Source organism: Frankia sp. AgPm24, assembly GCF_023243055.1.
In the GTDB taxonomy this organism is placed as follows: Bacteria; Actinomycetota; Actinomycetes; order Frankiales; family Frankiaceae; genus Frankia; species Frankia umida.
This window is the reverse complement of record NZ_JALKFW010000198.1, coordinates 1-108,003: the sequence shown is the minus strand read 5'-3', so window position 1 is coordinate 108,003 and position 108,003 is coordinate 1. Positions and strand designations below refer to the sequence as shown.

The following is a 108,003-nucleotide window of genomic DNA, read 5'->3' as shown; positions in this document are numbered from 1 at the left end:
GGGGGGGGGGGGGGGGGGGGGGGGGGGGGGGGGGGGGGGGGGGGGGGGGGGGGGGGGGGGGGGGGGGGGGGGCGGGGCCACGCCGGCGTGGCGGCCGCGCGGGGTAGTAGGGGTGGGGGTTGGCGATCCGACATGTGGCCCAACCCGGACGGGTGTCCGCCCGGGGCCGCTTCCGGCTCCCCGGATGGGGGCAGGTCGGCGCGTCCTCACGCGGTGTCACCGGGCGCCGGGCCGCCCGCAGGTGGTCACCTGGGTGGGTCCGGCCGGGTACGCGGGTGGCCCGACGGTGCCCCGGGGGCGTCCCGCGGGTGCCCGATGTCCGTTGTCGGGCAGGCGTCCGGATGGCTGGCGGCGGTCCCGGCGGCGGCGTCCGACGGGATGGGTGGACGTATGGGTGCTGTTTCGCGGATGTTGCCGCCAGCTCTCGGTGCGATTGCCCACTACCGCCACCGGAGTGCCTATCTGGGCGTTCCGACCGCGGATCGTGTTGACGCGTCGGCGGGTGGCGGGTGAGATTTGCCGAAGTAAATCGGACAATTTCCGTAAAGGGCCATATAGCCGGCCCGTGCCGTGCCGGAGGATGAGGCCCGTGGCTCTGCTGGTGCGCTGGTGTCAGCGACACCGCTGGCTGGTCGTCACGGTGTGGGTGACGTCCCTGGTGGGTGCGCTCGCGATGGCCGGGCATGCCGGGCCGCGGTTCTCCGTCGAGCTGGCCGGCCATGACGCCGAGTCACAGCAGGCCCTGGACACGGCCGCGTCGTTCATGCCGTCGGGGACGGTGCCCGATCTGGAGACGGTCGTCGTGCGGGCGCGCTCCGGCACGGTGCAGGTCCCGGCGGTGCGGGCCCGGATCGCCGAGATGGTCGCGCAGCTGGGGACGGTGCCCGGCGTCGCCGGTGCGTTCGACCCGTTCAGCCCGGCGGCCGCGCTTCCGATCGGCGGGTCGCCGCTGAGTGCCGACGGCCAGGCCGCGATCGTCTCGGTGCTGATGAAGGGTTCGCCGACCGCGCCGGATCACACCGCCGTCCGCGCGCTGATCGACACCGCCCGCGCCTACGACGGGCCCGACCTTCAGGTCGAGGTGAACGGACCCGGCGCCACCATCATCGTGCAGTCGGGTATCTCGCTGTGGCCGGTCGCGCTCGCCGTGGGCATCGCCCTGCTGGTGCTGGGCCTGATGGTCCGGGCGCCGGCGGCGGTCGCGGTGTGCATGCTGGTCGCGCTCGTCGCCGCGGGGATGGCGACGGCCGCGGCGATGCTGCTGTCGCTGCGGGCCGACCTCAACCAGCTCGCCCCGCTGCTCACCCTCGTCCTCGCCTTCGGGATGACCCTGGGGAGCAGCGTCGTCATCGTCAACCGCACCCAGAACCAGCTGCGCGCCGGACTCGACCCGCCCCAGGCGGCCCGTGCGGCCCTGCGCCACCCGGGACGGGCCACCGCGATCGGCGGCCTGGCGCTGGCCGGGGTCATGCTCGCCACGAGCGCCCTGCGTCTGAGTGTGTTCGACGGCCTGGCCCTGGCCGGGTTCACCGCGGCGATGGCGAGCGTGCTGGCCGTGATGACGCTGCTGCCCGCGGCGCTGCGCCTGACCGGGCACGGCCTGCTCGTCTGGACCGAACGCACCCTGCTGCGCCGCAGCGGCACGGGCCTGCCGGTGCGCCCGGGCCTGCGGTCCTGGTGGGCGGGCATGGTCGCCCGGCACCCGCAGGTCCTCGCGGGAGTGGCCATCGTCGCGCTCGCCGTGCTCGCGATGCCCGTCACCGGGCTGACCCTCGGCGGTGGCGACAACGGTGCCGATCCGACGTCCAACACCACCCGGCGGGGCTACGACCTGATCAGCGAGGCGTACTTCCCCGGGCTCAACGGCCCGATGCTCGCCGTCGTGACCGGACTGCACACCGGCGCGCCCGACCCGCTCCCCGGGGTGATCCAGGCGCTCAACGACGCGCCCGGTGTGACACGGGCGTTCCTGTCGCTGCGCAACGACGCCGCCGGCGGGGCACTCGTCCAGATCCTGCCGGACGACGGTCCGCGCGCGCCGGGCGCGACCGAACTCGTCCACCGGCTGCGTGACCAGGTGGTGCCGGCGGCGATCGCGGGCAAGGGCCTGACCGTGCGGATCAGCGGGCAGGCCGCCCTGTTCGCGGACATGTCCAGCCGGTTCGCCGCCGTGCTGCCCGGCTTCCTGGCGCTGGAGTTCGGCATGCTCGGGCTCACCACGCTGTTCGCGCTGCGCTCGGTGCGCCACAGCCTGGCCGTGATGACGGCGAGCCTGCTCGCCCTCGCCGCCACCCTGGGCGCGATCACCTGGGTGTTCACCGAAGGCCACCTCGCCGCGCGTCTCGGCGTGCGACCCGGCCCGGTCGAACCGTTCCTGCTCGGCATCATCATGATCGTCGTGTTCGGTCTGGCGATCGGGATGCACCTGACGATGCTCAGCAGCCTGCACGCCGCCGCCGACGATCCCGACCAGCGCCGGGCCATCAGCAGCCGCCACGCGGACGTCGGCCACATCGTCGTCACCACCAGCCTGATCATGGTGATCGTGTTCGCGGCGCTGGCCGCACAGCCCGTTCGGGTGATGAAACTGCTGGGCGTCGGCCTGTCGGTGGGTGTCGTCCTGGACGCGCTCGTCGTGCGCATCCTGCTGCTGCCCGCGCTGCTGCACCTGCTGCGTCCCGGCCGTGGCACCGACGAGTCCAGCGGCTCCGGTCATGGTGGCCATGGCCTGCGCGTCTTTCGCAGCGGGACGTCCGACACCGGACCCGTCGGTGGCCGCGTCGGCGCCGGACGCGCCGCGGGTGGTGGCCGCTCCGGTGGTGGCCGCGACGGTGGGAACAGCGGACGTCACCGCGTCGCGGCGGCCGAACGCCTGAACACCCACACCGGCCCGACTGGCCCCTTCGGCTCCGGCGGTCCCGGCGGGCCGGGCGGGCGGGGCATCGTCACGGCGGACGGCCCCTCGCCGCGCGCGGGTTCCCGCCGTTCCAGGCCCGCCGCCGACCCCGGTAGCGCCGCCTCCACCGGTCCGTGGACGGTCCCGCCGCCGTCCGCCACCGGGCGGTTCCGTTCCTCACCGACCACGACAATGCCCGCCATGCGCCAGTCCGGCGGACCCGGCCATGCCCGGCCGTCCACCACCACCTCCGCCGCCACCACCGGTGAGCTGCGCCGATCCAGCCGGCACGGTCGCCGCTCCCGCTAGATCGCCGTCCATGAACGTTTCCGGCGATGGTGCGGTGGCCGCCGGTCCACGCTCCGGGACGGCGGGCGGCGACCCGTCCCCGGCGACCAGCACCCGGCGGCCGATGAACGGGCCGTCCGAACGGGCGGGCGGTATCCGCGGCGACCGCCCGTGCGGTCGCGGTCGGCCCGTGGTCGTCCAGGGGCCGTGACAGGCGGTGGTGGCGCCGGTGCGTGCCGGTGGGATGGCCGCTTCTCGCGGGTCGTGCCGCCGAGATTGATCGCCGGATGCGACACAGGCGATCCGACCTGCGACGTTCTGGTCCGGGATGCTTGGCCGCAATCAGCGAAGATGGCGTGCTTTATCAGCTGACGTTGCGGGAAAGCCTATTGCAACGGCACATTTCGGCGGCAGCGAGGACCAGGAGTAACCAGGTGAGTGTGTTCGACAGCTTGTTGACCGGACTGGACGACCAGGAACAGGACCGCACCCGGGAACTGATCGCCGACAGCGTCGCCGCCGACCGCGCGGGCGCCGAGGCCGGTCGCCCGCCGGAGCGGCTCGTCGACTCAGGTAACCGCCGGCGCCGCTCCCGCGCCGACATGGCCCGCCACCGCCGCTGATCGCAGGCGCCCTGATCGCCGGCGTCGCCAGCCGTAGGAGCCGCTGACGGTAGGGCCGATGCCAGACCGGCCAGGCTCAGAGCCCGAGCCGGGCACGCACCTCGGGGCGGCGCAGCGGCGGCACAGTGGCGGGTGGCTGCCGGCGGGCGGGCAACGTCCCGAGCAGCCGGTGGACCACCGCCGCCACCTCGGCGACGGCCATCTCGACCGCGTCATCGGCCGCCGACGACGGACGACGCACCCCACTGACCTTTCGAATGAACTGGCGCGCGGCCGCCTCGATCTCCTCGTCGCTCGCCGGTGGTTCGAGGCCCCGCAGTTCCGTGATGTTGCGACACATGCCGTCACGCTAGCTTCCCCCACCGACAGTTTCCCGCGGACGTCCGCCGCCCCGTGGACGCACGTATCGGCCCAGGTGGGCTGGATCGTGCCCGGGGGTGGACCCGCCGGGCGAAATCCGCGTCTGCTTCCCCGTGCAAGGGGGAGAATAGGTTCGGTAGTGCCGCGTCCGGCGCGGTACAGGTCGATCCGGTCGGCGTAGCGGGGCCGAGGGTCGGCGCACCAGGCCCGGAGGGAGTCAGGCGGTCATGGCGGACAGCTACTACGGCGGATCGGCCGAACCCGGCCGCGGCGGTGCGGGTGGGCGCGGCGGTCCGGGGGGTCGAGGCGGGCGTGGCGCCCGGTTCGCGCAGGCACGGCGGCTGGTCAGCCAGGCCGGGCAGGATCGCACCACCGGGTGGTACCTGCCCCTGGTGACGACCGTCATCGCGGCGGGCGCGTCGTTCGAGGCGTTCGGGCGTGCTTTCGGCCTCATCTACGCGGTTCTGCTCACGGGCGCGTTCGTCGCGCTGACCTGGAGCACCATCCGTCTGATGCCGTCGGTGTCAGACCAGATGAACGTCTCCCGGGTCACCGCCGTGCAGCGGATCACCACCGTCGCCAACACGCCGGTACGCACCCGCGGTTCCTATCTGATGATGGCCGGGTTGCCGGTCGTCATCGCCCTGATCAAGACGGTCGGCTTCTTCGTCCTCGGCGGCATCCTGATCGTCGGAGTCATCGTCGGCGCCGCCGTCGCCGCAGCCTTCGTGTTCGAACGGCGCTGACGGCGCTGCGACAGGCGCTGAGGGAGCTGTCCCCGAGCAGCCGTGGACGGCATGCTGACGGCCGTGCCGCGGTGGGCGGGGGAGCCGGCGACTAGTCGATGCCGGTGTGGGGCACGGCAGGGTCGGCCGCGCGGGTCGCCCAGCGGATGGTGGTGACGATCGTCTGGCCGGCGAGACGTCCGACGGTGGCCTCCGTGGCCGGCAGGTACGGCAGGCGCAACGGCCAGCGCGTCCATACGGGCATCAGCCCCACCGCCGCACCGGCGAGCGCGCCGTACGGGGCGCGGGCGGCCAACGGCAGCGGCGCGTGTAACAGCAGGTAGCGGGCGGCTGAGCGGGCCTCGGGCGTGCCGGTGAGCTCCGGCCGGTAGGAACGCAGCGTGTCGGCGAGTTCGGCGGTGGTACGCGGCGGATCCTTGATGCCGAGCCGTTCGGCGACGACGGCGGTGTCGGCGACGTAGCCGTCCCGCCGCGCGGCATCCAGCGGATGGGCGCCGTACCGCTGGTAGGCGGCGAGGAAACTGTCGACCTCGGCGACATGCACCCAGCGCATCAGATGCGGGTCGCCGGCAGCGTAGGGCCGGCCGTCCGCGGCCACACCACGGACCCGCCGGTGGACGGCGCGCACCCGGGCGATGGCCCGTTCGGCCTCGTCGGCCGGGCCGAACGTCGTCGCCGCCAGGAAGAAGCTGGTGCGCGCCAGGCGGCCCCACGGGTCGTTACGAAAATCCGAATGCTGCGTCACCCCGGCGATCGCCAGTGGATGCAGCGACTGTAACAGCAACGCCCGCAGGCCACCGACGAACATCGCCGAGTCCGCATGCACCAGGCGGATCGGCCGGTCTTCGGCGAACCAGCGCTCACCGGGCGCGGCGAAGATCCGCTCGCGGCGCCCGGCGCCCTCGGGCCCGGCGACCCGCTGGAACACCTGCCCACCGAGCCAGCCCCGCAGCTGTGCCACCGGCCCGGCCTCGACCGGACCCGGCCTTCCCGACCCGCCCGTGGCGCCCTGCCGGACCCGCCTGCCCGGACCACCTGATGTGCCTGGATCACTCGATGTGCCTGGATCGCCCACGGTGCTCCGGGCGGATCGCGTGCCCGTTCCCATGCCACCCATCATGCGCCCGGCCGCCCACAGGTGCTGCCCTGTATTAGGGTGTCCGCAGCATCGCAGAGCATTTTTGCGGTTTGCGGGGGAGATCCCTGATCTCCGCTGTTTCGGTGTCTGCCGGACACCTTCGCCGCCTGCCATGCCACTGTCTCCGCGGCCCTCGGCCCCTGACCCTTCGGAGTGCGCGATGTCGGCTGACGCGGCTGTTCCGTCCAGCCCGCAGGACCGGGTGGACATCTCGGTTCCGCACTCGGCGCGGATCTGGAACTACTGGCTCGGCGGCAAGGACAGCTACCCGGTGGACCGGGTGGCCGGCGACGAGTACCTCAAGGTCTTCCCCGGCATCGCCGAGCTTGCCCGCGCCTCCCGCGGGTTCCTCACCCGTTCGGTCACGTGGCTCGCCGGTGAGGCGGGCATCCGCCAGTTCCTCGACGTCGGCACCGGGCTGCCCACCGCCGACAACACCCACGAGGTCGCCCAGCGCGTCGCCCCCGACAGCCGGATCGTCTACGTCGACAATGATCCGCTGGTTCTCGTACATGCCCGTGCCCTGCTCGTCGGCACCCCCGAGGGCGCCACCGACTACCTCGACGCCGACCTGCACGACCCCGCCACCGTCCTGGCCGGTGCCGCCCGCACCCTCGACCTCGACCAACCCGTCGCGCTCCTGCTCATGGGCGTGCTCGGCCACGTCGCCGACGACGAGGAGCTTCGCCGCATCGTCGACGCTCTGCTCGCCCCGCTCGTCTCCGGCAGCTATCTCGTGAGCTACGACGGCACCCTGCCCGCCGGCCCCGCACCCGAGGGAGGTGGCAGCGGCGGTGGCGACTTCGACGCCGCGCAGGACGAGTACAACGACAGCGGCGCCCTCCCCTACATCCTGCGCACGCCTGCGCAGTTCGCCCGCCGTTTCGACGGTCTGACGCTCATCGAGCCCGGCGTCGTCCCGCACACCCACTGGCGTCCCGCGCCTACCGCCGACGGGGCGCTGCCGGCGGCCGTCGATGGCTACTGCGGCGTCGCCCGCATCCCCTGACCGATCCGACCGAGGTCGGCGGCGAGGCCGTCGCGCCAGCTCGGATGCGCCGGCTCGTCGTCCACGATGTTGAACGTCCGTCCGGGGCGGCGGCGCCCGCCCCGTACGCGTGACCGTGTGCCCCGCCGGCCCACAACCGTGATCGCGTGAGCGGGCGCGACAATCGGTGCAGGATGTCCCGTGTGTCCACCGGCCGGCGGGCAGTGAACGGCGGGCGACGCATGGCGTATGGCACGTCGCGTGTGGCGGCCCGGCGCGATCAGCGGGAGGTCCTGTGCGTGGCTATGACCGGTTGTTCATCGGCGGAAACTGGGAGCGTTCGACGGGGACGGACGTCCTCGACGTGCACTCACCGCACTCGACGGAGTTAGTGGGCCGCACACCCGCGGCGACGACGGCGGACGTCGACCGGGCGGTGGCCGCGGCCCGGGACGCCTTCGACACCGGACCATGGCCGCGGCTGGCCCCGAGGGAGCGGATCGCGCTGCTGCGGCGGTTCGCCGAGCTGTACGTGGCCCGCGCGCCGGAGTTCGCGGAGCTGATCACCGCGGAGATGGGCTCGCCGATCGGGTTCAGCCAGACCGGGCAGACCCTCGCGCCGTGGCTGCTGCTGACCACACTCGCCGACCTCGCCGAGACCTACCCCTGGGAGGCCGAACGCACCGGCGTGCTCGGCGACCCGATCACCGTGCGGCGCGAGCCGGTCGGGGTGGTCGGCGCGATCGTGCCGTGGAACGTGCCGCAGGCGGCCATCATGTCCAAGCTCGCCCCGGCACTGCTCGCCGGCTGCACCGTCGTGGTCAAGCCGGCGCCGGAGACGGCGCTCGACGCGCTGGCGCTCGCCGAGGTGATCGCCGAGGTGGGTTTCCCGGCGGGCGTGGTGTCCGTCCTGCCGGCGGGCCGCGAGATCGGCGAGCATCTGGTCACCCATCCCGGCATCGACAAGATCGCCTTCACCGGGTCCACCGCGGCCGGACGGCGCATCGCCGCGCTGTGCGGTGAGCGGCTGCGACGCGTCACCCTGGAGCTCGGCGGCAAGTCGGCGGCGATCATCCTGGACGACGCCGATCTCGCCGCCACCGTCGACGGGCTGAAGATGGCCAGCTTCATGAACAACGGCCAGGCCTGCGTCGCCCAGACCCGCATCCTGGCCAGCCGGGCCCGCTACGCCGAGGTGGTCGACGCCCTCGCCGATCTGGTCGCCACCCTGCGGGTCGGCGATCCGGCGGACCCCGCCACCGACATCGGCCCGCTGGTCGCCGCCCGCCAGCAGGAACGGGTCGAGCACTACATCACGCTCGGCCAGGCCGAGGGCGCCCGGGTCGTCGCCGGGGGCAACGGCCGCCCACCCGGCCAGCCCGTCGGCTGGTATGTGCGACCCACCGTGTTCGCCGACGCGTCCAACGACATGCGCATCGCCCGCGAGGAGATCTTCGGCCCGGTGCTCACCGTCATCCCCTACGCCGACGAGGCGCAGGCCGTCGAGCTCGCCAACGACAGCGAGTACGGCCTGGCCGGTTCGGTGTGGACCGCCGACGCCGAACGCGGTCTGGACGTCGCCCGCCGGGTGCGTACCGGCACGTTCGCCGTCAACCGCTACACCACCGACTTCGCCGCTCCGTTCGGCGGCTACAAGGCGTCCGGCATCGGCCGGGAACACGGACCCGAGGGGTTCGACGCCTACGTCGAACTGAAGTCGATCGCCGGCCCCGCCACCTGACCTCCGCCCCTCGCCGTCCGCCCCTCGCCCTCCGCCCTCCACTTGCCCCTAGCTACTCTCCGTTTGGTAACCGTTGCTCTCCGGCGGTCGCCGTAGCCACAAAACGACCGCTGTCGCCACACGCCGAGGGTTGTTCTGGAATCAGGGCCTGATTTCCCGAACAACCCTCGGCATGAGCCCGAACAACCCTCGGCACAGCGACAGGTGGGCCGCCGGAGCCGGAGCCGGGCTCGGAGCCGGTGCCGGAGCCGGAGCCGGGAAGGGAAGGGAAGGGGCGAGACGGGCGAGACGGGCGAGACGGGTGGGGGACGGGCCGGGCACGCCAGGTCCGTGGGGGTGGTGACGGGGTGGGTCAGCGAGGGGGGCCGGCGAAGCGGACGGCGAGCAGGGCGGTGTCGTCCTCGTGGCCGCTGGGTCGGGCGACCGCGGCCAGCGCGCGGTCGCAGACCTCGTCGGGACTGCCGCCGGCGGACATCTGCGAGCGCAGCAGCTCCATGCCCTCGTCCACCGGACGGCTACGGTCCTCGACCAGGCCGTCGGTGTAGAACAGCAGTGTGCTGCCGGCGGTCAGGGTCAGCGAGGTCTCGGGGTAGTCGGCGAGGCCGGCGGTCAGCGGTGGGCCGGGGTCGATCGGCAGATACCGGGCCGGCGCGCCCGGCGTGATCAGCAGCGGCGGCAGGTGCCCGGCGGAGGCGACGACAAGCCGACCGGTGGACGGGTCGAGCACCGCGAGCGCCGCCGTCGCCGTGCGACCCTGCTCGAGTCGGGTGGCTGCCGCGTCCAGCCGGGTGAGCACCGTGGACGGGCGTGTCGGTGCCACCGTGTGTGCCCGCACGGCCGCGCGGATCTGGCCCATGGTCGCCGCGGCGTGGATGCCGTGGCCCATCACGTCGCCGATGACCAGGGCGACCCGTCCGTCGTCGAGGGGCAGCACGTCGTACCAGTCGCCACCGACCAGCGCACCGGCGCTGCCCGGCAGGTAGCGCCAGGCGAACGCGAGTCCGGGCAGCTGCGGGACAAGCTGCGGCAACAGGCTGCGCTGCAGGGTGACCGCGGTGCGCCGCTCGTGCTCGTACTGGCGGGCGTTGCCGATGGCGACTGTCGCCCGGTCGACGAGTTCGGCGACGACCCGCTGGTCGTCCTCGTCGTAGACATGCCCGTCGGCGGCGACCAGGCCGACCGCGGCCACCGCCTGTCCGCCGAGGGCCAGCGGCAACGCGAGGCGGGCGCCGTCCTGCGAGCGTGCCGGCCGTCCCGTGCGCAGTGCCTGTGTCATCCCGACCGGATCGGCCACCGCCCGCTGCACCGGCCGCGCCGCCCGCACCGAGTCGAACTCGTCCCACGGCTGGCCGGTCATGCCGAGGAACGACCGGGACTCGCCCTGGCTGCCCAGGCGTGGCTGGGGCTGGGTGACCCGACCGGCACTGGGCTGGAGGGTGTCACTGGCGGGTTGGGTGGTGCCGGCGGTGTTGGCGGTTTTGGCGGTTTTGGCGTGGTGGGTGAGGGCGGTGGGGGTGAGGGGGGTGGCGGTGGGGGTGAGGTCGGCGCGGTCTGCGACGGCGACGACCTGCACGCCGCCCTCCTCGTCGACGAGCACGGCGGCGGCGCGGGCGGCATGCCACGGCACCAGCAGGCCGACCAGATGCTCGAGGATGCGCGGCGTCTCGAGGGTGGAGGTGAACAGATCGGTCGCCGCGGCGAACAGGGTGGTGCGCTCACGCGCGGCCCGTTCGACGGCGAACAGCCGGGCCCGTTCCAGGGCGAGCCCGGTCTGCGCGGCCAGCGCCTCGACGAAGGCGCGTTCGTCCTCGTCGAACAACCGTGGATGGTCGAAGGTGAAACGCAGCGCACCGAGTGTGCGCTCGCCGGCGAACAACGGCAGCACGCACATCGACTCCGCCGTCGGTTCCAGCTCGGCGAGGGCGGGAAACCGCAGGTCACGTTCGCGGCGGGACTCGAGCCAGACCGGTTCGCCGGTGCGTAGCGCCGCCATCGCCGGCAGCCGGTCGGTCATCCGTTCGGACCGCAGCGCGGCGATCATGCTGTCGCCGTAGCCGATGGACCCGGTCACCGCGAGCCGGCCGGCGTCCTGGGGGACCAGCAGCACCCCACCGGAAGCGCCCAGCACCGCCGCGCCCTGGGACACGACGGCCGTTGCCACCTGCTCCGGTGTGGTCGCCTGGGCCAGCGCCGCGGTGACCCGCTGCAACCGGGCGGAGCGTTCCGCGGTGCGCTGCGCGACGACGACGACATCGAGGGTGTCCAGCAGGTACTGCTCGAAACTGCGTGTCGCGGCCGGACCGGGCCCGGTGTTCTGGCCGGCGGCGTGCTCGGCGCTGTGCTCGGCCGCGCGTAGCTGGGCGACCAGGGATCCGATGTACCAGCGGCGGAAGGCGACATGCTGCGGTGGGGACTCGACGGTGAGCAGCCGGGCGGCCCGGGCGTAACCCTCGATCTCCTCGAGGGCGGCGAGGTACTGCTCGGCGTCCGCCGCGGCGCTCGAGGGCAGGACGAGCTCCAGCGGTGTGCGGGGACATCCGGCCGCGGCCGCCCCCAACGCCTGCCGCTTGATCGCCATCCGCGGCCCGGCGAACCGGGTGGTGACGATGGTCAGCAGTTCGGCGAGCCGTTCGGGCACGGCCACGCTCGCCCCGGACGCGGCGCCCGAGGCGGCCAGCGTGAACTCGCGGACCAGCCCGTCCACATGGTTCTTGGCGGCGAGCAGCAGATCGGTGGGCACATCACCGAGGCGCACGACGTGTCCCGGTGACGACGACGGCGAACCCGACACCGGACGGGTCTGCTGGCGGACCCCACGAATCCCGGTCAGGCCACGCACCGCCACACCGCCATCGGTGACCTGGACGTCGTCCTCGCCGCTGGTGTCGGTGGGGCGGAACTCGGCCCAGACGACCTTGCCGGTGGGCAGCGGGTCGACGCCCCACCGGCTGGACGCGGCCGCGACCAGCACCATCCCGCGGCCGGTCAGGGCGTCCCCACCGGCCGGTGGCCGCACCGGCAGCACCCGGCTCCCGTCGCGCACCTCCACCCGCAACGCAGCCCCACCGGTACGTACCCGCACCTCGATCGGCGCGTCACCGTGCAACAGGGCATTGGTCGTCAGCTCACTGAGGACCAGACAGGCGTCGTCGCCGAACGATTCCCAGCGCCCGCCGGCGAGCAGCTTCGCCACCGCCCGGCGCACCTTGTCGACCCCACCGGAACGAGCGTCCAACCGCATGACGACCACACCATCCGCGTCGACAGTCCCGCCCGCGTCGACAGTCCCGCCCGCGTCGGCCCGGCCGCCCGCGTCGGACGTGTTCTCCGCGCCGCTGTCTCCGTTCACGTTGTGACCGGCCTCCCGCACCGGCCGGCCACCTTGAGGATGCCGGCACCTTGACGGTCCGATGAGACGCGGCTGCCCGCACTGTGTCTCCGCGACGTCCAGCATGCCAGACAAGCTCAGTGATTCCCGCGTGGACCGCCCGACCGGGGGTCCTCGGTGACGGACCCACCGCGGGACGTCCCCGTCGTGGCCGGCGGCCCGGCCGCGGCGGCCCGGGCCAGGACCTCGGCGATCACCCGGATCTGATCGACCAGCTCAGGGGGGTCGACCACGCTGAACGGGGCCCCGACCACGCCGAGCAGCATCGTCGCCCACTCGAGCGCGACGTCGTCCATCCGCAGCAGGCAACTGTCCGCGTCGATCACCTCGGTGCGCCCCCACCCGCCGATCACCCGACCCACCTGGGAGGCCGGCGCCCGCACCCGCACGACGACCCGATGCCGGGAGGCACCCCCGGCGACTCCCCGGCGCACATAGGCCGCCGCGTCGACGTCCGGCAGCTCACGAGGTCGAAACCGCCGCCCGCCGCCGGTCACCGCCTGGACGCGGTCGACCCGGAAGGTGCGCCAGTCGTCCCGGTCGACGTCGCGGGCCAGCAGATACCAGCGTCCGCCGAGGGCCACCAGCCGGTACGGCTCCGCCCGGCGGCGGCTCGTCGCACCGGCCCGGTCGGTGTAGGCGAAGCTCACCTCCTCCTCGGCGCGGCAGGCCGAGGCCAGCGCGGTCAGCGTCGTCACGTCGACCGTCGGCCCGGAGGGCGGCGCCGGCACGGTGAAGGCGGTGACCGCGTCCACCCGGGACCGCAGCCGCGGTGGCAGCAGCGCCACCACCTTCGCCAACGCCCGCACGGACGTCTCCCCGACCCCGCCCACACCACCGACCGCCCCAGCCGCCGCGGTCCGCAGCCCGACGGCGACCGCCACGGCCTCCTCGTCGTCGAGCAGCAACGGCGGCATGGCCGTCCCCGCCTGAAGCTGGTAACCGCCGGCGACCCCGCGGCTGGCCTCGACCGGGTAGCCGAGTTCCCGCAGCCGGTCGACGTCGCGACGCAGCGTGCGGGCGCTCACCTCGAGCCGTGCGGCCAGCAGGTCACCCGGCCAGTGCCGATGCGTCTGCAACAATGACAAAAGCCGCAACATTCGCGCGCTTGGGTCCGCCATCATCCCCATCCGGCTGGTTTTCGTCGCTGATGTCGCTAGTGTTGACCCGTTTGCGTCGGGTCGGATTGGCAGGGGTCACATGCGAGGAGCGGGACAGATGAGTCTGAGCAAGCGGGCTGGGCGGTTCCAGGAAATGCTCGACGGTCGCGGTTATGCGCTCGAGGTCCTGGAACTGCCGGACTCCACCCACACGGCCGACGACGCCGCCCGCGCCCTGGGCTGTTCGAAGGCACAGATCGTCAAGTCGCTGGTCTTTCGGGACACCGACACCGGCGGCCCCGTGATGGTCCTGGCCAGTGGCACGAACCGGGTGGACGAAACGAAGATCGCGGCCGTCCTCGGTCGTGACATCGCCCGGGCGGACGCCGCCTACGTCAAACGGACCACCGGTTTCTCCATCGGCGGCGTTCCCCCCCTCGGCCACAAACAGACGATGCTTCTGTTCGTCGACGAGGACCTTCTTCAGTACGACGAGGTCTGGGCCGCCGCCGGCACCCCCAACGCCGTCTTCCGCATTCCCGGCAAGATCACCACCATTCTCGACCCCCACACCGTTCTCCCCATAACCTGACCCCCGCCCCACCCCGCAACCACGCCCCACCCCGCAACCACGCCCCGTCCCGCAGCCAACCCGCGATAGGCAGCCAACCCGCGATGGCAGCCAACCCGCGCCGCCGCCACGCCCCGCGACCGACCCCAGGGCAGGATCCGCCTATCCAGGTCGCGGTGGGGCCCACCTCCCACCTCCCACGTCCACGAGACATGGGAGGTGGGAGGTGAGACCGATCCGGTGCCACGGATCCACAGGCGTGGTGCCATCCCCCGATGCGTGGTCCACGCATTTCTCACCGACAGCGCCGTCGTCACGGGCCGTCGTCACCGATGGCGGCCCGGCGGGACGGATGGGCCCGCCTGCCGTCCCGGGGTGTGCCCGCAGCGACTCCACCGCGGCCGGAAACGTTCATGGACAGCTAGGGGAGATCGATGACGATCACCGTGATGTTGTCGCCGCCGCCGGCCAGGAGCGCGGCGGAGGTGAGGTGCCGGGCGACGGTCAGCGCCGACGCCCCGGGTGGGAGTTCCTGCACGCGCGCGGCGAGGCGCTTGGGTGCCGACAGGTAGTTCCACAGCCCGTCACTGCACAGGATGAGACGGCCCGGCCCGGTCGGCGTGCACGTCACCACGTGCGGTGCCGTGCCGGGGCTGGACGTGCCAAGCCAGCGGGTGATGGTATGCGCACCCGGACCTGTCTCGGCGGTACCCGCCGGTCGCAGCCCGGCCCGTACCGCTTCGGCCGCCACCGTGTCGTCGGCGGTCAGCAGGTGCGGCCCGGCCTGGTCGAGCAGGTAGGCCCGGCTGTCGCCAAGCCAGCCGATGGTGATCTGCTCGGCGGTGACGATCGCGGCGACGAAGGTGCAGGCGGGGGTGTTGTCACTGCCGAGCGCGGTGGCCAGGGCGCCGCGTTCGGCGGCGGACGCCGCGGCCCGCAGCGCGCTCGGCTGCCAGGCGGTGCCGGGTCCGGCGGCCGGATGGCGGCGTGGTCCCAGCGGACGGGTGTCCCCGGCGGCCAGGTCCCGCTCGAGCGGGTCCCGATCGTGGGTCGGCGCGCCCTCGTCCCAGGGGTCGTCCCCGAACGCGGACGCCTCACCGGCCTCGGCCGGGCCACCGGCGTCGGACGCATCGCCGGGCGTGGCGCCACTCCCACCGCCGTCCTCGGCGTGACCGGCCCCGGCGTGACCGACCCCGGTGGGATCGGTGAGGCCGGGATCGGTGAGGGGGGAGGTGTCCAGGAGGATGCCGGTGCCAGCGCCGACCGTGATGGCCTCGTGGGAGACGACCTCGTCGGCGGTGCCGGTGGGTGACGACATGGTCGTGGCGATGTGGGTGAGCAGGTCGACGGCGTCACGGGCCGCGCGCACGGCGGCCGGACCGGAACCGGGAGCCGTGGACACCCCGTCGCAGACAGCGGCCAGGATGATCGACTCGAGGCCGCCGGTCTCCGCGCCACCCAGGCCACCCGCGCCACCCGCGCCACCGCCCTGTGCGACGGTGCCGCCGCCGGCATGGCCGGCCGGGGTGGTGTGGTTCGCGATGGGTCCGGGGGGCGCGCCGGCGTCCTGCCGCGAGGGGTTCGGGTGGACGGTGCGCAGGGCGAAGCCGTCCTCGTTGGTGTGGTGAACCAGGCCGACGTTGCTGACCGCGGCGGCCAGGTCAAGGTCGAGCTCGCTGTGGTCGCCGTTGCCGCCGACCATGGACGTGACGATGTCGACGGTCGGCGTCTCATCGGTGACCGGCACCGGATGGGAACCCGCGGGGTCGCCGACGGTCGAGGGGACGGACGAGCTCGACGGGGTGGGAGGCGTGGGGGAGGGCGGCAGCGTCATCGGAGACATCACAGGAGGGTTCGGGGGCGGATGCGGTTGGCGAGATCCACCAGGTGGTGGCGTTCGTGTCGGGTGGGAGCGTGCCGGGCGAGGGTGCGGTAGGCGTGTTCCAGGCCCAGACGGACGGGCACCGGTTGCAGTGGCGTCCCGGCGATCTCGGTGCCCGGATCGGGCGCCTGGGCGCCGGAGCGTAGCAGGCGCAGCGCATCGGTGAGCAGGTCCCGGGTGAGCGCGGCCCGGGTCGCCGGTGGCAGGTCCAGCTCGGCGAGAATCGCTGACGCGCTGCGCAGACCCGCGAGGGTCGGTGTCGCCGGGTCGTCACCGGCCACACCGAGGGCTCGCACCAGGTGGATGCGTGACCGCAGGTGCGTGTCCGCGGTGTTCGGCGCGGACGTCACCCGACGGTAGGCCTCCAGCGCCCCGGTGCGGTCCCCGGCGGCCAGGCGCAGCCGGGCCAGCCCGAACGCCGCGCTGGCGAACGAGCTGTCGGTTCGGGAGACCAGGTCGTAGAGCACCCGGGCCCGATCGGGATTGCCCGCGGACTCGGCGGCGACGGCCAGCGCCAGCTTCGGGGCGAGCTCACCGGGAACCTCGTCGTAGACCTGCTCGAACGCGCTGGACGCCGCGGCGGCGTCGTCGTCGGCGAGCAGCAGCAGCCCACGCAGCCAGTGGACGCGCCACTGCCGCGGGTCGTCGGCCGCGATGGCCGACAGCTGCGTCCGAGCCGCATCCCGTGCACCGGTGCGGATGTGCAGGTCGGCCAGCCGGAGCCGGGCCGCCGGACTGGCCGCTCCCAGCGCGGTGAGCAGGTCCGCGAGCTGGGCGGGTGGGACGTCCGGCAACGTCGCGAGGGCAGCGGCGGCCGGATCGGCCGGCTCGGCCAGCAGGTGGGGCAGCACCCGCCACGACAGCACCGGCCACGGCCCCGCCAGTTCACCGCCAGCACCCGCATCACCGCCAGCACCCGTGCCACCGTCAGTTCCCGTGCCACCGTCAGTTCCCGTGCCACTGTCGGGGCTGGTGTCGGGGCCGAAGCGGGTGCTGCGGACGGGGGCGGGGATCGGCCGGCCGCGTTCGGCGGCGACGATCTCCCGCAGGACACCGAGCAGCTCACCGTGCAGTTCGGTGGCGCTGGCGAAACGTCGAGCCGGGTCGCGGGCGGTCGTCTTCGCCAGCAGCCGGGTCAGCGACTCGTGCCGGGCCAGCACCGTGTGCGCGGTGGCCGGCGGCAGACTGAACCGGTACGTCGAGGTGAAACCGCGCAGGTCCAGGGCGAGGGCGGCCAGGGTCCGTCCGACGGCGTACAGGTCGCCGGCGACCGAGGGACCGTCGGTGCCCACCTCCGGCGCCTGGAACCCCAGCGCCCCCATCGCGGCGCCGCCGCGGCCGCTGCCCGGTCGGCGCTGGAGGCGCTGGATGGCCCGCAGGTCCACCAGCCGTACCTGATGTCCGCTGGCCATGATGGTGTCCGGCCGGACGTCCCCGTACACCAGCCCGCGGCGGTGCAGGTACTCCAGCGCCGGCAGTGCGGCCATGACGTAGGCGATCGCGGCGGTCACCGGCAGCGGGTCCGGTCGTCCCACATCGGTCTGCCGTCGTCGCTGCATATCACGAAGCGTAAGACCAGAGACGTGTTCCGTGACGAGATAGCTGGTGTCGCCGTGCTCGAGGCACGTGTGGGCCTTCGCGATCCCAGGATGGTCCAGCTCCGTGAGGAAGCCCCGCTCGGCCATCGCCGCGACCCGGACGTCCCGCTCGGGGGAGGTGCACAGCCCTCGGAAGACGACCCAGGGCTGCGCCTCCGCGCTGTGATCGAGAGCCAGGTAGGTCCAGCCATGGGTGCCGTGGGCGAGCACACCCTCGATCTCGTACCGGCCGATCTGGTCCCCGGGCCGCAGCGACGGCCGCAGGGAGTAGGGCTGTCCGCAGCCGGCGCAGAAACCCTCCGCGAGTGCCTGCTGGCCGGCCCGGGCCCGTCCCACCGGCTCCCCGCAGCCCCGGCACACCCGCAACCGCAGCGGCAGCCGTGGGTCGATGAGCGGCAGCGACGCCGGATCGGGCCGTTCCACCGCGGGCAGCTCCACCAGCCCCGCCCCCAGCTCGTTGACCGACCCGGGGCCCGACCGTCCCGACGCGCCACCGGACCCGCCTGTCCCAGCGCCCGAAGCCGCCGGTTCGCCACCGGACCCGCCCGACCCGCCGGCTGAGGTTCCCTGCCCACCGGCCGGGCCGTGGACGAGGCCGGTTCCCGCCCCGCCGCCCGAACCGGCACCGTCGACGGCGCCGTGCCCGGAGGCGTCGGACGTCCGCCGCGAGCGCCCGCCGGTCGCGCTGCCAGCCGCGGACCAGAGCTGGTTCTGCCCGGGCCGGGGCGCCGGACAGCGCGCCGGAGCGACCGAGGCGGGACGCGCCGGCGGCTCGGCGCCGTCGTCACCTTCGCTTCTCGTCCACACGGTCGGCGGCGGTGCGCTGGGGAACCCGGAGGCCCCCACCTCGTCCGACCACCCTGACCATCCCGGCCGCGGCGGCAGCGTCGCCGCATCGTGATCACCGTTCGTCTCGCCCAGCACCCCACGCCCGGCAGCGCCGCCGCCGGTGCTCGCAGCACCCGTGCCCGCACCACCTGCGCTCGGACTTCCCGAGCTCGCGCCGCCGGAGCCACCGGACGGTTTCGCCACGGGCGTCGGACGGGATGCCGGCGTGGCCGCGGACGTCGGACCGGATGCCGGCGGTGCGGCGGGGCGAGCGGGTGGTGCGGCGGTGGGAGCGGGTGGTGCGGCGGGGGAGACGGGAGGAGTGCGGGCAGCGGGGGGAACGAGGGATGCCGGCCGTGCGGCGGGAGGTGCCGGGGAGGTGAACGGGGACACCGAGGGTGTGAACGGGGACGCCGGCGGGACGGCGGGAGAGAAGGTGGTGGGCCGGGTCGGGTCCAGCTCGGGTCCGCCAGGGGTGGGAGTCGCCGCCGAGAAGATGGTGGGCGGGGGCGCCGCCGGCTGATGCGTGACCTGGGGGACCGCGGAGGGTCGCAGCGTGGCCGAGGCCGCAACGCCGGTGCTGGTGCCCGCGTTCGTGTCGGTGCTGATCTCGCGGGCCGCGGAGCTGACCGGGCCGCGGGACCAGCCGCAGGCCGGGCAGCGACCGTCCTGGAGCACACCGTGGCACGTGGGCCGCGGGCAGCGCTGGGGATCGGTCACTGCTCTCCTTGTCACTGGCCAGGCCGCCCGCCAACGTGAAGCCCGCACGATGACCGATGGTAGGTCGCCAGATCACCGATTTCGGCCAGCTGTCGCGTTCTCGTCATCCGACCCGAGATGCCCGATTCGCGCATCGTCGCATCATGGCTGGACGCACTCGTGCATCGCGCTCGGCGCCCGAGGGCGGGGTGGCCGGCGTCACCACCCTCCGGTGGCCCGCCGGCCACCCAGGGGAGGGCACCCGCTCGAGCACCGCCCGCGGTCGGCCCTCGCATCTCATGATCCACACCCGGTTCGCCCGGGGCCGCCGATGTGGCGGCCTCCACCCGCTCGCCTCCCCTGGATCCTCCCTGGAACCGGGGGCCGGCGCAGGTCAGCGATAGTCGTTGATACGCAGTTGGAGGCCGACGAAGGTGAGGACGGCGGCCAGGCCCAGCGTGATCGACAGGGCGGCGGGCAGCGTGTCGACGGTGTCGGCGGCGGCGGTGAGGTCGTCCGTGAGATGGGTGCGGCTGGCGTCGAGGACGGCCACGGAGCGTTCGTCGAAGGTGCGCAGGGCACCGGTCGCGTCCTGCTGGGCGAGCAGCGCGGCCGGCCAGAGGCCCTCGGGTCGTCCCGCGCCGTCGCGGATGCGCGCGGCGATGTCGGCGTAGTCGGTCCAGGCGGGGGTCAGAGCGGCGCGGGCGGCCTGGTCGGGGCCACCGGGGGCGGCGATCATGGCGAGCAGGCCGGCGCCGTCGGAACCGGCGGCACCTGCGGCGGGGGCGCTGGCCGGGTCGTGGCGCAGGCGGGTGCTCGCGGCGGCGGAGTCGGCGTCCAGGCGGGGGGCATCGGATCGGTCGAGCAGCGCGCGGACGTCGTCGGTCCAGGCACGCAGGGCCAGCACCCTGGCCTGCGAGGTCCGGGTCAGCGGGCGGTAGCCGTGGTCGCGGCCGTCCGCGATGTGATCATGTTGGGCGGCGAAGGCGAGCAGGGTCCAGCCCACGGCCACGGCGGACAGGACCGTCGCGGCGGCGAGGGCGGGATTCAGGACGCGGTTGGTCCGCCGCACCAGCCAGATCTGGGTGCTGACCAGCGCCCCGAACGTCAACGCGCCGAGAACGACGACGCCGACCAGCGGGTTCGTGGCCTCGGCCCGGTGCAGGGCGTGTTCGGCCCGGCTCTGCTCGGTGGCGACGATCCGGTCGGCCGCCGGCAGGATCGTGCGCCACATCAGTTCCGAACGGGCGGCCTTCGCCTGCGCCACCTCGCCACCGTAGGGGGACAGCTGCTGGGCGATGACCGTGAGCGCCGAGCCCGGATCGGCGTCGGTGCCGCCGTCGGCGTCGGGGTGGGCGCGGGCGAGCACGACGAGCTGCGCCCCGACGTCCGCCATCGCCCGGCGGTAGGCCTCCCGCTGGCGGGCCACCTCGAGGCCGTCGTTGCCGCCGAGGCGGACGCGGGTGGCGGCGGCATCGGCACCGGCGAGGTCCGAACGCAGGCGCAGCGCCGCGACGAGCGTGGCGCTCTGCCCGCCGCCGGGTCGCCCGGACAGGGCGTCCAGCGTCCCCTGCCGGGCCTGGCTCGTGGCGAACGCCGTGATCCACAGCGCGACCAGCAGCACCATCACGACCAGTGAGACCAGCCGCAGCCGACCGGGTGGCGAGGACCACCAGTCCGACGGCCGCCACCCCCACGCCGACGGCGAGAAGGAGACCGGCGACGACGGCGATGGCGCGGATGGTGGTGCTGCGGAGGTGGGGTCCGGGGGTGTGCCCGTGGCAGGCTGCGACGATGTGCCCACCCCGGTCATATCGGATGATGCTAGGCGACATCGGGCGCACTCCGGTCGATCTGTCCGCTGGGTGTCATCCCCCCGGGCCACCCCGAACGGACCCGCTCCGGCCGCCGCCACACCCGCGACCAGCCCCGGAGCAGGATCCGCCCATCCGGGTCGCGCAGGGGGTAGAAACGGGAGGCCCACCGGCGGGAGGCCGAAGGGACGCGGGAGGGACGCGGGAGGTCCGGCGGTCAGGCCTGGCTGGCGGGCGCGGAGCCCGCGGCGGTGGCCCCCTCGGCGATCCTGGCAGCGGTGGCAGCGGTGGCAGCGGTGGCAGCGGTGGCAGCGGTGGCAGCGGTGGTGGCAGCGCCCTGGGTGACCTCGCTGGCGGGGGCTGGTCGTCCGAGGAGGAAGCCCTGGCCGTAGCCGATGCCGGCGGCTTCGACCGTGGCGAGTTCCCGGGGGGTCTCGATGCCTTCGGCGACGACTCGCCCGCCGATCTCCCGGGCGACCTCGACCAGGCCCGCGGCGATCGCCCGCCGGGCGGCGTCGGTGTCGATCCCGCGGGTGATCACCCCGTCCAGTTTGATGATCTCGGGGCGTAGGCGTAGCAGCTGGGCGAGTCCGGCGTAGCCGGTGCCGATGTCGTCGATCGCGACGCGGATACCGCGGGCACGCAGTTCCCCGACGGTGCTCAGCAGTTCCTGGTCGTCGCTGATGTGCTCGTGCTCGGTGATCTCCATCACCAGCCGGCCGGCGGCGACGGGCGGCAGGGCATCCACCAGACCCGCGACCAGCGTGGAGGGCGAGACGTTGACGGTGAGTGTCAGGTGGGGGGGCAGCATCGGCAGGACCCGCAACGCACCGTGGATCGCGATGCGTTCGAGCTCGGTGGCAAGACCCACGGTGGCGGCGTTGGCGTACCAGTGCTGCGGCGCGGCGGTGAGGTCGGGGAACCGGGACAGCGCCTCGAGGCCGACGATCCGCCGGTCACTCAGGCGCAGGATCGGCTGGAACACCACCTGCGGCCCGCCGTCGTCGATCAGGTCGCTGACCTCCTGCCAGACGCGCCGACGCCGCGTCCACATCTCCTGGAGATCCAGCACCGAGTCGGTGAGGAAGGCGGCCATCAGCCGCAGGAACCGTTCGTCGCGGGCCGCGTTGCGCGCCGGGTGCGGCCGGGTGGTCAGGCAGGCCAGCACCCCGTAGATCCCGCCGTCGCTGTCGAACACCGGCGCTGACGCGGTCGAACGTACGGCACCTGGTCGGGTGTCGCCGCCGAGCAGGCTGGCGAGCAGGCCGCTGTCCCTGGTCAGCGGCACCCCCGGGGTGAGATCCAACGAGCCCGGATCCCCGCGGATCACCTGTACGACCAGCTCACCCTGTTCGGACCGGGCGAGCACGGCGACGTCGACATCGAGCTGCCGGCGCAGGATGTCGAGCAGATCCGCGACGATGGTCTCGGCCTGTGGCAGTTGGACCGCTGCGACCGACTCCAGCGCCCACTCCGTCATCGTGACCACCTCCGGGTTCCACGGGCAGGATGCCCCCGGGCGCCCGATCCCATGCGCCCCGCGCGACCCCGGATGCGCCCGGACGCGGCCAGCACGGCCAGCACGGCCACCACGGCCACCCGTCACGGTCATCCCGATCGCCGGAGGTGGTGGTGTGACCGGCGGGCAGGGGCGCAACCTGGGCGAACCGATCGCGTTTGCTGATTGGTGCCATCGCGGATCCGCGTTGGACATCGCCGGGAAAACCCACCATTCTGATGAACATGTTCGGGGAGTCAGCGACCAGGCGGTGCGGGGGGCACGGAGCTCCCCGGCCCGGTGCTGTCCTGCCCGCGTCCACGCCTGGGCGGATTCTGACCCGCAGGCGTGTCGTCGACTTCGGCTTCCTCGCCTCCTCGGCCTGTCCGACCCGCTGATCCTGCCGTTTTCGGACGGGCGGGCCCGAGCGTGTTCGGGCCGGTCGCCGGTTCGATTCGGCTGACATCTCGTGCCCTGCCGGCGTCCCGCTCCCGCGGTGTGACATTCCCGGCCCTCGCTGTTCGTCGCAGTACAGATGCCGCGGCCAGGGCGGCTCCACGACCAGCTGCCCGGCCGTCCAGGGGGAAATGTATGCCGTTGTTTCGGATCGGCGGGACCAGTCTCGCCGCGGTGACCGGTCCCGATGTGGCGAGGCGGTCCTTTTCCCGGCATGACCCGAGGGTCGTCGGCGTCATATCCGGGCGGACAACACCGGGTCGAAACATTCATTAGTCCGTTATGTGCATATCTGCCATTCCTGTTTGCGCTGACCGTCAACACGCCGGACGAAGGACACCGAGATGACCTCCACTCCGCTCATCCCCACCACCGCGACCTCGTCGGCGGTGACCTCGTCGGCGGCCACCGCGGCGGCGCCGCGGCCGTCGGGCGCGTCGGTGGTGACCGGGGGCGACACCACCGGCGAGGCGACGCCGACGCTGCGGGCCTTCGACAACCCGCCGCAGGTCGCGGCGCGCGGAACGGTGATCGTCGTCGCGGGCCGGGGGGAGCATCCCGGCGTCTACGAGCGGTTCGGCACCCGGATCGCGGCCGACGGCTACCGGGTGCGCGTGGTCGGTGACCCCTCGCGGGGTGAGGAGGCGGCCGCGACGGTCACCGCGGACGTCCGCTCGTTGCTCGCCGACCCCGACCTGCCGGCGCCGCGGGTCCTCGCCGGTTCGGACGCCGGCGCCGCCTTCGCCGCCGCGCTGACCGCGACCGGCGCGGTCGACATCGACGCGCTGCTGCTCGTCGGCCTGCCCACCGCCGACTCTGCCGACTCTACTGGCTCGGCTGACTCGGCTGACTCGGCTGACTTTGGCGACTCGGCCCCGTCCGACCAGGCCCGTGAGCGGGGTGCGGCGGCGCCGGACGGCCAGGGCGCACCGGGCTGGACGGCGGAACTCGAGGTGCGCACGGCGTGCCCGGCCCACCAGGCCCGTCTGGACGCCGACCCCGAGGTGCGTCGCGGCGCGCTGGAGCGGCCGGTGCCCGCGGCCTGGCTCGCCGACGGTGACCTGGCCGCGGTGACGGTCCCGGTCCTCGGGGTGCACGGCACGGCCGACCTGGTCAGTCCGCTGGGCCGGGCCCGGGCCCGCTACGCCGCCGCGCCGCGGGCGGAGCTGGTGACCATCGAGGGTGGCCGCCACGACGCGCTCAACGACGCCACCCACCGCAGCGCCGCCGCCGCGATCGTGCTGTTCCTCGAGCGGCTGCGGCTGGGCGCGGACCTGCCGACGATCGCCCGCTGGGCCTGATCCCACCCGCCCGCGGCCGTCGGCCCCGGCATCCGCTCCCAGCACCCGCACGCACGGAGGAACCATGCCTGTCGAGTTCATCAGCGCCGTCAACGTCAATCCGTCCAACGAGGTCAACCGGCTGGGTCTGACCGCCGTCGACCTGCCGTTCTTCCGGCGCTACGCCCGCACGCTCGACGAGTACGGCTTTGACTACACCCTGGTGCCCTACGGCTCGCCCGGGCATGACCCGTTCACCGTGGCCGCGGCCCTCACCCAGCACACCGAGCGGGTGCGTCCGATCGTCGCGCTGCGCCCGAACACGATGTTCCCGACGGTCGCCGCCAAGCAGCTGGCGACCCTCGACCAGCTCTCCGGCGGACGGGCCGTGGTGCACTTCATCGCCGGTGGCGACGACCACGAGCAGGCCCGCGAGGGCGACCGGCTGCCCAAGGAGCAGCGTTACGCCCGCCAGGCCGAGTACATCGACATCCTGCGCCGGGTGTGGACGTCGACCACCCCGTTCGACCACGCCGGCACCTACTACTCCTTCGAGGACTTCGTCTCGCTGGTCCGGCCGGTCAACGGCACCATCCCGGTGTCGGTGGGCGGGTCGTCCGCGGACGCCTACCGGGTCGGCGGCGCGCTCGGGGACATCTTCGGCCTGTGGGGCGAGCCGCTGCGTGAGACGCGGGAGCAGATCGACGCCGTCTACGAGCAGGCCCGCCTGGCCGGTCGCACCGACCGGCCGCGGATCTGGGTCACCTTCCGTCCGATCATCGCCGAGACCGAGGAACTGGCCTGGGAGAAGGCCCACCGCACCCTGGGCGTGCTGACGCGGACCGCCGGCGCGGCCGCCCAGTTCCTGCGCCGCAAGGGTCTCCCTCCGGCCAACGTCGGCTCCCAGCGGCTGCTGGCCGCCGCCGAACGCGGCGAGGTCCACGACCGGGCGCTGTGGACGGCACCGGCGAAGGCCACCAACGCCGGGGGTGCCTCGACCGCGCTGGTCGGCACACCCGAGACGGTGGCCGCCGCGATCCTCGACTACATCGATCTCGGCGCCGACCTGATCTCGATCCGCGGCTACGACAACTACAACGACCTGGTCGACTACGGCCGCTATGTCCTGCCGCTGATCCGCCAGGAGCTCGCGCACCGGGAGGCCACCGGTCGCCGCGGTGAGGTCGTCTCCCTCGACGCCGGTCTCGACCAGCGTGAACTCGTGGCCGTCGGCGCCACCGGTGCCTCGGCATGACCGCCCCGACCGAGCTGGCCACGTCCATCCCGCAGCCCACCGCGCCCGACGGGCCCGCGGGGGTCGAGCCGCTGCCGGCGATCGACCTCTCCGACGAGGCCCTGGCCAGGGTCGGCGCGACCCTGGCCCGCACCGCCGAGAAGTACGACCGCAGCGGCGAGTTCCCGTGGGCCGGTGTGCAGGCGGTGCACGACGCGGGTCTGCTGCGGCTGGGTATCGACGCCCGCTACGGCGGTCAGGGCCTGTCGGCCACCGACAGCGTGCGGGTCTTCGAAGCGCTCGGCAAGGGCGACCCGTCCGTCGCGCTGATCTCGTCGATGACGGTGTTCCAGCACGTCATGCAGGGCCGGGCGCCGTTCTGGCCGGACGAGCTCTACCGCCGGGTCGTCGCCGACTCCCTGACCCGCCCGGTGCTGCTCAACGCGATCCGCGCCGAACCGGAGCTGGGCGCGCCCGTGCGCGGCGGCCTGCCCGCGACGAAGATCCGACGCACCGCGGACGGCTGGGTGGTGCGGGGCCACAAGGGCTTCGCGACCAGCTCCGAAGGACTGAGCTACCACCTGGTCTGGGTCGCCACCGAGGAGGACGACCCGCTGATCGGCCACGTCATCGTCCCGGCGGAGGCCGAGGGCATCGAGATCGTCCGCACCTGGGACCACTTCGGTCTGCGCGCCAGCAGCACCCACGACGTGCTCTACCACGACGTGGTGGTGCCCGAGTCGTACTTCCGCGGTGAGCGGCTGTCGGCGCAGGTCCCGCCGGACGCCACCTTCGCCGCGGTCGGACTCGGCGCGACCGCCCTGTACATCGGGGTGGCCCGGGCCGCGCAGGACTTCTTCCTGCGTTTCGCCCACGAGCGGGTCCCCACGGCGCTGGGCCGTCCCATCGCCACCACCGAACGCATCCAGACGATCGCCGGGGAGATCGAGGCGCAGCTCACCGCCGCCGAGGAGATCGCCTTCGGGGTCGCCCGCCGGCTCGAGACAGGCGACCCGAGCGGTCTCGGGCGGGTCGTCGTCGCCAAGCCGCTGATCGCCCGCGCGGCGATCAGCGCCGTGCAGACCGCGGTCGCCGCCCTCGGCAACCCGGCCCTGACCCGACACAACCCGCTCGAGCGCCACCTGCGCGACGTCCACTGCGTGCGGGTGCACCCGCCGCAGGAGGACAGCGCGCTGCTCGCCGCCGGCCGGCGCACGCTGGCCGCCGCGGCACCCGAGACCCCCACCCCCTGAGCCCACCCGGACGGACCTGCCCCCGAAGCGCCCGTCCGGCGCACCACCGTTCGTCCCGCTGTCGTCCTACCTCGCGCAAGGAGCACCATCACATGAGCACGACACACCGTCACCGAACGAGACGGCGGCTGACCGCTGCCGCCGTTTCCGTCCTCGCGGCCGTGACCCTCGCGGCCTGCGGGAGCGGTGGTGGATCCGGGTCGGACACCGCCGGCAGCGGCGGATCACAGGGGGACAAGCCCGTCTCGGGTGGGCGACTCAAGCTCGCCTTCTGGAACGACCTGCAGGGCTGCATCGACCCGAACCAGGTGTACTGGATCGAGTCGCGCAGCCTGGACCGCAACATCGCCGACTCGCTGACAGACCAGGACCCGAAGACCGGCAAGATCGTCCCGTGGCTCGCCACGAGCTGGACGGTCAACCCGCAGGCCACCGAGTTCACCTTCAAGCTGCGCACCGACGCGACCTTCAGTGACGGCACCAGGCTGGACGCCGCCGCCGTGAAGACCGCCTTCGACGGTCTGAAGGAACTCGGCCCCCGCTCCATCCTCGGCGTCACCTACCTGGCCGGCTACACCTCGACGACCGTGGTCGACCCGGCCACCGTCAAGGTCGACTTCGCCAAGCCCAACGCCGCGTTCCTGCAGGCCACCTCCACGACGACGCTGGCGATCCTGTCGCCGGCGACCTACAGGGAGACGCCGGAGGCCCGCTGCGCCGGCAAGGTCATCGGTTCGGGCGCGTTCACCCTCGACAGCTACACCACGGCCAAGTCGGCGAAGCTGACCCGCCGGGCCGGCTACGCCTGGCCGAGTTCGCTGGTCGCCAACAAGGGCGAGGCTCACCTGCAGGGCATCGACGTCTCCTACATCAGTGAGGACAGCGTCCGGGTCGGCAGCCTCACCGGCGGCAGCATCGACATCGCCTGGCCGCGCCAGCCCATCTCCGAGGCCGACCAGCAGGTCATCAAGGCCTCCGGCGCCACCATCGAGACCCGCGCCCTGCCCGGTATCTCCGGCCTGCTCACCCCGAACATCACCGGCGGGCGGCCGCTGGCCGACCTCGCCGTGCGCAGGGCCGTCCTGAAGGCCCTGGACCTGTCCAGCTACGCCAGGACCCTGTTCTGGGACGACTACCCGGCGGCCAAGAGCCCGCTGACCTCGAGCACCCCGTACTTCACCGACGAGTCCGCCAAGCTCGCCCACGACCCGTCCGGCGCGGCGAAGCTGCTCGACGGTGCCGGCTGGACGCTCGGCTCCGACGGCTACCGGCACAAGGACGGCAGGAAGCTGAGCCTGACCTACCTCAGCCCGGCGCCGAGCCCCGGTGACCAGCTCATCCAGGACCAGCTCAAGAAGGTCGGCATCGACCTGCAGATCAAGGTCGTCACCCAGGCGCAGTACACCCCGCTGGCCAACGCCGGCGAGTACGACCTGGCCGGCACCTACCTGACCCGGGCCGACCCGAGCGTGCTCGGCTCCTCCATCGACCAGGCCGCGACCAAGCAGTACTCCGCGAAGTACAGCCAGGACGCGGCGACCGCGGCGAAGGTCAGCGCGCTGTTCGCCACCGGCCAGTCCACCGTCGACCCGGAAAAGCGTGCCGCCGCCTACAAGGAGCTGCAGGACTACCTGATCGACAACGTGGTCACGGTCCCGCTCTACGACCGGCTGCAGACCGTCGGGGTGTCCAAGAAGGTGCACGGCTTCGCGTTCACCTCGGAGGCCTTCCTGCGGGCCAACGACATCTTCCTCAAGTAGGCACCACCCGCTTCACCCGCTTCACCCGCTTCGTCTGGGCCGGCCGGTTCGCGTCACCGGGGCCGGCCGGCCCGTCCACCCGCACCGCACCCGACCGGAACCGAACAGGACCGGGAACCTGATGCCTCGCTACCTCGCCGGACGGCTCGCCCAGGCGCTGGCCGTGCTCTGGGCCGCCTACACGGTCGTCTTCGTCATCCTGCACGTGTTGCCGAGCGACCCGATCACCTTGCAGCTGTCCGCCGGCGGCGCCGACATCAGCCAGCTCACCCCCGAGCAGCTGCACATCCTCAAGGACCGTTACGACCTCAACGACCCGATCCTCGCGCAGTACCTCCACGGCCTGTGGAACGCCCTGCACCTGGACTTCGGCATGTCGCTGACGCAGAACGTCACCGTCGCCTCCCTGATCACCGGCAAGATCGCGTCCACGCTGGAACTGACGCTGGTCTCCGTCCCGCTGATGGTCATCGGCGGTGTCGGGCTCGCCTACCTGACCAGCTACGTCCAGTGGCGCCCGGCGCGCACCCTGCTCGCCCGGCTGCCCGCCGTCGGGGTGTCGCTGCCGCAGTTCTTCATCGCCCTGCTGCTCATCCAGGCCTTCTCCTTCTCGCTGCACTGGTTTCCCGCCACCGGCGAGAACGGCTGGCGCAGCCTCGTGCTGCCGGCGGTGACGATGAGCCTGCTCGGCGCGTCGATGCTCGCCCAGCTGCTCATCCGCAGCTTCTCCGACACCTGGCGCGAGCCCTACATCACCACCGCCCGGGCCAAGGGCCTGTCCCGGGCCAGGGTGCAGCTGCGCCACGTGCTGCGCAACGCCGCCCTGCCGGCGCTGACCCTGCTGGGCATCCTGCTCGGCTACACGGTGACCAACGCGGTGGTCATCGAAGCGATCTTCTCCCGGGACGGCCTGGGCCAGCTCGCCGAACGGGCGGTCCTCGGCCAGGACGTGCCGCTCGTGCAGGCCATCGTGCTGATCGCCGCCGCCGGCTTCGTCCTGGTCAACCTGCTTGTCGATCTGCTGTACACGCTGCTCGACCCGCGCGTGGCCGCCGCCGCGCGGGCGGGCTAGGAGGCCCGCCATGCCCGACAACCTGACCGCCACGGACCTCAGCGCCACCCTGTCTGGCCTCGCCCCGTCGACCGGCCACGACAGCGGACCCGACCCGGCGCCGCCCGTCCAGCGGACGCGACCGCCCCAGGACCGCGAGGCCACCGACGACCGCGAGGCCACCGAGGAACTCGAGGCCGCCGGGGTCGTGGCGGTGTCGGAGGCGAGCAGCCACGAGTCGTACGAGACGGTCGGCTGGTGGCACCGGGCCGCCGCCACCCTGCGGCCGCTGGGCCGCCGGCCCGGGTTCGTCCTCGCGGTCCTGTTCGTCCTGTTCGTGATCGTGTCGGGCCTGGCGCCGGGACTGTTCACCTCACGCAGCCCCTCGGACACCTCTCCGGCGGAGAAACTACGGGGCCCGAGCTTCTCGCACCTGTTCGGCACCGACGAACTGGGCCGGGACCTGTTCACCCGGATGCTGCACGGCTCCACCCTGACCATCAAGGTCACCGGCGGATCGGTGCTGATCGCCATCGTCGCCGGCCTGGCCCTGGGCATCGTCTCCGGCTTCTTCGGCGGCTGGATCGACGTGCTGCTGATGCGGATCGTCGACGTGCTGCTGGCCATCCCGATCCTGATGATGGCCCTGACCATCATCACCGCCCTCGGGTTCGGCCTGGTGCCGATGGCGATCGCGGTCGCGGTCGGCATCACCCCCGGCTTCGCCCGCACCACCCGAGCCGAGGTGCTGCGGGTCCGCTCGCAGCCCTACGTCGAGGCGGCCCGCACCGGCGGGGCGTCCTGGGGACGGGTGCTGTGGCGCCACATCCTGCCGAACTCGTGGGGGCCGGTCGGTGTGCTCGCCGTCCTCGACTTCGGCACCGCCGTGCTGCTGGTGTCCACGCTGAGCTTCCTCGGTTTCGGCAGCCCGCCGCCGGCCGCCGAATGGGGCAGCCTCATCTCCCACGGACGCAACTTCCTGATCACCAGCCCCTGGCTGTCGCTGCTGCCGGGCCTGTTCGTCGGCCTGGTCGTGTTCAGCCTCAACCACGTGGCCCGTACCCTCGAGGAGCTGGAGCGGTGAGCGAGACCCTGGTGGACCTGGCCGGTCTGTCGGTCGGCTACCGTGCGCGCGGCCGGGTCGTACCCGCCGTCGAGGACCTCAGCCTCACCGTCACCGCGGGGGAGACCGTCGCCGTCGTCGGCGAGTCCGGTTCGGGCAAGACGACCGCCGCCAACGCGGTCCTCGGCCTGCTCCCCGCCAACGGGGTGGTCACCGCCGGGCGGATCACCCTCGCCGGCACCGATGTCACCGCCGCCCCCGAACGGGTCCTGCGCCGGCTGCGTGGCCCGTTCGTCGGCCTCGTCCCGCAGGACCCGATGGTCGGCCTCAACCCGACGATGCGCATCGGCAGCCAGGTCGGCGAGGCCGTGCGCCGCCGCGGCGTGGACCGCCGGCTGGTGCCCGCCGAGGTGCGTGAGGCCCTGGAACGAGCCGGTGTCGACCGGCCGGCGATGCGGGCCCGGCAGTACCCCAACGAACTGTCCGGCGGCCTGCGCCAGCGGGTGCTCATCGCCATCGCGCTCGCCGGCCAGCCACGGCTGATCATCGCCGACGAACCGACCAGCGCCCTGGACGTCACCGTCCAACGTCGCATCCTCGACCATCTCGCGAGCCTGGTCCGCGAGTCCGGCACCTCGCTGCTGATCATCACCCACGACCTGGGGGTCGCCGCCGACCGGGCCGACCGGGTCGTGGTCATGCGCCGCGGCCGCATCGTCGAACAGGGCGGCCCCCGCGAGATCCTGCTGCACCCCCGCGAGGCCTACACCCGCCACCTCATCGCCGTCGCCCCCGCGCTCTCGCACGCCGGCGGCATCGTCCCCCGCCACACCAGCGTGCCGCCCCACCCCGCCCCGGCCGGTCCGGTCGCCGCCAGCCCGGCCCTGGCGGGTGTCGCCTCGGTGAGCCCGGCCGGCGGGTCGGTCGGGGCGCCGGTGGCGTCCACATCCGAACTGTTGCGGTTGGACAGGGTGGGCAAGGACTTCCGGCTGCCCCGCGGCGGTGAGTCCCGTGCCTTCACCGCCCTCGACGACGTGCACCTCGCCGTCCACGCCGGCCAGACCCTGGGACTGGTCGGGGAATCCGGATCGGGCAAGACGACGGCGCTGCGGATCGCGATGGGTCTGGAGTCGCCGACCCGCGGCCGGGTGCTGCTCGAGGGCACCGACATCACCGGTGCCAGCTGGTCGACCCTGCGCCCGCTGCGCCGACGCTTCCAGCTCGTCCACCAGAACCCGTACTCGTCGCTGGACCCGCGTTTCAGCGTCGCGCAGAGCATCGCCGAACCGCTGGTGAGCTTCCGGGTCGGCGACCGGGCCAGCCGCACCGCCCGGGTCCACGAACTGCTCGACCAGGTCGCCCTGCCCGTCTCCTACGCCGGACGGCGCCCCGCGGAGCTCTCCGGCGGTCAGCGTCAACGGGTCGCGATCGCCCGGGCGCTGGCACTGTCACCCGAACTCGTCTTCCTGGACGAGCCGGTGTCCGCCCTCGACGTCTCCGTGCAGGACCAGATCCTCACCCTGCTCGCCCGGTTGCAGGACGAGCTCGGCATCGGCTACCTGTTCGTCTCCCATGACCTCGCCGTCGTCGCCGCGCTCGCCCACCACGTCGCCGTGCTGCGCGGTGGACGCATCGTGGAAAGCGGCACCGCGGCCAGTGTCCTGACCGCCCCCACCGAGGCGCACACCCGCGAACTGCTCGACGCCGTCCCCGGCCAGCGTTTCGCCGCCGACCTCGCCGCCGCCGGAGCCACCGCGACCGCTGGGACCACCGCGACTGTCGGGGCCACCGCGACCGCCACCACTGATCTCGCCGGGGCAGCCACCGGCCCGAGTCCGCAGAAGGTGTCCGGCGCCACCGCCGGACTGGAAGGATGACCGTATGACCAGCACCGCACCCGGGGACGGGGCGACCGCCACCACCCGGCGTTACGTGATCATCGGCGCCGGTGCGGTCGGCGCGACGGTGGCCGCGCAGCTGCGGCTGGCCGGCATCGACGTCCTGGTCGTGGCCCGCGGCGCGAACCTCGCCGCGCTGCGCGAAGGCGGCCTGCGTTACCTGCGGCCGCCGGCCACCGAGGGCGGCGACCCGGTCGTGCACCAGCTCGACCTGCCGGTGGCCGCCGGCCCCGCCGAGGTCGACCTGCGCGCCACGGACGTGCTGGTCCTCGCGACCAAGGCGCAGGACAGCGAGGCCGTCCTCGCCGCCTGGGCCTGGGCGCCGGTGGACGGTGGCCCCGCCACCGCGGCCGAGACCCTGCCCGTCGTCCTGTTGCAGAACGGCCTGGACAGCGCCCGCGTCGCCCTGCGCCGCTTCGCCACCGTCCTGGACGCCGTCGTGTACAGCCCGGCGTCACACCTGCGCCCCGGCGAGGTCATCTCCCCGGCCACACCGATCGTCACCGCCCTGCTGCTCGGCCGCACCCCCGGCCCCGCCGCCGGTGGTGTGGGGACGTCCGAGGTGGACGCGCTGACGGCGGGGATCGCCGACGACCTGCGGCGGGCCTCGCTGGCCGTGCAGGTCGTCGGCGACATCGAGCGGTGGAAGGCCGGCAAGCTGCTGGGCAACCTCGCCTACAACCTGGACGCGCTCTACCCGCCCGGCCCGCGCCGCGACGCCGCCGGCGCCGAACTCGTCGCCGAGGCCCGCCGGGCACTGGCCGCCGCCGGCATCGACGTGGCCGAAGGGCTCGCGCCCGGCCTCGACCTGAGCGGCCTGGTGCTCGCCGACATCCCCGGGCATGTGCGCGGGGGCAGCTCCACCTGGCAGAGCCTGGCCCGTGGCGGCTCGGTCGAATCCGACTTCCTCAACGGCGAGATCGTCCTGCTCGCCCGGCTGCACGGCCTGACCGCGCCGGTCAACGCCGGCGTGCAGGCCCGCATCGCCGGTTCCGCCCGCCGCGGCGTTCCCCCCGGCGGCCTGGGCGACGCCGACCTCGAGGCCCTGCTCGCCACCGCCACCCCCGCCGCCGGCGGGCAGGTGGCGAACGGACGGGTGCCCGTGGACCTGGCCGGACGCACCCGTGCGGGCGCGGTGCTCGTCGAGGCGTCGGCGTTGCGCGACGAACTGGACTCGGCCACCCCGCCGCTGCTGCTCGACGTGCGCTGGGCGCTGGGGGATCCGCACGGACACGACCACTACCGCGAGGCGCATCTGCCCGGCGCCGTCTACGTCGACCTCGACACCGAACTCGCCGACCACGCCCGGGCCGCCACCGGGGACGGCACCGCCGGTCGCCACCCCCTGCCCGACCTCGACAGTCTGCAACGCGCCGCGCGCCGCTGGGGGGTGCGCGCCGGCCGTCCGGTGGTCGTCTACGACAACGTCGGCGGGCTGTCCGCGGCCCGCGCGTGGTGGCTGCTGCGCTGGGCCGGGGTGCCCGACGTGCGCATCCTCAACGGCGCCCTGGGCGGATGGCGCACGGCCGGCCTGCCGCTGGAAACCGGGGAGGTCACCCCCGCACCCGGCGACATCGTCCTGAGCGCCGGGCACCTGCCCGTCCTGGACGCCGACGCCGCCGCGGCACTGGCCCACGACGGCATCCTGCTCGACGCCCGCGCCGGCGAACGCTACCGCGGCGAGGTCGAACCGATCGACCCCCGCGCCGGCCACATCCCCGGTGCGCTCAGCGCCGCCACCGGCGACAACCTCGACGCCACCGGACGGTTCCGTCCCGCCGCCGACCTGCGCGCCCGTTTCGCCGCCCTCGGCATCGACGTGACCGACCAGACCGTCGGGGTCTACTGCGGGTCGGGGGTCACCGCGGCCCACGAGATCGCCGCCCTCGCCGTCGTCGGCATCGACGCCGCCCTCTACCCGGGTTCCTGGTCGGCCTGGTCGTCGGACCCCGCGCGTCCCGTGGCCACCGGCGCCTGATGAGCACCGAGGTGGGCACCGACCTCCCCGCGGCCCCCGCGGCCCCCGCCGCTCCCGCCGGGCGACGCGGGGGCGGGGAGGCGGCGGTGACGGAGGCGTTCGCCGTCGCGCTGCCGGTCGGACGGTGGAGCACCGACCCGGCGATCATCGACGCCCACCGGCTCGACCGCTCCGGCTGGATCCCGCCCGGACGCCCGCTCGGTGTCGCCTTCGCCCGGGAGGTCGCGGACGTCCAGTCCGTGCTGCGGGTCGCGTCCGCCCGGGGCGTGCCGGTGATCGTGCGGGGCGCCGGCACGGGCCTGGCCGGTGGGGCCGCGGCCGGCGCCGGGACGGTCGTGCTCGACCTCACCGGGATGAACCGCATCCGCGAACTGTCCGTCGCCGACGCGGTGGCCGTCGTCGAACCCGGCGTCATCACCGCCGACCTGGACGCCGCCGCCCGCCGGGCCGGCCTGAGCTACCCGCCCGACCCGGCGAGCGCGTCGATCTCCACCATCGGCGGGAACATCGCGACCAACGCCGGCGGACTACGCTGCGCCAAGTACGGCGTCACCCGCGAATCCGTCCTCGGCCTCGAGGTCGTCCTCGCCGACGGCGAAGTGATCACCACCGGACGGCGCACCGTCAAGGGCGTCGCCGGCTACGACCTCACCGGCCTGCTCGTCGGCTCCGAGGGGACCCTCGGGGTCGTCGTCGGCGCCACCGTGCGGCTACGCCCGCTCCCACGCGCCACCGTCACCCTCGCCGGCTACTTCGACACCGTCGCCGCGGCCGTCGACGGTGTCACCGCCCTGGCCGCCGCCGGGATCGTCCCCGCCATCGCCGAACTACTCGACGAGCGCACCGTGCGCGCCGTCGACGCCGCCACCGGCAGCACCCTGGCCACCCACGGCGCCGTCTTCCTGCTCGTCCAGACCGACGGCGCCGGCGCCACCGCCGAGGCCGACGAGGCCGAGGTCATCCTCGCCGCCCGCGCCCGGGCCGTGCACCGCAGCACCGACGACGCCACCGCCGAACCCCTGCTCGCCGCCCGCCGCGCCGCCCTCCCCAGCCTCGAACGCCTCGGCCGCCCCCTGATCGAGGACATCGCCGTCCCCCGCAGCCAGCTCGCGACGGCCATCGCCCGCGTCACCGACATCGCCGCCGCCACCGGCGTCGACATCTACACCCTCGCCCACGCCGCCGACGGCAACCTGCACCCGATCATCGTCGTCGACCCCGCCAGCCCCGAGCTGCCCCCCGCCGCCTGGCACGCCGCCGAACAGATCTTCGAACTCGCCCTGGAACTCGGCGGCACCATCACCGGCGAACACGGCATCGGCATCCTCAAACGCCGCTGGCTGGCCACCGAACTCGGCGCCCACAGCCACGACCTGCAACGACGCCTGCGCGCCGCCTTCGACCCCACCGGCATCCTCAACCCCGGCCGAGGCCTGTAACCGTTCGTTCGGTCGGTCGGTCGTGGTGGGCTTCCCTTCGAGGTCGGTTTTTCTTCGCCGAATCTCGGCGGAGTGTGATCAAGCTCCTTTCGGGGTCACCGCGAAGGTATCGGAGCCCTGGCTCGGCGCCTTGGCGTGGGATCATCCGACGTCCGACCCGACCTGGCCGCGGGGACGCGACGTACACCCAAAGGAAACGCGTGCCGGCTCGGCACGACGAGGGTTGTTCGGTATTTCCGGGGGTCGAATCCGGAACAGGCCTCGGCATGAGACCGAACAGGCCTCGGCATCGGACCGCGGACCGCGGATCTGGACCTGGACCGTGGACCTGGACCGCGGACCGCGGATCCGCGAGTCGGCCACGGACGGTCGTAGCGGACGGGGCCGGGTGAACGGTGGCGCGCCGCGGGTCCCCGCGCACCTCGAAAGCAGCTCCGAACCACGCCGTCGGGCGCGCGGCCCGGCTGGGTGGCCGATGGGAACGAAGTGATCGCGGGCACGGCGCGCACGGGGAGGAGAAAGCCATCGGGCGCGGTGGGAGTGTGGGTGCGGGCGCGACTGCCGGTGCGGACCGGAAAGAGGCGGTGGATGGGGCGGATGTGGGTGAAAGCGGCAGTGGAAGCGGGGGAGCGGTGGTAGTGGACAAGGCGCGGACCGGTGGGGATGGCGGGGTTTTTCGGGCGCTGCGGGTCCACAACTTCAGGCTCTTCGCGATGGGACAGGTGCTGTCGGTCACCGGGACCTGGGCCATGTACACCGCACAGGACTGGCTGGTGTTGTCGCTGAGCGACAACCCGGGTAACGCGCTGGCGTTGGTGACGGCGTTGCAGTTCACGCCGGTGCTGTTGTTGACGTTGTATGGCGGGCGGCTCGCCGACCGGTATGACAAGCGGGCGCTGCTGACCGGGGCGAACGTGATCTCGGGTGTGCTGGCGGCGGGGCTTGCGGTGCTGGTGTTCGGCGGGGCGGTGCGGCTGTGGCAGGTGTGCCTGTTCGCGGCGGCGGTCGGGGTGGTGAACGCGGTGGAGGCGCCGACGCGGATGGCGTTCATCAGCGAACTGGTGGGGGGCGCGCTGCTGCCGAACGCGTCGGCGTTGTCAGCGGGGTATTTCAACGTCGCCCGTATCGTGGGGCCCGCGGCGGCCGGGCCGCTCATCGCCGCCGTCGGCACGGGGCCGGTGATGGCGATCAACGCCGGGAGTTTCCTGGCGACCGTCGTCGGGCTGCGGCTCATGCGTCCGCAGGAGATCCGCCGGTCGGTGCGGGATCCGGCGCGGTCGGTGCGGGTCGTCGACGGGTTGCGGTACATCCGCGGCGAACGGGATCTGGTGGTGGTGCTGGGCCTGGTCGCCGCCGTCGGACTGGTCGGGATGAACTTCCAGCTCACGGTCCCGTTGATGGCCCGGACCGTGTTCGACGCGGGGGCGGCGGAGTTCGGGCTGCTCACCACCGGGCTCGCCGTGGGCTCGCTGGTCGCGGCGTTGCTCACGACCACCCGGCGGACCCGGCCGTCCGCGCGGCTGGTGATGTCGGCGGCGTTCGGGTTCGGTCTGGCGGAGGCGGCCGCGGGTTTCGCCCCGAGCTTCGCGGCGGCGTTCGGCCTGTTCGCCGTGACCGGCTTCGCCTCGCTGTACTTCATGCAGGCGGCGAACCACCGCGTCCAACTGGGCAGTGACCCGGAGTACCGCGGCCGGGTGATGGCGCTCTACACCCTCATCATGCAGGGGACGACCCCCCTGGGCGCCGCGCTCGTCGGCGGGCTCACCGCCGTCGCGGACGCCCGAGCCGGGCTGTACGTCGGCGGCGCGATCTCGGCGGTCGCGGCACTGGCGGCCTGGGCCGCCCAACGATCGTGGGCCCAGCCGAAGCCCGGGCCGTCCGGTGTTCCCGGGCAGTCTGGTGTTGCTGGGCCGTCCGATGCCGTCGGGCCCTCCGGTGGTCCGGGGGCGTCCAGCGGCGCTGGGCTAGCGGGCATCGGCCAGGTGGACGGTGAAGTGGAGCGAGGCGTCCGACTTTGACCGGATGGAGCGGGTAGGTCTCCTATGATGCGGTGATGGGGATCTCTGCGGACGGCGAACGGTGGTTGCGGCGGTTCCAGCCCGCTCCGGCGGGTGGGCCACGGCTGCTGCTGTTCCCGCACGCCGGTGGGTCGGCGAGTTTCTTCGTCCCGTTGGCGAAGGCGCTGGCACCGGTGGCGGATGTGCTCGCCGTGCAGTACCCGGGCCGTCAGGATCGTCGTCTGGAGGCCGCCCACACCGCGATCGCGCCGCTGGCCGACGAGATCGCCGAGGTCGTCGGGGCCCTCGACGATGACCGTCCGTTGGCGTTCTTCGGGCACAGCCTCGGCGCGGTCGTCGCCTTCGAGGTGACCCGGCGGCTGGCCGCCGCCCAGCGGCCGGGGCCCGCCGTGCTGGTCGTCTCCGGGCGGCGCGCGCCGTCGACGTTGCGCGAGGAGTCCTACCACCGTCTGCCCGAGGCCGCGTTCATCGCGGAGCTGGGCAGCCTCGGCGGCACCGACCCGCGCATCCTCGCCGAACCCGAACTGCTCGAACTGATCGTCCCGCCGACCCGGGCCGACTACCAGGCCATCGAGACCTACGAGCCCGGTCCCGACGCGGTGCTCGACATTCCCGTCGTCGCCCTGATCGGTGACACCGACTCCCGGGTCACCACCGCCGAGGCCGAACGCTGGCGCGAGCACACCAGCGCGTCCTTCGAGCTGCGCCACTTCACCGGCGGCCACTTCTACCTGGTCGACCAGCAGCCCGCCGTCGTCGACACCCTGACCGGCGTGCTGGCGACACTGCCCGCACCTCACCCGGCGTCCTGACCCGACCGCCCGGCCGGCGAGCCCGCCGGGGCGGCCGTCCGCGTCGACCCTTCCACCACCGCCTCGGACGTTGACGTTAACCCCGCGGCCGTTGACGACTCCGACGTCGCCGCACGCTCCGGTGCGGGCTGCGACGAAGGCGAGGTCGGCGACGGTGCCGGTGGTGTCGGTGGTGCCGGTGGTGCCGGTGGTGTCGAGGTCGGCGACACGGACGTCGGTGACACGGATGTCGGCGCCGTCGACGGTGCGGCGGGTGTTCCCGAGGGCGACGGCGAGAGCGGGATGATCGATCCGGAGCCCGGTGCCGCGACGCGAGAGCCGGCGAACATGCCCGGGTCGATGTTCCCGATCCGCGTCGTGAGGATCTCCCGGGCCGGGCAGCCGGTGCGGGCATCGTTGGGGATGGTCACGGTGACCGTCACCGTGTGCCCGGGTAGTGACGCGGCGGCCAGGTCCCGGCCGTCCAAGCGGGCGAGCAACACCGGACGCTGCCCCGCCGCGCCGGCACCGACGGTCGTGGCGGCGCTGGGGGCCGTGGCGGAGCCGGGGGTCGGGTTCGCGGCCACGGTGGTGCGGGTATGGGCGACCAGCGCACCGGTCGAGGTGCGGGCGTCCGCCTCGACAGCGAGATCGCCAATCGGCTGGGGAGCCACGGTGCCCAGCAGATCGAGCTGTTCGTAACCGGGGATGGCCGGGTCGAGGTCACGCGGAACCACGATCGGGTTTCGCACGCGCGGGTCCGCGGACGGGCAGACAGTCGTCGGTGCCGGCGCACCGCTCCGGCCCGCGGACGGTGCGGGCGAGCTGGTGGGCGCGGCCTGCGCCGAGGACGGCGCGGGCGCCGATCCCTGCGCTGTCGCGGCGGGGTCCGGCCCGGACGGCCTGGGGGTGAGCGCGACCACGGTGATCGGCGCGCTCCCGGAGCCGGATGCGGCCGGGCTGGTCACGGCGATGGCACCGCTGCCCTGATAGCCCGTCATCCAGGCAAGGACGGCGCGGACGTAGTCGTCGGACGGGTTGTAGGAGAAGATCGCCGCGCGCAGACTCGCGGGCACGGTCAGATCGCGCCCACCCGCGCACAGGTAGCCACCGGCGGCGAGGGTCGCGTCGTCGATGTTGTGCGGATCCCGCTGGCCGTCACCCGAGCCGTCTCGGCCGCGGGTCGCCCAGGTCGTCGGAATGAACTGCATGGGTCCGACCGCCCGGTCGTAACGTGGATCCTGGTCCAGACGCCCGCCGTCACTGTCGCGGATCAGGGCGCGACCGCCATGGCCGTCCAACGGGGGACCGAGGATGGCGCGGGTGATGGTGCCGTCCGCCGTGATCGGCCGGCCGGCGGCGTGCCCGGATTCGACCTTGCCGATACCGGCGAGCAGCTCCCATCTCAGCCGACAGCCGGGCTGCTCCTGGGCGAGGCGTTCGGCGCTGCGATGGTAGGCGGCCAGGACCCGGCCGGGGATGCCGTTGCTGCCAGGCGCCAGAAGCGTGCCGGACGTCGACTCGTGCGCGGCCTGTTCCGCCAGGCCGACCGCGGACAGTGGTTCGGGCGTGCCACCGCCCACCGCGACGGCGTTGTCCGCCGCGGGAGGCGCGCTGCGAGTCGCGTTCGAGATGAGCGGAGGCATGACCCAGTCGCCCGGCCGCTGGGGTGGGGCGGGACTCCCGGCCACCTCGGAGGTGTCCTCGGAAGGAACACTGGCGACGCAGAGCACCATCAGACCGACCACGAGCAGAACCGGTAGCAGGCACGTGCGGACCAGGCCGGGCCTCGGGTCACGACGCGGGTGCGCGGACCGGCCGCGGCCGCGGTGCCGTGGGCCGTTCCTGTTCCGGTCACGTGTGGGGTGCGCGGGCTGGGCCCGGTGTCGACGTGGAACTCGAACGGGTTCAGGGGGAGCCGGCTGAGCTCGGCCGCCCGTCGCGGGTCGGATCGCGGCGGCATCGAAGCGGCGGCCGGGCCTGTGGGTCGCGGTTGTCGGCCGGATCGGCCGGGTCGGCGCGGTGACGGTGGCGGTGTCGGTGGCACGTCGATGCCGCGTCACGGCTGTGGGCCAGCCGGACAAGGGCATGATCGGGTGCGTGCGAGCAGCATGAGGCATCCGTGGGGGAGGGCGCAGCCGACCAGCCGGCGTGACCCGGAGACCGGGTCCGTAGGGCTGACGAGCGGCGTGACGGTGCCAGGCGTGCCGACGAGAGGGGCTGTGACGGCAGCCCGATGGCCGGCGGAGCCTCGGCCGCTCCAGCGGTGACGGCGCGGGAGCGCGATGCGGGTGAGTGTCGACGTGGGGTGGTCGTCGGCGTCAGTGCGGGATCTCCGAAACGATCACCTTCCGTAGCGCACCGGGGAGCGTTGCCTTCGCCACGCAGCCGTCAGTCGGAGGGGAGCCGGCCGACGAATGCGTGGCGAGACAGGACTGTGACAGATCGTCCCGAGTTGAGCTAGCAAATCTTCTCAGGAAATCCACAGATATTACTGAGTTTCATCCAAGTTAATAAGATTCACTGGAGTGGCGTGAAGCATTCGCCGGGGTAGCTGATCGTCCCGCTATGTGCGAAAAGATCGTTGATGTTGAGTGCAGTGAAGGGAGTGCGCGCGTGGATAGTCGGGCGCCTGGTCCACGCGCAAGGCGTCCGAGTGAGACGTTCGCCTCGTTCACGTAGGGCTTGGCAGGGCGACAATCCGCATGCAACGCTGCGCTCTGTTCTCATCCAGGTGCATAGAGCACGAAACATCGCTGCGGGTACTGTCGATGGTCCCTTGGGTAGCGGACCGCCGCGAACCAGCGCGCGCCATACCGAACGCCTCGTTACATATCTGTAACCTCGCTGCCCGCTACTAAAAGTAATTGTCGCGGAGTGTCCGAACCCCGACCGAACGGCCGACCTGGCCGTCTCGGCGGCAATGGTTCGGCGCCCCGTCCCTGTCACGGATGCCGCCGCCTCCGTCACCGCCGACCGTGCTACCGGCCCGGTCGGCGTGGCGGCGGCATCCGGCCCTGGTCACCCACCGCACGGCCTGGCCGCCAGCCCGTCACGCCAGTGTGCCCCGCAGTGCTCCGGGTGGTTCCTTACCTGTCCTGCTCGTGGTCTTGACGTGCGCAGATGCCCGCGTCCTGAGCACGAGCCACCCACCGTGCCCACCCACGGACCCCGGAGCCCTCCATGCCCGGCCGGCACCTGCCCGCCCCCGCCCCCGATCCCGCCTCCCGACCCGAGCGACCCTCACCGGGGACACGCCGACGCCGTCTGCGGCGCATGGTGCGTCACCGGCTCATCGCCCTGCTGCTGGTGCCCCTGCTGGCGCTGACAGCCGTGGCGATCGTCGGCGTCGTCCATCGGACGGACTCCTCGCCGGTCGCTCTGCGCAACCCCTTCGCGGACACGAAGCTTCCGCAGAGCAGCGCCGGGACGGCAGCCGGTCGTGGACACACCGTCCCCACCGAGCGGACGCAGATCATCGCGCCGATCGACTCGGCTGCGATCGACCGGCAGGCCAAAGCCGTGGCGGGCGCCGTTCCCACCACGGGTCAGCGCACCTCGCGCTTCACGCCCTGGACGCCCGGCGGGAAACCCGTCCCGCCGCCGGCGGCGAGCCGCACGACTCCCGAACCCGCCACCGCCTCCGGCGCGACACCCACGGGTGCGACACCCCCGGGCGCGACCGCGACGTTCGGCACGTCCAAGGTGGTCCAGCCGGACCGCAGCGGTATCCGGCGCGACGGTACCGCCCAGGTCGGCCGGGTCGAGCTACCCGAACGCCGATCCGCCTCCGAGCAGGTGTTCCGTAACCCCGACGGGACCTACGCCACCGAATCGAGGCTGGGTACCGAGCGCTTCCGGGATGCCAAGGGCGCCTGGGTGGGCATCGACACGGCGCTGACCGAGAACGGTGCGGGACGGCTGCGCGCGCGGGCGACCGAGCATCCGGTCGAGATCGCCACCTCGGCCGCGGACCGGCAGGTGGCCCGGATCGATCTCGGCGAGGGCAGATCGTTCGCCTTCGGTGTCGCACAGGCGGCGAGTTCGTCGAAGGCCCAGGTGGAGGGCCCCAAGGCGACGTTCGCCGCAGTGCGTGAGGGTGCTGACCTGCAGCTTGGCCCGACCGCCGACGGCCTCAAGGAGGTCATCGTCCTCAGGTCGGCGAAGGCCCCGACCAGCTGGACCTTTCCGCTGTCGTTGCAGGGTCTGACCGCCCGGGTGGACGGCGACCAGGTGTTGCTGGCCGACGACGCGGGCACCGTGCGCGCGGCGATCCCGCCGGGCTGGATGCAGGACGCGCGGACCAGCGGTGGTATGCACGCCGTCTCCCGCGGCGTCACCTACCGACTCGTCGAGCAGGACGGCGGCCAGGCGCTGCAGGTCGACCTGGACCGCGACTGGCTCGCCGACCCCGAGCGGGTCTTCCCGGTCACCGTCGACCCGAACGTCACCACGCTGCTGACCGGTGCGGACGACACCTACGTCTCCTCGGCCCACCCGCAGACCAACTACGCGAACGAGGTCGCGATCCGCGCCGGCGTCTTCGGCTCCGACGTCGTACGCGGCTACCTGAACTTCCCCGGCCAGCCCGGCCTGACCGGCGCGAACGTCGTCAACGCCCACGTGAAGATCGTCAACTGGGACTCCGCGGGCGGCTGCACCCCGTACCCGGTGTACCTGCGACAGGTCACGATCCCCTGGTACGGCGGGAACATGACCTGGCCGGGCGCCACCCTCGGCCCGGTCGTCGCCGAGAAGACCTTCGCCCACGACGGCGATCTCGGGGGTTGTCCTTCGGCCTGGGAGACGATCGGCGACAGCGACACTCGGCTTCGTAATCTGGTCAACACCTGGACCCATGACGCCAACACCAACTTCGGCCTGGCCATCACCGCGTCGGAGACGGTCGGGGCGGCGCTGAAGGCGTACTACTCGAACAACTGCTGGTGCAATCCGGCGGATCCGCCGTCCGACCTGCGTCCCAAACTTGAGATCGAATGGTCCTCCTACGGCGCGCAGTACTCGTATCCGAACGGTGTTCCGCAGTGGGTGACCCCGATGACCCCGCTCAATCCGGGGGTCATGACCATTCGGGTCAAGAACACCGGCCAGAACGCATGGCCGGCCAACAGCAATTTCAGGCTCTCGTACCACGTCTACCAGAACGGTTCTCTCTACCTGCAGGACGGCGCGGAGACGAACCTTCCGACGACGGTGAACCCCGGCCAGAGCATCGACCTGGCCGCGAACGTCGGCGCACTTCCCGCGGGGAGCTACGAGATCCGCTGGGACATGAAGGAAGCCGGTGTCACCTGGTTCTCCGGCCAGGGCACGGACTACCTTTCCATGCCGATCACAACGTCGGGCGTCTCGCCGATCGTCACCGGCGTCCAGCCGCCAGGTAACAGCGAGGTCACGACGCTGACCCCGGCGCTGGCGATGACCGGGTCCGATCCCGACAACGCTCCGAACCCGCTGACCTACTCGTTCCAGCTGTGCACCGGTGCCGACGCGGCCTCCGGGACCTGCTGGACCTCCGGCTTCCAGCCCTCCCCGACCTGGCAACCGCCGAACGGAGCACTGACCTGGGGAACCATCTACTACTGGCGAGGTCGCGTCTCCGACGGTACGAACCAGAGCACGTGGGCGGGCCCCTTCGCACTGCAGCCCGTTCTGAACCAACCGCCTGTGCAGTCCCAGCTTGGTAATGACCCCTATGTGCCGGCGGTCAACCAGGTTCACCCGCTGACGCAGAACTACGCCGCCGCCGCGGTCGACGCCTCGGTGGCCGCGGTGGGCCCCGGCCTGGTGCTGGAACGCACCTACAACAGCCGCAATGACACCAACGGTCTGTTCGGTGTCGGTTGGACATCCACCGTCGACACATCCGCCGCACCCGACCCGGACGGCGCCGGAAACATCCTGGTCCGATATCCCGACGGGCACACCACGCGGTTTGGCCGCAACAGCGACGGCAGTTACGAACCACCACGTGGCGCCTACGCCCTGTTGCAGCAGCCCGCAGCGAAGACCGCATCGTTCACCGGGCCGAACTCGACCACGACCCTCGGCGCCGCCGACACCGGGGAAAACTGGCAGATTCTTGATGGCACCTGGGGAATCTCCGGTAACAGCGCCTATCTGGTGTCCGGTTCCATCTGGCAGCGCAACGCCGCGGTGCTGCCCGCGCCGGCCGACGGAACACTGCGTTTCACCGTCCCGGTCGCCCAGGACGGCGTCGGCGTCGCCTTCCGCGTCCAGGACATCGACAACATGTGGATGCTCTACGTCAAACCATCCACCAATGCGCTGGTACTGGCCAAGCGGGTCGGTGGGTCGGAGACGCAGGTCGCCACGATCGCGAACGCCTGCTGCGCAGCCGACGACACCTACGCGGTCACGATGTCCGGTGGCACGCTCACCGTGCTGCGCAACAACCGGGTGGTCGGGTCGGCCAGCGACACCGCCTTCAGCACCGCGACGCGGGCCGGCCTGTACGTCGCGAGCGCCGGCGCCGGCCGCCTCGGCTCCCTGGTGATCACCACCGACCAGCACCGTGACCAGGTCACCCGGGCCGACTCGGCCACCTCGCTCGGCGCCACCGACACGGGCGAGCGTTGGGTGGCGAACAACGGCACCTGGGGTGTCAGCGGCAATGCCGCCTATCTGGCCGCCGCCGCCGGCAACCGCGACATCGCCACCGTCGCGGCGGCGCCCGACGGTGCTTTCTCCTTCACGATGCCCACCGCGCAGGCCGGGGTCGGCCTCGCCTTCCGCTACGCCGACGCGAACAACTACTGGCGCCTGGTCGCCCAGCCCGCGTCGAACAGCTGGCAGCTCGTCAAACGGGACAACGGCGTGGAGACCACGGTCGCCACCGCCGCCGGCCAGTGCTGCACCGCCGCGGACGTGCTGCGCGTGGAGACCAACGGACCGCAGATCCGGGTCCTGCGCAACGGTACGCAGATCCTGTCCACCAACGACCCGGCGGTGCTGTACGGCAGCCGCGCCGGACCGTTCGCCGAGGGCACCGGCGCCGGCCGCCTCGACACCATGATCTTCAGCGCGGCGACGACGCTGACCGAGAAGGCCGGCAACACGTCCACCTTCCGCTCGGACGGCCGGCTCACGACGACCGTCGACGCGTCCGGCCGTCAGGTGCTGCTCGCCTATGACGGCAACGCCCGCCTGACCTCCGCGACCAACCAGACCTCCGGGCGCTCGATCACCTTCGCCTGGACCGGCACCCACATCAGCTCCGCCTCCACCGCTTCGGTGGCGGCCTACAGCGGGCCGCTGACCTGGACCTACGGCTACACGGGCGACCGGCTCACCTCGGTCACCGCGCCGCACAGCGCCACCCCGACGACCTACGCCTACGCCGCGGGCGGGCGGCTCACCCAGGTCACCCTGCCCCGCGGAAACATCGACACCAAGGTCGGCTACAACCCGGACGGCACCGTCGCCTGGCGTGAGGACGGCCGCGGCAAACGCACCACCTACGCCGTGATAGCCACCGGCGAGACGACCACCGTGCGGATCACCGATCCCAAGGGCCACCCCACCGACTGGGACTACCGCGGCGGCCAGCTCGTCGCCCATCGCGACGGCACCGACCAGCGCACCTTCGTCTACAACGACCGTGGCTTCCTGTCCCAGGTACACGACGAGAACGGCAACCAGCTGCGCCTGCAGACCGATACCCGCGGCAACGTGCTGGCGCGGATCACCTGCCGGGCGATGCTCGGCACCCAACCGGTGCTGTTCACCGACTACTACAGCTACTTCCTGGGCGCCCCCGGCGACCCGCGCAACGATCTGATCACCGACTACCGGGACGGCCGCTCCGCCTCACCCACCGACGACACCTACCGCACCCAGTACACCTACGACGCCTTCGGCGACCTCGTCACCCAACGCACCCCGGCCACCGGCGACTTCCCCACCGGGCGCACCCAGACCTGGGCGTTCACCACCGGCACGGAGACCGCGATCGGCGGCGGCACCGTGCCCCGCGGGCTGCTGGCCTCGATGACCGACGCCCGCGGCAAGAGCACCACGTTCGGCTACGACAACAAGGGTGACCTGCGCCACGACCAGGACCCCGCCGGCCTGACCCACGACTACACCTACGACGAACTCGGCCGCCGGCTGAGCGCCAAGGAGATCTCCGACAGCTTCCCGTCCGGCCTGACCACCACCAACACCTACGACAAACTCTCCCGGATCGCCACGACCACCGAACCGGGTGTGCTCAACCCGATCACGAACGTCACCCACACCGCGGTGACGACGAACACCTACAACCTCAACGGCGACCTGACCGCCACGGACGTCGCCGACTCCACCGGCGGCGACGCCACCCGCCGCACCACCTACACCTATGACGACGCCGACAACCAGACGTCGATGACCGTCGGCGCCACCAGCCCGATCGCGGCGACGACCACCCTCACCTACGACGACAACAACAACGTCGCGACCTCCACCGACCCGCGTGGCGTCGTCACCGCCTACGCCTACACGGCCAAGAACCTGCTGGCCACCACGACGCTCAAGGACTTCGTCGACGATCCCGTCGCCGGCTCCACCCCCCGCGACGTCGTCCTGGCCTCGCGCGCCTACGACCCGGCGGGCCGCCTGGCCTCGGTCACCGACGCGCTCGGACGCACCACCGACCACACCTACTGGCTCGACGACCTGCCCCGCCAGGACATCCTGCGCGGTTACCGGCCACCTGATCTGACCAACGGCACGCTGTCGAGTTCCGGGGCACGCGACATCGTTCTGGTCGACCGCGCCTACGACCCCGCCGGACACTCCGTCCACACCGTGACCGGCGGCGGCCTGCGCACCACCGACTCCGCCTACGACGCCGCCGGCCGCGTCACCACCGACACCATCGCCCCCGGCACGGTCGCCCGCACCGCCACCTACACCTACGACGCCGGCGACAACGTCACCTCGACCCTGTTCGGCGCCGCGGGCACCGCCACCACCGAACGGGTCGACACCGCCTACGACGACGCCTCCCGCCCGACCTCCGCGACCGTCTTCGGCGACGGCACGGCCACCTTCGTCAGCACCCAGCGCTACGACCAGCGCGGTTTCGTCGCCGCGGCGGCCGACCCACGGGGCTACGTCGCCGGCGGCCCGTCGAACCCCGCCTACACCCACACCGTCACCGTCAACGCCGCCGGACTCACCGCCCAGGTGAAATCCCCACCGGTCACGGTCGAGGAGTGGGGTGGCAGCGCCACCGAGCAGCAGCAGACCGTCGACACCGGCTACAACACCTTCGGCGAGATCACCCACGACCGTGACGCCCGCGGCATGGTCACCACCACCGTCTACGACGTGCGCGGCCGGATCACCCAGCGCTCCGGCCAGCCGTACACCCCGCCCGGTGGTTCGGTGATGACCCCGACCGAGTCCTGGACCTACGACGCCGTCGGCAACCCGTTGACCCACGTCGACCGCCGGGCGAAGACGACGACGGTCGTCTACGACAAGCGCAACCGGCCTGTCTCCGTGACCGACCCGCAGATCGGCTCGGCCACCGCCGGGGTCAGCCGGATCAACTACGACGACGCCGGCAACGTGCTCTCGACCGTCGACCAGATCGGCGCCTGGACCTTCCACGCCTACGACGACCTCGACCGCGCATGGGCGGCCACCGAGACCGAACGCTCCCCGTCGGCGACCTTCACCACCTACACCGACCACAACGACGCCGGTGACGTCACCCGGGTCGTCACCCCGGTCAACACCGGCTCGGGAGCCGCCACCACCGCGGTCTACAACGATGCCGGCGACCTCGTCGAAAGCCGCGACGAGACCAACAAGCTGACCAGCTACGCCTACGACCTGGCCGGCCGCCTGCGGTCGGTCACCGACCCGCTCGGACGCTCCACCCGCACCACCTACGACCGGGCCGGACGTGCGACACGCGTCGCCCAGTTCGCGCCGAACAACACCGAGCTGCGCGCCGCCACCGTCGCCTACGACGCCGCCGGCAACCCCACGTCGTCGACCAACCCGCTCGGCTGGACGACGACCGCCACCTACGACCCGCTCAACCAGGTGCGCAGCGTCGTCGAACCGGTCAACGCCACGACCACGATCACCACGTCGTTCGGCTACGCCAAGGGCGGGCTGCTCAGCCGGCGGACCGACGGCCGCAGCAACAGCGTCATCTACACCTACAACAGCCTCAACCTGCCCGAGGCGGTGATCGAGCCGTCGACGACCGCGCACCCGAACACCCCCGACCGGGGCTGGCAGACCTCCTACGACGCCGGCGGTCTGCCCGTCGGCCAGATGGTGCCCGGCGGGGTCACCCGCGCCCGCACCTTCGACGAGCTGGGCCGGATGACCTCCGAGACCGGTTCCGGCACCGGCGTCACCTCCGCGACCCGCACCCTGGGCTACGACCTCGCCGGCCGGCTGACCAGCGTCTCCCACCCGCAGGGCACCCAGACCTACACCTACAACGACCGCGGCCTGGTCACCGGCGGCTCCGGCGGCGGCGGTACCACCGCCTTCACCTACGACGCGAACGGCCGGATGGCCTCCCGCGGCGACCCCGGCTCGTACACGACGTTCGGCTACAACGCCCGCGACGACCTGACCACCATCGGTGGGACCACCACCGGCGGCAGCCGCACCCTCGGCTACAACGACGCCCGCCAGCTCACCTCGATCAGCTACGCCTCCGGCGGGGCGACCCGCACCGTCGGCTACGACGACCTGGGCCGCACCACCTCCGACACCCTGGCCGGACCCGGCGGCACCCTGCGCGCCCAGAGCTACACCTACGACAACGACGACAACGAACTGTCCACCACGATCAGCCCCGCCGGCGTCGCCGGTGCCGGCACCTCCACCTACACCTATGACCGCGCCGACCGGCTGACCTCCTGGACCGATCCCGCGTCGGTGACCACCAGTTACGGCTGGGACCCCGCCGGCAACCGCCTGTCGGTCAACGGCACGACCGCCACCTACGACCAGCGCAACCGGCTGCTCTCCGATGGCACGTCGAGCTACACCTACACCGCCCGCGGCACCCTGGCGACCAAGGTCACCGGCGCGACGACGGCCACCACCGACTTCGACGCCCTCGACCAGCTCATCTCCGACAGCACCGTCGGCCCGACGTCCTACGGCTACGACGGCCTCGGCCGCCTGGCGGTGCGTAACGGAACTCGGCTGGTCTACGGCGGGTTGGAGCGCGAACCGGTCACCGACGGCTCGGCTGCCTACTCCCGCGACCCCGCCGGCTCGATCGTCGCGACCGGGATGGCCGCGGGGAACTGGGCGACACTGTCCAACACCCACGGTGACGTGATCGGCGCGTTCACGACCGACGGCGCCTCGCTGACCGACAGCCGTCACTACGACCCGTTCGGCACCCCGGTGGCCGCCGGCACCTCAGGTCTGCGGGTGGGCTTCCAGGGATCGTGGACGGATCCGTCGACCTCCCGGGTCTCCGCGCAGGCCCGCTGGTACACCCCGGGCACCGGCAGCTTCGCCTCCCGCGACGTCGCCGACGTCCCCTTCAGCGGCTCCGCGTCCGCCAACCGCTACCTCTATGGCAACGCCAACCCGCTCGCCTACAACGACCCCACCGGCTACTTCGGACTAAGTTCGATCACGCGTGCCGCGAGCAGCGCAGCCAGGGGTGGCGTGGGGCTGCTCGAGCGGGCCGCGGCCAGTGAGGCCGTCGGAGTGGTAGCCACCGTCGCCGAGAAGGCGGCGATCGGCGCCGCGGTCATCGCGGCCGGACCCGAGGTAGCCGGTCTCCTGGCTACAGCGGCCCTGACCGCAGGCTCCGTCTACCTGGTCAACAAATACGTCCTGTCGAATGGTTCCCCAGCCCCAGCCCCAGCGCCAGCGCCAGCCTCTGCGCCGCGTCCGTCGGTGAACACGAGGCCGGCCCCCGACCTGGCGGATTCGCCCGCGCAACCGAGCCGATCCCCTGACCCGCAGGTCCGCCCGCGCGAAAGAGTGGACGGCGGGATTGGGCCGGCGACGTCCGCGGCCGGCAGCACAGGGCGGGCTGGCGTGGGCGGTGGCGTGCCGGCAGCGGCCGCGGCCAAGCAGAACATTGAGATCATCACCGCGACCCGGTTGGATCTGCACAGTCCCGGGGAGAATCTTCCGCAGCGTAAGGCGCAGGCGAGCGAGAACTCCGGTCCTGGCATCACCACTCCGGACCCGACCGCGGGGTATGTGTTCCACGGCACGATGTGCGCCCCGCCGTTGCGTTGCATTGGTGACACGCCGCCCGCAGCCGCTCGGGGCACCGCTCCCGCGGCCCGCCCAGCGGCGCCCGCCAACGGGGGGCAGCCGCCCGCGCCGGATCAGCCTCCGGGGCCGGCGGTCGCGGATCTGACGTCGAACCCGTGTGACAGCAGCGGTACCGGTGTGGCCGCGTTGGCGACCGCCTGCCGGCCGGTCACTCCTGACCAGACCTGCTGGCAGACGGGTAATCCGTTCACTGATCGTTACGACGACACCCAGGCTCGTGTCTGTCAGCACACCACCAGTGGTGCTGGTTCCCAGACCGGCGCGGCCGGCATCGCCGGGGGGTCGTGCACGCCGAACAGTTTCGACGGTGACACCGAGGTTCTCCTGGCGGATGGTTCGACGAGGCCGATCCGGAAGGTCAGGGTGGGTGATCGGGTGCTGTCCACCGATCCGGACACCGGCCGCACCGAGGCTCACACGGTCACCGCTCTGATCGTGGGCCAGGGGAAGAAACATCTGGTCGCGGTCACCGTCGACACCGGTCCCAGTCCTGCCACGGTGATCGCTACCGACCATCATCCGTTCTGGGACGAGACCACCCACGCCTGGACCGACGCCGATCAACTCACCCTCGCCGACACCCTCCGCACCCCCACCGGGGCTCGTATCCCCGTCACCGCCACCCGCCACTACGATCAGATCACCACCGTCTACAACCTCACCGTCGACACCCTCCACACCTACTACGTGGTCGCAGGTTCCGTTGCGGTCTTGGTGCACAACTCCTGTGGGCCTGATGATGTGGTCCACGTGTACCGTGCTGCGCAGCGGGGAAACGGCGAAGATGAACTTGCCAATGGACTCAACCCGAGCCGCCACGCTGGAGGTAATGGCTTGGCCTATGTGGGCTCGGAGGATGTTGTCACCAAGGGATATGCTGATTATGCGGTCGGTACGCACGAGGACTTCTATGTCAAGTTCACCTTCAATCGCTCAGAATTTGAGGAGCATTTCGGTGCGGGTCTCGATTATGAGGGTGGCCCTGGGAGGGAATGGGAGATTCCGCATGCAAAGATTGACCTTTTCAACCAGTTGACGAGAGGAAGGCAAAAGCTATGGGCTCCGTGGTAGAGGGGCAAGACATTCACGACCTTCCTGTTTCGGAATGGGGTTCTGTCGGCTCTGAACTCGTAGGGAGCATCGTTGATGCAAGAATCCTGTGTGTTCACCCGTTCGGGGTGGGCGTGGAGCTGACTGCACAGGGTGCCTACGGTCACGTCAATCCGCCACGTGTTACGGATGGCCGTTTTACGGTCGAAGAAGCGAAAATGCATATTGGCGAGATTCGGAGGGCTCTCGTGTTGGCTGCGGAACCAGGTCGGCAGCCAACACTGACGCTTCGTCCGTCTCAAATCCCGTCTGCCTGAAAAATGTGCCGACTTCTTCCCGGCGGGAAGAAGTCGGGTAACTGGTCAGGTGCCGCTTTGATCGTGGGTTAGGTGGTTGCGGGTATCCAGGGGTGGCCCTCGGCGAGTTGGACGAGGGCGGGGAACTGGCTGATGCCGTGAGGCTTATGCAGAAGTCTGATTTCATTTCAAAACAAAACGGGATGCGCCCGAGCGCGGTCGCGGTCCGCTCTTTCGACAGGAACCGGCCGGAGTACAGGTAGACCGCCGCCGCGGTCACCCGCGGCCCGTACTGGGTGGGGCGTCCACCCCGGCCGGTGCGGTCGCCTTCGTGCGTGTCCCGCAGCCGCATTCCCGTTCCAGGAGCTGATGCTCGGTCACGTGGGGGCGCAGCTCGGGCAGGTCGAACACCTGCCGGCGTTCGGTCCGGGTCACCGGCCGATCCGCCAGCTGCGTCCCGCACCCTGAGCACGGCCCCGGCTCGTGCACCACACGCTCGTCAGGATCGGCGACCATCCGCAGCGTCGATCCGGGATGACCGTCCTGCCCACCGGGCCTGCGGCCGGTCTTCGTCCGCAACGATTTCGGGGGTGGCTTGGCCAGCCCGTCCGAACTCGGCGGCTTCGACGAGTGCCGCGACGTCTTCGCGACCTGGGCTTCCAGCTCGGCGATCCGCGCCCGGGCCTGTTCCACCTCGGCCCGCAACTGCGTGATCAGCGCCGCCTGCTCCACCACCAGCGCCACGAGCTCGTCATACGACGGCACCGGCGGCGCGGGCGGATCCTCAGACACACCCGAACCCTACGGACCGATCAACCACGCGGCACCAACGCTCCGGGGCTACCAGATCACCGAACAGCCCCAGCACGCCGCGAGAGCAAAAACAAACGATCTACGAGACCTGGCCAGTTACAATTTGCCAACGGATTCAATCCGAGCCGCATCGAGCGCACCGTGCCAAGCTGACCCGGCCATGCGCCCATGGCCAGTTGCGCTGTGGTCGCCAAAAACGACAAGGCCGTGTCCAGGTTTGATTCAGTTCACGGTTATTTTAACCCCTTGATGTCAGAATGGGCAGGTGATCACATGTCGACGCAGTCCGACGGGCTGGCGGGTCGAGATCCGTCGGCCGCGCCCGACGCGGCGCAGTTGTGCGAACTTCGACCGGGTGTGTATGCTTGGGTGCAGCCGGACGGGTCCTGGTGGGTGAACAACGCCGGTGCTGTGAGCGGCGACGGGGAAACACTGGTCATCGACACCTGCGCCACTGCGCGGCGCACCCACCGGTTCCTCACCGCGCTGGGTGATGTCACCGGTGGAGCCCCGACCCGGTGGGCGGTCAACACCCACCAGCACGGTGACCACACCTACGGCAACAGCCTTCTGCCCGCGGCGACGGTGTTGATCGGTCATGAGCGGATGCGGGAAGGCCTGCGCACCGACCCGATCATCGACGGCTGCCCGGCGTTCTGGTCGCCGATCCCGGACTGGGGGCGCGTCCGGCGGCGCCTGCCCGACGTCACGATCACGGCGGCAGCGACGGTGCACGTCGGTGAACGGCGGGTGGACCTCCTGCACCCCGGCGGTCCGGCCCACACGACCGGAGACCTCGTCGCGTGGCTTCCCGACGATCGCATCCTGTTCGCCGGGGACCTGCTTTTCGCCGGCCTGACTCCGCTGGTGTTCATGGGCTCGGTGACGGGAGCACTCACCGCACTCGACTGGCTGGCAGGGATGGCGCCTGAGGTGATCGTGCCCGGGCATGGCCCGGTGCTGGCCGGCGGAGAGATCGACCGTGTGCTCGACGAGCACCGTCGCTACTTCCAGTTCGTACTCAGCGAGGCAGACCGCGGGCTCGCCCGTGGTGCGACGCCGTTGGAGATCGCTCGCGACGCGCGGCTCGGCGAGTTCGCCGACTGGGCGGACGCCGAGCGGCTGGTACTCAATCTCCATCGTGTCCACGCCGACCGCGCCGGCCACGAACTGGACCTGGTCGCGGCCCTCTGCGACGCGGTGACCTGGCTCGGTCATCCCATGCCCACATCCGTCTGAACGGCAGATCCAAGGCATGTCTCGTGTGGCTGCTGCGGGTATATGTCTGAATCCTGGATGTTATGGAGAGCAGCCTGGGGACTCGGCTGGTCCCGATGATCTGTGGATGCTGGTGGAGTCGTTGCCACCGGGGATCGGGCGGTGTTCACCGCGGTGGTCTGGAGGAGACGGCGGACCCTGCGGTGGTGAAGCTGTGCGCCTCGGCGTTCGAGGCGGTCTGGGACCGGGCATCGACCACGACGCCTACCGGATCGCCTGAGACGGGGCTTGTTCGTCGGTGTCGACGTCGCCTTCTTCGAGTGTTCAACAGGCCCGCGAGGCGCTCGGGATGCGGTTGCGGAAGATCCGGGCCGAGCCGGCTTGACCCCGCCGTCGCTTTCGGCGTCGACGATTCCTACGGGCTCTCCTGGACGCTTGTTCATATTATGGAGACCGCACCAGGTGTGCAGGAAGCGGTCTGTCCGGGTGATGTCGAAAATGAATGGACTGAAATCCTGAACTCTCGTGTTCTCTGCGCAGGAGAAAGGCGTGAAGCGATGGAAAAATGAGTGGACCAGCCGGGCTCTGCGGATCGTTCTACTTGTTTACCGCCCGGCTGATGGAATCGTAAGGGAGGGGTGTCCGGAACATCCTGTGATCTGATCCCGCGGGCGTCCCGGGTGAGGTGATCGCGCTTTCGATGCCGCTGGTAGATTCGACCGGTGAGCGAGCAGCGGGCCGGTGGTATCAAGCTGTCATCTGCTGAGATCGAGGCCCTGGGTGTCAGGTGGTCATCGTGCTGGACTCCCGGTCAGGTCGCTCAGCACCTGACCGGGGTGACCGTGCCCTGGTGCGTGGCCGCCGGCTGGGCGCTGGACCTGTTCCGCGGCACACAGACCCGTGCGCACGGGGACCTCGAGATCGCGGTCCCCGCCGGGGATTTCCCCGAGATCCGCGACCGCTTTCCCGGATACGCCTTCGACGCGGTCGACAGCGGCTGGATCTGGGAGAACGCCACACCGGACGTGTTGGCCGTCACCCACCAGACCTGGCTGCGCGATCGCACCACCGGCGACTACCTGCTGGACGTGTTCCGCGAACCCCACGACGGCGACACCTGGATCTGCCGGCACGACCCGACGATCCGTTTCGCCTACGACGAGATCATCCAGCACACCCCGGATGGCATTCCGTACCTGGCACCCGAACTGGTCCTGCTGTTCAAGGCCAGGCACGCCCGCCCCAAGGACCAGGCGGACTTCGAGGAAACCATCCCGTACCTGACGTCGGCCCAGCACCGTACCCTGGCCCGGCTTCTCGCCGAGGTGCACCCAGGACACCGCTGGCTAGCGAACCTGTAACTCCCGTTCCCTCACCTCCGCTCCGTGCCGAGCGTGGGGAACGGAAGGTCGAGGTTCGGTTGTGGTCACGCCCTCGGATGGGGAAGTAGTTCGGTCGGGTGCCTGCTTAGGTCGACCTGAGTCTGTTGTGAGTCAATAGCGGTACCGGTGGTTCGGCGTCCCTATTGTCTGTCCTGTGCTGATCTGCGGGCCGGGGGCCGGCGGGTGGGGCCTGCCAGCGCCGCTGGTGGTGCCCGCCACGGCGGGGGTCCGTGTGGTCGGCGTGACGGGACCGGCCCGCGCGACCTGGCCTGGCGCGATCTGGGGCTCAGGAGAACTGGGGACCAGACGATGAAGGAAACCACCGCACCCCCTGCGGGTGACGTCCATTACCACCATCTGGACGCGCTGCGCGGCATGTTCATGCTCGTCGGGGTCTTCGTACACGTCTCGACGCTGGGGCATGACCGCGTGTTCCGCGGCATCGCCTATGCCTCCGGGCTGTTCCGGATGCAGGGCTTCTATCTCATCTCCGGTTTTCTGTCGGCGATGCTGATCGGCAAGTACGGGGCGGCGCGTACCGTGCGGCGGCGGGTGGCCGCGGTGGGGGCGCCGCTGGTCTCCACACTGGTGCTGTTCAACCCGGCGACGCTGTGGCTGACCTACAACTTCCACAACGATCCGAACGTCTCGTTCCCGGGTTTTCTCCGTGGGCAGACCATCCCGCATCCGCAGGGCGAACTGCACTGGACGCTGCACCTGTGGTTCCTCATCGTGCTGCTCGTCTACGTGCTGTGCACGCCGGCGGTGGTCGTGATCCTCTCCCGTGTCGTGCCAACGGCGGCGTTCCGGCAGGCGACGGCGGGGCGGCTGCGCACGATGACGACGATCGTCATGGCGATGCTGGTGTTCACCATCGTGCTGCGTGGGGGGCGCCGGGCCGTCATCGAGCCGGTGCTGGGCACCGGGACCGTCGGCGAACTCGCCCGGTTCACCCTCGAGTTCCTGCCCTACTACTGCCTCGGGGTGCTTCTCTACCTGGACCGGACGCGGCTGCTGGCCCATTTCCAGCGGCCCGCGCCGGTGCTGCTCGCGGTGTCCGGCCTGGCGCTGCTCGCCGGTGACCGTGGGTGGGTGGCGCAGTTGGGGACGGGCACCGGGCTGGTGCTGACCGACACGGTGTTCTCGATCGCGCTGGTCGCCACGATGTTCGCCGTCGGCGCCTGGCTCGTCCCGGGGCCGCATCCGGCCGCCCGCTATCTGGCCGACGCCTCCTACACCGTCTACCTGTTCCACTTCTTCTTCATCTACGTCCTGGCGACGTTGTTCGGGTTCGACACGTCGCTGCACTGGCCGACGATGCTGCTGCTCGCACTGCTGACCATCGCGGTGACACTCGCCATCCACCAGTTCCTCATTCTGCGGTCGGCGTTCCTGCGCAAGATGTTCAACGGCAAGTTCCCGGCGCGGGCCGGTGGCTCCGGGCGTGCTGCCGCTCCCGCCGCGGGCCCGGAGCATCAGGTGGCGCGGCCGGCGGCGGGGGTGGGTCACCACGCCGAGTTCGGGGACATCGAGTTCGGAGATCCGGAGAGCACCCTTCCCCTGGCCAACGGGCGTGGCGCGCTCGCGGATGCCGAACGGACCCAGCGGCTGACCTGGGTCTACCAGCCGCGGATCGCCCCCGGACAGTCCGGGAACCGGGGCTACCTGTGAGAGGTGAGGGCGCGCGGATGCCCGGGCGGGTGGTCGCGATGGTCATGCTCGCCGCGGCCATGGGGCTCGCGGCGGCGGGCTGCGGCCCGTCCGATCAGGACGGTGCCGCCACCGAAGGTCCCCCCGCCAGCGCGACGCCTGCCGCGGCGGTGACCACCGGTGCGGCGCGGCCCACGGTGGCCGTGGGGTCCGCCGGGCCTGCCGCACCCGTCGGGGTGCGGGCGGGCATCGACGGATCGGGCGGGAGCGTCTCGGTACACGCCGGCTCCGCCACGGCGGCCCACTCGGCCAGGCCGTCCGCGCCGCGCCCGGACGGTGGCGGCGACGGCACGGCCAGCCGTGGTACGGGTGCGGCGCCGGGTGGAGGGCAGGCAGCGGCCGGCGCGCCGCCAGCTCCGGTCGCCTCACCGCTGTACATCACCGGACCTCGCCATGACGCGAACAGCCCCGGGGAGAACCTGCCGCAGCGCCGGGCCCAGGCCCAGGCCAACAGCCCCACGGAGCCGCTGGTGGCGAGTGGCTCGCCGCCACCTCCGTTCGTCGCCCCGCGGTGCGGTCCGCCGCAGCGATGCATCGGCGATCCGCCCCCTACCCGGGCGTCGCCGCCCGCGCGGACCCCGCAGCAGCAGCCCACCCCGAGCCCGTCGCCTCAGAACTGACATGTCCGTCGCGCCGGAACGCGACCGACCGGTTCCCGCGTCGAGCTTTCTTCGCGATGCGGATAGCCGTTTCGGGTCGGTGCGGCGATTCGTGTTCTGGCCGCCGAGTTCGGATGAGGTAAGGTAAGGGTAACCGAACTCGCCGGAGAGAATCCGTCGGATCAGGCGGGCGGCCGGGTTCTCCGGGTCTCGCGGCGGGCGGCCGGGCCCGGCGTGGGGGGTGAACGCCGGGGCCGGCCTGGGTGCGGGTCGCCGTGAACGTGTCCCGCCCATCCCCCGGGCCGTGGGAGAGCACGGCCCGAACAAAGGCAACACCAGGAACGCCGCCACGTCGCGGTGCTGCCGACATGGCGGTCCACCAGCCGGCAGACGGGTCTGGCCGGATGGCTGTCACACCCCGGGGGTCACTTTTCGAAAGCGGCGACGAACGGGGTGTCCGCAGCGATCTTTCCGTTGGCCTTGACGAAACGGGTGGCGCCACCGGGCTCGCCGATGGGCTCGTCGCGCCCGGGCAGGACATCGCTGAAGAACGAGGCCTCGCTGTCGAGGAACTCCTGGTCCTTGGCCTTGATCCGGTCGTCGCTGAGAACCGCGCCGATCGGGCAGGAGACGGCGCAGGCGCCACAGTCGGTGCACTCGTCCGGGTGGATGTACATCTTGCGGTCACCCTCGTAGATGCAGTCCGCGGGGCAGCCCTCGAGGCAGGAGCCGTCCTTGACATCGATGCACCCGGACATGATGACGAATGCCATGGTGAATCCTCATTTCCGATCGACACGTACGGGCGATGGCCGCGTGGCCGGTCATCCCGTGGCTGGCCTACGACTTCGTTCCGGCGGGCGCCGGTCGGAGTGGGAATGCCGAACGGCGAACCCGAGAGGAATCGTAACGGCCGAGTCGGTTTCGAAACGTCGTCGCGTGTGAATGTCAGGTTAACAAGACGGCGACGGGAGAATAGTTTTCGGCGGGCACTGGGAAATCGCCAGGGAGAAGGAAAAGGAAAACGGCGAGGATATCTGTCGGGACAGGTTTATCCTCGTCGTTTTCCTGGCTACGCCTGGTCGAGGGTGGCGACGTCGATGACGAAGCGGAAGCGCACGTCGCTGCGTACGACCCGGTCGTAGGCCGCGCCGACCTCGTCCGCGCCGATCACCTCGACCTCCGCGCCGAGCTGGTGTTCGCCGCAGAAGTCGAGCATCTCCTGGGTCTCGCGGATACCGCCGATGTTCGAACCGGTGAGAGTACGCCGTCCGACGATGAGGGAGAGGAGGTTCAACGAGCTCGGTTCGCTGGGCACGCCGACGTTGACCAGCGCACCGTCCAGGCGCAGCAGACCCAGGTAGGCGTCCAGGGGCAGAGACGCCGAGACGATGTTGAGGATCAGGTCGAACGAGCCGCGCAACGTCGTGAACGTGCTCTCGTCACTGGTGGCGTGGAAGTGGTCGGCGCCGAGGCGAAGACCGTCCTTCTCCTTCGCGAGGCTCTGGCTGAGCACGGTGACCTCGGCGCCGAGGGCGTGGGCGATCCGGACGCCCATGTGCCCGAGCCCGCCCAGCCCGACGATGGCGACCCGCCGGCCCGGGCCGGCCTGCCAGCGCCGTAGCGGCGAGTAGACGGTGATCCCCGCGCACAGCAGCGGCGCCGCGGCCGCGAAGTCGATCCCCTCGGGGATGCGCACGACGTAGTTCTCGTCGACGACGATCTGCTGCGAGTACCCGCCGTAGGTGGTCTCGCCGTCCTGGTCACGTCCGTTGTAGGTGAGCACCATGCCCCGCTGGCAGTACTGCTGTTCGCCGGCGAGGCACGGCTCGCACGCGCGGCAGGAGTCGACGAAGCAGCCGACTCCCACCCGGTCCCCGACGCGGTACCTGCTCACCCCGGACCCGACCGCGGTGACCACACCGGCGATCTCGTGCCCGGGCACCATCGGGAACCTGCTGGACCCCCACTCCTGGCGCACCTGGTGGATGTCGCTGTGACAGATCCCGGCGAAGCGGATGTCGATGCGGACGTCGTGCTCGCGCGGCGCGCGACGGGCGATGGTGGCCCGTTCGAACCCCGCGCCCGGGGTGCGCACGAGCAGGGCCGCGCTGGTGGTCGCCGCACTGGTTGTCATGAGATCTCCCTCGTGTCCGAGTCCCCATTGTCCGAGGCCGGTCCGATCGAGCGCGGGCGCCCACAGCCGCGCCACCCCCCACCGTCCACCGGCCGGCGGGAACCGGCCAGCGGGAACCGGCGGTCCGCCGGCAGCGGCCAGCGGTCGGGGATGGCCGCCCATGTGGGGGGTGGGATGAGCCGGGGCGGCATCACCCGGACGGGCCGGTAGACGCCGACCGGCCGCTGTGATTCCGGTCCGTCGGTCGAAGCGGCCGGCCGACGCGGGGTATAGGACGACGTCGGTCGCCGTGGCTCTCCTGCGCGGAAACGGGCCGGGAAATGCCGGAGAAGGCCCGCGGCCGCCGCTGGCGGGGGCCTTTTCGTGCCTCGGTTGGAATGTGGTTCTTCTCCCGCGTCCGCGACGCATCGAAATGGCGGTATGGCCTGCCCGGGTAACAGCACACCGAACCGGTGGCAGGTTCGCGATAGGAACGATCCGACGGGCGGCGGCCGCCCGCTCATGTCGGCCGTACGGAGGACATGTGGATGCGCGCGACGAGGATGTCCAGGCGTCGCAGGACCAGGCCCTCGACGTGCAGGGACCGCCGAGCGGGCTGACCACCCGACCCGCGCCGCTACGACCGCACGACCCGCGGCTGCTGGGTGAGTACCGGATTCTTGGCCGGCTGGGCGAAGGCGGCATGGGCGCGGTGTTCCTTGGCCGCGGACGGGATACCGGGCTCGTGGCCATCAAGGTGATCCGAACGGAGATCACGCGCATTCCCCGTTACCGGGAAAGGTTCTGCCGGGAGGCCGCGGCGGCCAGTCAGGTGGCGAACCGCTGCACCGCCGCGGTTCTTGACGTCGCCCGCGACGCGTCCGGCGCGCTGTACCTGGTCAGCGAGTTCGTCGACGGACCGACCCTGGCCCAGGCGGTCGCCGCGCGCGGCCCACTGGGAGCGGTCGAGGTCGAGCGGATCGCCATCGGTGTGGCCGCGGCGCTGAGCGCCATGCACAGCGCGGGACTGGTCCACCGCGACCTGAGCCCCGCCAACGTGCTGCTGTCCCCGCTGGGACCCCGAGTGATCGACTTCGGCCTGGCCCGGGTGTCGGACGACGCGCCGCGGGGCCCGCGGGGCCGGATCGCCGGCACACCGGCGTTCATGTCCCCCGAACAGGCCAGCGGCCACCGGGTCCGCAGCGCCACCGACATCTTCGCCTGGGGCGCGCTGGTCGTGTTCGCCGCCACCGGTGAACCGCCCTTCGGCAACGGGACGGCCGCCCAGCAGATGCGCCGCCTCCAGTGCGACGACCCCGACTTCGACCGCGTCGACACCGCGCTGGGCGCCGCGGCGCTGGCCACGATCGTCCGCGTCGCGATGCGCCGGGAGTCCGCCGCCCGTCCCAGCGCCGACGACCTGCTGCGGCACCTGGTCCGATCCGAGGACGCGCTTGCCGCGGTGGGACCGGCCCCCGCCACCGCCTCATCCGCGGCCACGGCTTCGCACTCCGCCCCGGACGCGGTGGCGGGGCTGGTGAGCGTGATCGAGATGCCGGTCGTGTGCAGGACGACACCGGTGACGCCCACGACCCTGCCGGACGTTTCCTCCGTCCTGGTCGCCGCCCCGCGCCGTGGTGGTGACGAGGAGGTTCCCGCCCCTCCCATCGCTACATCGGACGCCTCGGACGCCTCGGACGCCTCGGAGGCATCGGACGCCTCGAACAGATCGGGGGCGACGGAGGCGAACCTCGCTCCCGCGGGCATGCCCGCACCGCGGGTGCCGACCGTAACCGCGGCGCACCACCGCGGCCCTCTCGGTGCGCCACATCAGCTGGGCCGCTGCCCGGCCGGTCCAGGGGGCGGACCAGCCGGACGCGGCCCGTTCACCTTCGTCGCCCGTCTGGCGGCCCAGGCCCGCAGGGGCGCCGACGGGCGGGCCGTCACCTTCGATCACCGGGTCGTGTTCCTGCCCCGCTCCCGTCTCGTGCGCGCCACCCGGTCGGTCCAGGGGGCCGATGCCCCGCAGCCAGGCCCACCCGCGCCCGGGGCGGGATCGACCATGCCGTCCCCGGTGGCGACCGGTCCGCTCTCGTCGCCGGCTCTCGACGGCGTTGTCCCGGCGCCGAGGCCGACACGGGCCCGCGAGTGGAACGGGCCGCCGACCGCGGTCCTGCTCGAACCACTGATCGATCCTCGACGCGCCGAGCGGTCCGAGCGGTCCGAGCGGTCCGAGCGCGGCAGCGGTCGGGCGGGTCGCACGTGGCGGCTTCCGGTCATCGTCGCGCTGGCGATGCTGGCCGCGGCGGTGATCGCGGTGTTGATCGTGGTGCTGGCGCACCTGCGTCCGCACTCCGGAGCGGACCGGGCGACGGCGACGGCGATGGGACCAGGTTCGGTGCCCTCTGGCCAGCACGGGCCAGGTGGGCCCGCCAGCACGGTCGCATCCACCGCACCGACTGCTCCTGCCCCCAGCCGCGCGGACGGCCGCACCGCCACCCCCGCTGCGACCACCGGCCTCGACCGCCAGGTAGCCGCCACCCCGACGCACGCCGAGCACGCCACGCCCACCCCCTCGGCCAGTCCCACGCTGGGCACACGCTCCGCACCGTCCACTGACCAGCGCACCTCGGATGACCGCACCCAGACGGCCGGCGGCCCCGGCACCGCCACCGGCCCCGGTACCTCCACCGGCTCCGGCACCACCGGCGGCACCAGCCCGGCCACCGGCGGCTCCGGCACGGGCGCCGTCATGGTCGCGGATGTGCGGGGCCGTGATGTCGCGAGTGCCGAGTCGACCCTGCGCGCCGCGGGGTTGGGGACCGCGCGCCGCATCGCCCGCACGGACCAGGTCCTCCCGGGCACCGTTCTCGATCAGTCGCCGTCCGCTGGCCTGGTCGCGCCAGGCACCGTCGTCACCCTCCTGGTCGCTGCCGCGCCCGGCTGACCGGGTGGTGCGCCACGGCGGGCTGGTCCCTCACGGTCGGCTGATCGCCGAGGGACCGGGCGCTGACGGCCGCGGGTGTGTGCCGTTCGCCTCACCGGATCGCGCTGGGTCCGCCAAGGCGCACCGCTCATTCTGATCTGTCCTGAGTTCCTCCCGCGTGATCGGTCCGGGAGCGCCGCCCGCGGTGGCGGCCTCGGACTCGCTCCCGCGTCGAGGACAGGTGGGTGGGAGGCCGCCGTGCGCCGCCCAAAGGTGGCGGCTTTTCATCACTTTTGTCGAATCCCTGTCAGGTGGGGAGCGCTGGCCGTGCCGGCGACGCCGTGTCCGTCTCGTCCGATCGGCGGGTGCGGCGAGCGCGCCAGCCTGGCGCGATGGCTGGGGGAGAGGGGCGCGCGGCGTGCGGTGGTGCTCACCGGTGGCAGAAGGTGTGACGCGGGCGGATGGGAGGACGCGGCGGGAGTGTGGGGGCGGTATGGGTGAGCGGGGGGCCGAGGTGCGTTTCGGCGAGTTCCCAAGACGTCCAAGGGTGATGGGGTGCGAGCGCGTAGGCGGGATGGGGGCCGTGAGAAGGCGACCGGTGCGGTGACGGCGATACGGACGGGTGATGGGGGGTGCCGGTCCGTGTGCTTCATCCGGGCGTGTCACGAGGGCCGGGCAGCAACGGTCGGGAACAGTGCGAAGAAATGCCGGAACCAGCACATTTTGTTAGCATGCCGCTACCCGGGGGGGAGACTGCGGTGGGAGGGGAGCTCGCTTGGACGACCTGGATCGCGCCCTGTTGCGCCTGTTGCAGGAAAACGGCCGAAGAACCAACCGGGATCTCGCTCTGGCGACCCGGGTGGTGCCGTCCACGTCGCTGCAACGTGTGCGTTCGCTGATCGAGCGCGGCATCATCAGTGGATTTCGCGCTGAGCTCGACCTGGCTGCCATCGGGCGGCCGGTGCAGGCACTTGTCTCGGTTCGGGTTCGACCCTCGTCACGTGCGACGATGGACGAATTCCGGACCTGGGCCAGTGGGCTGCTGGAAACGGTCAGTGTGTTTACCACGGCGGGTGCCGCCGATTTTCTGCTGCACGTCGCCGTGCCTGATGTGGAAGGGCTGTACGGACTCGTTGTCGATCGGATCACCGAACGGCCCGAAGTGAACGACGTGCAGACGAGTCTTGTTTTCGATCATCATCGCACGTCCGCCTTGGAACCGGTGTATCCGGCCGAATAACCGCCGGGTCGATCGCCTGACCGATCGGTCGATCGCCTGATCGACCGATCGGTTGGCCCACGGATCAGCCGTCCGTTGGGATGGCCGGCCGTCGGTCCGGGGGACAGGTCGGTCGGCCACGGTCTGGTCGGCGGGTTCGCCGGCTGGACGTTCGGCCGGTGCGTTGATCTGCGCATGGACCGGGATTCTCGTGTGTGGTGGGGGCGCACTACGCTGCTGGCGTGACCTCGCGGACGCGGATCGGCTTCGATGCCGACGTGCTGCTCGCGGCCGCGACCGCGGCTGCCACCGCTCCGACCGCTGCCACCGCTCCGACCGCTCCGATCGGGCGTGGTGACGGTGCTCGTGGTGGCGCTGCTCGGGGCACCGGTGGCGGGGCCGGCACCGCTCCGCGCCGGGAACTGGCCCGTGCCTACCGTGAGTTGTCGGAGCGCTATCGCGGCGGATCGGACACTCCCGAGGACGCGAGGCTGACCGACGGCCATGTTCGGGCCTATCTCGCCGCCCGACTGCCGGCGACACTCGCGGTCAGCCGGGTGGTGCTGGCCGAACTCGCCGACCGGCGACCGCACTGGCAGCCGCACAGCCTGCTCGACCTGGGCGCCGGGCCGGGCCCCGCGACCTGGGCGGCACTCGAGGTGTTCGGGGAGATCACCGGCGTCGACCTGGTCGAACGTTCGGCCCGGATGATCGCCGCGGGTCGCGGCCTGGCGCGGCTGGGCGCCCCCGGGCCGCTGCGCACCGGGGCGCGTTGGCACCACACCACGGCGCAGGTGCCGCCGGTCGGCGTCGCCGCGGATCTCACGGTCGCGTCCTATCTGCTGGGTGAGCTGCCCGCCGCCACCCGCGGTCCGGCCGTCGCCGCCTGGTGGCGGGCCACCACGGGTGCACTGGTCATCGTCGACACCGGAACACCCGACGGCTATGCCCGCATCCTCGCCGCCCGCTCGGCGCTGCTCGCCGACGGTGCGACGATCACCGCGCCGTGCCCGTCCGACGGGGCCTGCCCACTGCCGGACGGTGACTGGTGCCACTTCGCCCGCCGGGTCGAGCGCAGTGCCGTGCACCGGGCGCTCAAGGACGCCGAACGCGGCCACGAGGACGAGAAGTTCGCCTATCTGATCGCCTCCCGCGGCCAGCCGGCGCACGCCCCCGGCCGGCTGCTGCGCGCACCGCGGGCGCACGCCGGGCACATCCGACTCGCCCTGTGTGTCCCGGAGGGACAGCGGGAGGCCGTCGTCGCCCGTAGCCGCCGCGACGCCTACGCCTGGGCCCGCCGCGCCCGCTGGGGCGACCCCGCCCCCGGATCGGTCACCGACCCGGCCGCCCCCACCGACCCGGCCGCCGGGGGACAGGCACCCCGGACCGTCTAGATCATCGCTGGCCCGATCGGACTAGCGCATCCCGCGGCCGTCGGACATCCATGGCACCGACCAGCGTGGACATGGTCGCAACGAGCGGCACCATTGAGGGACACCCCGGTACAAGCGGCAGTTATCTCCCAACTACGCTGTGATCGCATTCCGGGCAGGGACAGGCTGGTTCGGGAGAATCCCGCACCGGCCGTGCCGGGGAGACGGGGGAGATGCGGGCATCCTCACTCGCGTCGGGGTCGGCACCACCGACTCCGAGACCAACATCGACATCGACCCCACCGCCGCCGCCGCGGCCGGCCGGCGACCGTCGGCGGGGCGTCTCGGCGACAGCCGGGGCGGTGAGGGCACTGGCCAGCAGATGGCCGTGGTCGCCGGCGGCGGGCCTGGTGGCGCTGCTGTGCGTGGCGTCGTTCACCGCGAGCCTGGTGCTGCAGTCGACGCTGCTGCGGTACGGCTCCGGCGACGCCGACGAAGCCGCCTACGTGCTGCAGGCCAGGATGCTGGCGCACGGCCGGCTCACCCTGGACGCCGCCACGATGGAGCCGTTCTTTCGCCCGTGGCTGACCGGCGAGCGCGACGGCCACCTGTTCACCAAGTACCTGCCGGGCTGGCCGGCGCTGCTGGCCCTGTCCCAGCTGCTGTTCGGCACCATGATCGTCGCACCGGCCGCGGTCGCCGCCGGCTGGGTCGCCAGCACCTACCTGCTGGCCCGTGAACTGCTCGACGACACGGCCAGCGCCGCGCTGGCAGCCGGGATACTCGCGGCGAGCCCGCTGGTGCTGCTGCACACGGCGCTGCCCCTGGCCTACGCCTGCGGTGCCGCGACGCTGACCGCCGCCGCGGCCGGGTTGCTGCGCGGGGCGCGCACCGGCAGCCGGGGCGCGCTGGTCGCCGGGGGCGCCGCGGCCGGGTTCGCGTTGCTGCTGCGCCCCTACGACGCGGTTCTGGTGCTCGCCGCGGTGGTGGTGTTCGCGCTGGTCCGGCTGCGTCGAACGCCCCGGGTGGCGGTGCGGCGCACCGGCTGGGCGCTGCTCGGCGTCGCACCGTTCGTCGTGCTCCTGCTCGCCTACTGCGCCTGGGTGACGGGGTCACCGGTGCGGATGCCGCTGTCGGCCTCCGACCCGCTGGACCGGTTCGGTTTCGGCCCTCGGCGCATCCTGCCGAGCGAGCCGACGTTCGCCTACGGGCGGCGCCTGGCGGTGCGGGCCACCTGGCAGACACTCACCGCCGCGCCCGGCTGGCTGTTCGGCGGACCGCTGCTGGTGGCGTCCGCCGCCGTCGGGGTGCTCGTGCGGCCGCGGCGGGCGCAGCGCCTGCTGCTGGTCGCGATGGCCGCGCTGGTCGTCGCCGGCTACCTGTTCTGGTGGGGGACGGCGTTCGCACTGCCGGGCGTCCGCGACGGTATCGGCCCGCACTACCATCTCGGCGCGGTCACCCCGGTGGTCATCCTCGCCGCGGACGGGGCCCGCCGGCTGTGGGCGCTGGCGGCCCGCGCCCTGGCCCGTGTCCTGAGCGCCTCGCCCGTGCGGCGGATACCCCCGGCCTGGCGCGGGATGCCGCTGGCCCGAACGGGGCAGACGCTGATCGCGGTGGGCACGGTGGCGGTGGCCGTCCTGCTGACGCTGGGGCCGCTTCCCCCGAAGCTTGCCGGCCAGCGCTGGGTCAACGACCACGACGCGCTGCTGCGCGCACTGCTGCCCGAGCGGTTTCCCGGGCCCGCCGTCGTCGTGGTCACCCCGGACCGGCCCAGCCGCTACACGCAGGTGCCCTACCACGTTCTGCGCAACGACCCGGGGCTGCACGACCGGGTCCTGTACGCCGCCGACCTCGGTCCGCGCACCGCCACCCTCGGCGACCGGATGCCCGGACGCGACCTCTACCGGCTGCGGCCGGCGGAGATCGTCGACCCGGCGGCGTTCGCCAGCTACGTCGGCTCCTTCACCGCCCTGCGCCAGATTCACGGTGGACGACTGCGCCTGGACGTCACGCTGCCCCCGACCGGACCAGCCCTGCCCCGACCGGGCCAGCCGGGCCAGCCGGGCCAACCAGGCCAACCAGGCCAACCAGGTCAACCAGGTCAACCGAGCCAACCAGGCCAGCCGGGTGCGTCGGTGTACGTGCGGGTGGGATCGACGGCGGCGGGGACCCGCGACACCGTCGTGCACGCGGGCCACGGCGCGGCCCCGGTGCTGTCGGTGGTGCTCACCACCGGCCCGGCCGGCCCCGGGGAGATCAGGGTGGACGACGGCCTGCCCCTGGACGTCGTCGTCGGGCTCAGCGTGCCCGGCCCCGACGGCACGGCAGCCTGGGAGGAGCGTCTCCCGCTGGCCCGCCGCGCCGGCACCGGTGCGCTGAGCATGCTCGCTCCCGGAACGGGCTGGCGCTGGGTGCCCCCACGGGCGAAGGAGGGTTGGCTGCCCGCGCGGGTGGCCCAGGCCCTCACCGTCTCCGTCACCGCGGTGGCATCCGACATCCCCTGAACGAGCCATGGGCACGATCACCCCTTGCGGCCGGTTTCGCGGTGATCGGCGTCACTGGAGGCACCACCAACGGTGGGCCAGAGCACACCGCGCGGCCTGGCCGGCCCGGGTGGTGGTCGGCGGCGGCGGGTGGGCGTCGGCCCCGGACCCGCGGTTGTCCGGCTCCGGCGGGGCCTGCCGGTCCGCCACGGACATCCGCGATGAGCTGCGGCGCGGCAGCTTGTCCGGGACGGCGTGCCCGCACCTGGCGCCGCCCGGCGAGGGGCCGCCGCGCAGGCCGCAACGGCCGCGGCTGGGACCGGTGGGCCTCCTGCACCGGGACCCTCGGACTGTCTACGGCCCAGCCCATAGGGGCCCATACCCGGTGAAAACGGGACTGATCCCCGCCTAACGTTGATCGTTGTGCGGGTTCTTCGGGCGGCTACGGCCGCGATCGTGATTGTTGCCGGACTGCTGTCCGCCGGGTGCGCCGCGGACACGGGCGGGCCGCTCTCCGAGCGCGCCCTGCCGGCGAACCGGGTCGCGGCCACCGCGGCCGAACCCATGTCGTCTCCCGAACCCGCCGACGCCGCCACCCACGTCGACGCGTCCACCCCGGCCGCGGCGGCGGACAGGACCACCTCGACCGCCGCGGCGACACCCGACCGGGCCACGGCGCAGGACCAGCCCCGGTCGGCCAGCCGGCCCTGGTCGGTCGGCGAGTCCCAGCCGGCCGGCGCCTCTGGGCCAGCTGGCGAGTCCGGGCCGGCCGACGGGTCGGGGTCGGGCGGGTCGGTGCACACGCCGATCGCCGCCAGGCAAGGGCCGGAGGCCACCGAACCCGGCGCGGTCACGACGCCGGCGGGAGCGCCGTCGCCCGGCGGTCCCACGATGCCCGGCGGATACGTCGGCGCAGGCACGGCCAGCGGCCCGCAGGGGACCGGGGCTACCGGGACGCCGGTGCCGTCCCCGGCGGCGCCGTCCCCGGCACCGGCACCGGCGAACTGTGGGTCGACCAGGGTGCGCACCGTCGAGGACGCGCTGCGCCTGGTGACCGAACCGGCGGGTTGCCCGGGTGGCGTCAACACCTTCTGGCAGGAGCAGCTCGGGAAGGCGTGGACCACCCCGAAGATCATCTCCTATCACAACGGGCAGGCCCCGGACGACGAGTGCGGCCGGCAGGCCGACCCGGACCAGTTCGCCGACAACGCCCTCTACTGCACGCTGGACGACACCGTCGCCTACAGCATCGAGTTCATGAACGACCTGGCGGGCGCCGGCGGCCCCAGCTACCCGCTGTTCGTGCTGATGCACGAACTGTCCCACCGCGGCGACCGGATCGGGAAGAACCTCGGGGTCGTCCCCCGGGCGGAGGAGAACCAGGCCGACTGCTTCGCCGGCCGACAGACCGCCGCCGCGCGCGAGGCCGGGCTGCTCGAGATGTCGGACGCGCTCAGCGGCGCGATGCTGTTCTTCTCCCTGGGTGACACCCGCGGCGGCTGGTTCAACCAGGAGCCGGCGACCGCCCCCGACGCGCACGGCAGCCCCACCCAACGCGCCCAGGCGTTCAGCTCCGGCTATCTGCGCGACAACGCCGCCTGCCTGCGGATCGGCCAGTCCGAGACCGGCGACGTCTGACCCGCACCTGACGGCACAACGGAGCGGGCCCCGCCCCCGGCCGTCCGCACTGGCGGACGGTTCGGGGGACGGGGCCCGGTCATGACGCGAGCGTGCGACCCGTGGGTCAGGGAGCCTGGAAACCGGCCTTGGTCAGCACCGCCTGCGCGGTGGGCGAGGTGATGTAGGTCACGAACGCCGTGGCGCCCGCGGCGTTCCTGCCGCCCTTGAGCGTGGTGATCGGGTAGTCGTTGATCGCCTTCGCCGACTCGGGGAACTCGATGCCCTTCACCTTGCCGCCCGCGGCGAGGGCGTCCGTGCGGTAGACCAGCGCGGCGTCGACCTCACCAAGGGTGACCTTGGACAGGGCGGCCTTCACGTCCTGCTCGAGGGTGACCGGAGTGATGGTGACTCCGGCGGCGGTCAGGGCCTTCTTCGCGGCCGCGCCACAGGGCACCGCATCCGCGCACAGGGCGACCTTCACCCCGGGCTTGACCAGGTCAGGCAGGTCGGTGATGCCCTTGGGGTTGGCCGCCGGCACCGCGATGACCAGCTGGTTGCGCACGAAGACCTTCGGCGCCGCGGTGTTCTGCCCGGCGTCGGTGACGGTCTTCATGGTGGCCGCGCTCGCCGCGGCGAACACGTCCGCCGGAGCACCGGCGTTGATCTGCGTGGCCAGCGTCGAGCTGCCACCGAAGGAGAACTTCACGGTGGAGCCGGGGTTGGCGGTCTCGAACTGCTTGCCGAGCTCGGTGAACGTCCCGGTCAGCGACGCCGCCGCGAACACCGTCACGGTGCCGGTGACGCCACTGGAAGAGGCGCTGGCCGACGGCGTCGTGGTGGCCGCCGTCGCTCCGTCACTGCCGCTGCTGCCGCACCCGGCGACCAGAAGGCCGGCGCTGGCCATGACCGCGAACGCCGTCCTCATCCTGCTGAATCTCACGTGGTCCCGTTCCTTCGCCCATGACGGATCGCCCCCACCCCAGGGCGCGGTCGACCGTCGCACTGAAAAAATCCATGGTCTGTGGACGGTCGGCCGGCCCGAACCCGCTCAGGATGACGGGCACCCCGAGGCGTTCGAGTCGGTCCACGGCGACACCGTCGTCACCCCGATCGCCGGCCCGACCGACAGTCGTCGGCCGGCTCCCCCCGCTCGCATCTGCGGATGCCCCCCTGGGTGGAGCTCCTTGGATACGAAACTTGTCGCATGATAGTGCCGCATCTGAGTAACCGAAAGGTGGGGGTGTCGTGACGCGTCCGTCGACGCGTACCGCCGGGGGCCCGAGTGACCTGGACCGACGGCCGCGGCGGACGGTCCGTGACGCATTCGCCAGGACCGGCGAACAGTGCACGGCGGATCGCGCCTGGCCCGGCACCTACCATGTCGAGATGGCCGCGGTGAACAGTGAGCAGCGCACCGGGCAGCGGGCGCCGGGCTGGTGGGGCAGTGACAGCGCGCTGCTGGACGACGAGGAGGCCCGCCGGCGCCTGGTCGAGGCCACCCTGCGCTGCCTGGTGCAACGCCGCGACGGCCGTATCCGGGTGGAGGAGGTCGCCCTGGAGGCCGGCGTGTCCCGCTCGACGGTCTACCGCTACTTCCGCGGCCGCGACGACCTCATCCTCGCCGTCCTGCTCGGCCGGATCGAGACCACGATGGCCACCGTGCTGGGGTGTCTGCCGCGGCGTGACGACGCGTCGGACTCCCTGTGCGAGATCTTCCTCGGCGTCGTCACGCAGATCAACAGCGATGCTCCCGACGAGGCGATCTTCGCGGAGGGCAGCCGGGTCATCGCCGAGTCCCTGCGGGAGGGCGGCGGGCCGATCGTCGACGCGGTCACCGGCCACCTCGAGCCCCACCTGCGGCGATGGCAGGCCGACGGGCAGCTCTACCCCGACCTCGACCTGCGCGAGACCGTCCTGTGGCTGATCACCGCTGGCGGCGTCGCGGCCCGGCCGCCCTGGTCCACCTGGTCGCCGGCCAGGCGACGGCGGTTCGTCGCCCAGCACGTCATCCGCGCCCTCGTCACCCCCCGCTGATCCACTGGTCCGCTGGTCCGTCCAGACGTGGGGACGCGGGGGGTGTATCCGTCCCGTGGTGCAGTTGTCGCGGCTGGTGGCGCGGCTCGGCATAGTCGGGGACACGGAACGAGTGCCACGAGCGGCACCCGCCCCACCCACGCGAAGGGACGCCGCGATGAGCCGGGACGTCGTTGTCATCACAGGAACGGGCGGGATGGGGCTTGCCATCGCCCGCCGACTCGCCTCGGGCCGCACCCTGCTGCTCGCCGACCGTAACGAGTCGGCCCTGCACGCCCTCGCGCAGGACCTCCGTGGCCAGGGCCATCAGGTCGTCACCCGGACCATCGACGTCACCGACCGCGCGTCGATGGCCGCGCTCGCCGCCACCGCCACCGACCTCGGCCGGCCCACGCATCTCGTGCACACCGCCGGGGTGTCGCCGACCCAGGGTGATCCGGCGACGATCCTACGGGTCGACCTGTACGGGGTCGCCCTGTTCCTCGACGAGTTCGAACCGGTCGTCGGCCCCGGCGCGGCCGGCCTCGTCGTCGCCAGCACCGGCGGGCACCTCATCGCGGCGCTGCCCCCCGCGCACCAGCGGGCCGTGGCCACCACCCCGAGCGACGACCTGCTCGACCTGGACGTCCTGGCGCCCGCGGCGATGCGCGACTCGGCCCGTGCCTACGCCGTCGCCAAGCAGGCGACCCTCATCCGGGTTCGCGCCGCCGCCCTGGCCTGGGGCCGCCGCGGCGCCCGACTCAACACGATCAGCCCCGGGGTCATCCTCACCCCGATGGGCGCCGCGGAACTCGCCGGCACCTGGGGCGCCAGCATGGCCGCGCTGACCGAGGCGGCCCCCGCCGGCCGGGTCGGCACCCCCGACGACGTGGCCGACGCCGCCCTGTTCCTGCTCAGCGACCAGGCCCGTTTCGTCACCGGCACCGACCTGCTGGTGGACGGCGGTAGCGTCGCCCTCGCCCAGGCCCAGGCCGGCTGACCCCCGTCCCGCCCCGCCCCGGCGACCGGCACCCGGCGACCGGCGACACGCACTACCCCGAGTGGCCGGCCGTCGCGCGTTGGACGCTCGCGACCATGTCGGGGTAGCGGCGCGTGCGCGCACCACCATCGACGCCGTACAGCGAGCCGGAGACGAACGACGACTCGTCGGAGGCGAGAAAGTACACCACGTTCGCGATCTCGTGGGCCTCGGCGTAGCGACCCAACGGCGCGTTCTCGACGAACTCGTCGACGATGCCGGGCATCTGCCAGGCCGGGGTGGTCATCGAGGTCCGCACCAGCCCGGGGGCGATCGCGTTCACCCGCACGTTGTACGGCCCGAGTTCCATCGCCGCGACCTCGGTGAGCGCCACCACCCCGGCCTTCGCCGCGCAGTAGGCGGCCACCCCCCGACCGGGCTGGACCGCGTTCAGGCTCGCGACCACCACGATCGACCCGCCGCGCCCGGCGGCCCGCAGCGCCTGCCCGCCGTGCTTGACGGTCAGGAACGTGCCGGTGAGGCTCACGTTCAGGACGCGCTGCCAGTCCGCCAGCGGATGATCGGCGACTTCGGACAGGAAGCCGATACCCGCGCTCGCGACCACGACATCCAACCCGCCGAAGGTCGCCGTGGCCCGCTCGACCGCCCCGGCCACGTCCGCCTCGACCGTGATGTCGCAGCGCACACCCACGAAGGACGCGGACCCGAGCTCCTGCTCGAGTGCGGCGAGCCCGGCCTCGTCGATGTCGGCACCGATGACCTTCCCGCCCTCGGCGACGAACCGGCGGGCGCACGCCGCCCCGATACCACTCGCCGCACCGGTCACCACCGCTGTCCAGCCACCCCGCGCAACACCCATCGCCGAATCCTCCGCTCCTTCGCGCCCATCCACCCACAGGTCGGCCTGTTTCGGGCCCCCGTCCGGACGCTAGTGGAAATCGTCCCCACTCGTTGAGCGCGCGCGGGTCCCGGTGAAAGACTTGACGCGCGGGTGGTGTGCTCGTGGGCGACGAAGGGGTGGGCATGGCGGTCTCAGGTGTGGGTGTATGGAGCGCGCAGCTGCACTACGGGGACCCGGCGCGGGCCGCGGAGGCGGCCGCCGAACTCGAACAGCTCGGCTACCACGCCCTGTGGATTCCGGACATGGGCGGCGGCACCCTGTTCGACGCCGCCGAGCGTCTGCTCGCCGCCACCAGCCGGGTGACGGTCGCCAGTGGCGTGCTCAGCCTGTGGAACTTCGAGGTCGCCGACGTCGTCCGCGGTCGCGCGGCGCTCGAAGCCGCCTACCCGGGCCGTTTCCTGCTCGGTATCGGTGTCAGTCACGCCATCGCCGTCGACCACGGTGACCCCGGCCGGTACCGACGTCCCGTCGCCGCGATGGAAGCCTTCCTGGACGCGCTCGACGCCGCCGAACCCGCGGTCCCCGCGGCCAACCGGGTCCTCGCCGCGCTGGGCCCGCGGATGCTCGGCGTCGCCGCGAAACGCTCCGCGGGCGTCCACAGCTACCTGGTCACCCCCCAGCACACCGCGGCCGCCCGCGAGGCCGTCGGCGCCGGCCCGCTGCTCCTGCCGGAGCAGACGGTGATCCTGTGCGCGGACGCCGACGAGGCCCACGAGATCGGCGGCCGGTGGCTGCGCGGCTACCTCTCCCTGCCGAACTACGCCAACAGCCTGATCCGGCTCGGTTTCACCGCCGAGGAGGTCGCCGAGGTCAGCGACCGGGTCTTCGACGCCATGATCGCCTGGGGGGACGAGGAGGCGATCGCCCGCCGCGTCCGCGAACATCGCGACGCCGGCGCCGACCACGTCACCCTGCAGGTCCTCACCGCCGACCAGCAGGCCTTCCCGCTCGCCGAATGGCGCCGCCTGGCTCCCGCCGTCGTCTGACCCGCCGTGCGCTGACCGCGGTGGCGCGGCGGCCGCCGGGTACATCGTCATCACAGGGGCCCGACCGTACGATCCGGGCATGCGGGTGCTGGTGGTCGAGGACGACGAGCGGACCGCCGCGTTGCTGCGCCGGGGCCTGATCGAGGAGGGCTACGCCGTCGACCTGGCGGCGGAGGGTCCCGAGGCGGTCTGGCGAGGCTGCGAGGTCGACTACGACGCGATCGTGCTCGACCTGATGCTGCCCGGCCTCGACGGCTTCGAGGTGTGCGCCCAGCTGCGCGCCCGGGGCCGATGGGCGCCGGTGCTCATGCTCACCGCCCGCGTCGATGTCGACGACCGCATCCGCGGTCTGGACGCCGGGGCCGACGACTATTTGCCCAAACCGTTCAGCTTCGGCGAGCTGACCGCACGGCTGCGAGCGCTGGTCCGCCGCGGCGCCGACCAGCGCCCCGTCATCCTCACCGCCGCGGCGGTGCGGCTCGACCCGGCCGCCCACCGGGTGTGGCGACACGGCGAGCCGGTGGATCTCTCGGCGAAGGAGTTCGCGCTGCTGCACCTGCTGCTGCGCCACCCCGAGCAGGTCCTCACCCGCACCTTCATCATCGACCACGTCTGGGACGACGCGTTCGACGCCACCTCGAACGTCGTCGACCAGTACGTCCGCTACCTGCGCCGCAAACTCGACGATCCGGGCGCCCCCTCGCTGGTGGAGACCATCCGCGGCGTCGGTTACCGCCTGCGCATCCCCCCGGCCACCGGCCCGAACACCCCCCCGGGCACCGCTTCGGCGTCGGGATAGGCGCGGCGTGCCGCTTCGGGTCCGCCTGACCGCCCTGTTCGTCCTCGGCACGGCCCTCGCCCTGTTCCTCGCCGGCATCCTGTTCTACCTGCTGCTGCGGGCGAACCTGCGGGACGCGGTCAACTCGGACCTGCGCACCCGGGCGGACGTCCTCGCCGCCCGCACCACCGACCGCTACCCCGCGGTCACCGCCGCGACCACACCGGGCTCGACCGCGCTGCTCGCCGGCGCGGGCCCGATCGCGCAGATCCTGGGACCGGACGGTCTCGTCCTGGCGGCCACGGCCGACGCCGGCCAGACCCCCCTGCTGGACGCCCGCACCCTGGCCACGGCCCGCACCCGGGCCCTGCTGACCACCGTCCGATCCCGCCCGGGGATGGAACCGGACGGCCGTCTGCGCCTGGCCACCGAGCCGGTCACCGTGCCTGGCACCGGCTCGGCCGCCACCACCGGGTCGGCTGCCGGCGGGCCGCTGGTCGCGGTGGTCGGGACGTCCACCCTGTACAGCGACCGGGCCGAGGATCGGGTCCGCGACGTCATGGTTGTCGCGACGGCACCGCTGGTCGCGCTGTCCGGGCTGGCCGCCTGGCTGCTGTCCGGCGCGGCGCTGCGTCCGGTCGAACGGATGCGACGTGATGCCGCCGCGCTCGCCGCCGCCGAGGAGCACGCCAGGACCCCCGGCCCGCCCGCACCACCCGGCCCGCCGGTGCCCTCCGGTCCGCCGGTGCCCTCTGGTCCCTCCGGTGCCCTGGCGCTCGCCGTACCGGCCACTCGCGACGAGATCGCGGCCCTCGCCCGGACGATGAACGACCTGCTCGCCCGGCTGCACGCCGCCCGCACCCGCGACCGCGCGTTCATCGCCGACGCCGGCCACGAACTGCGCACCCCCCTGACCGTGCTACGCGCCGAACTCGAACTCGCCGCCCGCCCCGGCCGCAGCATCACGCAACTGCGCGCGGCGATCTCCGGTGCCGCCGAGGAGACCGAACGGCTCATCCGCCTGGCCGAATCCCTGCTCACCCTGGCCCGGATGGACGGTGGTCACCTGCGCCGCGCACCCGTGGCCCTCGACGAGATCGTCCTGCGCGCCACCCAGGCCGCCGCCGGACTCGCCACCTCCCGCGACGTACACCTCACGATCATCCGGGAACCACCCGTCCAGGTTTCGTCCGGGCCGTTGGTCGAGGGTGACCCCGACCTGCTGCGCCAGTGCGTCGACAACCTGCTCACCAACGCCCTACGTCACGCCCCGACCGCCAGCACCGTCGATCTGACCATCGGGCCCACCACCCGGTCGGGCCAGGCCGGCGTGCGACTGACCGTCCGCGACCGGGGGCCGGGCTTCCCGGGGACGTTCCTCCCGCACGCCTTCGAACGGTTCCGCCGGGCCGACGCCGCCCGCGGCCGCAACGACGGCGGCACCGGACTCGGCCTGGCCATCGTCGCGGCGATCATCGCCGCCCACGGCGGATCGGTGACGGCCGCCAACCATCCCGAGGGTGGCGCCGTCCTGACGATCTGGCTTCCCCGCGAGGGGACCCGGGTCACCGCCGCGGGAGCCGGCGGCCGCGCCGGGGGAGCCGCACGTCCGGTCAGGGGCGTTGATCGCGACGCAGGGGATGGTCGCTGGGAATCTCCACGATGACGATGGGGACGCCGTCCGGGTCCGCGAGCCACATCTCGTCCAGCCCCCACGGCTCCCGCCGCGGCGCACGCGTGATCGCCACCCCGGCCTCCACCAGCCGTCGATGCTCGCCCGCCAGGTCACGGACCTGCAACCACAGACCTGGCCACCGCGCGCCGTCGTCCCGGCCGTCGTCGCGGCTTCGTCCGGCGACCTCCAGCAGGCCCTGGCCGAGGAAGTACACGACGCCCGGCTCGTCCGGCGGGCCGAACTCGCGGTACACCGCGAGCCCGAGGATCCGCCCGTAGAAGTCGTGGCTGCGTGCCGGGTCGACCGGTCTGATCAGAATGCGGCTACCGAGAACCTCCACCCCTGCAGTCTCACCGCCGACCGCCTGCGCCGCCCGCCCTCCGCGTGTGGAGGTGACGGGCGGGGGAGGATGCTCGGTATGCCGGATCATCCACGCCCGCAGGGGCCACCTGACCTGCCTGACCCGGACGGCCTGCCCGACCCGGACGGGCCAGCACGTCAGACGCCCGCGGTGGCCGTACCCACCTCCGAGGTGCCCACGTCCCACGAAGGTGCGGCCGAGGTGGCTGAGGCGGCCGAGGCGTCCGAGGGGGAGATGTCGGTTCCGGTCGAGACGCGGCCGGCCGGGGTGGGCGGGGGCGGGCGGGGGGCGGGGCGGCTACGGGAGTGGTTGCTGTCGGGGTCCGAGCAGGCGACCCAGCACGCGGGGCCGCACGCCCAGCCGGCGGCCGAACAACGGCTGCATCCGTGGTGGCGGGTGATGTGCCTGACCGGCGTCGACTACTTCTCCACGCTGGGATACCAGCCGGGTATCGCGGCGCTGGCGGCCGGTGCGGTGAGTCCGATCGCGACCGCGGTGCTGGTGCTGGTCACGTTGGCGGGGGCGTTGCCGGTGTACCGGCGGGTGGCGAAGGACAGCCCGCACGGCGAGGGGTCGATCGCCATGCTGGAGAAGGAACTGTCCTGGTGGAAGGGCAAGATCCTGGTTCTGGTGCTGCTGGGGTTCGCGTGCACCGACTTCCTGATCACGATCACGCTGTCGGCGGCCGACGCCACGGCGCACATCCTGGAGAACCCGTACGCGCCGCACGCGCTCGAGGGGCATCAGGTGATCGTCACGCTGGTGCTGCTGACACTGCTCGCCGCGGTGTTCCTGATCGGCTTCACCGAGGCGGTCGGGATCGCGGTCGTGCTGGTCGTGATCTACCTGGGGTTGAACGCGGTCGTCGTCGCCGACGCGCTGGCGAAGATCGCCACGCATCCGCACCTGTTCGACGACTGGCACGCGCTGCTGGTCCAGGAGCATCCGGACCCGTTGGCACTGATCGGCTTCGCACTGATCGTGTTCCCGAAGCTCGCGCTCGGACTGTCCGGTTTCGAGACGGGCGTGGCGGTGATGCCCCTGGTGCGCGGGGACGCGGGTGACACCGAGCGGCGTCCGACCGGACGCATCCGCGGTGCCCGCACCCTGCTCACCGTCGCGGCACTGATCATGGCCGTGTACCTGATCACGTCCAGTCTCGCGACGACGCTGCTCATCCCCGAGCGTGCGTTCGAACCGGGCGGCGAGGCCAACGGGCGGGCCCTGGCCTATCTGGCCCACGAGCAGCTCGGGGCGGCCTTCGGCACCGTCTACGACGTCTCGACGATTCTGATCCTCTGGTTCGCCGGCGCCTCGGCCCTGGCGGGACTGCTCAACCTCGTCCCGCGCTACCTGCCCCGGTACGGGATGGCGCCGCACTGGGCGCGCGCCGTGCGACCGCTGGTCCTGGTGTTCACCGCGATCGGCTTCGCCGTCACCGTGATCTTCGGTGCGAGCGTCGACAAGCAGGGCGGCGCGTACGCCACCGGGGTGCTGGTGCTGATCACGTCCGCCTCGCTGGCGGTGACACTCGCGACGCTGCGGCGCGGGCAGCGCCGGTCCGCGGTCGCCTTCGGCGTGATCGCCGCGGTGTTCGTCTACACCACCATCGCCAACATCATCGAACGTCCGGACGGCCTGATCATCGGTTCGATCTTCATCATCGCGATCCTGCTGGTGTCGTTCGTCTCCCGGGCGCTGCGCGCGTTCGAACTGCGGGTCACCGGCGTCCGCCTGGACGACACCACCGTCGCCTGGGTCCGCGAGGCCGCCGCCACCGGGGGAGTGCACCTGGTCGCCAACGAACTGGACGTCGGGGACGCGGCCGAATACGCCGACAAGGCGCGCAAGGCCCGTCGGGAGCTCTACGTCCCCGAGGCCGTGCCGCTGCTGTTCCTCGAGGTGAGCGTGCCCGACTCGTCCGACTTCGAAGGCGAACTGGACGTCCACGCTGTCGATCGCTCGGGCTACCGGGTGCTGTGCGCGACCAGCACCTCGGTGCCCAACGCGATCGCCGCGCTGCTGCTGCACCTGCGCGACACCGCCGGGGTGCGCCCGCACGTCTACTTTGAATGGACCGAGGGCAACCCCATCCTCAACTTCCTGCGGTTCCTGTTCTTCGGTGCCGGGGAGGTCGCCACCGTGACCCGCGAGGTGCTGCGTGAAGCCGAACCCGATCCTGCCCGACGCCCCTTCGTCCACGTCGCGTGACGCCGCCCCGCCGCATGACGCCGTCCCCTCGGGTGGTGTGACCGTGATCGCGTGACGTCGGCCGTGTCGTCGTCCGGGTCGTCGTCCGGGTCGTTGGCCGGGTCGTCGTCGGAGGTACCTGGGCGGGCCCAGCGGTGGCGTCGCACGCATGACGCGCTGTCGGCGGCGGCGATCAGCCTGTTCCTCGAGCGCGGCTTCGACCAGGTGTCGGTCGCCGAGGTCGCGGCCGCCGCGCGGGTCACCAAACCGACCCTGTTCGCCCACTTCCCGGCGAAGGAGGACCTCGTCCTGCACCGCATCGTCGACCATCGCGGCGAGGCGGCCCGGGTGGTGGCGCACCGGGGCGACGCGAGGACACCCCTGGACGCCCTCGAAGCCCACCTGCGCGCCGGCCTGGACCGCCACGAACCGGTGACCGGCCTGAACGACATCCCCGAGGTCCTCGCCTTCCACGGCATGGTCTTCGGCACGCCGAGCCTGCTGGGACGGGTCGCCCGCTACGCCGACGCCGACGAACGCGCCCTGGCCGCCGCGCTCGTCGAGGCGTGCCCCGAGGCGGGTGAGCTCACCGCCCGGCTGGCCGCGGCCCAGATCGTCGTCGTGCACCGGGTCCTGGCCCGGGAGAACTGGACGTACCTGTCCGCCGGCATGTCGGTCACCGCCCGTCACCCCGCCGCCGTCACCGCCGCGGTGAGTGCCTTCGCTGGCCTCCGCCGCGCCTTCCCCGACTACGCCTGACCCACACCCCGCTGCGTTCGGTAAACTTTACCGGGTAAAAGTCTGAGGGGGTGGACGGTGCCGGACACAACAGCCATACCGACCGTCGGCGGCGCCGACCTGGCCCAGCCGAACGACGTGGCCCAGCCGAGCGACACACCGCTGGCCGACCCCGCGGCCGCGGCCGCTCTGGCCGCGGACCTGGCCGCCGAGCGCGACTATCTGGAACGCGGTCGCCGGGCCCTGCACGGCATGCGCCTGGAGGCCGAGCACACAAAGACGGCCGAGGGCGATCCCGTCGGCGACAAGGCCACCAACGCGTTCCTGCGCCAGGCCCGCCGACGTCGGATCGCGAGCCTCGCCGAAGGCGGCGACAGCACCCCACTGTTCTTCGCCCGCCTGGACTACGCCCCCTCCCCACCCGCCGCCCCCTCCCCACCCGCGCCCCCGCCTCGCGACCCGGCCTCATCCCGCGACCTGGCCCGGATGGGGCAGGGAGCGGGCCCTGCCGCCGGGCGGCGGTTCTACCTGGGACGGCGCTACGTCCGCGAGGCGGCCGGTGACGATCCGCTGGTCGTGGACTGGCGAGCGGACATCGCCCGGCCCTTCTACCGGGCGCATCGTGGTGATCCGATGGGTGTGTGGTCCCGGCGTCGGTTCGGCTACGACCACGGGCGGCTCACCGCCTTCGAGGACGAACGTCTCCACCCCGCCGCCGAGGCCGCGGCGGACCTGGCCCGTCCGGGGGAGCCGGCCCGTCCGGGGGAGCCGGCCGATCCGGGGGCCGTGCTCAGGGCGGGGGGACTGGCGGCACGGGAGATCGAGCGGCCGCGGACGGGCCCGATGCGCGACATCGTGGCGACCATCGACCCGGAGCAGGACGAGATCGTCCGGGCCGCGCTCGAGGTCAGCCTGTGCGTGCAGGGCGCCCCGGGGACCGGCAAGACGGCCGTCGGTCTGCACCGGGCGGCCTATCTGCTGTTCGCGCACCGGGAACGCCTGGCCCGCACGGGGGTGCTGGTCGTGGGGCCCAACCGGGCGTTCCTGGAGTACATCGCCGCGGTGCTCCCGGCCCTCGGGGAGAACACGGTGCGCCACCTCAGCGTCGACCAGCTGGTCGACGCGACCGACGGCGGCGGCGGTGAGCGGGCTGGCTTTCGGGAGGAGCCGGTGGCCGCCGCGACGCTCAAGGGCGATCCGCGGCTGGCCGCCGTGCTCCGCGCCGCGCTGCTGGGTGGGCTGCGCCCCCCGACCGGACCCGTCACGGTCATCACCCGGGCAGGACGCTGGACCGTCGGCGAACAGGAGTTCGCCGACCTGTTCGCCGACGTCGAGGCCGCCCACCGGGCCGGCACCGTGCGCTACGCCCCCGCCCGGGCGCGCGTCGCCGGACAGCTCGCGAACCTGGTGCGCCGTCGGGCCGAGCTGTCCGGTCACTTCCTCACCGACGGGGCGCTACGCACCCTGGCCGCAGGCCGGTCGATCCGGGACGCGGTGGAGACCGTCTGGCCGGCGATCGACGGCCCGGGTCTGGTCCGTCGGCTGCTCACCGACGCGGATCTGCTGGCCCGATCGGCCCAGGGCCTGCTTGACCCGTCCGACCAGGCCCTGCTGCTGGCCGCCGCACCGCCAGGGCCGGCGCGGCGGCCACGATGGTCGGCCGCCGAGGCGTTCCTCGTGGATGAGACCCGTGACCTGCTCGAAGGCACCGGGGGAGTCGGGCATCTGATCGTCGACGAGGCGCAGGACCTCTCCCCGATGCAGTGCCGGGCGATCGCTCGCCGCAGCGTCGACGGTTCCCTCACCGTCCTGGGAGACCTCGCCCAGGGCACGACGCCATGGGCCGCCACCTCCTGGCCGGCCCAACTGGGCCATCTCGGACGCGGCGACGCGCGGCTCGAGGTGCTCACCCGCGGATACCGGGTGCCGGCGGAGATCCTCGCCTTCGCCAACGGGCTGCTGGCCGGCATCGCCCCCGGCCTGCCCCCGGCCACCTCGGTGCGGACCGCCCCCGGATCACTGGCCATCCACGCCCTCGAGAACACGACCGCCACGGTGGACGCGACCGCCACAGCGGACACGGTGGACGCGACCGCCACGGTGGACGCGGTGGCCGCCGCCGTGCGGACCGCGCTCGGCCAGGAAGGATCACTGGCGGTGATCGCCGCGGACGCCGACCTCGCCGTCCTCGGTCCGGCGCTGGCGGCCACCGGCCTGGCGCTGGCCAGCCTCGAGGACCCCCCGAGCAGCCGCACCGGCCGGGGAACGCTGGTGCCGGCATCCCTGGCCAAGGGATTGGAGTTCGATCATGTGGTCGTGGTGGAGCCGGCCGCGATCGTCGCCGCCGAAGCCGTCCGAGTACTGGGGGAACGCCGCCTGTATGTGGCATTGACGCGTGCGGTCAGCGCCCTGACAGTTGTCCATTCCCGGCCACTGCCTGCGGCGTTGCGTGCGCTGACGGGGGGTCCGTCCACGGGTGTGGCATGACCGGGCCGGCCCGATCTGGCCAGACGCTGTGTGGGCGGCGCGGACGTAGGTGAAAATGGCGAGGTGGCAGAGGTGGCTGTGGAAAGAAACGTCCTGGGTGGCGAGCTGGAGCCGTGCGGCATCGACCCGCTGACCGGGTTCTACCGCGACGGGTGCTGCAGCACCGGGCCGGACGACCTGGGCAGTCACACCGTGTGTGCGGTCATGACGACGGAGTTCCTGCGCCACCAGCGGCAGGTCGGCAACGACCTGTCCACCCCCCGTCCGGAATACGCCTTCCCGGGCCTGCGTCCCGGCGACCGCTGGTGCGTCATCGCGGTGCGATGGCTGCAGGCCTACCACGCCGGTGTCGCCGCGCCGGTGGTGCTCGCGTCCACCCACGAACGGGCCCTGGAGGTCATCCCGCTCGACGCACTGCGCGCCCACGCCGTCGACGTCCCCGCCGACCCGCGTTCCCTGGGCTGATCCCGCCCCGGTGACGCCCCCGCCGTCCGGGACAGCGAGGGCGGGGGCGGGCCGCCGGCCAGGGGGAACCGTGCGGGTGGGCGGTGGCTAGTCGATGACGTCGGGTTCGTCGCCGATGATCCGCCAGTCGTCGTAGGGCAGGCCGGAGAGCTCCTCCAACCTCGCGATGTCCTCGAGGAAGTAGGGCAGCACGGCGCGCCGCTGCGCGGGGGTGAGCTTCGGTCGACCGCCGGACTGGCGCTGCAACGCGCTCAGCAACGGTCCGCGCACCGTCTGGCGCACCGGTACCGGGAAGCGCGCCCCGATCCGTCCGCCGGTGCGCAACGCGGCCCGCAGCACCGCGTTCACCGCGGTGTCGGCGACGTAGGGCGTCACGTTCTCCGAGGGCACGGCCGAGAGGCGTCCCGTGGCCACCCCGAGGAAGGCGCACACCTCGTCCAGCGTCCGCTCGGGGGAGTCGCGCAGGTCGCGGTAACGCAGCACCAGCACCTGCTCGCGGGGGAACAGGCCGTACAGGTGGGCGAGCTGCTCGCCGTAGAGTCCGAGTGAGACGTAGTGCCAGAAGTCCGCCCAGCCGGCGTCGCGGCGGGCCTCCTCCAACGCGCAGGCCCGCACGAAGTCCCGCTCGGGCTCCAGCCCCGCCGCCCACAGGTGCGTCCAGTTCGAGTGCGCCCGGTCGACCGGGTTACGCAGCAGCACCACCAGCCGGGCCTTGGGCACCAGCCGGCGGATGCGGTTCTGCGCGTCCAGGTCGTACAGGTAGAACGGGGTGGCCTCGCCGCGCAGCGTGCCGGTTGGCGCGGGGTCGAACAGGGCCTCGTAGTCCCGCTGCCGCCAGAGGTGTTCCTGGTAGGTCTGCGCGTCACCGGGGCCACCGCGGGCCGGTGGCAGTCCGGAGCTCAGGAAGAACTTCGGCTCCTTCACCGACGGCAGGAACAGCTCCGGGTGACGGGTCAGCGCGGCGTGCAGGGCGGTCGTGCCCGCCTTGGGCACACCGATCACGAGAAAGTCGGGCAGGGCCATCTGCGGACTCCGGGTGGGGACGAGGAGACGACGGACGTGACACAGCGACAGCGACGTGGCGTGTCGTTTCGCTGGCAGCAGGCATAACCGGCTAAGTCGACCGGTGAACTCAGGATGGTAGCGTCGCCCGGCGGGCCGCGGAGCGTCCTTGCCGACACAACGTCCCCACGGCAACGGTAAGGTTGCCAGATGGCAACAGTCGGGCAGCAATCCACCACATCGAACCTGGTGACGGACCCGTCGGCTCCCGACACGGGTGCTTCGAGAGCCCCGGCGGCCGGGCTCGACCCGGCCATCGCCGCGGTGGCGGGCACGGTTGCCCTGCCCGGTCATCGTCCCGGTGTGACCGTCGCGCGGGCACCGGGGTCCGAGCCCGGCTTCTGGGCCGGTGCCCCCAGCGCCCTGCTCGCGGACGGCGTGTACTACCTGGCCTACCGGCTGCGTCGCCCGATCGGGTCCGGCCGGGGCTTCGGCGTGGTGCTCGCCCGCTCCACCGACGGCGAGCGGTTCACCGAGATCGCCGTCATCCCCCGTGAACCGTTCGGCGCCGAGAGCCTCGAACGCCCCGCCCTCGTGCGCACCCCCGAGGGCCGCTTCCGCCTCTACGTCAGCTGCGCCGCCCAGGGCGGCCCCCACTGGTGGGTGGACCTGCTCGAAGCCGACACACCCGAGGAGTTCGACCCGTCCACCCGGCGGACCGTCCTCGCCGGCGACCCGGCCAGCCTCGCCGTGAAGGACCCGGTCGTCACCTGGCTCGACGGCCGCTGGCAGCTGTGGGCCTCCTGCCATCCCCTCGAGGACCCGAACGCCACCGACCGGATGGACAGCCGCCACGCCACCAGCGACGACGGCGTCCACTGGACGTTCACCGGCACCGCCCTGTCCCCCCGCCCCGGCCACTGGGACGCCCGCGGTGTGCGGATCACCGCCGTCCTCACCGACGGCCCCCAGCCCGTCGCCTACTACGACGGACGCGCCACCGCCGCACAGAACTGGGCCGAACGCACCGGTCTCGCCGTCGGCACCACCCCCGAGCGCTTCCACGCCCTCGGTACCGCACCCGCCGCGTCCGCCACCGTCGGCGACGGCGCCCTGCGCTACGTCACGGTCCTCACCCTGCCGGACGGCGCCCGCCGCCTCTACTACGAGATCGCCCTGCCCGGCGGCGCCCACGAACTGCGCACCGAACTGCACCCCGCGCCCACACATCCCACCGCGTAACCTCCCGCGGCGCCTCCGCCTGGTTGCGCACCGTAGGCGACACCTCGACGGTCGGCCACGGCTGGACGGGATCGCGGTCGTTCCCCCCTGCGGCATGCCCTGAAACAGGGGTTTGCCGCGTCCGGGTCCGTGCCCGCGGCCCCTCCACCATGGCCGGAAACGTGCCCAACAGCCCGGACGGAGGGCCGGAGAGGGCGGGGGGCGGGGGTGGGGGTGCCTGCGGGCACCGAGGTGGTTGGCGGTACGGGGGGAGGAGGTCCACCCCCGGTGGGGCTGTGACCTGCATGGATGCAGGTGGGGGCGGGGGTGCGCCGGTGGGGATGGCGTTGACCTTCGAAAGTTACGGGCCGTTCACTGTGCCGGTGGGTCATCCCCGGGGCCATCGCAGCGTCCCAGGGCCAGGGGCCTGCGGACCTGCACGAGGAGCCCTGTGGACGTACCTGCCCTGCATCCGATCGATGCCGCCCCCACCGTGCCGCTGGTCGCGGTCGGTGCCGGGCGCGGACGGCGGCTCGCCGTCGTCCTCGGGGCCGGTGGGGTACTGACCGCGGTCGCGCAGGTCTGGCTCGTCCCGTTGCTGCCAGCGCTGCCGCGGCTGACCGGGTCCTCGGCCACCAGCGCCAGCTGGCTGATCACCGTGGGACTGCTGGTCGCGGCGGTGGTCACACCCCTGTTCGGCCGGGCGGGGGACATCGTCGGCAAGCGGCGGATGCTGCTGGTCGCCCTCGGGGTCCTGGTCGCCGGATCGTTGCTGTGCGCGGTGTCCTCACAGCTGTGGCTGCTCATCCCGGGGCGGGGCATGCAGGGCGCCTGCCTGGCGGTGGTGCCGCTGTCGATCAGCATTCTGCGCGACGAACTGCCGGCGGCCCGGGTGGGGGCGGCCGTGGCGATGATGAGCGCGACGGTGGGGGTGGGCGCGGTCGTCGGCATCCCGTTCGGGGCGCTGATCGTCCAGTACACCGACTGGCACGTGATGTTCTGGGTGATCGCCGCGTGTGGCCTGACGTTGCTGGTCGCCGCGCGGATGGTCGTGCGGGAGTCACCGGTGCGCGAACCGGCCCGCTTCGACACCCACGGCGCCGTCGGACTCGCCGCCGGCCTGCTGTGCGGGCTGCTCACCGTCTCCCGGGCCGCGGCCGGCGGACCCCTGCGCCTCCAGGTGCTGGGCCTGGCGACCGCGACCCTGGTGATCCTCGTCGGGTGGGCCCGCCGGCAGGTCCGCACCGTCGATCCGCTGGTGGACCTGCGCCTGGCGGCCCGCCGTCCGGTGCTGATGGCCAACCTCGCCGCGCTCGGCGTCGGCTTCGCCTTCTACGCCAACGCGATGTGCACCGCCCTGCTCGTCCAGGTGCCGAAGGAGGCCGGCTACGGCCTGGGCCTGTCGGTGCTGGCCGGTGGACTGTGCCTGCTGCCCGCGGGGCTGGTGATGGCCGCGCTCTCCCCCCTGTCGGCGTGGATCACCGCCACCCGCGGCCCGCGGACCACCCTGTTGCTCGGCACGAACATCCTGACCGCCGGCTACCTGCTCCGCCTGGCCGACAGCCACCACCTCATCATGATCATCCTGGGTGGGGTGGTGGTCGCCGCCGGTACCGCCCTGGCCTACTCGGGTGTGTCCATGCTGACCGTCCAGGCGGTGCCCCGCGGACAGACCGCCGCCGCCGGCGGCATCACCGTTCTCATGCGGATGGTCGGCCAGGCGACCTGCAGCGCCGCCGTCGCCGCCATCCTCGGTCAGCTGTCGGTCGCGACCACCGTCGGTCCCGTCCCCACCCTCGCCGCCTTCCGGACCGTCTTCGCCATCGCCGGCCTCGCCGCGGTCTTCGCCACCCTCGCCGCGATCCTCGCCCCGGTCCGCGCCCGCCACCGCGCCCGTCGCCTCCCCCCGCGCCGCCTCATCCCCTTCGCCAACACCCCCGCCCCCGCCGTGCCTTCTGCACCGGCCCTGCCCTCCGGGCCTGCGGTGACCTCGGCGTCGGCGGTGAGCGCTTCGCCGGCGACCGAGCGGAGGGCGGCGACCATAGGGTGGTCGCAATGGGCCGTACGCAGAACTCCACAGGTGGCGCCGACGGATTCCTGATCCGCCGCTGCCAGGCATTCCCGACCCGGCCCTCGACGGTCCTGTCGCTGGACGCGCCACCGCACGGCGGACCGCCGCTGGTCGACGTGCGGATCGCCGCCGGACACATCGTCGAGGTCAGCGCGCCGGGGCTGCCGGCACTGCCCGGGCAGCCGGTGATCGACGCCGCCGGTGGCGCGCTGCTCCCCGGACTACACGATCATCACGTGCACCTGATGTCCCAGGCGGCCGCCCTCCGGTCGGTCCGGGTGGGCCCGCCGAGCGTCGTCGACCGCGGGGGACTGGGCGCGGCCCTGCGCGCCGGCCGACCCCCGGCGGGACAGGGCTGGGTGCGCGCTGTCGGTTACCACCCGTCGGTCGCGGGTGAGCTCGACCGGGACGCCCTGGACGACCTGTGCGGGGACCGTCCGGTGCGGCTTCAGCATCGCGGGGGAGCGCTGTGGGTGCTGAACTCGGCGGCGATCGCGCGCGCCGGGGTGGCGGACTGTCCGCTGCCCGGAGTGGAACGCGACGCGTCGGGACGACCCACCGGGCGCCTGTGGCGGATGGACGACTGGCTGCGCGCCAACCCGGCCATCCCACCGGTGACCCTCGATCTGGCCGCCGTCGGACGACAGGCCGCCGCCCGCGGCGTCACCGGATTCACCGACGCCACGCCCGGACGCGGCCCCGCCGAACGCACGCTGCTCGTCGAGGCCGCCCGCCACGGCGCCCTGCCCCAACGACTCGTCCTGATGCGCCCCGAACCCGCCCCCGCACCCTGCGAACCCAGCCCCCCCGGACCCCCCGTGCCACCCGCACATCTCGGACCGCCCACGCGTCCCGGGGTCGTCGACGGGCCAGTCAAGATCATCCTGGATGACGACCGGCTGCCGGAACTGGACGGTCTCACCGCCCGGATCGACGCCGCGCACCTGGCCGGTCATCCCGTGGCCGTGCACTGCGTCACCCGGGTGCAGACGGTGCTGACCCTCGCCGCCCTCGCCGCCGCCGTACCCGTCTCGGGCCGGTCAGCGGCGCGGGAACCCACCACCACGGTCGCCGGCACCAGCGGTCGGGGCGGTGATGATGGAGGTGGGGGTGGTGATCGGATCGAGCATGGGGCGGTGCTGCCGTCCGAGTTGTACGGCGAGCTGCGCGAACGGGGACTGACCGTCGTCACCCAGCCGAACTTCGTCGCCGAGCGGGGCGACCGGTACCTGGTGGACGTCGACGACGAGGACCCGGGGTCGCTCTACCCGGCGGCGTCCCTGGTCCGGGCGGGGGTGCGCCTCGCCGGTGGGACGGACACACCGTTCGGCGGGGCCGATCCCTGGGCGGCTGTCCGCGCGGCCGTGCGGCGCAGCACCGCGGCGGGAACCCTGCTCGGCGGCGACGAACGGCTGCCCGCGGTGACGGCGCTGGCCCTGTTCCTCGGCCACCCGGACGATCCCGCCCGGCTACGCACGATCCGGCCCGGCGCGCCCGCCGACCTGGTGCTGCTGCGCCCCGGCCTGACCGACGTCCTGGCGGATCCGCGGGCTGGGCACGTCCGGTGCACCTTCGTGGCCGGCGTCCTCGTCCACCCGCAGGATGGGCAACAGGGACCGGCGATCCGCGCGGACGGGGCCGGGGCCGGGGTCGGGGACATGACGGACAGGGAGGCGGCGGGCGGGGATCGTTGAGCGGCGGTGAGAGATTACTCGCGTGCCGGCCACGGTGGAACCGGGTCTCGGCACAGTGTCGGCATGGACCCCAGACGCGACCCGCTTCGACTGAGCCTCGCGAGCTACCCGCTGAGCCACGCCGTCATCGCCAGGTTCAGCGACATGGATGTCAACGGGCATCTGAACAACGTCGCCCTCTCCTCCTACTACGAGGACGCCCGGGTGGCCGTCGACCTGCGTGTCTTCCCGGAGGCACCACCCGCACGGCGCTCCTTCTCGCTGGTCGTGGCCCAGGTGAGCACCCAGTATCTCGCCGAGGCGCCGTTCCCGGGCACCTACACGATCGGGATCGGCGTCTCGCGGCTCGGCACCACCTCGTTCACCCACAGCGCCGGCCTCTTCCTCGACTCGGTGTGCCTGGGCCTGAGCGACGCGGTGATCGTCCACCTGGTGGACGGCCTGCCCACCCCCCTGCCACCCCACCTGCGCACCATGATCGAGACGGTGGCCTTCCCCGCGCCCGGCATCGAGGCGACCCCCGACATCGACGCCCAGGACGCCCAGGACGCCCGACCAAGATAATCAACGGCGTTGACGACGTTCCGCCGCGCTTCTCCAGGGGAAGGTCAGACGCCGTCCGGACGAACCCGCGAGGTCACAGCGGCCATCCGGGGAGATTACGGATGATCATCCAGGTCAGGGCGGTCGCGCCCAGGCCGTAGGCGAGCGCGGGGGGCAGCGGGGCGCGGCGGCCCCGCCAGACCGCCCGGGTCTGGCGCACGAGCAGGCCGAGGAGCAGGGGCGCCCCGGCCAGAACGAACAGGTTGTCATGGCCGGCCTGCGCCCAGCGGCCGTGCAGGAGATCGTAGGTGAGGCGCAGGGTTCCACAGGCCGGGCAGTCCAGGCCGGTGACATGGCGGATCAGACAGGTGGGCATCGCCACGGTCGGGTCGTGCGGGTCGTGGCCGTAGACGTAGGTGAGGCCCAGCGCGGCGCCGGCCAGCACGGCGGCGGCCATCCGACGTCGTCGAACCCGCTCGGACGACAGCGACCGTGGCGGTGGCGGTGCGGGTGGCGGTCCCGTCTCCGCCGGCGACAGGGGTGTCCCCGTGAACGCCGACGGGGACGGGAGCCGCTCAGTCACGCAGCGGCCGGCCCTGCTTGTCGCGGACGCTGCCGGTGAGCATCATGATTCCGTCGATGAGCGCCCAGATACCAAGGCCGCCGCAGGTGAACAGCTGGGCGAGGGCGATGCCGGTGTTGCCCAGGTACCACCGGCCGGCGCCGACCCCACCGAGCAGGATCTGCAGCAGGCCGGCGGTGAGCTTCTGCTTCTCCGAGTAGGGCTCACCGGTGACCGGATGGCGGCCGAACGGGGCGTTGGAGTCGAAGGGGGCGGGCTGCCCATAGCCGGGGGGAGGCCCGTAGCCGGGCCCGCCCTGGCCCTGGTAGCCACCTGGATAGCCCGGCTGAGCGCCATAGCCGGGCTGACCGCCGTAACCCGGCTGACCCTGGTAGCCGCCCTGACCCGGCTGACCCTGGTAGCCGCCCTGCTCGGCCCAGTTCGGATCGGTGTAGCCGCCGGGCTGGCCGGGATTCGGGTGTCCCTGTGCGTCCTGCGGTTGCCATGGCGTGGTCATCGTGTGCTCCCAGGATGTGCGCTGCCCGCGGCCTGAGGCGTGGCGCCTGGACGGTCGCCAAAGATCGAAGATCTCTGGCTGTCCGGCTGCCGCGGCGCCCCCCGCGCGGTGATCGAGGCGATGGTATCGGGGCCCGCGGGTCCCGCGACCTGGGCTGGCACATCGCAAGCTGTCCGTTGGGCGACTCGCTGCGCAGCGCGACAGGTTCAGCGCCTGGGGTCATGACGCGGGGGACGGGTACGACTGACGGCGCCGGCTCGGCCTCACCAGGGCGACGCCGGTGGTCCGCGGCGAACGGCCCCAAAGTGCCCCACGTCGCCGAGGACACCGCGCCCGGCACCGGATCGTTTCCCCGGGGGAGCGCGCCGCCGGGAGTCGCCGGTGCGCACGCCCGGGCCGGGTCACCGTGGGGGCGCGGACGCGCGCCGGGCGGAGTCGGGTGTGCGGGTGGCCTCGACAATCGGCGGCCGGCGTGAAATCCGTACGGTTTCGCCACCCGCCGCGCCGTGGCGTCTTCTACAGTTCACCCTGAGTCCATCTGCGGCGTTCGCCGTGGCCCGGAGGTGACGGGCCGCAGCCGGGATGGGAACAGCCTGGAAGGCGGTGTGCGCGCATGTACGACGACGCGGCGGGTGCGGAGGCGGGCGGCGGGGCGGCCACGGCGGAGTTCGCCCAGGCCGCGATGGAGATCCTCGAACCGTTCGCGGAGAGGTACGGCCTGTACCTGGCGGAACGAACCTGCTGGCATGTGCTGTTCGCCAGCGGGCGGCGGGTTCTGGACGTGGCCTGCGATCCCTGGTCGTGCTGGGCGCTGGGTGCCCAGGTCGGCCTGCGGGAACCGGCTCCGGTGGACGCGGGGGAGCACCCGCGGGCGTTGGGCGTCCAGGATGTTCTCCAGGCCGTCCACGGGCTGCGGGAGAACACCTGGCGGTGGACGGCGGCGGATCCGGCGCAGCTGCGTGAGGTGCTGCGTACCCTCGCGGTGCTGCTCGACCGGTACTGCGCGGATCTGCTGCTCGACGACGAGGCGTTCGCCCACGCGGAACGTCTCGTCCAGCGGACGACCGCGCGCCGCGGCGCGTTCCTGCGGGAGTTCGAGGAGCACTGAGCACACGGGCAACACTGAGCGCACGAAAGGCCCGCGACGCCGGGTGAGCACGGACGAACAGGTGTCGTTGCCGTTCCCGCGACGTACGAGGAACGCGTCTGGCGGGCCGGCGGGCAACGTCGTTCGGCGATCGGGCCCGGCGACCGGGCCGGCGATCGGGTGCGGGACGGATGACCACCGGCGGTGGTCCGAACGTCCTTCGGGGAGGCTACCTCTGGCGGTCGTGCGCGTGGCGTCCGCCGGAGAGCATGACCAGTGAGAACCAGCAAAGGCCGCAGTTCGACTGTTCGACGGTGGAACGGGCGTCGTCCGCGAGAGTTTCACGTAACCCCCGGGAGAGGCGATGACCGTCCAGTATGTGCGGGATGCGCTGCCCGGCGCAGGTGCCGGTGACAGTCGCGGTCCGACCGGCGTCCCGGTCCCGGCCGTCCCCGGGGCGGGACCGCCCCGGCTGCGCGCCCCGCAGCTCGCCGACCTCGCCGCAGCGTCCATCCGGGAGACCCACGGGGCGGTGCTGTACCTGACCGCCGACCGGGCCTACAAACGTCGCAAGCCCCTGCCCGCCGGCCCGCCCACCGCCGCCGAACTGCGCGAACGCGAACAGCTGTGCGCCGCCGAGGTGACGCTCAACCGCAGGCTGGCACCCGATGTCTACCTGGGAGTCGCCGATCTGTACGACGACGCCGGCACCCTGCTCGACCATCTGGTGGTGATGCGGCGGATGCCGGCGAGCCGTCAGCTGTCCACGCTGGTGCGCCGGGGGGCGCGGCTCGCGCCGCTGCTGCGTTCGATCGCCCGGGCGCTGGCGGTGTTCCACCAGCGGTGCGAGACGTCCCCACGGATCGCCGCGGCGGGGGAGCGGGCGGCGCTGGAGGCCCGCTGGCGGGAGGGTCTGGCCGGCATCTCGGTGTTTCGCGGCAGCCAGCTCGACGCCGCCGTCGTCGACGACATCGGCCGGCTGGCGCTGCGCTACCTGGCCGGACGCGGTGAGCTGCTCGCCGAACGGACCCGGGCCGGCTGGATTCGCGACGGCCACGGCGACCTGCTCGCCGAGGACATCTTCTGCCTCGACGACGGCCCGCGGATCCTCGACTGTGTCGAAAGCGACCCGCTGGCCCGCGCCGGGGACATCCTGGGCGATGTCGCGTCGCTGGCGATGGACCTGGAGCGGCTGGGCGCGGCCGAGGAGGCCGCCGACTTCCTGGAGGACTACCGCGAGTTCAGCGGCGAGGTCCATCCCCGTTCCCTGCAGCACTTCTATGTCGCCTACCGGGCGTTCGACCAGGCCCGGATGGCCTGTGCGCACGGGCAGGGCGATCCGGACGCCGCCGAGCGGGCCCGGCGGCTGCTGGCCGTCGCCCACCGGCATCTGCGTTCCGGACGGGTACGCCTGGCCGTCGTCGGTGGCCTGCCCGGCACCGGGAAGACGACGCTGGCCAGCCGGCTGGCCGAGGTCGGTGACTGGGTCCTGCTGCGCAGCGACATCATCCGCCGGGAACTCGCCGGCGAGCCGGCCAGCCCCGACGAGGGCACGTTCGGTGTCGGCCGGTACGCCCCGGAGATCACCGACGCCACCTACACGGAGATGCTGCGGCGGGCCCGGGCGGCGCTGTGCCGGGGGGAGAGCGTGGTCCTCGACGCCTCGTTCTCCAGCGCCGGGCACCGCACGATCGCCGCGCAGCTCGCCGGTGAGGTCTGCGCCGATCTGGTGGAGCTGCACTGCGTGACCGCGCCGGAGGTCGCCGCCGCCCGGATCGCCCGGCGGATCGCCGCCGGACCCGCCGCGAGCGAGGCGACCGGGGCCATCCACCAGGCGATGGCGGCCCGGGCCGACCCGTGGCCGTCGGCGACGGTGGTGCGCACCGCGGTGTCCGTGGCCGAGGCGCTGCAGACCGTCCTGAACCACCTCGACTAGCGGCAGCCGAGCCCCGCCCCGCGGGACCGGGCGCTCCGGTGCTCCGGTGCTCCGGTGCTCCGGTGGGCTGGCTGGCTGGCTGGCTGGCTACTTGTCGATGCGGGTGGCGTAGACGGCGGCCTGGGTGCGGCTGGACAGCTCGAGCTTCTCCAGGATCGCCGACACGTAGTTCTTGACCGTCTTCTCCGAGAGGTGGATACGCCCGGCGATCTGCCGGTTGGTCAGCCCCTCGGCGATCAGCACGAGGATCTGACGCTCCCGCTCGCCGAGCGTGGAGAGCTTGCGATCCTCGGCCGGCCCCTCGCGCAGCCGGGTGAGGACCCGCTGGGTGACCGCCGGGTCGAGCAGGGACCGCCCCGAGGCGATGGTGCGGATCGCCCCGACCAGGTCGGTGCCCTTGATCTGCTTGAGCAGGTAACCGGCCGCCCCGGCCATGATCGCGGCGAACAGGGCGTCGTCGTCGTCGTACGAGGTGAGGATCAGGCAGCCGATCTCGGGATGCGCGGAACGCAGATCCCGGCAGACGTCGATACCGTTGCCGTCCTCGAGGCGGGCGTCCAGCACGGCCACGCTCGGCCGGGTCGCGGGAATACGGCGCAGCGCCTCGGCGGCCGTCGAGGCCTCACCGACCACGTCGATGTCGCCGGTCTCGGACAGCATCTCCCGGATCCCCCGGCGGACGATTTCGTGGTCATCCAGCAGAAAAACCCGTACGGTGCTCACAGTGTGACGATACTGCTCGAGGTGGTCGCCGCGGCCGCGAACGGGGGTGACCCCGGCGGCAGGTGGCACGTCCGGGCCGCGCACCGGGGCGGGGTGGCGGGGCGGGGTGGCGGGGCCCGCGAGGGGCCGGTTGCCATACGTACAAGGGGTCACGCTGAGAAGCGCGTCCTTCTCCATGCGTCAGGAACCCCTCGGGCCGGGCAGGAACACGGGGTGGCTCGGGCAAGGGAGAGTCGTCCAGCTGGCCTGGCCGGACAGGGCGAGGTGATCACGACGAAATCCAACGAAGTCATGATGTCCCGATCCGACCGGTCGAGCATCGGCGCGCGCGGTAGCGCACCGCCGGGCTCCACCGCACCGACCGGCTCCACCCGCGACGCTCCTGTCGTCGCGGTCGCTCCCGTCGCCGAGCCGCTGTTCGATCCCAGCCCGGGGACGTCCCCGCGTCGCGTCGACCGTGGTGTCGATCCGAACTCCGGGTGGGACACGGGCCGTCCACCCGCGTCGCACCGCGAATCCGGGCGGACGGTGCACCTGTCGGCGCCGCCGACCGCCCGGCGCCTGACGCCCACGATGCGGATCTGGCTGGTGATCGCGCTGGTGAGCTGCGCCGTGATCTGCCCCGGGGTGCTGCTCCTGCCCGACACCGTCGCGCCGCGGGTGCTGCGCGCGGTGATCGCCGTCGTCCTGCTGCTCGCGTGCGCCGTCGCCGTACGCACCGGATGCCGTGCGCGCGGCCGCCACCGCACCTGGCGTCTGCTGGTGGCGGCGGTGGACCTCGCGATCGGTCTCGCCGCGCTGGCCGCGGTGTTCATCTCCCCGACCAGGGGGCCGTTGTCCGACCAGTTACACCTCGGCTACGACTATCTGCTGTTCCTGCCGATCGTGGGCTGCGCGCTGGTGGCGCTGCTGGCCTACCCGATACACGCGCCGGGAGCCGCCGCCGAACGACGGGTGCTGGTGGGCCACCGCTGGTGGCTCACCACCCTGTTGGACAGTCTCATCGTCGTCGGCTCGGTGAACCTGCTGGCCTGGGCGCTGTTCCTGCACCGGATCGTCGACAACAGGGTGGGCGACACCGAACACTTCGTCACCGCCCTCGTCCTGTGCGTGTTCAGCCAGGTGCTGGTCTGCACCACCGCACTGTTATGGATCTTTCGCCGGCCGGCGGCGACCACCGGTTTCGTCCTGCTCTCCGTCGCGCTCACCGGGATCTCCGCGAGCCTGCTCCTCTACACCGCGAACGTCGCCGTCCAGCATGTCGTCCTGCGCTCCGGCTCGGAGATCGCCTGGCTGCTGGCCAGCTGGTGCCTGCTGCTGGCCTGCCTGGCCCCCGAACACGCCCCCGCCCGCGCCCGCGCCGACGTCGGTGCGTCACCCGGACCCGGCCCGTTCACGAAACGCTGGGCGCACATCCTGCTGCCGCTGCTACCACTGGCCACCGCCAGCCTCATCGCCCTGGTCGACGTGTCCGTCGGTGGCGGGCTGGACGTCGTGGACGTGGTCGCGCTGCTGGCCCTGCCCGTCCTGGTCCTCGCCCGCCAGATGATCACTCTGGCGGACAACGTCGGTCTGCTGCACCGCCTGGAGAGCAGTGAACAACGCCTGCAGCAGCAGGCCTACCACGATCCGCTGACGGGCCTCGCCAACCGCGCCCTGTTCGCCGACCGGCTCCACGCCGCCCTGGCCGGCCAACGCGACGACGGCCGCTCCTTCGCCGTCATCTACGTCGACCTGGACGACTTCAAACGGGTCAACGACACCCTCGGTCATGCTGCCGGCGACCGGCTGTTGCAGGTCACCGGCAGCCGGCTGACCCACGCGGTGCGCGCCGGGGACACCGTCGCCCGCCTCGGCGGCGACGAGTTCGCGATCCTGCTGGTACCCGGCGGCGACACTCCCGCGACCATCGGCAGCCGGGTGCTCGCCGCGGTGCGGGCACCCACGGTGCTCTCCGGCGTGCGTCACAGCGTGCGCGCCAGTGTCGGCCTGGTCGTCGCCGAGGCGTGGGAGGAACCGTCCTCCGAGAGTCTGCTGCACCGCGCCGACGCGGCCATGTACGCGGCGAAACGCGCCGGAAAGGGCAGCCTCACCCTCTACGACCCGAGTCTGGAGAACAATCCCGCCAGCATGTCCCCGAGGGTCGCGCTGCTGCGCGCGCTGCGCGGGGATCCGGGCGAGGGCTCGCTGCGGATGCGCTACAGCCCGGTCGTGGACGTGCGCGACGGCCACGCGGTCGGCGCGAAGGCGCAGCTGCGCTGGTGCCACCCCGAACACGGTGATCTGCCGGCCGTCACCCTGGTCCCCACCAACGAGCAGACGCAGCTGATCCCCCTGCTCACCGCCGCCGCCCTGGCGCGCGTCGTCGCCGACCTCCCCCGGCTGCGCGCCAGCCCCACCACCCCGCCGCCGGTGTACCTGCCGATACTGGCCGGCGTACCCGTGGCGGCGACGGTGCTGGACGCGCTGCGCGCGGCGATGGACGACGGCAGCCTGCGCCCGGAAGAGGTCATCGCGGACCTCTACGGCGCCGAACGGGGCTTCGACATCGACAGTTGCCTGGGCCCGCTGAACGACCTGATCGCGACCGGCATCGACGTGGGGGTGGCCGACTTCGGCGCCGCCGACGCGAACCTGATGATCATGAGTATCCTGCCGATCACATCGGTCACCGTCGACCACGCGGTGAGCGCCATCTGGCTGTCCCCACACCTCAACCGGCGCCACCAGGCCATCCGTGACCACGTCCTGCGCATCATGAACGAGCTGGACGAGTACATGATCCTCACCAACCCGGTCGACGCCGACGCCGCGGCCCGGGCGGTCGGCCTCGGCCTGCCCAGGGCCATCAGCACCGACGACCGCGCCGTCCCCCGCGCCGTTCCCGTCGCCACCGCCCCACCCGCCCCCATGTCGGGGATCAGAGACGGTCCACCGCGGTGACCCGCACGGCGGCGACGCCGGCCTCGTCGGAGGCGGCCAGGTCGATCTCCGCGCTGATCCCCCAGTCATGGTCCCCGGCCGGGTCGTCGAGGATCTGCCGGGCCGTCCACACCGGCCCGTCCTGGTTCAGCAGCAGCATCGCGGGGCCGCGTGCGTCCGGACCCGTGCCGATCCGGTCGTACTCCTCGTAGTAGCCCTCGAGCGCCGCCTGCCACCGCTCGGCGTCGAACGTCGAACCCGCCACCCCGGACCCGCCCGGCGCCGGCCCGTCCAGCTCCCCAAGCAGGTCACAGCGGCGCAGGGCGGCGAGCTCCACCCGGCGGAACAACGCGTTGCGCACCAGCACCCGAAACGCCCGTGGGTTACCGGTCACCGCCGGCGGTCGATCGTCGAGCGCCGCCGCCGCGAGCGCCGCGTCGGCGGGGGAGCCCGGATCACTGAGCCGCTCCCACTCGTCGAGCAGACTCGAGTCGGTCTGGCGGACCAGTTCCCCCAGCCACTCGGTGAGATCGCTGACCTCCTCGGTGCGGGCGTCCTCGGGCACCGTCTGGCGCAGCGCCTTGTAGGCGTCGGCCAGATAGCGCAGCAGCAGCCCCTCCGAACGGGCCAGCCCGTAGAACGACACGTACTCGGCGAACGTCATCGCCCGTTCGTAGAGCTCGCGGGCCACCGACTTGGGCGCCAGCTCGTAGTCGTCGACCCAGGGATGGCCCTGCCGGTAGGTCGCGTACGCCGCGCCGAGCAGCTCGGCCAGCGGTTGCGGATAGGTGACCTCCTCGAGCAGTTCCATCCGCCGGTCGTACTCGACACCCTCCGCCTTCATCGCCGCGACCGCCTCGCCGCGGGCCCGGCTGAGCTGGGCGTGCAGCACCTGGCGGGGATTGTCCAGCGTCGACTCCAACACCGACAGCACGTCGAGGGCATAGCCGGGCGCCGCCGGGTCGAGCAGCTCCAGCGCCGCCAGCGCGAACAGCGACAGCGGCTGGTTGAGCGCGAAGTCGAGCTGCAGCTGCCCGGTGATCCGCACCGTGCGCCCCAGCTCGTCCGGGCCGTCGAGACGTTCCACCACACCGGCGGCCAGCAGGGCCCGGTAGATCGCGATCGCCCGGCGGATCAGCCGCCGCTGGGTGGCGGGGTCGGAATGGTTGTCGGTGAGCAGATGGCGCATCGACGCGAACGCGTCACCGGGCCGGTTGATCACGTTGAGCAGCATCGCGTGCGACACGGTGAACTGGGACGTCAACGGCTCCGGCTCGGCCGTCACGAGCCGGTCGAACGTCGGCTCGCCGTAGCCGACACTGCCCTCCGGTGGCTTCTTGCGCACCACCTTGCGCCGTTTCTTCGGATCGTCCCCGGCCTTCGCCAGCGCCTTCAGATTGTCGACCACATGCTCCGGGGCCTGCACCACGACATTGCCGACGGTGTCGTACCCGGCGCGCCCCGCGCGTCCGGCGATCTGGTGGAACTCCCGGGCGGTCAGCAGCCGCACCTTCGTCCCGTCGTACTTCGACAGGGCGGTGAACACCACCGTGCGGATCGGCACGTTGATGCCCACCCCGAGGGTGTCCGTCCCGCAGATCACCTTCAACAGCCCCGCCTGCGCGAGCTGTTCGACCAGCCGCCGGTACTTCGGCAGCATCCCCGCGTGATGCACCCCGATGCCATGACGCACCAGCCGGGAAAGCACCTTCCCGAACCCGGCGGTGAACCGGAACCCACCGATCGCCGCCGCGATCGCGTCCTTCTCACCCCGCGACGACACGTTCACACTCATCAGCGCCTGCGCCCGTTCCAGCGCCTGCGCCTGGGTGAAGTGCACGACGTACACCGGGGCCTGGCGGGTCTCGAGCAGCTCGGCGATCGTCTCGTGCAACGCCGTGGTGACGAACCGGTAGAACAACGGCACCGGACGTTGCGCCGAACTGACCACCGCCGTCGGCCGCCCGGTGCGTCGGGTCAGATCCGTCTCGAACCGCGACACGTCGCCCAGGGTCGCCGACATCAGCACGAACTGGGTGTTCGGCAGTTCCAGCAGCGGCACCTGCCAGGCCCAGCCCCGGTCGGGATCGGCGTAGTAGTGGAACTCGTCCATCACCACCTGGCCGACGTCCGCGGCGACCCCGTCGCGCAGCGCGATGTTCGCGAGGACCTCCGCCGTGCAGCAGATGATCGGCGCCGTGTCGTTGACACTGGCGTCACCGGTCATCATCCCGACGTTCGACGCCCCGAACATCGCGCACAGGGCGAAGAACTTCTCGCTTACCAGCGCCTTGATCGGCGCCGTGTAGAACGTGCGCCGCCCCGCGGCCAGCGCCGCGAAGTGCGCCCCGGCCGCGACCAGGCTCTTGCCCGACCCGGTCGGCGTCGCCAGGATGACGTTCGACCCGGACACGATCTCGATCAGAGCCTCCGACTGCGCCGGGTACAGCTCCAGGCCCTGCTCGGACGTCCACGCGGTGAACGCGTCGTAGAGGGCGTCCGGATCCGGCTCGGCGGCGATCGTGGCGGTGAGGGCGGAGGTGGTGAGCGCGGGGGCGCCGGGGGCAGCCGGAGCGCCGGCGACACGCGGGGGAAGGTGGTCGGCGAGAGTCATGGTCTCCTGATCGTGCCTGATCCTCGCGGCCCACCGCACCGCGGCGCCGTCCGGGATCGGCGCCAGGGGCCGACCGAGCGGCCCCGCCCGCCGTCCGCCCTGGCCAGCCGCGTGGTGCGGGGGAGCGGCCCGGCCCCGTCAGCCGGCCATGCGGCGGGTGATCGTGTCCGGTGGTTCGGCGTGCAGGACCCGGCCCGGGGCGCGCTCGTCGGCGAGCAGCCAGTAGCCGCGGTCCTCGTGCAGCCCCACCCGCGGTGGCGGCTGGCAGGTACCGCCGACCCGATGGGCGTCGAACCCGCTGGTGGCGCTGGCGAACGTCGTATGGCAGGTCGGGCAGTGTGCGGCGGTCAGCGCGGTCCACCGGGCGTCGCAGCCGCCGCAGGCAAGCAGGATGGGACGTTCGTACTCACTGTCCCGCCCCGCCATCCGGCCACCTTTCCCCCGAACCCTTATATCCCCGTAGACCGGGATTCTCACCGGTTCACGTTTCGAACGCTGGCATTTCGCCTGTCGCGTCGCCGCAGACCACGTCCAGCGGTAGACCACGTCCAGCGGTGCACCCGGGCGCGCCCGACGGTACTCCACCGCCCAGACCATCCCCGACCAAGATAATCAACGGCGTTGACGCCATTCCGCCGGCAGGAAAACGATCATGCTGGCGAAACCTACCTGGGACGAGTGCACCCGGGGGAGGAGGGCGCCGACACCAGGGGTGAGGCCGGTGTCAGGGCTGCCCGGGCCTGAGTTCGACGAACAGCGCCTCGGCCTGCGCGCACAGGACATCGCCATGGTGCAGTCCGCCGCGCAGATAGCACTTGCGGCCCTGGACGCGGTCGACCTCCACGTCGATCCACAGCTCGGTGTCGATCGGCACGATCGCACGATAGTCGACGTGCAGATACGCGGTGCGGGCCATCGGCCGGTCCCGGTTGGCCACCGCGCTGAGCGCCTCGTCGAACACCAGGGGCACCGCACCACCATGCGCCGCGCCACCGCCGCCGAGGTAATGGCGACCGAATGTCAGCCGGCACCGGCCATGGTGGGCGTCGGCCTCGTCCCAGTGCAGGGCGGGCACCATCGTCTGGCCCCGCCCCGGCAGGTCGAAGCGCCGCCCCGCGACCCGGTCGCTCTCCGCGACAGCGAACGGGGCGAGCTGCGCGCCGAGCTCGGCCAGCTGGTCGGCCACCCGGCTGACCAGAGGGTCCGGCAGCCGCGCGCCCCCCACGGCATCCAACAGATGACGCAGGTTCGCGGCAAACCGCTCGTAGTCCGCGCCGCCGGCAGGCTCCGGTGTGTCGGCCAGGCGGCCATATGGTCGGGAATCCGCATGCCCCGTGCTGACCTCACTCACCGGCCCAGCATGACAAACCCGGCCGCAGGGCGAGTGGGGTGGGGGAGAACTGTCGGACCCACCGGTCAGAATCGACCCATGCCCTCGGCGCCGGTCTGTGTCCTGTCGCGACCGGGATCTGACCCGTGCGCCGCGCTGTGGGCGGCGCAGCTTCCCGCCCGCCATCCCCTGGCCATCGTTGCCGTGCCCGGCGTCGGGTTCGCGCTGGCCTGGTCAGCAGGCCTGGCGCCCGGGCCGGCGGGGCTCGGGGTCGTCGCGGGCCCGGGCGAGGCCGGGCGCCACCTCGCCGAGATCGAACGTCGTCTCGGGCCCCGCTGGGTGTGGTGGTCGTCGCGGCCCGCGACGCAGATGGCGCTCGCGGCCCGGGTGCGCCTGGCCGCCTGCTGGGATCTGTCCGCCGTGCACCGCCTGCTGCACGGGGGCCGCCGCGGCGACGAACCGGCCGTCTGGGCGGCTGCCGTGGGCCTGCCGCCACCGCCGCCGCGGGGATCCACCCGTCCCATGCGGGCCGCCGCGGGGCAGCTTGATCTCTGGGATGTCGCCACGATGGCCTCCGGCGACGACACCGGGGCCGACGCCGTCCTGCGTGCGCCGGTCTCGGCCGGGGCGGGCCACGCCGACGCCGGCGTCGGCGGTGAGATCGGGATCGACGGTGACGCACTACGCGGTGACGGTCAGCTCGACGCCGACTGGCTCGCCCGGGCCCCGTCCGCCGCCCAGGCGCTGCGTCGCGCCGCCCGGCTGGCCCAGCTCGCCCTGACGGTGCACGAGCACCAGACGGTGGCGCTGCGCCGTCTGGTCGATGGCCGTCCCCAGCCGGGCCGCATCCCCCTGTCCGTGCTCACCGCCTGGTCGGAGTCCGCCGCCGAACTGCTCGCCCGTGAACTCGAACGCGACGGGCTGCCCCTGGCCAGGCCCGTCGCCGAGGCACTGCTCGACGAGCTGATCGGCCCTCGCCCGCACACCCCCGCTGACGAGCACACGGCCCGCCGCCGCCGCGACGCGCCCGTGCTCGCCCACCTGCCCGCACCGGTCGACCTGCGCAACCCGGCGGCGGTGCGGGCGGGTCTGCGCACCATCGGTATCGACGTCCCCGACACCCGTTCGGGTCGCCTCGAACCGCTGCGGGGCGCGCATCCCGTCGTCGGCGCCCTGCTCGCCTGGCGGCGCGCCGAACGGATCGCCACCACCTACGGCCACCGCTGGTTGGACGAACACGTCGGCGTCGACGGCCGGCTACGCGGCGCCTGGCACGGCAGCGACGGCGGGGCCGGTCGGATGACCGCCCAGGCCGGCCTGCACAACCTGCCCGCGGACCTGCGGATCGCGGTCGTCGCCGAGCCGGGCCGGGTGTTCGTCCGCGCCGACCTCGGCCAGATCGAACCGCGGGTGCTCGCCATCGTCTCCGGTGACACCGCGCTGGCCCGTGCCACCCACGCCGACGACATGTACGCCCCCGTCGCCGCGCACCTGGGCCGCCCGCGCGCCGACGCGAAGATCGCGATGCTCGCCGCGATGTACGGGCAGACCACCGGCTCGGCCGGCGAGGCGCTGCGCCGGATGCGGCGCGCCTACCCCACGGCGCTGGCCTTCCTGGACGCCGCCGACAGCGCCGGCCGTGAGGGCCGTGACCTGCGTACCTTCGGTGGCCGGCGGATCCCCCTGGCCCCCGCCGCGGCCGCCGGTGCCGGGCCAGGGGCGGCCCGGGGACTGACGGACCCGCCTGCGCCCGACGCGCAGGACGACGCCGCGCCGACCCCGCAGGCCCTGATCGCCCGCGGGCGGTTCGCCCGCAACGCCGTCGTGCAGGGAGCCGCCGCGGAGCTGTTCAAGGCCTGGGCGGCGACGGTCCGCATCGAACTGGCCGCACTCGACGGCGACGTCGTGCTGTGCCTGCACGACGAGCTGCTGGTCCACGTCCCCCGGCGGCATGCCGAGCAGGCCGCCGGGCTACTGCACCGCACCCTGGCCGCGACCGCCGCCTACTGGGCGGCCGGCAGCGGCGTGCGCCTCGTCGCCGACGTGTCGATCCTGCACCGCTGGTCCGACGCGCCGCACTGACCCGGCCCGGGGTGGGGGTTCAGGGTCGGCGGTCGCCGCCGGATCGGCGAGCGGGTCGAGCACCTTCCACCAGTGCCAGAACGTCCACGGCCAGCCGTGCGTCAGGATCAGCGGGCCGGACGGACACCCGGCCCGGCACAGGAAGTGCACCGGCGACCGTTCGCACCCCTCCGTCCATCACCAAGATAATCAACAGTGTTGACATTCACACGACCCATTGATCAACTACTAAGATCACTAACAGGCACCCGGGGGAGGGGGCGCTGACTCCGCACTTTCCAGATGGAACGCGACATATGGCTCTCCTGGCCGGCCAGGAGCGGGAGAGGGTGCGTGGCGTCGCCCCGTCGTGATGCCGGCCGCGCTGCACGCGGTCGGCATCACCGGAAGATCCCTATCGACGGCGCGACGCGATGATCGTTGTCTCGCCCACTGCCCTACTTGACATAATGTGCATTATCGGCGCGGTTTTTTGGGGGGGTTAGTGGGGGTCGAGGTCGAGGGCGAGGCTGTTCATGCAGTAGCGCTCGCCGGTGGGGCCGGGGCCGTCGGGGAAGACGTGGCCGAGGTGGCTGTCGCAGCGGGCGCAGCGGACTTCGGTGCGGGTCATGCCGTGGGAGTGGTCGTCGATGAGGGTGACGGCGTCGCGGACGGTGGGTTCGGTGAAGCTGGGCCAGCCGGAGCCGGAGTCGTATTTGGTGTCGGAGGTGAACAGGGGGGCGCCGCAGGCGCCGCAGCGGTAGGTGCCGGTGTCCTTGTTGTAGGTGTAGGTGCCGGTGAAGGCGCGTTCGGTGGCGGCCTGGCGGAGGATGGCGTAGCGGTCGGGGTCGAGTTCGGCGCGCCACTGCTCGTCGGTTTTGACGATTTTGCTGGTGGTGTCGTTGCTGGTGGGCTGTTGGTCGGGGGTGTTGCTGGTGGTCATGGTGTGGGGTCCTTTCGGGTGGTGACTGGTGGTGGTTGGTGGGGGTGTTTCGGCTGCTACTCCCCTGTGTTGGTTGTGGGCTGGTGGCGGCGGAGCAGGGGTAGTGCGGCGGCGGCGCCGCCGAGGGCGGCGGTGGTCATGGCGGTGCCGAGGGCGGGTGGGAGGTGGCCGCGGGCGGTGGCGGTGGCGAAGACGGAAACGTCGGCGGTGTCGGCGAGCATTCCGGCGGTGATCCACAGGTGGGTGTCGCGGCCGGTGGTGTGGGCGGTGAGGAGTCCGGCGCCGAGGGCGATGTCGCGGATGCCGGCGAGGCGGGCGGTCCAGGCGAGGTGGGTGGCGGTGGTGCGGTCGATGCCGGTGAGGCGCAGGATGTCGACGGCGCGGGTGAGGGCGGCGAGTCCGACGGCGGTGCGGAGGACACCGAGGGTGAGGGTGTGCAGGGTGTGTGGGGGGCTGGTGGGGGGGTGTCGGCGGGTGGGGTTCATGATTGTGGTAGGTGTCCTTCCGGGGCGGGAACGTCTTGGCTGGCTGGATCGTTGTCGGGTGGTAGTTGCTGACGACTCGACGCTCGGAGGAGTTATATGGGCGAGCGCATCCTGCGGGGAAGCCGTCTTGGTGCGGTGTCGTATGAGACGGACCGCAGTACCGAGCTTGCTCCGCGCCAGTCGGCGTCCTACGACTGTCCGAACGGGCACCAGTTCACGATGCCGTTCGCCGCGGAGGCGGAGGTGCCGTCGACGTGGGAGTGCCGGGTGTGCGGTGGGGCGTCGGTGATTGTGGATGGTGAGCGGCCGGAGCCGAAGAAGGCGAAGCCGCCGCGGACGCATTGGGACATGTTGATGGAGCGTCGTACGACTGATGATCTGGAGGAGGTGCTGGCGGAGCGGTTGGCGGTGCTGCGGGGTACCGGCGAGGGGCGTCGTAGCGCCTGAGTGCTGTCGCGCCTGTGGGCGTGGGGGTGCTGGTGTCGGGTTTTCCGTGGTGGGGTGATGGGTCGGGCACGGTGGTTGCGTGCCCGACCCTTTGGCATGTGCGGGTGTGGTTGCTGTGTGTGGGGGGTTAGCTGCTGGTGGTGGCGTTGCTGGGGAGGGTGGTGGTGGGGTGGTGCTGGTCGGGGGTGATGGGTGTGGGGGTGCTGCTGGCGGTGCTGCTGGTGGGGCGGGGGGTGGGGCGGCGTCGGGGGTGGGTGAGGGCCCAGAGGCCGACGCGCCAGAAGGCTTCGGCGACGATGGTGTTGCTCATTTTGCTGGTGCCGCGGGCGCGTTCGATGAAGGTGATGGGGACTTCGGTGACGCGGTAGCCGGCGCGCCAGGCCTGCCAGGCGAGGTCGACCTGGAAGCAGTAGCCCTGGCTGGCGATGCGGGTGAGGTCGCGGGCGCGTAGGACGTCGGCGCGGTAGGCGCGGTAGCCGGCGGTGGCGTCACGCAGCGGCATGCCGAGGGCGGCGCGGACGTACAGGTTGGCGCCGCGGGAGAGCAGGAGGCGGCGTCGGGGCCAGTTGTGGACCTCTCCCCCGGGTATCCAGCGGGCGCCGATGGCGAGGTCGGCGTGGGTGAGGGCGGCGAGCAGGCGGGGTAGTTGTTCGGGTTGGTGGGAGCCGTCGGCGTCCATTTCGACGATGACGGTGTAGCCGTGTTGGAGGGCCCAGGTGAAGCCGGCGATGTAGGCGGTGCCGAGGCCGGATTTCTCGGTGCGGTGCAGGACGTGGATGTGGGGGTCGGTGGCGGCGAGGTCGTCGGCGATCTGGCCGGTGCCGTCGGGGCTGGCGTCGTCGATGACGAGCAGGTCGACGGTGGGGTTGGCGGTGCGCAGCCGGCGGGCGGTGTCGGGGAGGTTGTCCCGCTCGTTGTAGGTGGGGATGCAGACGACGACGCTGTGGTGATCCACGCGGTTCCTCTCCGTTTCGGGGGGCATGTCCGAGTGCCCGGTGCTGCGGGTGCGCCGTGTGCCGGTGTGGGGCTGGTCGCGGGGTCGGTCAGGTGGTGCCGGCTGGTGTGGTGCGGGTGGTGCGGCGTAGCGCTCCCGCCATCATGGCGCCCAGGGCGAGGGTGAGCAGCACCGCCTCGGGGAGGATGCCGGCGCGGTCGGCGAGGGTGCGGCTGGTGCGCAGCGGCAGGGTGGCGGTCAGGACGGCGGGTTGGTAGAGGCCGCTTTGGGCGACGATGGTGCCGTCGGGGGTGATGAGGGCGCTTTGTCCGCTGGTGGAGACCTGGATGGTGGTGCGGGCGTGTTCGACGGCGCGGAGGCGGGACATGGCGAGTTGCTGTTGGCTTTCGCCGTTGCGTCCGAAGGAGGCGTTGTTGGTCTGGATGACGAGGAGTTCGGCGCCGTGGTTGACGGTGTCGCGGACGAGGGTGTCGTAGGCGACTTCGAAGCAGATGACGTCGCCGATGGTGGTGCCGGCGGCGGGGAGGGTGCCGACGGTGGTGCCGTGGACGAAGTCGCTGGGCATGTCGTCGGCGAAGCGTGTGATGAGGGTGGTGAGCAGGGCGCGGCCGGGGAGGTATTCGGCGAAGGGGACGGGGTGGCGTTTGACGTACATGTGGCCGGTGAAGCCGTTTTCGGTCCAGATCATGCCGGCGTTGCGGACGTGGCCTGGTCCGGGTCCGTCGAGGACGGCGCCGACGAGCAGGGGTGCTTTGGCGGTGCGGGCGGCGTCGCGTAGGGCGGTGGCGACGGTGGGGTCGAGCAGGGGGTCGAGGTCGGAGCTGTTTTCGGGCCAGAGGACGAGGTCGGGTTGGGGGGTGCGGCCGGCGGTGACGTCGGCGGCGAGGCGGCGGGTCTGGGTGAGGTGGTTGGTGGTGACCTGGAAGGCGCGGCCGAGGGCGTGGATGCCGCCGTCGGTGGTGACGTTGCCCTGGATGGCGGCGATGGTGCGGGTGCCGTGTTCGGGGTTGGTGGGGAGGGGGATGAGGTGGCCGGTGAGGGTGAGGGTGAGGGTGGCGAGCAGGGGTGCGGCGAGGCGGGTGGTGGTGCGGCGGCGGGTGGGGGGCGTGGGGTGGGCGCGGTGGGTGCGGGTGGGCCAGGCGCTGTGGGCGGTGAGGGTGGTGTGGGCGAGGAGGGCGCCGAGGGTGGCGACGGTGGCGGTGAGCAGGGGTGCGCCGCCGAGGGCGACCAGCGGGGTGAGCGGGCTGTGGGACTGGGTGAAGGCGAGTCGTCCCCAGGGGAAGCCGCCGAAGGGGGCGCGGCCGCGGAGTGCTTCGTCGGCGGCCCAGACGGCGCCGGTGGCCAGGGCGGGCCAGGGGGCGGGTAGGCGCCAGACGAGGGTGGTGGCGGGGGCGGTGAGGGCGAGGATGGCGGCTTCGGCGAGGGCGAGGGCGATCCAGGCGTCGGCGCCGACGAAGGAGACGAAGCGGAGGAGGGGGAGGAAGAAGCCGAGGCCGAACAGGAGGCCGAGGGTGTAGCTGGCGCGTAGGTGTCGGTGGCGGACGGTGAGGGTGAGCAGGGTGATGGCCAGGGGTGCGAGGGGCCAGGCGCCGACGGGTGGGGTGGCGAGGTAGAGCAGGACGCCGCCGGTGAGGGCGGTCAGGGCGGGTGGGGTGCGTCGGCGCAGGGTGTCGCGGCGGCGGGTGGGCCTCTCCCCCGGGGTTGGCGGTGGGGCCGGGTGGTCGGCTTCTGGTTGTGTCGTTTCCGGCTGTGGCGTGGTGCGGGGGGTGGTTGGTGCGGGGGCGTTGGGGGGCTGTGCGG

At 72.6% G+C, this 108,003-nt stretch carries 71 protein-coding genes; 45 read left to right on the top strand and 26 right to left on the bottom strand.

Annotated elements, in window-relative coordinates; all coding sequences use genetic code 11:
• The first annotated feature begins 589 nt into the window (after positions 1 to 589).
• Together MXD61_RS16630 and MXD61_RS16625 are read left to right on the top strand one after the other, a co-directional pair.
• Positions 590 to 3,205: an MMPL family transporter gene (locus tag MXD61_RS16630; RefSeq protein ID WP_248814268.1), complete on the top strand. Its 2,616-nt coding sequence runs from the start codon at positions 590 to 592 to the stop codon at positions 3,203 to 3,205.
• A gap of 413 nt (positions 3,206 to 3,618) precedes the next feature.
• Positions 3,619 to 3,807, top strand: a complete 189-nt coding sequence (locus MXD61_RS16625; protein WP_163550097.1) for a hypothetical protein — start codon at positions 3,619 to 3,621, stop codon at positions 3,805 to 3,807.
• 76 nt (positions 3,808 to 3,883) lie between these two features.
• Here MXD61_RS16625 and MXD61_RS16620 read toward each other — a convergent pair whose 3' ends face one another.
• Positions 3,884 to 4,147 (bottom strand): DUF2277 domain-containing protein, encoded by a 264-nt coding sequence (locus tag MXD61_RS16620; protein WP_248814260.1) that lies wholly within the window; start codon positions 4,145 to 4,147, stop codon positions 3,884 to 3,886.
• Between the two features lie 247 nt (positions 4,148 to 4,394).
• Here MXD61_RS16620 and MXD61_RS16615 point away from each other — a divergent pair, with 247 nt between their 5' ends.
• Positions 4,395 to 4,913, top strand: a complete 519-nt coding sequence (locus tag MXD61_RS16615; protein WP_163550095.1) for a hypothetical protein — start codon at positions 4,395 to 4,397, stop codon at positions 4,911 to 4,913.
• A 91-nt stretch (positions 4,914 to 5,004) separates the two neighbouring features.
• On the opposite strand, the gene MXD61_RS16610 is transcribed toward MXD61_RS16615, so the two are convergent.
• Complete coding sequence (locus MXD61_RS16610) at positions 5,005 to 5,874, bottom strand: oxygenase MpaB family protein (protein ID WP_248814258.1); 870 nt, start codon at positions 5,872 to 5,874, stop codon at positions 5,005 to 5,007.
• Positions 5,875 to 6,211: 337 nt separating this feature from the next.
• On the opposite strand from MXD61_RS16610, the gene MXD61_RS16605 reads away from it, so the two are divergent.
• Positions 6,212 to 7,060, top strand: a complete 849-nt coding sequence (locus tag MXD61_RS16605) for an SAM-dependent methyltransferase (protein ID WP_248814256.1) — start codon at positions 6,212 to 6,214, stop codon at positions 7,058 to 7,060.
• Positions 7,061 to 7,334: 274 nt separating this feature from the next.
• A complete protein-coding gene (locus MXD61_RS16600; protein ID WP_248814254.1) occupies positions 7,335 to 8,780 on the top strand; it encodes an aldehyde dehydrogenase in 1,446 nt (481 codons plus the stop codon).
• Between the two features lie 352 nt (positions 8,781 to 9,132).
• Here MXD61_RS16600 and MXD61_RS16595 read toward each other — a convergent pair whose 3' ends face one another.
• Together MXD61_RS16595 and MXD61_RS16590 are read right to left on the bottom strand one after the other, a co-directional pair.
• Positions 9,133 to 12,150 carry a SpoIIE family protein phosphatase gene (locus MXD61_RS16595; RefSeq protein ID WP_248814251.1) on the bottom strand — a complete coding sequence of 1,006 codons (3,018 nt, stop codon included), beginning with the start codon at positions 12,148 to 12,150 and terminating at the stop codon, positions 9,133 to 9,135.
• 95 nt (positions 12,151 to 12,245) lie between these two features.
• Complete coding sequence (locus MXD61_RS16590) at positions 12,246 to 13,289, bottom strand: YafY family protein (protein WP_248814279.1); 1,044 nt, start codon at positions 13,287 to 13,289, stop codon at positions 12,246 to 12,248.
• 97 nt (positions 13,290 to 13,386) lie between these two features.
• Between MXD61_RS16590 and MXD61_RS16585 the strand changes: the two genes are divergently transcribed.
• The gene (locus MXD61_RS16585; RefSeq protein WP_248814249.1) at positions 13,387 to 13,860 is read left to right on the top strand and encodes a YbaK/EbsC family protein; all 474 of its coding nucleotides are present in this window, start codon (positions 13,387 to 13,389) and stop codon (positions 13,858 to 13,860) included.
• Positions 13,861 to 14,260: 400 nt separating this feature from the next.
• Here MXD61_RS16585 and MXD61_RS16580 read toward each other — a convergent pair whose 3' ends face one another.
• The 4 genes from MXD61_RS16580 to MXD61_RS16565 form a co-directional block, all read right to left on the bottom strand.
• A complete protein-coding gene (locus MXD61_RS16580) occupies positions 14,261 to 15,673 on the bottom strand; it encodes a PP2C family serine/threonine-protein phosphatase (RefSeq protein ID WP_248814247.1) in 1,413 nt (470 codons plus the stop codon).
• A gap of 8 nt (positions 15,674 to 15,681) precedes the next feature.
• Positions 15,682 to 18,825 (bottom strand): tetratricopeptide repeat protein, encoded by a 3,144-nt coding sequence (locus tag MXD61_RS16575; RefSeq protein WP_248814245.1) that lies wholly within the window; start codon positions 18,823 to 18,825, stop codon positions 15,682 to 15,684.
• Between the two features lie 415 nt (positions 18,826 to 19,240).
• Positions 19,241 to 20,659 (bottom strand): hypothetical protein, encoded by a 1,419-nt coding sequence (locus MXD61_RS28135; RefSeq protein ID WP_285223294.1) that lies wholly within the window; start codon positions 20,657 to 20,659, stop codon positions 19,241 to 19,243.
• A gap of 218 nt (positions 20,660 to 20,877) precedes the next feature.
• Positions 20,878 to 22,140, bottom strand: a complete 1,263-nt coding sequence (locus tag MXD61_RS16565; protein ID WP_248814239.1) for an EAL domain-containing protein — start codon at positions 22,138 to 22,140, stop codon at positions 20,878 to 20,880.
• A gap of 818 nt (positions 22,141 to 22,958) precedes the next feature.
• Here MXD61_RS16565 and MXD61_RS16560 point away from each other — a divergent pair.
• The 11 genes from MXD61_RS16560 (at position 22,959) to MXD61_RS16510 (ending at position 38,400) form a co-directional block, all read left to right on the top strand.
• Positions 22,959 to 23,915, top strand: a complete 957-nt coding sequence (locus MXD61_RS16560; protein ID WP_248814237.1) for an alpha/beta hydrolase — start codon at positions 22,959 to 22,961, stop codon at positions 23,913 to 23,915.
• A 64-nt stretch (positions 23,916 to 23,979) separates the two neighbouring features.
• Positions 23,980 to 25,149: an LLM class flavin-dependent oxidoreductase gene (locus MXD61_RS16555; protein WP_248814228.1), complete on the top strand. Its 1,170-nt coding sequence runs from the start codon at positions 23,980 to 23,982 to the stop codon at positions 25,147 to 25,149.
• Positions 25,146 to 26,381 (top strand): acyl-CoA dehydrogenase family protein, encoded by a 1,236-nt coding sequence (locus MXD61_RS16550; RefSeq protein ID WP_248814226.1) that lies wholly within the window; start codon positions 25,146 to 25,148, stop codon positions 26,379 to 26,381. The genes MXD61_RS16555 and MXD61_RS16550 overlap by 4 nt, the downstream gene beginning before the upstream one ends.
• A 92-nt stretch (positions 26,382 to 26,473) precedes the next feature.
• The gene (locus MXD61_RS16545; protein WP_248814225.1) at positions 26,474 to 28,141 is read left to right on the top strand and encodes an ABC transporter substrate-binding protein; all 1,668 of its coding nucleotides are present in this window, start codon (positions 26,474 to 26,476) and stop codon (positions 28,139 to 28,141) included.
• Between the two features lie 121 nt (positions 28,142 to 28,262).
• Entirely contained in the window at positions 28,263 to 29,213 is a 951-nt protein-coding gene (locus MXD61_RS16540; protein WP_248814224.1) for an ABC transporter permease, read from the top strand.
• 10 nt (positions 29,214 to 29,223) lie between these two features.
• Complete coding sequence (locus tag MXD61_RS16535) at positions 29,224 to 30,276, top strand: ABC transporter permease (RefSeq protein WP_248814223.1); 1,053 nt, start codon at positions 29,224 to 29,226, stop codon at positions 30,274 to 30,276.
• Positions 30,273 to 32,132 carry an ABC transporter ATP-binding protein gene (locus tag MXD61_RS16530; protein ID WP_248814222.1) on the top strand — a complete coding sequence of 620 codons (1,860 nt, stop codon included), beginning with the start codon at positions 30,273 to 30,275 and terminating at the stop codon, positions 32,130 to 32,132. Before MXD61_RS16535 ends, MXD61_RS16530 begins: the two co-directional genes overlap by 4 nt.
• Positions 32,133 to 32,136: 4 nt before the next feature.
• Entirely contained in the window at positions 32,137 to 34,131 is a 1,995-nt protein-coding gene (locus MXD61_RS16525; RefSeq protein ID WP_248814221.1) for a rhodanese-like domain-containing protein, read from the top strand.
• Positions 34,131 to 35,570 (top strand): FAD-binding oxidoreductase, encoded by a 1,440-nt coding sequence (locus MXD61_RS16520; RefSeq protein WP_248814220.1) that lies wholly within the window; start codon positions 34,131 to 34,133, stop codon positions 35,568 to 35,570. The genes MXD61_RS16525 and MXD61_RS16520 overlap by 1 nt, the downstream gene beginning before the upstream one ends.
• Positions 35,571 to 36,208: 638 nt before the next feature.
• Positions 36,209 to 37,588, top strand: coding sequence for an MFS transporter (locus MXD61_RS16515; protein WP_374629064.1), 1,380 nt, complete (start codon positions 36,209 to 36,211; stop codon positions 37,586 to 37,588).
• Between the two features lie 35 nt (positions 37,589 to 37,623).
• Complete coding sequence (locus tag MXD61_RS16510) at positions 37,624 to 38,400, top strand: thioesterase II family protein (protein ID WP_248814218.1); 777 nt, start codon at positions 37,624 to 37,626, stop codon at positions 38,398 to 38,400.
• On the opposite strand, the gene MXD61_RS16505 is transcribed toward MXD61_RS16510, so the two are convergent.
• Complete coding sequence (locus MXD61_RS16505; protein ID WP_248814217.1) at positions 38,385 to 40,025, bottom strand: lytic transglycosylase domain-containing protein; 1,641 nt, start codon at positions 40,023 to 40,025, stop codon at positions 38,385 to 38,387. The genes MXD61_RS16510 and MXD61_RS16505 overlap by 16 nt on opposite strands.
• 1,537 nt (positions 40,026 to 41,562) lie before the next feature.
• Between MXD61_RS16505 and MXD61_RS16500 the strand changes: the two genes are divergently transcribed.
• The gene (locus MXD61_RS16500) at positions 41,563 to 51,762 is read left to right on the top strand and encodes a polymorphic toxin-type HINT domain-containing protein (RefSeq protein ID WP_248814216.1); all 10,200 of its coding nucleotides are present in this window, start codon (positions 41,563 to 41,565) and stop codon (positions 51,760 to 51,762) included.
• A gap of 551 nt (positions 51,763 to 52,313) precedes the next feature.
• Here the strand turns inward: MXD61_RS16500 and MXD61_RS16495 are convergent.
• Positions 52,314 to 52,829: a DUF6444 domain-containing protein gene (locus tag MXD61_RS16495; RefSeq protein ID WP_248814214.1), complete on the bottom strand. Its 516-nt coding sequence runs from the start codon at positions 52,827 to 52,829 to the stop codon at positions 52,314 to 52,316.
• Between the two features lie 294 nt (positions 52,830 to 53,123).
• Between MXD61_RS16495 and MXD61_RS16490 the strand changes: the two genes are divergently transcribed.
• From MXD61_RS16490 to MXD61_RS16475, 4 genes are all read left to right on the top strand, one after another.
• Positions 53,124 to 54,089: an MBL fold metallo-hydrolase gene (locus MXD61_RS16490; protein ID WP_248814211.1), complete on the top strand. Its 966-nt coding sequence runs from the start codon at positions 53,124 to 53,126 to the stop codon at positions 54,087 to 54,089.
• A gap of 701 nt (positions 54,090 to 54,790) precedes the next feature.
• Positions 54,791 to 55,429, top strand: coding sequence for a nucleotidyltransferase domain-containing protein (locus tag MXD61_RS16485; protein ID WP_248814209.1), 639 nt, complete (start codon positions 54,791 to 54,793; stop codon positions 55,427 to 55,429).
• A 330-nt stretch (positions 55,430 to 55,759) separates the two neighbouring features.
• Positions 55,760 to 57,121, top strand: a complete 1,362-nt coding sequence (mdoC, locus tag MXD61_RS16480; RefSeq protein WP_248814207.1) for a glucans biosynthesis protein MdoC — start codon at positions 55,760 to 55,762, stop codon at positions 57,119 to 57,121.
• 17 nt (positions 57,122 to 57,138) lie between these two features.
• Positions 57,139 to 57,780 (top strand): hypothetical protein, encoded by a 642-nt coding sequence (locus tag MXD61_RS16475; protein WP_248814205.1) that lies wholly within the window; start codon positions 57,139 to 57,141, stop codon positions 57,778 to 57,780.
• Positions 57,781 to 58,184: 404 nt separating this feature from the next.
• On the opposite strand, the gene MXD61_RS16470 is transcribed toward MXD61_RS16475, so the two are convergent.
• Together MXD61_RS16470 and MXD61_RS16465 are read right to left on the bottom strand one after the other, a co-directional pair.
• Positions 58,185 to 58,532: a ferredoxin family protein gene (locus MXD61_RS16470; RefSeq protein ID WP_163550439.1), complete on the bottom strand. Its 348-nt coding sequence runs from the start codon at positions 58,530 to 58,532 to the stop codon at positions 58,185 to 58,187.
• Between the two features lie 299 nt (positions 58,533 to 58,831).
• Complete coding sequence (locus MXD61_RS16465; protein ID WP_248814204.1) at positions 58,832 to 59,896, bottom strand: NAD(P)-dependent alcohol dehydrogenase; 1,065 nt, start codon at positions 59,894 to 59,896, stop codon at positions 58,832 to 58,834.
• 523 nt (positions 59,897 to 60,419) lie between these two features.
• On the opposite strand from MXD61_RS16465, the gene MXD61_RS16460 reads away from it, so the two are divergent.
• The 5 genes from MXD61_RS16460 to MXD61_RS16440 all read left to right on the top strand — a co-directional run bounded on the left by MXD61_RS16460 (position 60,420) and on the right by MXD61_RS16440 (position 69,514).
• Complete coding sequence (locus MXD61_RS16460; RefSeq protein WP_248814202.1) at positions 60,420 to 62,822, top strand: serine/threonine protein kinase; 2,403 nt, start codon at positions 60,420 to 60,422, stop codon at positions 62,820 to 62,822.
• A gap of 754 nt (positions 62,823 to 63,576) precedes the next feature.
• The gene (locus tag MXD61_RS16455) at positions 63,577 to 64,041 is read left to right on the top strand and encodes an Lrp/AsnC family transcriptional regulator (RefSeq protein ID WP_248814200.1); all 465 of its coding nucleotides are present in this window, start codon (positions 63,577 to 63,579) and stop codon (positions 64,039 to 64,041) included.
• Between the two features lie 221 nt (positions 64,042 to 64,262).
• The gene (locus tag MXD61_RS16450; RefSeq protein WP_248814198.1) at positions 64,263 to 65,414 is read left to right on the top strand and encodes a small ribosomal subunit Rsm22 family protein; all 1,152 of its coding nucleotides are present in this window, start codon (positions 64,263 to 64,265) and stop codon (positions 65,412 to 65,414) included.
• Positions 65,415 to 65,755: 341 nt separating this feature from the next.
• Positions 65,756 to 67,897, top strand: a complete 2,142-nt coding sequence (locus tag MXD61_RS16445) for a glycosyltransferase family 39 protein (RefSeq protein WP_248814197.1) — start codon at positions 65,756 to 65,758, stop codon at positions 67,895 to 67,897.
• A 435-nt stretch (positions 67,898 to 68,332) separates the two neighbouring features.
• On the top strand, positions 68,333 to 69,514 hold the full coding sequence (locus MXD61_RS16440; RefSeq protein WP_248814195.1) for a hypothetical protein: 1,182 nt from the start codon (positions 68,333 to 68,335) through the stop codon (positions 69,512 to 69,514).
• A 106-nt stretch (positions 69,515 to 69,620) separates the two neighbouring features.
• Here the strand turns inward: MXD61_RS16440 and modA are convergent, their stop codons facing one another.
• The gene (gene modA / locus MXD61_RS16435) at positions 69,621 to 70,421 is read right to left on the bottom strand and encodes a molybdate ABC transporter substrate-binding protein (RefSeq protein WP_248814187.1); all 801 of its coding nucleotides are present in this window, start codon (positions 70,419 to 70,421) and stop codon (positions 69,621 to 69,623) included.
• Positions 70,422 to 70,882: 461 nt separating this feature from the next.
• Between modA and MXD61_RS16430 the strand changes: the two genes are divergently transcribed.
• Positions 70,883 to 71,530: a TetR/AcrR family transcriptional regulator gene (locus MXD61_RS16430; RefSeq protein WP_248814186.1), complete on the top strand. Its 648-nt coding sequence runs from the start codon at positions 70,883 to 70,885 to the stop codon at positions 71,528 to 71,530.
• Positions 71,531 to 71,687: 157 nt separating this feature from the next.
• Positions 71,688 to 72,509, top strand: coding sequence for an SDR family oxidoreductase (locus tag MXD61_RS16425; RefSeq protein ID WP_248814184.1), 822 nt, complete (start codon positions 71,688 to 71,690; stop codon positions 72,507 to 72,509).
• Positions 72,510 to 72,561: 52 nt separating this feature from the next.
• Here the strand turns inward: MXD61_RS16425 and MXD61_RS16420 are convergent, their stop codons facing one another.
• Positions 72,562 to 73,368, bottom strand: coding sequence for an SDR family NAD(P)-dependent oxidoreductase (locus tag MXD61_RS16420; RefSeq protein ID WP_248814181.1), 807 nt, complete (start codon positions 73,366 to 73,368; stop codon positions 72,562 to 72,564).
• 164 nt (positions 73,369 to 73,532) lie between these two features.
• Between MXD61_RS16420 and MXD61_RS16415 the strand changes: the two genes are divergently transcribed.
• The 3 genes from MXD61_RS16415 to MXD61_RS16405 all read left to right on the top strand — a co-directional run bounded on the left by MXD61_RS16415 (position 73,533) and on the right by MXD61_RS16405 (position 76,840).
• Entirely contained in the window at positions 73,533 to 74,396 is an 864-nt protein-coding gene (locus MXD61_RS16415) for a TIGR03620 family F420-dependent LLM class oxidoreductase (protein WP_248814179.1), read from the top strand.
• A 79-nt stretch (positions 74,397 to 74,475) separates the two neighbouring features.
• Complete coding sequence (locus MXD61_RS16410; RefSeq protein WP_248814176.1) at positions 74,476 to 75,195, top strand: response regulator transcription factor; 720 nt, start codon at positions 74,476 to 74,478, stop codon at positions 75,193 to 75,195.
• Positions 75,196 to 75,202: 7 nt separating this feature from the next.
• Entirely contained in the window at positions 75,203 to 76,840 is a 1,638-nt protein-coding gene (locus MXD61_RS16405) for a cell wall metabolism sensor histidine kinase WalK (protein ID WP_248814174.1), read from the top strand.
• Here the strand turns inward: MXD61_RS16405 and MXD61_RS16400 are convergent.
• The gene (locus MXD61_RS16400) at positions 76,788 to 77,189 is read right to left on the bottom strand and encodes a VOC family protein (RefSeq protein ID WP_248814171.1); all 402 of its coding nucleotides are present in this window, start codon (positions 77,187 to 77,189) and stop codon (positions 76,788 to 76,790) included. The two genes, MXD61_RS16405 and MXD61_RS16400, sit on opposite strands and share 53 nt — an antisense overlap.
• Positions 77,190 to 77,444: 255 nt before the next feature.
• Here MXD61_RS16400 and MXD61_RS16395 point away from each other — a divergent pair, with 255 nt between their 5' ends.
• From MXD61_RS16395 to MXD61_RS16380, 4 genes are all read left to right on the top strand, one after another.
• Entirely contained in the window at positions 77,445 to 79,421 is a 1,977-nt protein-coding gene (locus MXD61_RS16395; RefSeq protein WP_248814277.1) for an amino acid transporter, read from the top strand.
• Positions 79,422 to 79,514: 93 nt separating this feature from the next.
• Positions 79,515 to 80,159, top strand: coding sequence for a TetR/AcrR family transcriptional regulator (locus MXD61_RS16390; RefSeq protein WP_248814275.1), 645 nt, complete (start codon positions 79,515 to 79,517; stop codon positions 80,157 to 80,159).
• A 57-nt stretch (positions 80,160 to 80,216) separates the two neighbouring features.
• A complete protein-coding gene (locus MXD61_RS16385) occupies positions 80,217 to 82,625 on the top strand; it encodes an AAA family ATPase (RefSeq protein ID WP_248814169.1) in 2,409 nt (802 codons plus the stop codon).
• A 72-nt stretch (positions 82,626 to 82,697) separates the two neighbouring features.
• Positions 82,698 to 83,090, top strand: coding sequence for a DUF2237 family protein (locus MXD61_RS16380; protein WP_374629070.1), 393 nt, complete (start codon positions 82,698 to 82,700; stop codon positions 83,088 to 83,090).
• A gap of 87 nt (positions 83,091 to 83,177) precedes the next feature.
• Here the strand turns inward: MXD61_RS16380 and MXD61_RS16375 are convergent, their stop codons facing one another.
• Positions 83,178 to 84,113 carry a sulfotransferase gene (locus MXD61_RS16375; RefSeq protein WP_248814165.1) on the bottom strand — a complete coding sequence of 312 codons (936 nt, stop codon included), beginning with the start codon at positions 84,111 to 84,113 and terminating at the stop codon, positions 83,178 to 83,180.
• 189 nt (positions 84,114 to 84,302) lie between these two features.
• On the opposite strand from MXD61_RS16375, the gene MXD61_RS16370 reads away from it, so the two are divergent.
• From MXD61_RS16370 to MXD61_RS16355, 4 genes are all read left to right on the top strand, one after another.
• Positions 84,303 to 85,334, top strand: a complete 1,032-nt coding sequence (locus MXD61_RS16370; RefSeq protein WP_248814163.1) for a hypothetical protein — start codon at positions 84,303 to 84,305, stop codon at positions 85,332 to 85,334.
• A 430-nt stretch (positions 85,335 to 85,764) separates the two neighbouring features.
• On the top strand, positions 85,765 to 87,414 hold the full coding sequence (locus tag MXD61_RS16365) for an MFS transporter (protein ID WP_248814161.1): 1,650 nt from the start codon (positions 85,765 to 85,767) through the stop codon (positions 87,412 to 87,414).
• Positions 87,369 to 89,078: an amidohydrolase family protein gene (locus tag MXD61_RS16360; protein ID WP_248814159.1), complete on the top strand. Its 1,710-nt coding sequence runs from the start codon at positions 87,369 to 87,371 to the stop codon at positions 89,076 to 89,078. The genes MXD61_RS16365 and MXD61_RS16360 overlap by 46 nt, the downstream gene beginning before the upstream one ends.
• A 63-nt stretch (positions 89,079 to 89,141) precedes the next feature.
• Positions 89,142 to 89,642: a thioesterase family protein gene (locus MXD61_RS16355; protein ID WP_248814157.1), complete on the top strand. Its 501-nt coding sequence runs from the start codon at positions 89,142 to 89,144 to the stop codon at positions 89,640 to 89,642.
• 73 nt (positions 89,643 to 89,715) lie between these two features.
• Here the strand turns inward: MXD61_RS16355 and MXD61_RS16350 are convergent, their stop codons facing one another.
• Together MXD61_RS16350 and MXD61_RS16345 are read right to left on the bottom strand one after the other, a co-directional pair.
• Positions 89,716 to 90,078 carry a DUF2752 domain-containing protein gene (locus MXD61_RS16350; RefSeq protein ID WP_248814152.1) on the bottom strand — a complete coding sequence of 121 codons (363 nt, stop codon included), beginning with the start codon at positions 90,076 to 90,078 and terminating at the stop codon, positions 89,716 to 89,718.
• A gap of 118 nt (positions 90,079 to 90,196) precedes the next feature.
• The gene (locus MXD61_RS16345; RefSeq protein ID WP_248814150.1) at positions 90,197 to 90,700 is read right to left on the bottom strand and encodes a TM2 domain-containing protein; all 504 of its coding nucleotides are present in this window, start codon (positions 90,698 to 90,700) and stop codon (positions 90,197 to 90,199) included.
• Between the two features lie 613 nt (positions 90,701 to 91,313).
• On the opposite strand from MXD61_RS16345, the gene MXD61_RS16340 reads away from it, so the two are divergent.
• Together MXD61_RS16340 and MXD61_RS16335 are read left to right on the top strand one after the other, a co-directional pair.
• Positions 91,314 to 91,808 (top strand): hypothetical protein, encoded by a 495-nt coding sequence (locus MXD61_RS16340; protein WP_248814148.1) that lies wholly within the window; start codon positions 91,314 to 91,316, stop codon positions 91,806 to 91,808.
• 343 nt (positions 91,809 to 92,151) lie between these two features.
• Complete coding sequence (locus tag MXD61_RS16335; RefSeq protein ID WP_248814147.1) at positions 92,152 to 93,723, top strand: AAA family ATPase; 1,572 nt, start codon at positions 92,152 to 92,154, stop codon at positions 93,721 to 93,723.
• Between the two features lie 87 nt (positions 93,724 to 93,810).
• On the opposite strand, the gene MXD61_RS16330 is transcribed toward MXD61_RS16335, so the two are convergent.
• Entirely contained in the window at positions 93,811 to 94,446 is a 636-nt protein-coding gene (locus tag MXD61_RS16330; RefSeq protein ID WP_308222771.1) for a response regulator transcription factor, read from the bottom strand.
• A gap of 291 nt (positions 94,447 to 94,737) precedes the next feature.
• On the opposite strand from MXD61_RS16330, the gene MXD61_RS16325 reads away from it, so the two are divergent.
• A complete protein-coding gene (locus MXD61_RS16325) occupies positions 94,738 to 97,389 on the top strand; it encodes a diguanylate cyclase domain-containing protein (RefSeq protein WP_248814146.1) in 2,652 nt (883 codons plus the stop codon).
• Here the strand turns inward: MXD61_RS16325 and MXD61_RS16320 are convergent.
• The 3 genes from MXD61_RS16320 to MXD61_RS16310 all read right to left on the bottom strand — a co-directional run bounded on the left by MXD61_RS16320 (position 97,367) and on the right by MXD61_RS16310 (position 101,333).
• Entirely contained in the window at positions 97,367 to 99,982 is a 2,616-nt protein-coding gene (locus MXD61_RS16320; RefSeq protein WP_248814145.1) for an RNA helicase, read from the bottom strand. The genes MXD61_RS16325 and MXD61_RS16320 overlap by 23 nt on opposite strands.
• A gap of 138 nt (positions 99,983 to 100,120) precedes the next feature.
• Positions 100,121 to 100,408, bottom strand: coding sequence for a hypothetical protein (locus MXD61_RS16315; RefSeq protein ID WP_248814144.1), 288 nt, complete (start codon positions 100,406 to 100,408; stop codon positions 100,121 to 100,123).
• Between the two features lie 298 nt (positions 100,409 to 100,706).
• Complete coding sequence (locus MXD61_RS16310; RefSeq protein WP_248814143.1) at positions 100,707 to 101,333, bottom strand: hotdog domain-containing protein; 627 nt, start codon at positions 101,331 to 101,333, stop codon at positions 100,707 to 100,709.
• 78 nt (positions 101,334 to 101,411) lie between these two features.
• Here MXD61_RS16310 and MXD61_RS16305 point away from each other — a divergent pair, with 78 nt between their 5' ends.
• A complete protein-coding gene (locus MXD61_RS16305; RefSeq protein WP_248814142.1) occupies positions 101,412 to 103,394 on the top strand; it encodes a DNA polymerase in 1,983 nt (660 codons plus the stop codon).
• Positions 103,395 to 103,875: 481 nt separating this feature from the next.
• Here the strand turns inward: MXD61_RS16305 and msrB are convergent, their stop codons facing one another.
• Positions 103,876 to 104,316, bottom strand: coding sequence for a peptide-methionine (R)-S-oxide reductase MsrB (gene msrB, locus MXD61_RS16300; RefSeq protein ID WP_163550239.1), 441 nt, complete (start codon positions 104,314 to 104,316; stop codon positions 103,876 to 103,878).
• Between the two features lie 56 nt (positions 104,317 to 104,372).
• Entirely contained in the window at positions 104,373 to 104,801 is a 429-nt protein-coding gene (locus tag MXD61_RS16295) for a hypothetical protein (protein ID WP_248814140.1), read from the bottom strand.
• Between the two features lie 96 nt (positions 104,802 to 104,897).
• Here MXD61_RS16295 and MXD61_RS16290 point away from each other — a divergent pair, with 96 nt between their 5' ends.
• A complete protein-coding gene (locus MXD61_RS16290) occupies positions 104,898 to 105,248 on the top strand; it encodes an RNA polymerase-binding protein RbpA (RefSeq protein WP_163550238.1) in 351 nt (116 codons plus the stop codon).
• Between the two features lie 127 nt (positions 105,249 to 105,375).
• On the opposite strand, the gene MXD61_RS28130 is transcribed toward MXD61_RS16290, so the two are convergent.
• Together MXD61_RS28130 and lnt are read right to left on the bottom strand one after the other, a co-directional pair.
• The gene (locus tag MXD61_RS28130; RefSeq protein ID WP_308222770.1) at positions 105,376 to 106,203 is read right to left on the bottom strand and encodes a polyprenol monophosphomannose synthase; all 828 of its coding nucleotides are present in this window, start codon (positions 106,201 to 106,203) and stop codon (positions 105,376 to 105,378) included.
• Positions 106,204 to 106,291: 88 nt separating this feature from the next.
• The coding region (gene lnt, locus MXD61_RS16280; protein ID WP_285223291.1) for an apolipoprotein N-acyltransferase at positions 106,292 to 108,003 on the bottom strand (1,712 nt) is incomplete at its 5' end.

Excerpts from the sequence above, each read along its gene's own strand:
- MXD61_RS16295 (WP_248814140.1), bottom strand. The coding sequence starts at position 104,801 with ATGAACCCCACCCGCCGACACCCCCCCACCAGCCCCCCACACACCCTG.
- MXD61_RS16320 (WP_248814145.1), bottom strand. The coding sequence starts at position 99,982 with ATGACTCTCGCCGACCACCTTCCCCCGCGTGTCGCCGGCGCTCCGGCT.
- MXD61_RS16605 (WP_248814256.1), top strand. The coding sequence starts at position 6,212 with ATGTCGGCTGACGCGGCTGTTCCGTCCAGCCCGCAGGACCGGGTGGAC.
- MXD61_RS16510 (WP_248814218.1), top strand. The coding sequence starts at position 37,624 with ATGGGGATCTCTGCGGACGGCGAACGGTGGTTGCGGCGGTTCCAGCCC.
- MXD61_RS16410 (WP_248814176.1), top strand. The coding sequence starts at position 74,476 with ATGCGGGTGCTGGTGGTCGAGGACGACGAGCGGACCGCCGCGTTGCTG.
- MXD61_RS16615 (WP_163550095.1), top strand. The coding sequence starts at position 4,395 with ATGGCGGACAGCTACTACGGCGGATCGGCCGAACCCGGCCGCGGCGGT.
- MXD61_RS16585 (WP_248814249.1), top strand. The coding sequence starts at position 13,387 with ATGAGTCTGAGCAAGCGGGCTGGGCGGTTCCAGGAAATGCTCGACGGT.
- MXD61_RS16500 (WP_248814216.1), top strand. The coding sequence starts at position 41,563 with ATGCCCGGCCGGCACCTGCCCGCCCCCGCCCCCGATCCCGCCTCCCGA.
- MXD61_RS28135 (WP_285223294.1), bottom strand. The coding sequence starts at position 20,659 with ATGACCGGGGTGGGCACATCGTCGCAGCCTGCCACGGGCACACCCCCG.
- MXD61_RS16325 (WP_248814146.1), top strand. The coding sequence starts at position 94,738 with ATGATGTCCCGATCCGACCGGTCGAGCATCGGCGCGCGCGGTAGCGCA.
- MXD61_RS16620 (WP_248814260.1), bottom strand. The coding sequence starts at position 4,147 with ATGTGTCGCAACATCACGGAACTGCGGGGCCTCGAACCACCGGCGAGC.
- MXD61_RS16375 (WP_248814165.1), bottom strand. The coding sequence starts at position 84,113 with ATGGCCCTGCCCGACTTTCTCGTGATCGGTGTGCCCAAGGCGGGCACG.
- MXD61_RS16560 (WP_248814237.1), top strand. The coding sequence starts at position 22,959 with ATGACCTCCACTCCGCTCATCCCCACCACCGCGACCTCGTCGGCGGTG.
- MXD61_RS16305 (WP_248814142.1), top strand. The coding sequence starts at position 101,412 with ATGCCCTCGGCGCCGGTCTGTGTCCTGTCGCGACCGGGATCTGACCCG.
- MXD61_RS16370 (WP_248814163.1), top strand. The coding sequence starts at position 84,303 with ATGGCAACAGTCGGGCAGCAATCCACCACATCGAACCTGGTGACGGAC.
- MXD61_RS16565 (WP_248814239.1), bottom strand. The coding sequence starts at position 22,140 with ATGACGGAGTGGGCGCTGGAGTCGGTCGCAGCGGTCCAACTGCCACAG.
- MXD61_RS16505 (WP_248814217.1), bottom strand. The coding sequence starts at position 40,025 with ATGCCTCCGCTCATCTCGAACGCGACTCGCAGCGCGCCTCCCGCGGCG.
- MXD61_RS16430 (WP_248814186.1), top strand. The coding sequence starts at position 70,883 with ATGGCCGCGGTGAACAGTGAGCAGCGCACCGGGCAGCGGGCGCCGGGC.
- MXD61_RS16540 (WP_248814224.1), top strand. The coding sequence starts at position 28,263 with ATGCCTCGCTACCTCGCCGGACGGCTCGCCCAGGCGCTGGCCGTGCTC.
- modA (WP_248814187.1), bottom strand. The coding sequence starts at position 70,421 with ATGAGGACGGCGTTCGCGGTCATGGCCAGCGCCGGCCTTCTGGTCGCC.
- MXD61_RS16355 (WP_248814157.1), top strand. The coding sequence starts at position 89,142 with ATGGACCCCAGACGCGACCCGCTTCGACTGAGCCTCGCGAGCTACCCG.
- MXD61_RS16290 (WP_163550238.1), top strand. The coding sequence starts at position 104,898 with ATGGGCGAGCGCATCCTGCGGGGAAGCCGTCTTGGTGCGGTGTCGTAT.
- MXD61_RS16340 (WP_248814148.1), top strand. The coding sequence starts at position 91,314 with ATGTACGACGACGCGGCGGGTGCGGAGGCGGGCGGCGGGGCGGCCACG.
- MXD61_RS16590 (WP_248814279.1), bottom strand. The coding sequence starts at position 13,289 with ATGGCGGACCCAAGCGCGCGAATGTTGCGGCTTTTGTCATTGTTGCAG.
- MXD61_RS16520 (WP_248814220.1), top strand. The coding sequence starts at position 34,131 with ATGAGCACCGAGGTGGGCACCGACCTCCCCGCGGCCCCCGCGGCCCCC.
- MXD61_RS16420 (WP_248814181.1), bottom strand. The coding sequence starts at position 73,368 with ATGGGTGTTGCGCGGGGTGGCTGGACAGCGGTGGTGACCGGTGCGGCG.
- MXD61_RS16425 (WP_248814184.1), top strand. The coding sequence starts at position 71,688 with ATGAGCCGGGACGTCGTTGTCATCACAGGAACGGGCGGGATGGGGCTT.
- MXD61_RS16350 (WP_248814152.1), bottom strand. The coding sequence starts at position 90,078 with ATGGCCGCCGCCGTGCTGGCCGGCGCCGCGCTGGGCCTCACCTACGTC.
- MXD61_RS16555 (WP_248814228.1), top strand. The coding sequence starts at position 23,980 with ATGCCTGTCGAGTTCATCAGCGCCGTCAACGTCAATCCGTCCAACGAG.
- MXD61_RS16395 (WP_248814277.1), top strand. The coding sequence starts at position 77,445 with ATGTCGGTTCCGGTCGAGACGCGGCCGGCCGGGGTGGGCGGGGGCGGG.
- msrB (WP_163550239.1), bottom strand. The coding sequence starts at position 104,316 with ATGACCACCAGCAACACCCCCGACCAACAGCCCACCAGCAACGACACC.
- MXD61_RS16475 (WP_248814205.1), top strand. The coding sequence starts at position 57,139 with ATGCCCGGGCGGGTGGTCGCGATGGTCATGCTCGCCGCGGCCATGGGG.
- MXD61_RS16415 (WP_248814179.1), top strand. The coding sequence starts at position 73,533 with ATGGCGGTCTCAGGTGTGGGTGTATGGAGCGCGCAGCTGCACTACGGG.
- MXD61_RS16345 (WP_248814150.1), bottom strand. The coding sequence starts at position 90,700 with ATGACCACGCCATGGCAACCGCAGGACGCACAGGGACACCCGAATCCC.
- MXD61_RS16535 (WP_248814223.1), top strand. The coding sequence starts at position 29,224 with ATGCCCGACAACCTGACCGCCACGGACCTCAGCGCCACCCTGTCTGGC.
- MXD61_RS16470 (WP_163550439.1), bottom strand. The coding sequence starts at position 58,532 with ATGGCATTCGTCATCATGTCCGGGTGCATCGATGTCAAGGACGGCTCC.
- MXD61_RS16465 (WP_248814204.1), bottom strand. The coding sequence starts at position 59,896 with ATGACAACCAGTGCGGCGACCACCAGCGCGGCCCTGCTCGTGCGCACC.
- MXD61_RS16360 (WP_248814159.1), top strand. The coding sequence starts at position 87,369 with ATGGGCCGTACGCAGAACTCCACAGGTGGCGCCGACGGATTCCTGATC.
- MXD61_RS16490 (WP_248814211.1), top strand. The coding sequence starts at position 53,124 with ATGTCGACGCAGTCCGACGGGCTGGCGGGTCGAGATCCGTCGGCCGCG.
- MXD61_RS16545 (WP_248814225.1), top strand. The coding sequence starts at position 26,474 with ATGAGCACGACACACCGTCACCGAACGAGACGGCGGCTGACCGCTGCC.
- MXD61_RS16550 (WP_248814226.1), top strand. The coding sequence starts at position 25,146 with ATGACCGCCCCGACCGAGCTGGCCACGTCCATCCCGCAGCCCACCGCG.
- MXD61_RS16525 (WP_248814221.1), top strand. The coding sequence starts at position 32,137 with ATGACCAGCACCGCACCCGGGGACGGGGCGACCGCCACCACCCGGCGT.
- MXD61_RS16580 (WP_248814247.1), bottom strand. The coding sequence starts at position 15,673 with ATGACGCTGCCGCCCTCCCCCACGCCTCCCACCCCGTCGAGCTCGTCC.
- mdoC (WP_248814207.1), top strand. The coding sequence starts at position 55,760 with ATGAAGGAAACCACCGCACCCCCTGCGGGTGACGTCCATTACCACCAT.
- MXD61_RS16315 (WP_248814144.1), bottom strand. The coding sequence starts at position 100,408 with ATGGCGGGGCGGGACAGTGAGTACGAACGTCCCATCCTGCTTGCCTGC.
- MXD61_RS16335 (WP_248814147.1), top strand. The coding sequence starts at position 92,152 with ATGACCGTCCAGTATGTGCGGGATGCGCTGCCCGGCGCAGGTGCCGGT.